The organism is Arthrobacter sp. lap29, from assembly GCF_032458965.1.
GTDB classification, from domain to species: Bacteria; Actinomycetota; Actinomycetes; order Actinomycetales; family Micrococcaceae; genus Specibacter; species Specibacter psychrochitiniphilus.
On record NZ_JAUCEK010000008.1, the window covers coordinates 1 to 115343 of the forward strand.

General features: G+C 60.0%; 90 protein-coding genes and 1 pseudogene (1 of these 91 running past the window's edge). 62 read left to right on the top strand and 29 right to left on the bottom strand.

The genetic code is table 11. The features are described 5' to 3' along the window. Nucleotides 1-241: 241 nt before the first annotated feature. Complete coding sequence (locus RY113_RS13660) at nucleotides 242-2038, bottom strand: acyl-CoA dehydrogenase (RefSeq protein ID WP_315915000.1); 1797 nt, start codon at nucleotides 2036-2038, stop codon at nucleotides 242-244. A gap of 506 nt (nucleotides 2039-2544) precedes the next feature. Here RY113_RS13660 and RY113_RS13665 point away from each other — a divergent pair. Continuing rightward, nucleotides 2545-3036 (top strand): GNAT family N-acetyltransferase, encoded by a 492-nt coding sequence (locus RY113_RS13665; protein ID WP_315915001.1) that lies wholly within the window; start codon nucleotides 2545-2547, stop codon nucleotides 3034-3036. A 366-nt stretch (nucleotides 3037-3402) separates the two neighbouring features. Here the strand turns inward: RY113_RS13665 and RY113_RS13670 are convergent, their stop codons facing one another. Next, nucleotides 3403-4128, bottom strand: a complete 726-nt coding sequence (locus RY113_RS13670) for a hypothetical protein (RefSeq protein ID WP_315915002.1) — start codon at nucleotides 4126-4128, stop codon at nucleotides 3403-3405. Nucleotides 4129-4326: 198 nt separating this feature from the next. Between RY113_RS13670 and gcvH the strand changes: the two genes are divergently transcribed. The 5 genes from gcvH to RY113_RS13695 all read left to right on the top strand — a co-directional run bounded on the left by gcvH (nucleotide 4327) and on the right by RY113_RS13695 (nucleotide 7501). Next, complete coding sequence (gene gcvH / locus RY113_RS13675) at nucleotides 4327-4713, top strand: glycine cleavage system protein GcvH (protein ID WP_110106222.1); 387 nt, start codon at nucleotides 4327-4329, stop codon at nucleotides 4711-4713. 143 nt (nucleotides 4714-4856) lie between these two features. Then, nucleotides 4857-5357 carry an FHA domain-containing protein gene (locus tag RY113_RS13680; RefSeq protein WP_110106018.1) on the top strand — a complete coding sequence of 167 codons (501 nt, stop codon included), beginning with the start codon at nucleotides 4857-4859 and terminating at the stop codon, nucleotides 5355-5357. Nucleotides 5358-5406: 49 nt separating this feature from the next. Further along, nucleotides 5407-6132, top strand: a complete 726-nt coding sequence (locus RY113_RS13685; protein ID WP_315915153.1) for a MerR family transcriptional regulator — start codon at nucleotides 5407-5409, stop codon at nucleotides 6130-6132. After that, nucleotides 6129-6647 carry a bifunctional nuclease family protein gene (locus RY113_RS13690; RefSeq protein WP_110106020.1) on the top strand — a complete coding sequence of 173 codons (519 nt, stop codon included), beginning with the start codon at nucleotides 6129-6131 and terminating at the stop codon, nucleotides 6645-6647. Before RY113_RS13685 ends, RY113_RS13690 begins: the two co-directional genes overlap by 4 nt. A gap of 317 nt (nucleotides 6648-6964) precedes the next feature. Beyond that, a complete protein-coding gene (locus tag RY113_RS13695; protein ID WP_179442535.1) occupies nucleotides 6965-7501 on the top strand; it encodes a MerR family transcriptional regulator in 537 nt (178 codons plus the stop codon). A 371-nt stretch (nucleotides 7502-7872) separates the two neighbouring features. On the opposite strand, the gene RY113_RS13700 is transcribed toward RY113_RS13695, so the two are convergent. Further along, nucleotides 7873-8709, bottom strand: coding sequence for a ParA family protein (locus tag RY113_RS13700; protein WP_110106022.1), 837 nt, complete (start codon nucleotides 8707-8709; stop codon nucleotides 7873-7875). Nucleotides 8710-8860: 151 nt separating this feature from the next. Here RY113_RS13700 and gcvP point away from each other — a divergent pair, with 151 nt between their 5' ends. Together gcvP and RY113_RS13710 are read left to right on the top strand one after the other, a co-directional pair. Further along, nucleotides 8861-11737, top strand: coding sequence for an aminomethyl-transferring glycine dehydrogenase (gene gcvP, locus RY113_RS13705; protein WP_315915154.1), 2877 nt, complete (start codon nucleotides 8861-8863; stop codon nucleotides 11735-11737). Nucleotides 11738-12019: 282 nt separating this feature from the next. Next, nucleotides 12020-15415 (top strand): pyruvate carboxylase, encoded by a 3396-nt coding sequence (locus RY113_RS13710; protein ID WP_315915005.1) that lies wholly within the window; start codon nucleotides 12020-12022, stop codon nucleotides 15413-15415. Nucleotides 15416-15543: 128 nt separating this feature from the next. Here RY113_RS13710 and RY113_RS13715 read toward each other — a convergent pair whose 3' ends face one another. Then, complete coding sequence (locus RY113_RS13715) at nucleotides 15544-17358, bottom strand: AMP-dependent synthetase/ligase (RefSeq protein ID WP_315915007.1); 1815 nt, start codon at nucleotides 17356-17358, stop codon at nucleotides 15544-15546. A gap of 161 nt (nucleotides 17359-17519) precedes the next feature. On the opposite strand from RY113_RS13715, the gene RY113_RS13720 reads away from it, so the two are divergent. Then, nucleotides 17520-18530 carry an ROK family glucokinase gene (locus RY113_RS13720; RefSeq protein ID WP_315915009.1) on the top strand — a complete coding sequence of 337 codons (1011 nt, stop codon included), beginning with the start codon at nucleotides 17520-17522 and terminating at the stop codon, nucleotides 18528-18530. 28 nt (nucleotides 18531-18558) lie between these two features. Here the strand turns inward: RY113_RS13720 and RY113_RS13725 are convergent, their stop codons facing one another. Together RY113_RS13725 and RY113_RS13730 are read right to left on the bottom strand one after the other, a co-directional pair. Then, a complete protein-coding gene (locus RY113_RS13725; protein ID WP_315915011.1) occupies nucleotides 18559-19260 on the bottom strand; it encodes a hypothetical protein in 702 nt (233 codons plus the stop codon). Next, a complete protein-coding gene (locus RY113_RS13730) occupies nucleotides 19250-19993 on the bottom strand; it encodes an alpha/beta fold hydrolase (protein WP_315915012.1) in 744 nt (247 codons plus the stop codon). Before RY113_RS13730 ends, RY113_RS13725 begins: the two co-directional genes overlap by 11 nt. A gap of 178 nt (nucleotides 19994-20171) precedes the next feature. Between RY113_RS13730 and RY113_RS13735 the strand changes: the two genes are divergently transcribed. Beyond that, entirely contained in the window at nucleotides 20172-21116 is a 945-nt protein-coding gene (locus tag RY113_RS13735) for a lysophospholipid acyltransferase family protein (protein WP_315915013.1), read from the top strand. Between the two features lie 101 nt (nucleotides 21117-21217). Then, a complete protein-coding gene (locus RY113_RS13740; protein ID WP_315915015.1) occupies nucleotides 21218-22615 on the top strand; it encodes a class II 3-deoxy-7-phosphoheptulonate synthase in 1398 nt (465 codons plus the stop codon). 191 nt (nucleotides 22616-22806) lie between these two features. Here RY113_RS13740 and RY113_RS13745 read toward each other — a convergent pair whose 3' ends face one another. Together RY113_RS13745 and RY113_RS13750 are read right to left on the bottom strand one after the other, a co-directional pair. After that, nucleotides 22807-24963, bottom strand: coding sequence for a protein kinase domain-containing protein (locus RY113_RS13745; protein WP_315915017.1), 2157 nt, complete (start codon nucleotides 24961-24963; stop codon nucleotides 22807-22809). A gap of 87 nt (nucleotides 24964-25050) precedes the next feature. After that, nucleotides 25051-26676 (bottom strand): LysM peptidoglycan-binding domain-containing protein, encoded by a 1626-nt coding sequence (locus tag RY113_RS13750; protein WP_315915019.1) that lies wholly within the window; start codon nucleotides 26674-26676, stop codon nucleotides 25051-25053. Between the two features lie 161 nt (nucleotides 26677-26837). Here RY113_RS13750 and RY113_RS13755 point away from each other — a divergent pair, with 161 nt between their 5' ends. After that, entirely contained in the window at nucleotides 26838-27191 is a 354-nt protein-coding gene (locus RY113_RS13755) for an Rv2175c family DNA-binding protein (protein WP_110106225.1), read from the top strand. A gap of 186 nt (nucleotides 27192-27377) precedes the next feature. Here RY113_RS13755 and RY113_RS13760 read toward each other — a convergent pair whose 3' ends face one another. Together RY113_RS13760 and RY113_RS13765 are read right to left on the bottom strand one after the other, a co-directional pair. Continuing rightward, nucleotides 27378-28511 (bottom strand): polyprenyl synthetase family protein, encoded by a 1134-nt coding sequence (locus RY113_RS13760; RefSeq protein WP_315915020.1) that lies wholly within the window; start codon nucleotides 28509-28511, stop codon nucleotides 27378-27380. Nucleotides 28512-28584: 73 nt separating this feature from the next. Next, nucleotides 28585-29154 (bottom strand): hypothetical protein, encoded by a 570-nt coding sequence (locus tag RY113_RS13765; RefSeq protein WP_110106032.1) that lies wholly within the window; start codon nucleotides 29152-29154, stop codon nucleotides 28585-28587. 218 nt (nucleotides 29155-29372) lie between these two features. Here RY113_RS13765 and dinB point away from each other — a divergent pair, with 218 nt between their 5' ends. The 26 genes from dinB (at nucleotide 29373) to nrdR (ending at nucleotide 60071) form a co-directional block, all read left to right on the top strand. Further along, nucleotides 29373-30524 carry a DNA polymerase IV gene (gene dinB, locus RY113_RS13770; RefSeq protein ID WP_110106226.1) on the top strand — a complete coding sequence of 384 codons (1152 nt, stop codon included), beginning with the start codon at nucleotides 29373-29375 and terminating at the stop codon, nucleotides 30522-30524. Between the two features lie 242 nt (nucleotides 30525-30766). Further along, on the top strand, nucleotides 30767-31144 hold the full coding sequence (locus RY113_RS13775; RefSeq protein ID WP_110106033.1) for a DUF3040 domain-containing protein: 378 nt from the start codon (nucleotides 30767-30769) through the stop codon (nucleotides 31142-31144). Between the two features lie 544 nt (nucleotides 31145-31688). Continuing rightward, a complete protein-coding gene (gene mraZ, locus RY113_RS13780; RefSeq protein WP_110106034.1) occupies nucleotides 31689-32120 on the top strand; it encodes a division/cell wall cluster transcriptional repressor MraZ in 432 nt (143 codons plus the stop codon). 294 nt (nucleotides 32121-32414) lie between these two features. Then, nucleotides 32415-33413: a 16S rRNA (cytosine(1402)-N(4))-methyltransferase RsmH gene (rsmH, locus tag RY113_RS13785; protein ID WP_110106035.1), complete on the top strand. Its 999-nt coding sequence runs from the start codon at nucleotides 32415-32417 to the stop codon at nucleotides 33411-33413. Next, complete coding sequence (locus RY113_RS13790; RefSeq protein ID WP_315915021.1) at nucleotides 33410-34060, top strand: hypothetical protein; 651 nt, start codon at nucleotides 33410-33412, stop codon at nucleotides 34058-34060. The genes rsmH and RY113_RS13790 overlap by 4 nt, the downstream gene beginning before the upstream one ends. A 64-nt stretch (nucleotides 34061-34124) precedes the next feature. Next, nucleotides 34125-35972 carry a penicillin-binding protein 2 gene (locus tag RY113_RS13795; protein WP_308467736.1) on the top strand — a complete coding sequence of 616 codons (1848 nt, stop codon included), beginning with the start codon at nucleotides 34125-34127 and terminating at the stop codon, nucleotides 35970-35972. 22 nt (nucleotides 35973-35994) lie between these two features. Next, a complete protein-coding gene (locus RY113_RS13800) occupies nucleotides 35995-37767 on the top strand; it encodes a UDP-N-acetylmuramoyl-L-alanyl-D-glutamate--2,6-diaminopimelate ligase (protein ID WP_315915022.1) in 1773 nt (590 codons plus the stop codon). After that, nucleotides 37760-39253 carry a UDP-N-acetylmuramoyl-tripeptide--D-alanyl-D-alanine ligase gene (murF, locus tag RY113_RS13805; protein WP_315915023.1) on the top strand — a complete coding sequence of 498 codons (1494 nt, stop codon included), beginning with the start codon at nucleotides 37760-37762 and terminating at the stop codon, nucleotides 39251-39253. Before RY113_RS13800 ends, murF begins: the two co-directional genes overlap by 8 nt. Further along, complete coding sequence (mraY, locus tag RY113_RS13810) at nucleotides 39250-40362, top strand: phospho-N-acetylmuramoyl-pentapeptide-transferase (RefSeq protein WP_110106039.1); 1113 nt, start codon at nucleotides 39250-39252, stop codon at nucleotides 40360-40362. Before murF ends, mraY begins: the two co-directional genes overlap by 4 nt. Then, the gene (gene murD, locus RY113_RS13815) at nucleotides 40359-41915 is read left to right on the top strand and encodes a UDP-N-acetylmuramoyl-L-alanine--D-glutamate ligase (protein WP_315915024.1); all 1557 of its coding nucleotides are present in this window, start codon (nucleotides 40359-40361) and stop codon (nucleotides 41913-41915) included. Before mraY ends, murD begins: the two co-directional genes overlap by 4 nt. Continuing rightward, nucleotides 41915-43255: a putative lipid II flippase FtsW gene (ftsW, locus tag RY113_RS13820; RefSeq protein WP_315915025.1), complete on the top strand. Its 1341-nt coding sequence runs from the start codon at nucleotides 41915-41917 to the stop codon at nucleotides 43253-43255. The genes murD and ftsW overlap by 1 nt, the downstream gene beginning before the upstream one ends. Further along, nucleotides 43252-44361 (top strand): undecaprenyldiphospho-muramoylpentapeptide beta-N-acetylglucosaminyltransferase, encoded by a 1110-nt coding sequence (gene murG, locus RY113_RS13825; RefSeq protein WP_110106042.1) that lies wholly within the window; start codon nucleotides 43252-43254, stop codon nucleotides 44359-44361. Before ftsW ends, murG begins: the two co-directional genes overlap by 4 nt. Nucleotides 44362-44367: 6 nt before the next feature. Beyond that, nucleotides 44368-45804, top strand: coding sequence for a UDP-N-acetylmuramate--L-alanine ligase (gene murC / locus RY113_RS13830; RefSeq protein ID WP_315915026.1), 1437 nt, complete (start codon nucleotides 44368-44370; stop codon nucleotides 45802-45804). Beyond that, nucleotides 45797-47113, top strand: coding sequence for a cell division protein FtsQ/DivIB (locus RY113_RS13835; RefSeq protein WP_315915027.1), 1317 nt, complete (start codon nucleotides 45797-45799; stop codon nucleotides 47111-47113). The genes murC and RY113_RS13835 overlap by 8 nt, the downstream gene beginning before the upstream one ends. A gap of 309 nt (nucleotides 47114-47422) precedes the next feature. Next, nucleotides 47423-48592, top strand: a complete 1170-nt coding sequence (gene ftsZ, locus RY113_RS13840) for a cell division protein FtsZ (RefSeq protein WP_315915028.1) — start codon at nucleotides 47423-47425, stop codon at nucleotides 48590-48592. A 78-nt stretch (nucleotides 48593-48670) separates the two neighbouring features. After that, nucleotides 48671-49402, top strand: a complete 732-nt coding sequence (locus tag RY113_RS13845; RefSeq protein ID WP_315915029.1) for a polyphenol oxidase family protein — start codon at nucleotides 48671-48673, stop codon at nucleotides 49400-49402. Nucleotides 49403-49441: 39 nt separating this feature from the next. After that, nucleotides 49442-50203 carry an alanine racemase gene (locus tag RY113_RS13850; RefSeq protein ID WP_315915030.1) on the top strand — a complete coding sequence of 254 codons (762 nt, stop codon included), beginning with the start codon at nucleotides 49442-49444 and terminating at the stop codon, nucleotides 50201-50203. 77 nt (nucleotides 50204-50280) lie between these two features. Next, complete coding sequence (locus RY113_RS13855; protein WP_110106046.1) at nucleotides 50281-50808, top strand: cell division protein SepF; 528 nt, start codon at nucleotides 50281-50283, stop codon at nucleotides 50806-50808. A 183-nt stretch (nucleotides 50809-50991) separates the two neighbouring features. Continuing rightward, nucleotides 50992-51282 (top strand): YggT family protein, encoded by a 291-nt coding sequence (locus tag RY113_RS13860; RefSeq protein WP_110106230.1) that lies wholly within the window; start codon nucleotides 50992-50994, stop codon nucleotides 51280-51282. 148 nt (nucleotides 51283-51430) lie between these two features. Continuing rightward, nucleotides 51431-52105 (top strand): DivIVA domain-containing protein, encoded by a 675-nt coding sequence (locus RY113_RS13865; RefSeq protein ID WP_315915031.1) that lies wholly within the window; start codon nucleotides 51431-51433, stop codon nucleotides 52103-52105. Nucleotides 52106-52257: 152 nt separating this feature from the next. After that, entirely contained in the window at nucleotides 52258-52857 is a 600-nt protein-coding gene (gene lspA / locus RY113_RS13870; RefSeq protein WP_315915032.1) for a signal peptidase II, read from the top strand. After that, complete coding sequence (locus tag RY113_RS13875; protein ID WP_315915033.1) at nucleotides 52850-53773, top strand: RluA family pseudouridine synthase; 924 nt, start codon at nucleotides 52850-52852, stop codon at nucleotides 53771-53773. Before lspA ends, RY113_RS13875 begins: the two co-directional genes overlap by 8 nt. Nucleotides 53774-53917: 144 nt before the next feature. Continuing rightward, complete coding sequence (gene dnaE, locus RY113_RS13880) at nucleotides 53918-57484, top strand: DNA polymerase III subunit alpha (RefSeq protein WP_315915034.1); 3567 nt, start codon at nucleotides 53918-53920, stop codon at nucleotides 57482-57484. A gap of 2 nt (nucleotides 57485-57486) precedes the next feature. After that, on the top strand, nucleotides 57487-58068 hold the full coding sequence (locus tag RY113_RS13885; RefSeq protein ID WP_315915035.1) for a hypothetical protein: 582 nt from the start codon (nucleotides 57487-57489) through the stop codon (nucleotides 58066-58068). Between the two features lie 34 nt (nucleotides 58069-58102). Continuing rightward, nucleotides 58103-59500 carry a histidinol dehydrogenase gene (hisD, locus tag RY113_RS13890; protein ID WP_396334246.1) on the top strand — a complete coding sequence of 466 codons (1398 nt, stop codon included), beginning with the start codon at nucleotides 58103-58105 and terminating at the stop codon, nucleotides 59498-59500. A 118-nt stretch (nucleotides 59501-59618) separates the two neighbouring features. After that, on the top strand, nucleotides 59619-60071 hold the full coding sequence (gene nrdR, locus RY113_RS13895) for a transcriptional regulator NrdR (RefSeq protein ID WP_110106053.1): 453 nt from the start codon (nucleotides 59619-59621) through the stop codon (nucleotides 60069-60071). Nucleotides 60072-60169: 98 nt separating this feature from the next. Here nrdR and ppgK read toward each other — a convergent pair whose 3' ends face one another. Both ppgK and map read right to left on the bottom strand, forming a co-directional pair. Then, on the bottom strand, nucleotides 60170-60964 hold the full coding sequence (gene ppgK / locus RY113_RS13900) for a polyphosphate--glucose phosphotransferase (RefSeq protein WP_315915036.1): 795 nt from the start codon (nucleotides 60962-60964) through the stop codon (nucleotides 60170-60172). Nucleotides 60965-61050: 86 nt separating this feature from the next. After that, complete coding sequence (gene map, locus RY113_RS13905) at nucleotides 61051-61929, bottom strand: type I methionyl aminopeptidase (RefSeq protein ID WP_110106055.1); 879 nt, start codon at nucleotides 61927-61929, stop codon at nucleotides 61051-61053. A gap of 139 nt (nucleotides 61930-62068) precedes the next feature. On the opposite strand from map, the gene RY113_RS13910 reads away from it, so the two are divergent. Then, nucleotides 62069-62242, top strand: a complete 174-nt coding sequence (locus RY113_RS13910) for an SPOR domain-containing protein (RefSeq protein ID WP_110106056.1) — start codon at nucleotides 62069-62071, stop codon at nucleotides 62240-62242. A gap of 56 nt (nucleotides 62243-62298) precedes the next feature. On the opposite strand, the gene panB is transcribed toward RY113_RS13910, so the two are convergent. Beyond that, nucleotides 62299-63216 (bottom strand): 3-methyl-2-oxobutanoate hydroxymethyltransferase, encoded by a 918-nt coding sequence (gene panB, locus RY113_RS13915; RefSeq protein ID WP_315915037.1) that lies wholly within the window; start codon nucleotides 63214-63216, stop codon nucleotides 62299-62301. 158 nt (nucleotides 63217-63374) lie between these two features. Between panB and glnA (RY113_RS13920) the strand changes: the two genes are divergently transcribed. From glnA (RY113_RS13920) to RY113_RS13945, 6 genes are all read left to right on the top strand, one after another. Then, nucleotides 63375-64721, top strand: a complete 1347-nt coding sequence (gene glnA / locus RY113_RS13920) for a type I glutamate--ammonia ligase (protein ID WP_110106058.1) — start codon at nucleotides 63375-63377, stop codon at nucleotides 64719-64721. 9 nt (nucleotides 64722-64730) lie between these two features. Beyond that, complete coding sequence (locus tag RY113_RS13925) at nucleotides 64731-67790, top strand: bifunctional [glutamine synthetase] adenylyltransferase/[glutamine synthetase]-adenylyl-L-tyrosine phosphorylase (protein ID WP_315915038.1); 3060 nt, start codon at nucleotides 64731-64733, stop codon at nucleotides 67788-67790. 233 nt (nucleotides 67791-68023) lie between these two features. Then, nucleotides 68024-68242, top strand: a complete 219-nt coding sequence (locus RY113_RS13930) for a hypothetical protein (RefSeq protein ID WP_315915039.1) — start codon at nucleotides 68024-68026, stop codon at nucleotides 68240-68242. Between the two features lies 1 nt (nucleotide 68243). After that, complete coding sequence (locus RY113_RS13935) at nucleotides 68244-68837, top strand: Gfo/Idh/MocA family oxidoreductase (protein ID WP_315915040.1); 594 nt, start codon at nucleotides 68244-68246, stop codon at nucleotides 68835-68837. 96 nt (nucleotides 68838-68933) lie between these two features. Then, entirely contained in the window at nucleotides 68934-69182 is a 249-nt protein-coding gene (locus tag RY113_RS13940) for a hypothetical protein (RefSeq protein WP_315915041.1), read from the top strand. 28 nt (nucleotides 69183-69210) lie between these two features. Next, on the top strand, nucleotides 69211-70644 hold the full coding sequence (locus RY113_RS13945) for an NEW3 domain-containing protein (protein WP_315915042.1): 1434 nt from the start codon (nucleotides 69211-69213) through the stop codon (nucleotides 70642-70644). 175 nt (nucleotides 70645-70819) lie between these two features. Here the strand turns inward: RY113_RS13945 and RY113_RS13950 are convergent, their stop codons facing one another. Beyond that, a complete protein-coding gene (locus RY113_RS13950) occupies nucleotides 70820-72316 on the bottom strand; it encodes an arylsulfatase (protein WP_315915043.1) in 1497 nt (498 codons plus the stop codon). Between the two features lie 316 nt (nucleotides 72317-72632). On the opposite strand from RY113_RS13950, the gene RY113_RS13955 reads away from it, so the two are divergent. From RY113_RS13955 to RY113_RS13965, 3 genes are all read left to right on the top strand, one after another. Then, entirely contained in the window at nucleotides 72633-74060 is a 1428-nt protein-coding gene (locus tag RY113_RS13955) for an amino acid ABC transporter substrate-binding protein/permease (RefSeq protein WP_396334248.1), read from the top strand. Next, complete coding sequence (locus RY113_RS13960; RefSeq protein WP_315915045.1) at nucleotides 74057-74791, top strand: amino acid ABC transporter ATP-binding protein; 735 nt, start codon at nucleotides 74057-74059, stop codon at nucleotides 74789-74791. Before RY113_RS13955 ends, RY113_RS13960 begins: the two co-directional genes overlap by 4 nt. A gap of 142 nt (nucleotides 74792-74933) precedes the next feature. Then, nucleotides 74934-75845: a glutaminase gene (locus RY113_RS13965; RefSeq protein WP_110106232.1), complete on the top strand. Its 912-nt coding sequence runs from the start codon at nucleotides 74934-74936 to the stop codon at nucleotides 75843-75845. A gap of 128 nt (nucleotides 75846-75973) precedes the next feature. Here RY113_RS13965 and glnA (RY113_RS13970) read toward each other — a convergent pair whose 3' ends face one another. Continuing rightward, the gene (gene glnA, locus RY113_RS13970; RefSeq protein WP_110106063.1) at nucleotides 75974-77398 is read right to left on the bottom strand and encodes a type I glutamate--ammonia ligase; all 1425 of its coding nucleotides are present in this window, start codon (nucleotides 77396-77398) and stop codon (nucleotides 75974-75976) included. 178 nt (nucleotides 77399-77576) lie between these two features. Between glnA (RY113_RS13970) and RY113_RS13975 the strand changes: the two genes are divergently transcribed. Beyond that, nucleotides 77577-78014: an RDD family protein gene (locus tag RY113_RS13975; RefSeq protein WP_110106064.1), complete on the top strand. Its 438-nt coding sequence runs from the start codon at nucleotides 77577-77579 to the stop codon at nucleotides 78012-78014. Between the two features lie 89 nt (nucleotides 78015-78103). Here RY113_RS13975 and RY113_RS13980 read toward each other — a convergent pair whose 3' ends face one another. From RY113_RS13980 to lipB, 3 genes and pseudogenes are all read right to left on the bottom strand, one after another. Continuing rightward, nucleotides 78104-78865 (bottom strand): DUF4191 domain-containing protein, encoded by a 762-nt coding sequence (locus RY113_RS13980; protein ID WP_315915046.1) that lies wholly within the window; start codon nucleotides 78863-78865, stop codon nucleotides 78104-78106. A gap of 31 nt (nucleotides 78866-78896) precedes the next feature. Then, nucleotides 78897-79913, bottom strand: a complete 1017-nt coding sequence (lipA, locus tag RY113_RS13985; RefSeq protein WP_110106066.1) for a lipoyl synthase — start codon at nucleotides 79911-79913, stop codon at nucleotides 78897-78899. After that, nucleotides 79910-80656, bottom strand: a pseudogene (gene lipB / locus RY113_RS13990) (lipoyl(octanoyl) transferase LipB); the annotation flags it as partial. The gene lipA and the pseudogene lipB, both read right to left, overlap by 4 nt. Before the next feature lie 82 nt (nucleotides 80657-80738). On the opposite strand from lipB, the gene RY113_RS13995 reads away from it, so the two are divergent. Then, complete coding sequence (locus RY113_RS13995) at nucleotides 80739-82574, top strand: serine/threonine-protein kinase (protein ID WP_315915047.1); 1836 nt, start codon at nucleotides 80739-80741, stop codon at nucleotides 82572-82574. Between the two features lie 116 nt (nucleotides 82575-82690). Here RY113_RS13995 and RY113_RS14000 read toward each other — a convergent pair whose 3' ends face one another. From RY113_RS14000 to RY113_RS14020, 5 genes are all read right to left on the bottom strand, one after another. Next, the gene (locus RY113_RS14000; protein ID WP_315915048.1) at nucleotides 82691-83119 is read right to left on the bottom strand and encodes an OsmC family peroxiredoxin; all 429 of its coding nucleotides are present in this window, start codon (nucleotides 83117-83119) and stop codon (nucleotides 82691-82693) included. A 316-nt stretch (nucleotides 83120-83435) separates the two neighbouring features. Beyond that, nucleotides 83436-83786, bottom strand: coding sequence for a hypothetical protein (locus RY113_RS14005; RefSeq protein ID WP_315915049.1), 351 nt, complete (start codon nucleotides 83784-83786; stop codon nucleotides 83436-83438). 125 nt (nucleotides 83787-83911) lie between these two features. Beyond that, nucleotides 83912-85618, bottom strand: a complete 1707-nt coding sequence (gene sucB / locus RY113_RS14010; RefSeq protein WP_315915050.1) for a 2-oxoglutarate dehydrogenase, E2 component, dihydrolipoamide succinyltransferase — start codon at nucleotides 85616-85618, stop codon at nucleotides 83912-83914. A 140-nt stretch (nucleotides 85619-85758) separates the two neighbouring features. Continuing rightward, a complete protein-coding gene (lpdA, locus tag RY113_RS14015) occupies nucleotides 85759-87141 on the bottom strand; it encodes a dihydrolipoyl dehydrogenase (RefSeq protein WP_315915051.1) in 1383 nt (460 codons plus the stop codon). A 244-nt stretch (nucleotides 87142-87385) separates the two neighbouring features. Beyond that, nucleotides 87386-88909 (bottom strand): leucyl aminopeptidase, encoded by a 1524-nt coding sequence (locus RY113_RS14020; protein WP_315915052.1) that lies wholly within the window; start codon nucleotides 88907-88909, stop codon nucleotides 87386-87388. A gap of 215 nt (nucleotides 88910-89124) precedes the next feature. Between RY113_RS14020 and gcvT the strand changes: the two genes are divergently transcribed. The 5 genes from gcvT to RY113_RS14045 all read left to right on the top strand — a co-directional run bounded on the left by gcvT (nucleotide 89125) and on the right by RY113_RS14045 (nucleotide 95733). Beyond that, complete coding sequence (gcvT, locus tag RY113_RS14025; RefSeq protein WP_110106073.1) at nucleotides 89125-90258, top strand: glycine cleavage system aminomethyltransferase GcvT; 1134 nt, start codon at nucleotides 89125-89127, stop codon at nucleotides 90256-90258. Between the two features lie 154 nt (nucleotides 90259-90412). Then, nucleotides 90413-91378, top strand: coding sequence for a proteasome assembly chaperone family protein (locus RY113_RS14030; protein WP_110106074.1), 966 nt, complete (start codon nucleotides 90413-90415; stop codon nucleotides 91376-91378). 4 nt (nucleotides 91379-91382) lie between these two features. Next, entirely contained in the window at nucleotides 91383-92741 is a 1359-nt protein-coding gene (locus tag RY113_RS14035) for an MFS transporter (protein WP_315915053.1), read from the top strand. A 117-nt stretch (nucleotides 92742-92858) separates the two neighbouring features. Beyond that, nucleotides 92859-94157 (top strand): DUF4192 domain-containing protein, encoded by a 1299-nt coding sequence (locus RY113_RS14040; protein WP_315915054.1) that lies wholly within the window; start codon nucleotides 92859-92861, stop codon nucleotides 94155-94157. Between the two features lie 301 nt (nucleotides 94158-94458). After that, complete coding sequence (locus tag RY113_RS14045) at nucleotides 94459-95733, top strand: RNA polymerase sigma factor (protein WP_110106077.1); 1275 nt, start codon at nucleotides 94459-94461, stop codon at nucleotides 95731-95733. 173 nt (nucleotides 95734-95906) lie between these two features. On the opposite strand, the gene RY113_RS14050 is transcribed toward RY113_RS14045, so the two are convergent. After that, nucleotides 95907-96131 carry a hypothetical protein gene (locus RY113_RS14050; protein ID WP_110106078.1) on the bottom strand — a complete coding sequence of 75 codons (225 nt, stop codon included), beginning with the start codon at nucleotides 96129-96131 and terminating at the stop codon, nucleotides 95907-95909. Nucleotides 96132-96320: 189 nt separating this feature from the next. Here RY113_RS14050 and RY113_RS14055 point away from each other — a divergent pair, with 189 nt between their 5' ends. Further along, nucleotides 96321-98441, top strand: coding sequence for a type IIA DNA topoisomerase subunit B (locus RY113_RS14055; protein ID WP_110106079.1), 2121 nt, complete (start codon nucleotides 96321-96323; stop codon nucleotides 98439-98441). A 69-nt stretch (nucleotides 98442-98510) separates the two neighbouring features. On the opposite strand, the gene RY113_RS14060 is transcribed toward RY113_RS14055, so the two are convergent. After that, nucleotides 98511-99461 carry a M48 family metalloprotease gene (locus RY113_RS14060; RefSeq protein WP_315915055.1) on the bottom strand — a complete coding sequence of 317 codons (951 nt, stop codon included), beginning with the start codon at nucleotides 99459-99461 and terminating at the stop codon, nucleotides 98511-98513. Nucleotides 99462-99579: 118 nt separating this feature from the next. Continuing rightward, nucleotides 99580-99954 (bottom strand): BlaI/MecI/CopY family transcriptional regulator, encoded by a 375-nt coding sequence (locus RY113_RS14065; protein ID WP_110106081.1) that lies wholly within the window; start codon nucleotides 99952-99954, stop codon nucleotides 99580-99582. A 177-nt stretch (nucleotides 99955-100131) separates the two neighbouring features. Between RY113_RS14065 and RY113_RS14070 the strand changes: the two genes are divergently transcribed. The 5 genes from RY113_RS14070 (at nucleotide 100132) to RY113_RS14090 (ending at nucleotide 108362) form a co-directional block, all read left to right on the top strand. Continuing rightward, complete coding sequence (locus tag RY113_RS14070) at nucleotides 100132-101718, top strand: cytochrome ubiquinol oxidase subunit I (RefSeq protein ID WP_315915056.1); 1587 nt, start codon at nucleotides 100132-100134, stop codon at nucleotides 101716-101718. Between the two features lie 62 nt (nucleotides 101719-101780). Next, nucleotides 101781-102869 (top strand): cytochrome d ubiquinol oxidase subunit II, encoded by a 1089-nt coding sequence (gene cydB, locus RY113_RS14075; RefSeq protein ID WP_315915156.1) that lies wholly within the window; start codon nucleotides 101781-101783, stop codon nucleotides 102867-102869. A gap of 1 nt (nucleotide 102870) precedes the next feature. Further along, on the top strand, nucleotides 102871-106302 hold the full coding sequence (cydC, locus tag RY113_RS14080; RefSeq protein ID WP_315915057.1) for a thiol reductant ABC exporter subunit CydC: 3432 nt from the start codon (nucleotides 102871-102873) through the stop codon (nucleotides 106300-106302). Nucleotides 106303-106311: 9 nt separating this feature from the next. Beyond that, nucleotides 106312-107343: an N-acetyltransferase gene (locus RY113_RS14085; RefSeq protein ID WP_315915058.1), complete on the top strand. Its 1032-nt coding sequence runs from the start codon at nucleotides 106312-106314 to the stop codon at nucleotides 107341-107343. Nucleotides 107344-107459: 116 nt separating this feature from the next. Continuing rightward, complete coding sequence (locus RY113_RS14090; protein WP_315915060.1) at nucleotides 107460-108362, top strand: alcohol dehydrogenase catalytic domain-containing protein; 903 nt, start codon at nucleotides 107460-107462, stop codon at nucleotides 108360-108362. 476 nt (nucleotides 108363-108838) lie between these two features. Here RY113_RS14090 and RY113_RS14095 read toward each other — a convergent pair whose 3' ends face one another. From RY113_RS14095 to RY113_RS14105, 3 genes are read right to left on the bottom strand one after another with little or no spacing between them, the layout of a single operon-like run. Continuing rightward, entirely contained in the window at nucleotides 108839-109780 is a 942-nt protein-coding gene (locus tag RY113_RS14095) for a hypothetical protein (protein WP_315915062.1), read from the bottom strand. 24 nt (nucleotides 109781-109804) lie between these two features. Further along, nucleotides 109805-110323 carry a DinB family protein gene (locus RY113_RS14100; protein ID WP_110106087.1) on the bottom strand — a complete coding sequence of 173 codons (519 nt, stop codon included), beginning with the start codon at nucleotides 110321-110323 and terminating at the stop codon, nucleotides 109805-109807. A gap of 49 nt (nucleotides 110324-110372) precedes the next feature. Continuing rightward, nucleotides 110373-112994: a DNA topoisomerase IV subunit A gene (locus RY113_RS14105; RefSeq protein ID WP_315915063.1), complete on the bottom strand. Its 2622-nt coding sequence runs from the start codon at nucleotides 112992-112994 to the stop codon at nucleotides 110373-110375. 81 nt (nucleotides 112995-113075) lie between these two features. Here RY113_RS14105 and RY113_RS14110 point away from each other — a divergent pair, with 81 nt between their 5' ends. Beyond that, nucleotides 113076-115343, top strand: partial view of a GNAT family N-acetyltransferase gene (locus tag RY113_RS14110; RefSeq protein WP_315915065.1) — the 5' portion only. 408 nt of this gene lie beyond the right edge of the window; only the first 2268 of its 2676 coding nucleotides appear in the window; the start codon lies at nucleotides 113076-113078; its stop codon lies beyond the right edge, outside the window.

Here is a 115343-nt window from a genome sequence, read left to right on the forward strand (position 1 = left end):
GGCCCAAATGACCGCACGGGAGTCGGGGAAGGGGTACCAAAGACGATCGGGTGGCTTCTGCAAGAACAGAAGCCACCTGATTACGCATGCGCTCAAAGAGTCATGTTCGCAAGGGCGCACACACAGCCATCAGTACGCTGGATTCGCCTGCTCACCCCAGATTCCTCTGCTTGCGCTGGCATTCGCCGGCTTGCGGTTGAACCGTCCTTGACTGGCGGAGTGAGTCTTACATACTTGAAGGCTAGTTCCTCACTTTGCGTGCTGCACCCGAGAGGCTATGGGCGTCCAAGGCGAACAGGTCCGTGGCGCCCGCTGTTGCGGCACCCAGCAGGCTGCCACTCTGGGGCAGGATTTGCTGGGCGTAGAAACGGGCCAATACCAACTGGTTGTCCGCCAGGCTGGCATCATCCGTCTTTGCCGCAGCAACGGCTGCCCGTGCCAGCATCCAGGCACTGGTGCACAGCCCCCACATTCGCAAGTAGGGTGTCGAGCCGGCCAGCACGGAATTGGGGTCGCCCTGCCCGGTCTTGAGCATCCAATGGGTTGCTCTCTCCAACTCACTGAACTGACGCTCTAATTCCTCCCGGATGCCGTCAAAGTCAGCGCCTGCGTTGGCCAGGTCCGTTTCCACTTCGCGCATGGTGGCAATGAACTCCAGAATGGAGGCGCCTCCTCGGACCCCCAGTTTGCGGCCAACGAGATCGGCCGCCTGAATGCCGTTGGTACCTTCGTAAATAGCGGCAATGCGGACGTCGCGTACGTGCTGGGCGGCCCCTGTCTCTTCAATGAAGCCCATTCCCCCTTGGATCTGTAGTGCCAGCGAGGTGAGCTCGTTCCCCATGTCAGTGCCGAACGACTTGCAGATTGGGGTCAGTATTCCTACGATCTCATCGGCCCGCGCGCGGACTGCCGGATCGGGATCGTGGGTGCTGATATCCACATAGCTTGCGTCCAGCAGCATCAAGTAGCGCAGGGCTGCGATGCTGGCGCGCTGGGTCATGAGCATGCGCCGCACGTCAGGGAATTCGATAATGGCTGAAGTAGCGCCCGTGGCTCCAATGGCCAGACCCTGCTGGCGCTGCTGCGCGTACTCGAGCGATTGCTGGTAGGCGCGCTCTGCCACTGCAAGGCCCTGCGCACCAACACCCAGACGGGCAGCGTTCATCATGACAAACATGATGCGCATTCCCTTGTTCTCTTCGCCGATCAAGTATCCCGTTGCATTCTCGTAGGACAGCACACACGTGGGGGAAGCATGGATGCCCATCTTGTGTTCCAGGGAGACAGTTTCCACGTTGTTGCGTTCGCCGAGCGACTCATCGTCGTTGACCAAGTATTTGGGCACTATAAAACATGAAATGCCGCGGGTTCCCTCAGGCGCCCCGGGCGTGCGGGCGAGCACCAGATGCACGATCTGCTCGGCCATGTCGTGGTCACCGTAGGTGATGAAGATTTTCTGGCCCGTGATGGCGTAGCTGCCGTCCTCATTCTTCACGGCCTTGGTGGTCAGGGCGCCAACATCCGAGCCGGCCTGCGGTTCGGTGAGGTTCATGGTGCCTGTCCACTCGCCACTGACCATCTTGGGCAAATAACGGTTCTTCATTTTGTCATCGCCATAGTGCAGCAGGGCGTCGATGGCACCTTGCGTCAGCAACGGGCATAAGGAGAATGCCAAGTTGGCGCTGTTAAACATCTCTTGGATGGCAAGGCCGACGGCGCGAGGGAAACCGCCACCGCCGTATTCCTCGGGCAGCGGCACGGATCCCCATCCGGCGTCGACATATTGCTGGTACGCATCCTTGAAACCATCGGGGGTGAGAACAGTGCCGTCGGGTTTGAGGTGGGAACCCTGAATGTCCCCCTGTCGGTTCAGTGGCGCAACGATCTCCGCCATGAACTCACCGCACTGTTCCAGGAGTTCGACAACGGTGTCGAGGTCAGCGTGTTCGTAGCCTGGCAACGTGGCGATGTCCGGGTAACCCACAACATGTTCGAGTGCGAAGGCAATGTCTGCAATTGGAGGCTGGTATTCACTCATAATCGTCAGCGTACCGCGACGCGGGCCGTTTGTGGTGAATATTTGTTACTTGCCAGTAATGTGGCGTGGCTCATATTTCTAAAGGTGATGGAAGGTTCCTTCATCGCCTCGCAAAACACTTCCACGTGCGGGGAGGTTCCCGTGGTGGGAACAGGATCATGCGGTGAGCTAAGAAGGAACCCGCAGTGGGGGGCGGTTGGACAAAGTGACATGCGGCTCATTGTCCGTTTCGGTGCAGGTCTTTGGCCTGTTGAGAGGTAATGTTCTTGATAGCCAACGCGCTCTTCTCAGAGTTAGCGGCGGTTAGGCCCATATGAGTATCTCGCCGATGCTTGTATGGGCCGTCTTTATTTGCCCAGAAGTCATAGCCCGCTCAGAAACCTTCGATCGCTTGGTCCAGGCCCGGGTTGGTGCCACAGTAATGTGGGAAACGCCGGGGTAATAGGATCAGGCGTGCGTCCAGATCATTCCCCCGAGGCAAGTAAGTGGGGAGGAAACGGAGAATCGTGGTGATTGCCCCAGTTCTTGTTCTGCGTCCTGGACGCGTGGCCGAAGACCTTGAAGAGTTGACAAATGTCTGGCGGGATTCCGTTGAGGCCACCCACTATTTTCTTTCGCTTGAGGCGATCGACAGGCTTGAGCCCCTGGTTAGGGACAAGCACATCCCAAGCCTGAGAATCCATGTAGCGGAGCGAAATGGCTGCATTCTAGGTTTTATTGGCATGGACAGTGATCATGTGGCGATGCTCTATGTGGCTGATGAAGCCAGGTCCAAAGGTGTGGGCAGCAGACTTTTGGAGTGGGCCAAGGATCAGACGCCTCGGCTGACCCTAGATGTCAACGAACAGAACCCGCGTGCCGCTGTTTTCTATGTTAAACGTGGATTTAGGCCCGTAGGTCGATCAGAAAACGATGCCCAGGGGCAACCTCACCCGCTTCTTCAACTGTTCTGGGAAAGGGACCCGGTGGAGGCGGCGCTGCATGGAATGGAATTTTAGGCCATCCGTCCACATCCAAGACCCAAGATTGCCGCAGTCCAGGTGGTAATAATGGCTCGTGGGGATCACACAGTAGGCTGCCAGTGCCAATCCGTCAGCAACAGGCCCACTCATGACCGGTGGTGCTGTAGGTGGTCTCAAGTCCAAGGAATCCTATGCTCAGTACTAGCGCTCTCTCCGGGGCGGCCAGAGCAAAAGTTCCTGGCGCAAGAACCGCGCCCGGTGCAGTAGCTGCCCGGGGCAGAGTCCCGCCGTCTGTCAGCAGTCCCAGTTACACCGCGAAGGTGCCTCTCACTAGGAAACGCCCAGAGCACTAGGGCACGCCCAAAGCAAGCAAAGCCAGAGTGCGCGGGTGACCCAGTTGCCCTACGGCGCGGGCGTCCCGACATTTCCCTCTGGTGGTTTGCTGGTTTTTACGGGGGTGGTTCCGGGGAGTTCAGGTGTGGGGGCAGGCTTCGTGTGGCCAGCACGTGCGGCAGTCTTTGCCTCCTGCCGGGATGCCCGCTCCCGTTCCTGCTGGTCTTTGCGAACGATCTTTTCCGCTGCCTTGACCTCACGTAGCTTCTTGCTGCGGCGCAGCCACATCCTGCCTAGGACAATGAGCGCCACGGCACAGACCACGCCAACCACCATGAATACTTGGCTCCAAGTACCAAACCAGTTGGCGCTGTTGGCCCAGATGGACCGGGCGTCGGCAGCGGATTGCGTGCTGCCGTACAGTACCCCAAGAGTCAGCAGGTTGGGGATGAGCAGCACCAGTCCCAGCGCCACCAAACTCAGCCGCACCCACTTGTTGAACGCCCTCCGGTGCGCCTGCCAGGCAATCAGAACAGGGACAAAGGTGAAAACGAAGCCGTAAAACATGCCCAACGGAATGCTGTTACCCAGTTGGCCGCCAATCTGGCCCCTGATGGAGTTGGCCCACATCAACGGAACCGTCACCGAGGCAATCAAATAGACAATGACAAGAACGGCTATGGCGATAGCACCGATGATGGTGCGCACAAGCCAGACGGGCATTTTGCCCCTGCGGCCGTTGTCTAGGCTGCTAGGGGAACCGCCGGCGGTGGGAGGCGTCACAGAATCAGTCATAGATGAATCATGTCAGAGTCGGCGCTATGGTTCGGGCGCAGAAGTGACTAATTTGCTAGAATGCACCTTCGACTTGTAAAGAACGGCTCCACCCTAAAGACTGGACGTGGTCAAGGAGCGAAAACGGCCTTGGAGCATGTTTTAATTTAAACTTCACTTTCTTCGCGCGGCAGCGATGAACCTCGAAAGGTGCCCATCATGAGCAATATTCCCGCAGATCTGTCCTACACAGCAGAGCACGAATGGGTTTCAGCCCCCACAGCTGACGGCGTGGTGCGGGTTGGCATCACCGATTTCGCCCAGGACGCCTTGGGAGATGTTGTCTACGTGCAAATGCCCGAGAACGGCGCGGATGTTACGGCCGATACCGTGGTGGGCGAAGTCGAATCGACGAAGAGCGTCAGTGACATTTACGCACCATTGACGGGGCAGGTTTCGGCCCGCAACGAGGATTTGGATGCGGATCCATCCCTTATTAACTCCGATCCTTACGGAGCGGGCTGGCTGGTGGAAATCACCCTCAGCGATGTGTCCAGCTACGGCTCATTGCTCAGCGCGGCGCAGTACCAGGAAAAGGTAGGCTAGTAGCTGGAAGCTATGTTCCAGACGCCCGTCCGCGCCGCGGTACCGGGTGGTGCGTGTCAGAGCATTCACAGCAACGGCTCGTAAGTTGGTAATATTGTGGGTTCGAGTGAACCCTCAAAGACTTTTTACAAGGAGGAGTACCAATGGTTGACAGAGGTAACGACGCCGGGGTGAACGATCAGGCGGGCCTCAAGGATCAGCCCGGTGCACCAGATACCACTTCGATTCAGCTTCCTCCGGTCCAGGGCGGTCCAACGTCGGTACCGATTTTGGCGCCTGATGAACAAAATGCCGTGAACTCGCTGCCCGCGGGTTCGGCTCTGCTCATTGCGCACATGGGGCCGAATGCAGGGGCTCGTTTCCTGCTTGACAGTCAAGTGACCACCGCCGGGCGGCATCCAGACGCTGACATTTTCCTTGACGATGTCACCGTCTCACGCCGCCACGTGAACTTCATCAAGTTCGACGGCGGCTTTGAAGTTGTCGATTCCGGCAGCCTCAACGGCACGTACGTCAATGGTGACAGGGTGGATGCAGTCCGGCTACGGACCGGCAACGAGGTGCAGATTGGCAAATTCCGCCTGACCTACTACTTCAGTGCCAATCCGGGAGCCGGTGACAGTACCAGTTCATCGGATTCCTAAGGGCACCGTGGGAAGCGTGAATTCCGCAGCAGGGCGCCGGCTGGTGGATGTGCATTCCAGCAGCCGGCGGACCGGCGCCGCAACCGTCTTGAATATCGGTGAGGTGCTTGCTTTGCTGTGCGCTGATTTCCCTTCTGTGACGGCGTCCAAGATCCGTTTTTATGAAGAAAAGGGGCTCATCACCCCGCAGCGCACCCCGGCGGGCTACCGCCAATTCCGGGAGCCCGACGTCGAACGTCTGCGGTTTGTCCTGGCGCTGCAACGCGATCACTACCTGCCGTTGAAGGTCATCCGGGAGTATTTGGATGCGATAGATCAAGGCTTGACACCGCTGAACCTCCCGCCAGGAGTATCTGTGGCACCACGGATGGTCTCTGACGAACTTGCCCGAGAACTCAAGAGTAAGTCCCGCCGTTTGACGGCCGAGCAACTGCGGATTGAATCCGGGGCCGGCGCAGAACTGCTGGCAACCATGGTCAGCTATGGACTTGTGGAAAATAAGGACGGCACCTTTGACGAGCACGCCGTAAAGATTGCCCAGGCCTGCACCGCACTGGCCGCGCACGGGCTTGAACCGCGGCACCTGCGCCCGTTCCAAGCAGCGGCAGAGCGTGAGTTCGGTTTGGTGGAACGCGTAGTGGCTCCGCTGTCCTCACGCAAGGATGGCACATCCGCGGTGCGCGCCGCCGAAGCCGCCCGCGAGATTGCCGAACTCTGCTTGACCTTGCACAGCTCCCTGGTCCAGGTGCGGATTGCGGAGATGGAAAGCTCATGATTGAAGTGGAAATTGTTGGCGTGCGGATCGAGATGCCCTCCAACCAGCCCCTGGTGCTGTTGCGCGAGCGCAGTGGCCCGCGGCACATCCCGATCTGGATTGGAGCCGCAGAGGCCACAGCCATCGCCTTGGCCGAACAAGGGGTCATCCCGCCCCGCCCACTCACCCACGATCTCTTGTGTGAGGTGGTCCATGCGCTGGGCCGTAAAATAGTGCGGGTAAATTTGACCAAGGTTGAGGAGGGTGTTTTCCATGGCGAACTGGTCATGGATGACAGCACCACTGTCAGCTCAAGGGCCTCTGATGCCATTGCCATCGCCCAGCGTGCCCATTGCTCCATCTGGGCTGCGGAAAGCCTGGTGGATGAGGCTGGGGTTGAGATTGGTCCTCACGAGGAAGCCTCCGGCGGCGCCGAAGCTGCTGGGGATAGTGCCGATGACGATGCCAAGGAACGTGAGGTTCGTCAATTTAGGGAATTCCTCAACGACGTTGAACCTGAAGATTTTGAGAAGTAAACCCCGGTTTTCCGAGCTTTCCCACAGTCACCTAAGGTTCAGGCTGAGGTCGAAACTTTCGACACGCTAAAAATGAAGTGCCGAGATCTTTGACCTTGGACTCGCACCGATCTAACGTCAAGGTATTGAGTTCCCCATTGCAAGCCACGGCTGCTGCGGGCAGACTTGAGAGACGGGCTATCTCTGACTCTCCTTGTATGCCTTGCTTCCATGTGCAACGCAACCATCCATTCAGGGGAGCTTCGAATAGGAGGATCCACGTGAGTGCCACCAGTGACGTCGGCGGAACTAATGCCGCTGCTGTCCCCAGCACGGCTTTGAGTGCAGGGTCACAGGGGTTGCTCTTTACCGAGGATCTTCCAGTTCTGGACCAGAACGCAGGCTACCGCGGACCCACCGCATGTAAAGCGGCTGGCATCACCTACCGTCAGCTCGATTATTGGGCCCGTACCGGGCTTGTTGAACCGGCGGTGCGCGGCGCGGCGGGTTCAGGTTCCCAACGCCTCTACGGCTTCCGAGACATCCTGGTCCTGAAGGTCGTCAAGAGGCTCTTGGATACGGGAGTGTCCCTGCAACAGATCCGCTCTGCCGTGGAACACCTGCGCGAACGCGGTGTTGAAGATCTGGCCCAAATCACGTTGATGAGTGACGGCGCATCCGTCTACGAATGCACCTCCGCAGACGAGGTCATCGATCTGGTCCAAGGCGGCCAAGGCGTCTTCGGCATTGCTGTTGGCCGGGTCTGGCGTGAAGTTGAGGGTAGCTTGGCAGCCCTCCCCAGCGAACACGCAGCAGTGCAGACGTTTCCTGGCGATGAGCTGAGCAAGCGTCGGGAAGCACGCAAGATCTCCTAATCTCCACCTTGGCGCGTGAATTCGCGTCTACAGCTTCCACCCTTGAGAAATGCCATGGTTTGACGTAAATGCCACAGCTTGACCCTCCGTGTCAGGCCTGAACGGCTACACCCCAGACTCCGTGCACGAAGGGTACTGGACCACAGTCCAGACCCTCCGGCAAGAAGTCCTTGATAACCACCACACCCAAAACCCGGAACGCTACACCCGCCGGCCAACCATCAAAACCCCGCCCAGCGAAGTCTGGATCAACCGCCCAAACCATCAACTGTCACAAGCAGCTTGAAAAATTCCGTTGAGCTGTGGCATTTACGTCAAACCATGGCATTTTTGTTGGCTGGGCCGAAAGCGGCGCTGACAGGTGCGGAATCCTAGCCGCGGTAGAGGCGGCTACGGGTGGCGCTCTGGTTCAGCACAGAGTCAAGCAACCGGTCAAAGAGAGCTGAGGCGTTCTTGGCGGAGTCTCCTGGCCATTGGTGCACCGGATGTGCGGCACCTTGAATCTGCTGCCAATTGGCCTGTTCGGGGATGGTGGGGGAGAGCAGTAGATCGCTAAACATGGTCCGCATCTCTGCCAGACGGTACGCGTGCTCATTGGAGCCAGTCCGAACACGGTTGGCCACAATCCCGGCTGGCACCAGCGCCGGAGCGAATTCAGTTCGGAAAAGCTCAATGGCGCGCAAAGTACGCTGAGTGCCGGCAACCGAGAACAGGCCCGGCTCAGCCACCAAAAGAACCCGGCTGCTGGCTGTCCACGCCATGCGCGTCAAACCATTGAGCGAGGGTGGGCAGTCAATCAGGACCAACTGGTACGGAGCACTGCCATCACGGTCGGCATTGGCCAAAAGAGTGGCAAGTCTGCGCAAATCACGTTTGCCCAGATCGGGGCGATCATAAATCCCGCTAAACGCCGAGCCCATGGCAACGTCAAGCGTGGGGAGGGGCCCGTCGTCGTTCTTGTGGGCGGCCAACCAGCCGCTGGGGGCCACGTTGGCACCAAGATCGACCTTCTTGGCATTCTTGATCATCTGGCCAATGTCTAGCTGACCGCGCGGGACAACACCTAGCCCGGTGGTGGCGTCGGCATGAGGGTCAAGGTCTATGACGAGTGTCGGGATGCCGGCAGCCAACGCTGCCGAGGCCAAACCGAGCGTGACTGAGGTCTTGCCGACGCCACCCTTGAGGCTGCTGATACTCACTACTTGCACGGATGAACCATTACCCTTTGCGTTGCTTTTTTACTGATATGCCTGGTATTGGCATTGACACATACAATAGCTGTGGAACGTTCGCGACTTGGAGAACCCATTGACAAATACCTTTGATTTTCTGCCCGGGAGCCAAAACACAAACAACCTTGTGTCGGCCGTCTTTAGCGATCGTCACATCGGGGTTGCATCGCAACCCCACATTCATCATATGTTGAGCGTCCTTGGATTTGGTTCTTTGGACGAGCTTTCTATTGCGGCGCTGCCCAAATCGATCTACATGAGCCAGCCGCTCTCGCTTCAGGCCGCTGTGTCTGAGGAGGCCATGCTGGCCGAATTGCGCGTGCTGGCGGCAAAGAACACCGTGAACAAGTCCTATATTGGCCAAGGCTATTATGGCACCCACACCCCCGGAGTTATCCAGCGTAACGTCTTGGAGAGCCCCGCCTGGTACACGGCATACACGCCCTACCAGCCCGAAATTTCCCAAGGCCGCCTTGAAGCACTTCTGAACTTCCAAACAGTTGTGGCGGATCTCACCGGAATGGTCACGGCCAACGCCTCCATGCTGGATGAGGGAACAGCCGCGGCCGAAGCCGTTGCCTTGATGCGCCGCAGCAACCGCGGTGCCTCCGATGATGCTGTGCTGCTGGTGGACGCCGATGTTTTCCCGCAGACCTTGGCCGTGATCAACACCCGTGCCAAGGCCATGGGCATCCCCGTGCGGGTCCATGACTTCGAGAACGAACTCCCGGACGTTGAGTTCTTTGGCGTGCTTGTGCAGTACCCTGGCGATTCCGGAATGATCCGTGAGCTTGGACCCGTCATCGCTGCGGCCCATGAGAAGAAGGCTCTGGTGGCGGTTGCCGCAGATCTGCTGGCGCTGACGCTGCTGGAATCTCCCGGTGAGCTCGGAGCCGATCTTGCTGTGGGATCCTCGCAGCGCTTTGGCGTGCCCATGGGCTTTGGTGGCCCGCACGCCGGCTACATGGCCGTTCGCAAGGGACTGGAGCGTGCACTGCCGGGCCGTTTGGTGGGCGTCTCCAAGGACGCCGCCGGAAACCAGGCCTACCGCCTTGCACTGCAGACCCGTGAGCAGCACATTCGCCGCGAGAAGGCCACCTCCAACATTTGCACGGCACAGGTGCTGCTGGCCGTCATGGCTGGCATGTACGCCGTCTATCACGGCCCCGAAGGCCTCAAACGTATTGCCACCCGCGTCCATGCCATGGCCGTGGCTGTTGCAGAGACTGCAACGGCTGCCGGTCACACCGTGGTGCACGCCAACTACTTTGACACCCTCAAGATCCGGATAGCCTCTGTTAGCGGCCACGCAGCCGCTGAGCTGGTGGCGGCAGCCCACGCCGCTGGCTACCTCCTGCGCCAGGTGGACCACGATCACGTGCAGATTGCCGTCGATGAAACCACCACGGAAGCAGACGTTGCCGGGTTCGCCACACTGTTTGGCACTGAGTTCACTGGCGCACAGTCTCCCTCCGCTCAGGGGCCGAAAATTGCCCAGTTTGCGGAGGATGTTCTGCTTCCCACCCCGCACCGTGCCACGGGCTTCATGAGCAATGAGGTGTTCCACGCGCACAACTCAGAGACCCAGATGCTGCGCTACCTGCGTAAACTCTCGGATGCAGACTATGCGCTGGACCGCGGCATGATCCCTTTGGGCTCGTGCACCATGAAGCTCAACGCCACCGCCGAGATGGCTGCCGTGACGTGGCCGGAATTTTCCAACCTGCACCCGTTCGCACCCGCCGCGGACACCGTGGGCATTGTGGAAATGGCCACACAGCTGGAGTCCTGGCTGGCGGAAATTACCGGCTATGACGCCGTTTCGGTTCAGCCCAACGCCGGTTCGCAAGGTGAATTTGCTGGCCTCATGGCCATCCGCGCCTTCCACGTGGAAAACGGCAACCCGCACCGCGATATTGTGCTGATACCCGCTTCCGCGCACGGCACCAACGCCGCCTCAGCCGTCATGGCCGGGCTGAAGGTAGTCCCGGTTGCCACGGACGGATTCGGCAACGTTGATATTGATGATCTGAAGGCCCAGATCCACGTCCACGAAAACAACTTGGCTGCCATCATGGTCACCTACCCGTCAACCCACGGCGTGTTTGAGACGGAGATTTCCAACATCTGCGCCATGATCCACGACGCCGGAGGCCAGGTTTACGTGGACGGTGCCAACTTGAACGCTCTGGTTGGTTTGGCCCAGCCCGGGCAATTTGGTGCCGACGTTTCCCACCTGAACCTGCACAAGACGTTCTGCATTCCGCACGGCGGCGGCGGTCCAGGCGTGGGCCCCGTAGCTGTTGGTGCCCACCTGGCCAAACACCTGCCCGCCCGCGAGCTCGGCGCAGACACCACGGTGGGTCTGGTTTCCAGCGCACCGTACGGTTCGGCGTCGATCCTGCCCATCTCCTGGGCTTATATCCGCATGATGGGACCGGACGGGCTGCGCCTGGCCACCCAGACGGCCATCCTCTCTGCGAACTATATTGCCCGGCGCCTGAGCGAGCATTACCCGGTTCTGTACACGGGCGCCAATGATCTGGTGGCTCACGAGTGCATTTTGGATCTGCGCGGCATTACCGCGGATTCCGGTGTCAGCGTGGATGATGTGGCCAAGCGCCTCATCGACTACGGCTTCCACGCTCCCACCATGTCCTTCCCCGTCCCGGGCACCTTGATGGTGGAGCCCACGGAATCGGAGGACTTGGCTGAAATTGATCGCTTCATCAACGCCATGATCTCCATCCGTCGAGAAATTGCAGCTGTCCAGGACGGGCAATGGCCGGCTGCGGACAACCCGCTAGTCAACGCACCGCACACGGCACAAAGCATTGCACAGGAGTGGGAACACCCCTACAGCCGCGAAACCGCTGTTTTCCCGGCGGGTGTGGACCCTCGGGCCAAGTATTGGCCCGTAGTGCGCCGGATCGATCAGGCGTACGGGGACCGCAACTTGGTCTGCTCCTGCCCGTCCATTGAAGAACTAGCGGAAGTTTTCTAAACGAGGTGGTTCTCCCCACCAAACCAACTGTGTGCGGAGTCACAGTTGGTTTGGTGGCAGGATTTGCTACGCTGACAACGGTGATGAGCAGCACAGTTTGTGGGGCATCGCAGGTTCGGGAGTTCTAGTCCTTTGGAGCGTTAGATATTTTGCTTCATACAGACTCGGCTTTATTAAGACGGGGTGCCGGCCTGGATTCACACGGGGCCGGTTCCTCTAAGTTCGCTGTTGCGCTGCCTTCGCGGTGCAGCAGCCAAACGGTATCGTCCACACAGGAGTGAGATGTTTTCGAAAATTCTGGTTGCCAACCGCGGCGAGATCGCTATCCGTGCCTTTCGTGCCAGCTACGAGCTCGGTGCCAAGACGGTAGCGGTTTTCCCCTATGAGGACCGCACTTCCATCCACCGCCAGAAGGCTGATGAGGCTTACCTGATTGGTGAAGAAGGGCATCCGGTCCGGGCCTACCTGAACGTTGCTGAGGTGATCCGAGTAGCCAAGGAATCCGGTGCGGATGCCATCTACCCGGGCTACGGCTTCTTGTCCGAAAATCCTGAGCTGGCCAGTGCGGCCCGTGAAGCCGGAATCACTTTTGTTGGTCCGCCGGCTGAAGTGCTGGAATTGACCGGTAACAAAGTCCACGCCTTGGACGCGGCCCGCAAGGCTGGCATCCCGGTTCTGCGTTCCAGCGAGCCGAGCGCGGATCTTGAGTACCTGCTGGGAGCCGCTGCGGAGATTGGCTTCCCCATTTTCGCCAAAGCGGTGGCTGGCGGCGGTGGCCGTGGCATGCGCCGGGTGGAAAAGGCTGAAGACCTCGAAGAGGCTCTGAAGGCGGCCATGCGAGAGGCTGATGCAGCCTTTGGTGACGCCACCATGTTCTTGGAACAAGCAGTGCTGCGCCCGCGCCACATTGAGGTCCAGATCCTGGCCGATAACGAGGGCAACGTCATTCACCTCTTTGAGCGTGATTGTTCGCTGCAGCGCCGCCACCAGAAGGTTGTGGAAATTGCTCCTGCCCCGAACCTGGATGAAAACATCCGCAAAGCATTGCATGCTGACGCCGTAAAGTTCGCCAAAGCCATGGGCTACGTCAACGCTGGAACAGTTGAGTTCCTTGTTGACACGGTCGGTGAGCGGGCAGGTCAGCACGTTTTCATTGAAATGAACCCCCGTATTCAGGTCGAACACACGGTAACCGAAGAAATCACGGACGTGGACCTGGTCCAAGCCCAGTTGCGCATTGCCGCCGGTGAAACCCTCGCCGATCTGGGCCTGAGTCAGGAAAACGTCCACGTCAAGGGTGCGGCGCTCCAGTGCCGCATCACCACGGAAGACCCCTCCAACGGTTTCCGTCCCGACGTTGGCACGATCACCACGTACCGGTCCGCCGGTGGTGCAGGTGTGCGGCTCGATGGCGGCACCATCTACACAGGCGCCGAGGTCAGCCCACACTTTGACTCCATGCTGGTCAAGCTCACCTGCCGAGGCCGCGACTACAAGACGGCAGTCTCACGCGCCCGCCGTTCATTGGCCGAGTTCCGTATCCGCGGCGTCTCCACCAACATCGCCTTCCTGCAGGCAGTCCTGGATGACCCGGCATTCAATGCCGGGGATGTGGCCACCTCCTTCATTGATGAGCGCCCAGAACTGCTGAACTCTCATGTCTCCAGCGACCGTGGCACCAAGTTGCTGACCTGGCTTGCTGATGTCACGGTGAACAAGCCCAATGGTGAGCTTTTGGTGCTGGAGGATCCGGCCCGCAAGCTGCCCGCCGTGGACCTTGCTGATGCACCTGCCGGTTCACGCCAGCAACTCGCCGAGCTGGGGCCTGAGGGCTTCGCCGCCGCATTGCGCGCCCAGACCGCCGTGGCCGTCACGGACACCACCTTCCGTGACGCACACCAGTCGCTGCTGGCAACCCGGGTACGCACCAGAGACCTGCTGGCGGCTGGGCCGGCAGTCTCCGTGCTGACGCCCCAGCTGCTCTCCGTAGAGGCCTGGGGTGGCGCCACCTATGACGTCTCCCTGCGCTTCCTAGGCGAAGACCCGTGGCAGCGCCTGACCCAGTTGCGCGAGGCCCTGCCGAATGTCTGCCTGCAGATGCTGCTGCGCGGGCGCAATACGGTGGGTTACACCCCGTACCCGGCCGAGGTCACCGACGCTTTTGTCCAAGAAGCTGCCGCGAGTGGCATTGACATTTTCCGCATTTTTGATGCGCTTAATGATGTGGACCAGATGGAGCCGGCCATTAAGGCCGTGCGCGCCACCGGCACCGCCGTGGCCGAGGTGGCACTCTGCTACACCGGGGATCTGCTGGACCCGGCCGAGACCATTTACACCTTGGATTACTACCTGGAACTGGCCCAACGCATTGTTGATGCCGGCGCCCACATCCTGGCCATCAAGGACATGGCGGGCGTGCTGCGCCCGGCAGCTGCCGCGAAGCTTGTCACGGCCCTGCGCGAGCGCTTCGACCTCCCGGTACACCTGCACACCCATGACACGGCCGGTGGCCAACTTGCCACCCTGATGGCCGCCATCAATGCAGGGGTCGACGCCGTTGACGTCGCCTCTGCTGCGCTGGCCGGCACCACGAGCCAGCCCTCGGCCTCCGCTCTGGTGGCCGCCCTGGCGCACACCGAACGGGACACCGGGATCGATCTGGCTGCCATCAGCTCACTCGAGCCGTACTGGGAGGCAGTACGCCGGCTGTACTCACCGTTCGAATCGGGATTGGCTGCCCCTACAGGCCGCGTGTACCTCCATGAGATCCCCGGCGGTCAGCTCTCCAATCTGCGCCAACAAGCCATCGCGCTGGGCTTGGGGGAGCGCTTCGAGGAAATCGAAGACATGTACACCGCAGCGGATAGGATCCTGGGACACTTGGTCAAGGTCACGCCGTCGTCCAAGGTAGTGGGAGATCTGGCCCTGCACCTGGTTGGCATCAAGGCAGACCCGGCAGACTTCGAGGAGAATCCGCAGAACTACGATATCCCGGACTCGGTAGTGGGCTTCTTGGGCGGCGAGCTGGGCACCCCTCCCGGTGGCTGGCCCGAGCCGTTCCGCACCAAGGCGCTGCAGGGGCGCACCGTCGTGGAACGCATGGGCACCCTCACCGCCGATGACAGTGCCCAGCTGGCCGGAGACAGTGCCACCCGCCGTGCGGCACTGAACCGGTTGCTGTTCGCCGGGCCCACGAAGGACTTCGAGGAGATCCGCAAGAGCTACGGCGACATCTCTGTCCTGGATACCCGGGATTACCTGTACGGCCTGCGCCGCGGTGTGGAGCATGTGATGGCGCTGGGCAAGGGTGTGCGCCTGATCGCCGAGCTGGAGACCGTCTCTGAGCCCGATGAGAAGGGCATGCGTACAGTCATGGCCAAACTCAATGGTCAAAGCCGGCCCGTGGTGGTGCGCGATCGCAGCATTGAAAGCACCGTCAAAGCTGCCGAGAAGGCTGAGGAGTCCGTGGCAGGACAGGTTGCCGCACCCTTCGCTGGCGCCGTGAGCCTCAAGGTTGCTGTCGGTGACGTGGTTGAGGCGGGTGCCACCGTTGCCACCATCGAGGCTATGAAGATGGAAGCCTCCATCACGACGCCGGTGGGCGGCACCGTCTCCCGTCTGGCAGTATCTGGCATTTCCCAGGTACAAGGTGGTGACCTGCTGGTGGTCATCGTCTAACAACCGGTGCCGCCGTCTCTTAGGGCGGGCTAATTCAGCAAAAAGGGCCTCGATGAGCTTGACCATTGGCGCAGACATCCGTCCTGCGTGGTCGAGCTCATCGAGGCCCGAGTTGTTTGTGTGGGTGACTAGACGGGTTTCTTGCTCAGGTATATCTCCTCCACCACGGAGTCGAAGTCCTTCATGACCTGGGCGCGCTTGACCTTCAGGGAGGGCGTCAAGTGGCCTGAGGTTTCGGTGAAGTCGGTGTCAACAATCCTGAACTGCTTGATGGCCTCCGCTGACGAGACAGTGGAGTTGGCCCGGTTTACCGCGTTCTGAACAGCAGCCAAGACGATGGGGTCCTGGGCGGCCTTGGCCACGGTGATGCCAGCCGCCAGGCCGTGAGCCTTACCCCACTGCGGAAGAGCGTCTTCGTCAAGGGTGACAAGCGCGGCAATGAACGGGCGTTGCTCGCCAATAACAACACACTGCGAGACGATCGCATCGGCACGAATCTGGTCCTCGAGCAGGGCCGGAACCACGTTCTTGCCGCCGGAGGTGACAATGATTTCCTTCTTGCGTCCCGTGATTTTCAGGAAGCCCTGGTCGTCGAGTTGGCCAATGTCGCCGGTGCGGAACCAACCGTCTACGAAGGTTTCTGCCGTGAGATCATCACGGCCGAAGTAGCCCTTCATGACACAGACGCCCTTGGCTAGAATTTCGCCGTCGTCCGCAATCTTGACCGCGTTTCCCGGTAGCGGGGCCCCTACGGTGCCGATCCTAATGCGTTCTGGTCGGTTGACCGTGATGGGTGCTGTGGTCTCCGTCAGGCCGTATCCTTCCAGTATCTGTAACCCAATGCCCTGGAAGAAGTGCCCCAGGCGTTCACCTAACGGCCCACCGCCTGAAACTGCGTGACGAACATTGCCGCCCATAGCTGCCCGCAACTTCGTGTAGACGAGTTTGTCGAAGAGAGCATGCTTGGCTTTGAGTACTATGCCGGCGCCGCCTGCTTGAGTGGCGCGTGAGTAGTCGATGGCCGTCTTGGTGGCAGCGGCGAAGATCTTGCCCTTGCCTTCACCTTCGGCCTTCAAAGAGGCAGAGTTGTATACCTTTTCAAAGACGCGCGGCACGGCCAGGATGAACGTTGGTTTGAAGCTTTGCAAGTCTTCGAGCAGGTGCTTGATGTCCGGGGTGTGCCCAACTTTTGCGCCTCCGGCAACAGCAAGCACGGAAATGTACCGGGCGAACACGTGGGCCAGCGGTAGGAACATGATGGTTTGAGATCCCGGCGGGACAACTGTTTCGCCCAACACCGCCAAAGCATTCTCACTGAGTTCCACAAAGTTGCTGTGTGTAAGCATGCAGCCCTTGGGGCGGCCCGTGGTGCCTGAGGTGTAGATAATGGTGGCCACGTCATCGAGGCCATTGGCGCTGCGCGCTGCTTCCAAAGCCTCGTCGCTGACCTCACGGCCTGCTTCACGCAAGGCGTCCAGGCCATCGCCTTCCAACTGCCACACGTGGGCCAGGGTTGTTAAGTTCTCATTGTGAGCGGCCTGGCGGATGATGTTCTCATGGGCGCCGGTCTCGGCAAAGACTGCCACGGCGGCCGAGTCACCCAAGTTCCACGCCACCTGTGAAGGAGAGGAAGTTTCGTAGATCGGCACGGAAACGGCACCTGCAAACCATATTCCAAAGTCCACCAGGGACCATTCGTAGCGCGTGCGGGCCATGATTCCCACGCGGTCACCCACAGTGATGCCAGAGGCAATCAAGCCCTTGGCGATGGCGCTGGCGTCAGCTAAGAACTCTTTGGCGGAGATATCAACCCAGACATTATCAGCATTGCGCTTGGAGAAAAGTGCCGGGTTGGCAGGCAATTTTGCCTGACGCAGCACAAAGTCGGTGGTGTTCATGGTGCTTGGACTGACAACCTTGGCCGGAACGGAAATCTCTTGCACAATAGCTCCTTTGTTATGTGGACCTGCGATCGTGTTGCTTTACTCTATCCGCGAAGTGCGTTATCCGACGGAACCATAATGTTACTCATGAGTAACATTATGTTCTTCAGCTCACACTTTCAATTTCTGTCCTCCGCAGCTTCGATCGCTAGAATTTGCTCATGTGTTCATCTCGTTCCGATCCTGTGCCAGAACTCCCCGCCCCACTGTCCTTAGGGATTGACATTGGCGGGAGCAAGGTTGCTGCCGGTGTGGTGAATGCAGCAGGCGAGATCTTGGAGGAACTGCGGCGGGCGACACCCGGACGTGATGCCCGTGCCGTGGAAGCGGTGATCGGCGAGCTGGTGCATGAGCTCGAAGGCCGTCACCGCATTGATTCCGTGGGTATCGGGGCCGCTGGTTGGATGGACTTACCCGGTTCCACCGTGGTGTTCAGCCCTCATCTTGCGTGGCGGGATGAGCCGCTGCGGCAAAACCTTGAAGCCATGTTGCACCGGCCCGTTTTGGTCACTAACGACGCCGATGCCGCCGCCTGGGCGGAATGGCGCTTTGGTGCGGGCAGGGGCCGCGACAGAATGGTCATGCTGACCCTGGGAACCGGAATTGGCGGTGCCCTGGTCATTGACGGCCGGGTGGAACGCGGCAGCTTCGGTATGGCAGGAGAGTTCGGGCACCAAATCATCATGCCCGGGGGGCATCGTTGCGAATGCGGGAACAGGGGTTGCTGGGAGCAATACGCCTCGGGGAACGCCCTGGGGCGCGAGGGCCGCGAGTTGGCCAGAAAGCACTCACCCATGGCCGCCGGCCTGCTCGCTGCGGCTAACGGCCGCCCCAAGAACATCACAGGCTCCGTGGTGACAGCCTTGGCCTTGGAAGGCGAAGCCACAGCGCAGGAGCTAGTCGCTGAGGTTGGGGAATGGCTGGGTCTGGGCATTGCCAACCTGGCGGCTGCTTTGGACCCGGCTCTGTTCGTTATTGGCGGAGGCCTCAGTGCTGCGGGTGAGCTCTTGCTGGATCCCACCCGCCGAGCCTACCTCCGTAACTTAACGGGCCGCGGATACCGGCAAGAAGCCCTCATTATGAAGGCGCAGTTAGGCCCGTCGGCTGGATTAGTGGGGGCAGCCGATTTGGCCAGAACCCAGCAGCGCCCACTAGAGAGGTACCGCCGATAAAGAACCGCGCCAACTTGAGTACCATCAGCTAAACGACTGCGCCGTCACCACCGTCGTCGTCGCGATGATGGGGAAGCCGGAACAACAGGTAACCTGTGCCGGCAATGAAGGCGAGGATTACCGCCACCACCAGCATCATAGGGGCGTGGCGCCAGAAGATGGCCGAAAACACCAAAAAGAGTGGGCCACCGGCTGCACCAATCCAAGACAGGACGATGGCCGGATCGGAGGCGCTCAGACTGGGGAGTTCCTCCGGAACAAATCCTTCGTCATCGTCTTCGTCGAACTCATAATCTCGCGGACCAAAGGCTGCGCTACCGTCACCAGCTGCACCGGGGGACTGACCAAACCGGTTGCCCGCAGCAGGCTCCCGGGGTGCGGGGGATTCCTGAGCGTGCCAAACACCGAGGGGATCAAAATCAATGACCGTCTTGGGCGTTTCGGCGCCGGGACCGCTGGGCGAGGCAGCGCCCGAATCAAGGGCCGTGCCCATATTAGAAGATCCTCCCGCAGCAGAAGCCGTGCTGGTATCAGAAACCGTGTTGGAATCAGGGGTACCACCTGCATCAGGGGAACCGCCTACCTCTGGTCCGCCTTGATCCTCGGTGTTCCCTTCAGAATTATCTTCCAAAAAGGCGTCCTCTGCCTCTTCCAAGCGTGCCACGAGGTCCCGCCAGACCTCGTCGTCGTCTCCCGTGTGCGGGGTGCCCGCGCCTGGATCAGATTGCATGAGTGTTCCTCCGAAAGAAGTCTGCGGACTGGGAAAAGATCTGAGGCGCGTCATTGTCCATGGTCGCTACATGGTAACTGTTTTCCAAAGGAACCAGCGTTAGCTGGGCGTTGTGCAAGCCGGCTTTGAGAACATCGATGCTCGAATCGGGAACCACATGGTCCACGGTGGAACGGAACACCAGGGTGGGTGCAGTGATCTGGGGGAGCAGACGGGCGGTGTCCGTGAAAAGCGCGGAGAGCTGATGGACGGCGGCAACGGGTGTGCGGGAGTAGGCGCCTTCATTGATATTGGCAGCCTTAATGTCATCGCCTATGGCGGGAACGCTTTTGAGCACGAATTTCAGCAGACCCGAGTAGGCGGCTCGTTTATCAGCGAATGTTAAGCCTGGGTTAACCAGAGCCACGCCAGCTACCGGATGCAGTGCTGCAACCCGTAACGCCAGCGCGCCACCCATGGACAGGCCGGCCACAAAAACCGTGTCGCAGCGGGCAGCCAATTCCAGGTACGCGGCCTCGAAATCCCTGTACCAGTGCTGCCAGGGAGTCTTCGCCAAGTCCTGCCATGAGGTGCCATGCCCGGCCAGCAAGGGCATGTTGACGGCGAACCCGGCATCAGCGAGGTAGTCACTCCAGCCCTGCATACTCACTGTTGAGCCGGTGAAGCCGTGACTCACGGCCACCCCAATCCGAGCAAGTTCCCCGTGGCCCTCGTAACGGAATGATTGCGCCATGGCACTGACTCCTTTGCGCCCCGGCCATTCTGGCGGAGATTATGTGTGGCATTGATGCGGCCGTGCTGCCGCGATTCGGTGGTGCTGTCACTAGACTACTGTTGATACGTCCACAGCGGGGGTACCGCAAGGAGCTGGGCAGTAAGTGCGCTTAGCGCGCAAGAGGAGGAATGCCACCGTGATCTATTGGGTACTGAAGAAGATTTTTCTGGGCCCGGTATTAAAGGTGCTTTTCCGTCCCTGGACTAAGGGCTTGGACAATCTGCCCGTGGATGGCCCGGCCGTTCTTGCCAGCAACCACCTCTCCTTCTCGGATTCTATCTTTATGCCGCTCATGGTGCCCCGGCCCGTGGTATTTCTGGCCAAGAGTGATTACTTCACCGGGCGCGGAATCAAAGGCCGGCTCACAGCAGCGTTCTTTAAACTGACCAACCAGCTGCCCATGGACCGTTCAGGTGGTGCTGCATCCGCAAACTCCCTCGGCACTGGTGTTGAAGTGCTCAATGATGGCGGGCTGCTGGGAATCTATCCGGAAGGAACCCGCAGCCCAGATGGCCGCCTCTATCGTGGAAAAGTAGGTGTCGCCAAACTGGTGTTGACAGCCAATGTGCCCGTTATTCCAGTGGCCATGATTGGCACGGACAAGGTCCAACCCATTGGCAGACGCATTCCCACTGTCCGGCGGCTGGGTGTCATTTTCGGTGAACCCATGGATTTCAGTCGCTACCAGGGGATGGCTGATGACAGGTTTGTGCAGCGCTCTGTGACGGATGAAATCATGTATGAGCTCATGCGGCTATCCGGGCAAGAATATGTGGACTCATATGCCTCCACCGTCAAGGACAAGATCGCCGCGGAGAAATCCGCAAAACTTGCCTCCGCCAAGGAAGCCCTAAGCAAGGATCCTGCCGGGACCAAGAGCGCAACTGACGCTGTTCGGCTCGATCCCGTAAGGACTCTTGCGCCAGGCGCAGTGACTGTGATCGGAGCCAAGAAGCCTGTGCAGGAACAAATGCCTGTGCAGGATCAAGGTAGCGAATCCCCGAAGGTAGTGCCCGGCGAGACTGCCGGCCTGGAAACTGGCTCGCAGGCAAGTCCGGAGTCGGGCCCGGAAGCACGCTAATCCCCTCTGGGATGCCAGGTGCTCGCCGATTCATTTATCCATAACATCTCAGTGAATGGACTGGTTAGCAGCTGCTGCTTCGGAGGGGATAGGGTTGAGGGGTGACTGAGCTAACTTCTAATGCATCTTCTGCACCCGCCGCCGGAATTTCCGTCCCCGGTGCTGCCGTCTATCCAGGCCTTGATGACTGGCGTGGTCTGCCGATTGCGCAGCAGCCCACCTGGTCCGATTCCCCGTCCTTTGCGCCCACGGTCAAGGAACTGTCCGCGCTTCCTCCTCTGGTGTTTGCCGGTGAAGTTGATGTGCTGCGCTCCCGTCTGGCCCAAGCGGCCCAGGGCAACGCGTTCCTGCTCCAGGGTGGCGACTGTGCCGAGACCTTTGAAGCTGCAACGGCTGACAAGATCAGTTCGCGGGTCAAGACCATTTTGCAGATGGCGGTGGTACTCACCTACGGTGCGCAGCTTCCCGTTATCAAGATGGGACGCATGGCTGGCCAGTTTGCCAAGCCACGCTCTTCCAATGATGAAACGCGCGACGGTGTAACTCTCCCGGCATACCGTGGAGACATTGTTAACGGTTATGAATTCACCCCTGAATCACGCCAGCATGATCCCGCCCGCATGCTCAAGGCTTACCACACCTCAGCCTCCACGCTGAACCTGATCCGTGCCTTCACACAGGGTGGCTTTGCCGATTTACGCAGCGTCCACGAGTGGAACCGCGGCTTCACCTCCAACCCGGCTCACAGCCGCTACGAGGCCTTGGCCAAGGAAATTGATAGTGCCATCAAGTTCATGGCATCCTGTGGCGCCGACTTCGAAGCTCTGAAGACCGTTGAGTTCTTCGCCAGCCACGAGGCCCTGCTGCTGGACTACGAGCGGGCACTGACACGCATCGATTCACGCACCGGCTTGCCTTACGACACCTCCGCACACTTCCTGTGGATTGGTGAGCGTACCCGGGACCTGGACCAGGCACACGTGGAATTCCTCTCACGCGTGCGCAACCCCATCGGTGTCAAGCTTGGGCCCACCACGTCCCCGGACGATGCACTGGCTCTGATTGAGAAGCTCGATCCCAACCGCGAGCCTGGCCGCCTGACGTTCATTACCCGTATGGGTGCGAACAATATTCGTGAGAAGCTCCCCAACCTGCTGGAAAAGGTTACTGCTTCGGGTGCCCAGGTCCTGTGGGTAACGGACCCCATGCACGGCAACACAGTCACCTCGCCCAATGGTTACAAGACCCGCAACTTTGACGATGTCATTGACGAGGTCCGTGGCTTCTTTGAGGTCCACCAGGCCCAGGGCACCTTCCCGGGTGGCCTGCACGTGGAGATGACAGGCGACGACGTGGCCGAGTGCCTCGGCGGTGCCGACCCCGTGGATCAGGAAGCATTCCTGACCGGCTATGAGTCAGTCTGCGATCCGCGCCTGAACCACAAGCAGTCCCTGGAAATGGCGTTCCTAGTTTCAGAAGCTCTGCGCAAGTCCAAATAGGGCACCCTGCGCAAGTCCAAATAAGGGCACGCGTTGACGACGGCGGCCCGCACCTTCCTTTGGGAAGATGCGGGCCGCCGTTGTTCATTCACCAGTGGTTCGTTCATTCACCAGTGGTAGAGCACAAGATTTTGAGGTTAACGTCCTTGACGATTCAGGTGCTTTGGGAATTACAGGGTGGGCCGGATGTCTTAGACTACTTTGAGGACTATTGTGGATCCCTCCGGCGCCAGCCCACCCTCGGGGGTTTGGATGCGGACGGTGCCGAAGAAGCCGCCCAGGAAGTTCTCCACGTTGACCTCAAAGCCCAGGTCTTTGAGTTCCTTGGTGGCCACATCGACCTGCTTACCCACCAGATTCGGGACCTCGATCATCCGAGGGCCCTTGGAGATAGTCAGGGTGACCTTGCCGCCTGCGGTCAGTGTGCCAGAATCCGGGGATGCTGTGACCACAGAGCCCGCAGGTACCGTGCGGCTAAAGACTTGTTCCGGGGCAATTACGGCCACCAGCCCAACAGCGCTCAGCGCAGTCACGGCATCACCCTGGGACTTGTTTACAACGGTGGGCACAGGAATCGGTTTGGGCCCCTTGGAGAGAACCAAATTCACCTTGGTGTTGGCACGGAATTCCTTGCCAGCGCCAGGATCCTGCTTAAGCACCACTCCGGCTGCCACGTTCTCATTGAATTCTTCCGTCAGAGTACCCATGGAAAGTTTCGCATCCGCCAGTGACTTGGCTGCGCTGTCCTTCGGCTGGCCTGTCAGCTTCGGTACAACGTAGAGAACCGGGCCGATCGAGACCTGGACGGTGACATGGCTGAATTTACGCTGTGAACTGCCAGCGCCTGGGTCGGTGGCGATAACAAAACCAGCCGCCACCTTTTCGTCATGAACATCAGTGGTTGAGGTCGTTTCGAATCCCTCACCGTGGAGGACGGTGAGCGCTTGTTCAACACTCTTGTTGCCCACTTCCGGGATGGTTGCCAGAGCCCCGGGTCCCATGGCCAGAAACCAACCAGCCCCGGCAGTGAGGACAATAAGCACCAGCACGAGCATAATCCACAGCAACGACCGTCGGAGCGGATGCTTGGGACCTAGATCTTTTTGCGGTGTCGCAGCGGCCTTAGTCTTCGCCTTTGCCGCGGCGGAAGCCTGCCGCTTGCTCAGGGGAGCGGACGGGGTGCCGCCACCCTCTGGAGCCTCATCACTACCCGGGGCGCCGCTGGCGCCTAGGCCAGGGGCGAAGGTGGGGATAGCAGCGGTGAGTGAGTGACCGGCGTCGTACTGGTCTTGGAGGTGCTGGTCTTGGAGGTGCTCAGGGCGCGTAGCGGCATACTGTTCCGCATGGGGATCCTCAACATATAGCCGCGGGGAGCGGGGCAGCTCGGAGGTAGGGAAACTTGGAACGGCGAGCACCGTTGTGTTTGCCTGACCCAGGGCGATGGTGGGATGCTCGGCGAACAGGGGGATGCTGGGCGCGGTTCCGGTGCCAAAGTCAAGCTCAGCGGGGCTCAGTGACGCCCGGATATGGCGCAGGTCCTCCAAGAGGGCGCCACCGTTGGCAGGGCGGTGGTCGGGATCCTTCTCGGTCATGTAGCGCACCAGCTCATCCATGACCGGCGGCAGACCTGGGACGTCCTCGGAGGGCGCCGGCATCTGCTCCTGCAGGTGAGACATGACCACGGCCACGGGGATCGTAGCGCGGAAAGGCTGGTGGCCGGTGAGGAGTTCATAGAGCATCACGCCGGCTGAGTAGATGTCACTCCGGGCATCCCCGCCTTCGCCGCGCGCCAATTCGGGGGCGATGTATCCCACGGTGCCAAAGAGTGCGCCAGTGTTGGTGGAGTTGGTTACCGCGCGGGAGAGGCCAAAGTCTCCGATTTTCACCCAGCCCTGGCGGGAGATGAGCACATTTTCGGGTTTGACGTCACGGTGAACCAGACCCGCGTTGTGTGCTGCGGCAAGACCTTCAACCACGGGATCCAGAAAGTTAAGGGCAAGCCGCGGGGTCAGGGCGCCGTTTTTCTCAATAACGTCACGAAGCGTGTAACCGTCAATGAACTCAAAGACCAGGTACGCATGCTGGGGTCCCACACCATGATCATGAATCTGCACCACATGCGGGTGGGACAGGCTGGCAGCGCTCTGCGCCTCCCGGCTCAACCGGGCGATGAAGGCATTGTCGGTGGCCAGATGAGGATGCAGAATCTTCAGCGCAATGTTTCTGTTGAGCCGCAGATCCTTGGCCAGGTAGACGGTGGACATGCCGCCGTGCGCCACCTTGGACAGGACCAGATAGCGTTCATCAACAGTTGACCCTACTAAGGGGTCGGGTGAGTCATCATGCACTCTTCAAGCTTAGAAGCAGAAATGAGAAGGGGCCGCCAGCAACACCGTGCTGGCGCCCCTTTTCGTTGAGAGCGTAGTTGCGGATCTTTAGCGGAACGACGCCCAGTTGGCCTTGATACCGGCCACGTAGTTGCGCGTGTCGGGGAACATGCCGTGAACGCTTACGGAGTACTGCCCCTGGTAGTAGCCAGCAATGGCCAAGTCCTCCGTGGGTGCTCCGCGCAACAAGGCGCGGATGATGGCTACACCAGCCGTGACATTGTCCTGAGGGTCCAGCAGGTTCAATTTGCGCCCTACCAGTCCGGATGCCCAATCGCCTGCATCCGGGATGACCTGCATGGTGCCAATGGCGTTGGCGGGGGAGACGGACTGGTGGTTGAAACCGGATTCCTGCTGGGCAAAGGCCAACGCGAGTGCCGGATCCACACCCATACTGGTGGCCGTGCGAGCCACAATGTCCTTCATCTGGGCCCGCGTGGGCGAAGGTGCGGCGAGCAATGCAGCCTTGTTCTTATTGGCGTCGGCCACCACGGCATCCGGGTACGTGTAGTGCAAGAAGGTGTTGGGCACCTTCTGATCCGGGGTCAGCCCGGGCCCTGGAGAAATGGGGGTGATGGAACTGGAACTGGCGGAGAGCCCGGGAATGGACAGAGTCTTGCCCGGGTAGATGGTGGCATTGGCGCTGATCCCATTGGCCGAGACCAGTGCCGCCATGCTAACGCCGTGCCTGGCGGCAATGCCGCTAAGAGTGTCCCCGGACTTGATGGTGTAACGCCCGGAAGTGGCCGCAGGTTTAGCTGCGGCGCCAGAACCGCCCTGTGCTGAACCGGCCTGTGCTGAACCGGCCTGTGCAGTCCCGCCCACCTTGACCTTTTGGCCCGGGTAAATCACAGAATTACTGCTCAGTGCATTCAGTGAAAAGATTGAGCCGAGGCTGACATTGTGCTTGGCGGCAATTCCGCCAAGAGTGTCCCCGGACTTGACGGTGTAACTCTGGGATGTACTGGAGGTAATAGCGGGCTTGGCCGACGCGGCCTGGGATGAACCGGACTGCGCAGCGCCGCCAACCTTGATCTTCTGGCCCGGATAGATCACGGAACTGCCACTGAGGCCATTGAAGGAAAAGATCGAGTTGAGGCTGATGTTGTGCTTGGCGGCGATTCCGCCAAGAGTGTCTCCGGACTTGACGGTGTACACGGCAGCGGGTGAGGACGCGGCGGGGGCGCCGGTACTGCTGGAAACACCTGAGCCGGCAGTGACCACAAGAACCTGACCGGGGTAAATGATGGAGGTACCGGAGAGTTTATTCAGAGTCAGTACAGAGGAAGTGCTGACAGCGTGTTTGGCGGCAATTGCTGAAACTGTGTCACCGGCACGCACCGTGTAACGTACCGTGGCCTGGGTCTTGGCAAGGAGGGCCTTGCTGCTTTGAGCGTTGCCAATGTGCAGATTGGCGGTGACGGCAGTGGGGACGGAACTGGCCACGACTGCTGCGGGAATGCTGGATGTTTTCGCTTGGGCTGTCCGCGCCTGGATCGCAGCGAGCACATCTGCAGTATTCAGGGTTCCATGGTTGGCATGGGGTTGAATCCCTGCTTGGGCGTGCGCCGGTGCAGCCATGGCTAGGGAAGAGAGCATGACAACGGGGATGGCGGCTGTGGCTACTGCTGCCAGTTGCTTGCCACCGGTGGCAGACGGGCGTGGGGGAGTCATAGAGCGGACCTCGATTTTCCGTTGCGGATGATACTTATGGTGACAATGTTACTCATGAGACTAACGGAAATTTACCCCAACAATTCCTATATAGGCAGCTGGAATGAGTGACCCGCCACATTTATCATGCGCAGGGGCTCAAACTGTGGGAACCTTTGTGGGTGAGTAATCTTGAAACAGTAGTCAGCGAATGGCTGCCCCTGCCCGATGTTGCCGAGAAATTAGATATTTCGGTAACCAAAGTCCACGCCCTTGTTAAAGATGGTTCGCTGTTGGCTGCACGTGTGGGAGAGCGCAACATTCGCGCCGTGCCCGCCGCGTTCCTGACTGACGACCACATCCTTGAAAGCCTCCGAGGGACCATCACGGTTCTGCACGACGCCGGCTTCGAAGATGAAGAAGCCATTGAATGGCTGTTTACGGAAGATCAATCCTTGCCGGGGCGTCCCATTGACGCCTTGCGCGAGGGCCGAAAAACAGAAATCCGCCGTCGCGCCGCAGCGCTTGGCTGGTAGGTTTCCTATGAGTGCCGGCTAATGAGTGCTGGCTAATGAGTGTTGGCGTGCTGTGGCACGCGAATACTCATTAGCCGGAGCTGCCCAAGATGTTCAGGTAGCTCAGACGTTCAGGTAGCTCAGGCGTTGAGGTACCTCAGGCATTTTGGTTCCTCAGGCATTGCGGTATTCGGGGCGTTCTGGAATTCAGGACGTTCTGGAAACCACTCTTTGGCCCAAGGTCTCTAACGCCTCACGGACCTCGGTGGATACGGGTAGCTCTGCCAAAGCCGCGAATGCTTCGGCACTGAGCTGGGCAATCATCTCCTCGGTGCGTTCCAGTGCACCGGAATCGACCATGATGGTGCACAGCCGCTCCACCTCCGCCTCCGTCAGATCCTGACGCCCCAGGTTCTGGTCAAAAAAGTCACGCTCGTGGGTCATTGCGGAGTCAATAGTCAGCCCTACCAGAACAGTGCGCTTGCCTTCCCGAAGGTCGTCACCAGCGGGTTTGCCTGTCTTGGCAGGATCACCAAACACGCCCAGTACATCATCACGCAACTGGAATGCCTCGCCCAGCGGAAGCGCGAAGGCGCTATAGCTCGTCAGCATTGCCTCCTCAGCCCCGGCCAAGGCGCCCCCCAACGCCAAGGGATGTTCGGAGGAATACTTGGCGCTCTTGTAACGAATGATTGAAAAAGCCCGTGCCACGGCCGTCTCATGCGGTTTCGAGGGCCCGGATACTTCCTCCAAAATGTCCAGGTACTGCCCCGCCATGACCTCTGTGCGCATGATGTTGAACACCTCCCGCGCCCGGTGGGAGCCGCCGGACTCAATGCGGGAAAACATCTCTTCGCTGAGGGACAAACAAAGATCGCCGGTCAGGATTGCGGCAGCGTGGCCAAAACGTTCCTCGTCGAGAGAGAACTTCTGCTCGGTGTGCAGGGTACTGAACCGCTTGTGGACGCTGGGTCCGCCACGGCGCGTGTCGGAGCGGTCAATGATGTCATCGTGAATCAACGCAGCGGACTGAAAAAGTTCCAAAGCGGCGCCTGCTTCAATGATGGCAGTTGAATCGGGGGAGCCTCCAGCGCCCCGCCAACCCCAATAGCACAGCAGTGCTCGCATCCGCTTTCCGCCGGTGACAAGAGTTTTGATGGAATCAATGAGCACCAAAGTTTCCGGGGAAATGCGTGCCAAGAGCTGGTGCTTCTCCGCCAAGAAGCTATCGAGCTTCAGCGCAACGGCCGCAATATATGCATCTTGTTCGTCCGCACTGGAGGCGCTTGCCTTTGGGTCGCTTGTAGTAGAGGCGTCGGGCAGAGCGGGCGTCTGGTTCATGCTTTCGGTTCCTTGCTGTGAGAGGGGCCGGCCGTGCCGGCGGTGGATGCCAGCGGGCCGGCCGGCTAGAAGCCTACTTCAACGAGGCTGGCAGAAGAGCCGCACCGACGGTCAAGGTTGAGGTGGAGGAGGTAACCACAACCGAGACGGTCACAATTTCCTGTCCAGCTGCGCGCACGTACGTTTTCAAGGGCACACCATCCACGGCGTCGCCTGGTTGGGCAGTGAAGCCCTGCCCGGTGAGTGACTTGGTGTAAAAGGCCAGGATCTGTGCTGGAGTCTGCGCCGTGGTTGCCGTCACGGAGGCTGCCGAGACGGGTGAGCCCTGCTCCAGGCTCGAGGACTGGATTTGAGCACCCTTGGGAAGTTCTATGACTTTGGCGGGAAAACCGGCAACGAGTTCCTTAACAGCGGTTTGAGCCGAAGGCGCCGCTGAGCTGTTGACTGGGCCAGAGGCTGTTGCGGACGCGCCGGGTGCCTGAGTGGTCGCCGAGGCAGCCGCGGATGCAGATACGGAGGTGGAAGGTCCCACCGTGGCGCCTTGGCCGGAACAGGCACCCAGGAGCAGGGCTGTGGAGACTGCTGCGGCAGCCAGCAGCTGCCTGTGGCGGGGTAGCAGTGCGCGAAGCGGAGTGGGATTCATGGCTGTCTTCCTTAGCTGTCGGTGCCGGTGTGGTGGCATCATCTTCAGTTTACCCATGTTGGGGATCTGCCAGCCTGCATGTGCTCTCCACCTAACGCCTTAGCCGCCTGCTCACGCCGAGCCGTTTGTCTGTGGCGCCGGATCACTAGACTGGAAGGGTGAATCAGCAGGAACCGCCCGCGCAGCCGATCGTCCCCAACCAGGACGGGTGCACCATCATGCATGTTGACATGGATGCTTTCTTCGTTTCGGTGGAACTGCGTACCCGGCCGGAGCTGCAAGGGAAAATGGTCATTGTGGGACATCCCGAAGGGCGTTCAGTGGTGCTCTCTGCCTCTTACGAGGCACGTGCACGGGGAGTCCGTTCGGCCATGCCCATGTCCACGGCCCTGCGCGCCTGTCCCAACGCGGTTGTCATTGCCCCGCAGCAGCAACTTTACCGGCAGGTTTCTTACCAGGTCATGGAGGTTTTTCGCTCCATTACGGACACTGTGGAGCAACTGAGCGTGGATGAGGCCTTCCTGGATATCAGCGGCTCCCTGCGCCGGCTCGGCACGCCGCTGGAGATTGGTGCGCAGATCCGGACCCGCATCGCTGCGGAGCTTGGCATCACCGCTTCGGTGGGTATTGCCGCCAGTAAATTTGTTGCCAAGGTAGCTTCCACGCGGTGCAAACCCAATGGCATGCTCTTGATCGAGAAGGCCCGCACTGTGGAGTACTTACACACCCTTCCCGCGGAGGCGCTGTGGGGAGTGGGAGCCAAAACGGCGCAGACTCTTGCCCGGCTGGGGATCTTCACAGTGGCGGACATTGCGGGGACACCAGTCTCGGCGCTGCAAAAGGCGCTGGGCAGCACGGGGGCGAGCCTGCATGCCTTATCGTGGGGCCTTGATGGACGGGCCGTAACCCCGGAGCGCCAGGAAAAGAGCATTGGGGCTGAGGAAACTTTTGCGGTGGACACGCACGATGACGAGCTTCTCACCCGAGAATTGCTGCGGCTCTCTCATCGGGTGGCGGCGCGGCTTCGCGAGGCGGAGCTGAGCGGGCGGACAGTGGCGCTGAAGGTTAAGTACGCTGATTTTTCAACGATAAGCCGCTCACGCACGCTCGGGGCCAGCACGGACAGCGCAGCAAACATCTACACAGCCGCGGTGGGCCTGTTGAAAGCCTTGGGGCCCCGTGGGCAGCTGGTCCGCCTTGTTGGTGTCCGGGTGGAGAAGCTAGAAGCTCTTCACGATGCGCCCCTGCAACTTTCCCTGGATCCGAGGGACGGCCAGTCACGCAGTGCTGAAGTGGTGGGGGACGCCATCGCAGCCCGTTTTGGGAGTGCCAAAATTGGTCCTGCCAGGTTGCTGAAACCGCGTGATTGAGTGCTCGATTCAACGGCGCTCAGAAACTCCGCCACACCATGGCTCGATCGGGTTTCAGTTCGGCACGATCACGCCTATTGTTATAGGTAGGAGTTGACTCATTGATGACTTCAAATTGCTGGCAAGCATGCTGGTGCAGAACGCGACGATGTCCGTCACATTCTGCAGATCAGGTGGGAACTAACAATGATGGCAAGACGTTAACGAGACAACACTACGGCCCTGACCTGAAGGAGGTCGTCATGCCCCTCTCCGAGCACGAGCAGAGACTGCTCGATCAGTTGGAACAGCAACTGCATGCTGAAGATCCCAAATTCGCCAACGCATTGTCGAGCTCGCCCACCCGAGCGATATCAACGCGCAACGTTGTCATCGGTGTAGTGGTGATGATTGCTGGGCTGTTGGTCCTCCTAGGGGGTGTTGCAACACAGCTGCTGATTGTGGGCATTGCAGGCTTCCTGGTCATGGGTGCTGGCGTGTATGTGGCCGTATCCAAACCCAAATTCAGCGCCGACGCCGGCGCTCCTGGCAGAGCTGGTTCTAAGCCCGCCGCAAAGCAAAAGAGTGGATTCATGAGCACCCTTGAGGAAAAATGGGACGAGCGCCGACGCGAGCAGTGACACTGCCCGCAGTGAGGTACCGTGCCCTCAATGAGGTGCCGTTCTCGCAACGCGACACCGGCACGCCATGGAACCTCGGCCCTGAATGGCTGCTTAGCTAAGCAGCCCGGCCCCAAGTATCTTTGAGCGCGCTCTGTATTCTCTTAACTGGGATGATCCCTCTGTGAGTAGTTTTTTGAAGTAGTCAGATCTGAGTAGCATTTTTGAAACATGAAGGCCCCCGAGGGGGCCTTTTTTCATGCCCTCACATCGCCGCCATGCGGAACTCCGATTTCCTCCACTTGGGCCCCTAATGGCCCCAATATTGGCTCTGAAAGGCTCTACAGGCGCCGCATGGGCCCTAAAGGACGCGTAACTGTTGATTTTCCCTCCACCGCTTGATAGTCAGAAAGATCCCTGTAATTACGGCAATTCTGGGCACGACACGGCGCAAAGATCCCGGTGAATGAAGTTGACGGTGGAGGATTGTGGAGTAATGTGGAGCAGGTAAGAGGGGAATGGACTAAATTGGTCATCAACTCTCAACAACGAAGGCGGTGGCGGCTTGTTCCTCGGAACACATTCACCGCGTCTTGATGAGAAGGGACGGATCATCCTGCCAGCAAAATTCCGCGAGGAATTATCCAGTGGGCTGGTCTTGACTAAAGGGCAGGAAAACTGTATTTACGTGTTCAGCGCACGAGAGTTTGAAAAAGTGCTGGACCAAATGCAGAATGCGCCATTAGCAAATATGGCGGCCCGTGACTACATTCGAATCTTTCTGTCAGGAGCCTCAGACGAGGTTCCAGATAAGCAGGGACGGGTCACTATTCCGGCCACATTGCGTGCTTACGCAGGGCTGGAGAAGGAACTCGTTGTCATTGGTGCCGGCAGCCGCGCGGAAATCTGGGATGCACACGCCTGGAACGAGTATCTGGCCGCCAAGGAAACCGCTTTCTCGGCAACTGACGAGATGGGCATTCCGGGTATCAGCTAACACCAGCACACCAGTACCACGGTGGTCTTGAATGAGATCTCCAGCCGCCCAGCAAGGCCGTCAAACCTGGCTCACCTTCCCCGGAGCCAGGCGGGACGGGGCTTGGCGCGGAGGGGGATCTGGTTTAAGACCGCAACGGTCTCTTGCCGGCATAACGCAACGATGCGTTGGCGCGTGCTGAACCAGATCAACACCTTAGAAGTAACTGCAGGATATTTTATTGTCACCATTGAGCCATGCCATGGGGGAACTGCCTCCCCCTCCCGGTTTTGACCGAAGAGAAACGGAGTCGTGATGACGTCGGAAAACCCCACGCCACCTACGTCCGAACGCCACACTCCCGTTCTAAAAGACCGTTGCATCAACTTACTCGCACCCGCTTTTGAGGTTGCCCGCGCAGCCGGACGCACACCCGTTGTCATTGATGCCACCTTGGGTATGGGCGGCCACAGTGAAGCTATGCTTCAGCGGTACCCGGATCTGCACCTGATCGGCATTGACAGGGACATGGAAGCGCTGGGGCTGGCCGGGGAGCGGCTGGCACCCTTCCAGGATCGCACCGATTTAGTCCATGCTGTTTACGATGAAATCAAAGATGTCCTTGATGATCTGGGCATCCCCAGCATTGACGGGATCCTGATGGATCTGGGAGTCTCTTCCCTGCAACTGGACGAACGGGACCGCGGCTTCGCCTATTCCTTCGATGCACCTTTGGACATGCGGATGGACACCAGCCGGGGTCAGACCGCAGCGGATGTCATCAACAACTATTCCGAGGAAGAGCTGGTGCGGATCATCCGCAAGTGGGGTGAAGAGAAATTTGCCGGGCGCATCGCCAACCACATTGTCGCCGCTCGCGAGAAGGCACCGCTGACACGTACAGGGGAACTCGTGGAGATCATCCGCAATGTTGTTCCTTCGGGAGCAGCCAAGACGGGAGGCCACCCGGCCAAACGGACTTTTCAGGCTCTCCGGATTGAAGTTAACGAGGAACTGAGCGTTTTGGAAAAGGCCATTCCCGCTGCCGTGGATGCGCTTGGACTGCACGGACGGGCAGTGGTCATGTCCTACCACTCGCTGGAAGACAAAATCGTCAAGTCCGTCTTTGCCGCCGGGTCCAGCTCCTCTGCTCCAGCGGGCTTCCCAGTGGAGCTTGAAGAACACAAAGCCACCTTGAAACGCCTCACTAAGGGCACCGAAATACCAACAGCGCAGGAAATTGCAGAAAACCCGCGGGCAGCATCAGCTCGCCTGCGGGCCGTGGAAAAAATCAGAATCAGGAGTGCCGCATGAGCCCGAGTGCATTACGCACCATCCCTGTCACAGAGGGCAGCGCCGCCCGTGTGCTGACTGAGCTACCCACCGTCATACCCCTTGAACCTCCGGCCAGAAAGTCTCGGGCACCGTTGTCCCTGGTGGTGAGCACCCCGCGACGTGCACGCTCGCCACTCGCGGCGATCGTGGCCCTGATGGTGCTGGCCGCCATGGCTGTGGTTCTGGTCATGAGTATTTCCGTAGCTAAAGGTCAATACCTTTTGGTCGATTTGAAGAGTCAGCAGTCTGAGCTGATCAAAATCAACCAGACCATGGAACAGGATATTGCGGCAAATCAGGCGCCCCAGGAATTGGCCGCCCGCGCTGCGGCCCTCGGCATGGTGCCCGCAGGGTCAACCGGGCAGATTGACGTGCGCACCAAGACCGTCAGCGGCTCTCCTCTGCCAGCCTCGGCAGACACCAAGGGTCTGGTGAACATCCCACCTGCCGTCGTTGACAAGCCACGGCCCAAGGTAGAGCCTGAGGTTCCTCTCAGCCCCGCCGCCAAAATCGAGGCTAAAAAGTCTGCAGAGAAGCCCCAGAACGTGGCCCCCGTCCCTGCACCCGTGATTGTTCCGGACCTTAATGGCGGCACCATTCCGGCACCGGCACAAAAGGACAGTTAACTTTTCTACGATGGACTGAGCGCTTCAGCATTTCGCGAAGTCAGGAACGCAAGGAATTCAAGCGGTGGCACAAAACTCAGGTCCGGACGCACGTAGTGCAACTGCACAGGAACTTAATAAGCTCGGCAGGGTACGTGTCCGCTGGGGTTTCATAGCCATGATGGCAATTTTGCTCGTCATCGCCGGCCGGCTCGTTATGGTCCAAGGCTTTGATACGTCAAAGATGGCGGAGGCGGCTGAGAACCAGCGCACCGTGGAGCAAACCCTTCCGGCTGTCCGGGGAAAAATCATTGACTCCAAGGGCAAGGTCCTCGCCGAGAGCATCATTCGCTATAACATTACAGTTTCGCAGGTTAACTTCAACGAATTCCCGGACTACGACCATCTGGTGCTGGACCCCAAGACTGGTGAAGCGATTGTTGACCCGGCCACAGGCAAATGGAAGATCGTCAACTACACCACTGACGAGGGGATCGAGCAACTAGCCGAGGTACTGGGCCTGCCGTTTGAAGAAATCAAAAAAGCGGTGACAGGAGATCGTGTCCACAACTATGTGGCCATGGACGTGAGCCCGTTGATCGAGAAGAAAATCGGTGATCTGCGTATTCCCGGTATTTACTCCGAGGCCGTGACCAAGCGTGTTTACCCCATGGGCGCCGTTGGCGGGCCGATCGTAGGTTTCCTTGACGGGGAAGGCAAAGCCTTGGCCGGCATTGAGCAGACCATGAATGACAAGCTGACCGGAACCGACGGCACACGCACCTACCAGGCGGGCAAGAACGGCATCATCATTCCCACTGCTCCGGTCCGCACCGTGCCTGCCGTTGACGGGGAGAGCGTCAAGCTCACCATTGACCAGGACATCCAGTTTTACGCGCAGCAGGCAGCCCAGCAGCAGAAGGAACAGTACAACGCTCAGTGGGTCAGCATCACCGTGACGGAAGTCAAGACCGGCAAGATGATTGCTATTGCCGACAGTGACTCCTACGACCCCAACAATGTGGGTGCCTCAGACCCCAGCAACATTGGTTCTCGCACAGTCAGCTCTGCTGTTGAGCCTGGTTCAACCAGCAAGATCATGACTGCTTCGGCACTCGTGGAAGAGGGGCTCGCCACTCCCATGAGTGAGTTCCTGGTCCCGCCAACTCTGAGCATTGACGGACAGAATTTCTCCGATTCCTTCACACACGGGACCGAGAAGCGCACCCTTTCGGGCATCATTACCGATTCGATGAACACAGGTACCGTCATGGCAGGGTCCCGGCTCTCACTACAGCAGCGCTATGACTACATGCGTAAGTTCGGTGTGGGTGAGAAGACAGGGATTCCACTGCCTGGTGAGAGCCCGGGCATCTTGGCGGATTGGAAGAACTGGGACGGCCGTCAGCAATACACGGTGCTGTTTGGTCAGGGTGTTGCGCAAACCCCGCTGCAAACCACCATGGTTTTTCAGACCATCGCCAATAACGGTGTCCGGCTCAAGCCAGCCATCATCGACTCCTTCACCCACGCTGATGGCACGGTGGAGACCCTGCCCCAGGCACCGGGCGTGAAGGTCATCAGCCCGAAGACGGCCCAAGACGCCCGCGACATGCTTGAAGGTGTGGTGACCATGACCGACTACAAGGTCGTTGGCATTCCCGGGTACCGCACTGGCGGTAAGACAGGAACTGCCGAGGCCCCTGCCGATAATGGCGTTGGTTTTGACGGCTACACCACCTCCTTTTACGGCATGGCTCCCATGGACGATCCCCGCTATGTGGTGGGTATAACGGTCCAACGCCCGCAAGGCAACGTCTATGGAATCACTCAGGGGTATACGTTTAATCAAGTAATGGGGCAGGTGCTTCGCAGCAACGATGTCCCGCCATCCACAACCCCGCCCGTCAAGCTCCCCAAGTTCTATAAGTAATGACGGATCAGCACCTTCCGCTATGGATCGTGAAAAAGAAAAGGACTTTGTGCACGTGCCTGTGAACAATCCCGGCGGGCCATCGCGCCCCAGCCACCACAGCGGCGCCACTTTGGCGGAACTAGCCGAGGTGGCGGGCGCCGCCCTGGGCCCCGCCCTCGCCGCCCAGGGGGACCTGCGGATCACTGGTGTGAGCCTGGACTCGAGGACTATCCACCCGGGCGATTTGTATCTGGCGCTGCCCGGTTCCCGCAGTCACGGAGCCACCTTTGCCAATGCAGCTGTTGCCGCAGGTGCACTAGCCATCATGACGGACGAATCCGGGCGCAGCCTTCTGGGGGATTCGGTGCCCGTGCCCGTACTTGCGCTATCTGACGTACGTGCCGTGGCCGGGCCTGTGGCCGCGCGGGTGTACGGCACCACCGGTACGGGAGATTCCGGTCACCGCCTGGAACTATTCGGGCTGACGGGCACCAACGGGAAAACAACCACAACTTATTTCCTGAACTCACTGTTGCGGGCCTTGGGGCATAGCACCGGTCTTATTGGAACCATTGAAATTCTGGCCGGTGAGGAGGCCATCCCCAGCAAGCTGACCACTCCGGAATCCACTGATGTCCACGCGCTGCTGGCACTCATGGCGGAGAAGGACCTGAGTGCGGCGTCCATGGAAGTTTCATCGCACGCACTGGCTTTTGGCCGGGTGGACGGTGTGGTGTTTGATGTTGCCGGTTTCACCAACCTCACCCAGGATCACCTTGATCTCCATGGTGGCATGGAGGGTTACTTTGACACGAAGGCCGCCCTGTTCACCCCCGCGCATGCCCGCCACGCCGTCATCACCGTCGATGATGACTGGGGCCGGCGCATGGCCGAAGGCGCCAGTGTCCCCGCCGTGACCTTGTCCACTGATCCGCTGGCAGCTACTGGCAGTGCCCAGTGGCAGGTGCGTGAGGTGCAGCGCGAGGGCGTGGGCTCACGCTTTACGCTTAACGGTCCCGCCGGGGCTGTCCTGAACGTCCACACGGGCCTTCCCGGGGGCTTCAACGTCTCCAACGCGGCCTTGGCTCTGCTCATGGTGACCACGCATCTGCTCGGCACAGGCACAGGCACAGGCACAGGCTCCAGCACAGACTCAGCCTCAGGCGCCGGGACCACCTCAGGCCCGGGTTCCGGTGTCGGGCCTGGCATACAGATGCTGACGGTACTGACCCGGCTGCAGGAGGCCCTGGATCGATTCGACCCGTTTACGGTGGAGGTCCCCGGCCGGATGCAGTTGATTGGCACAGCGCCCGTTGCCGTGGTGGACTTCGCACATAACCCGGACGCGCTGGCCCGCGCGCTGGACGCGGTCCGCCCCAGCGCCCCTGATGGCCGCCTCATCGCCGTCTTTGGTGCCACGGGGGAGCGTGACGCCAGCAAACGCCCCATCATGGGCGCCGTGGTGGCGCAGGGGGCGGACGTGGTGATTATCACTGACGATGATCCCCACGATGAAGATCCGGCCGCCATCCGTGCCGGGGTGCTCGCTGGTGCCCGGGAAGCTGATCGAGACGGCGCACTGGGACGCGTCATTGAAGAATGTGATCAGCGTGCCAAAGCGATTCTCCGCGCCGTTGAACTGGCCAGGGCACAGGATGTCATCCTCGTTGCTGGACGTGGTCACGAGGTGTATCAAGAGGTTAAAGGGGTCAATATTGCCCTCGATGACAGGGTTGAATTGCGGAAGGCGCTGGCGTCCCGCGGATTCCCACTTACCGGAGCAAGCAAGATAGAGTCCCCAACTGATGATTGAAATTACTGCAGCCCAAATCGCCGAGCTCACCCAGGGCGTCCTGACCCAGGGCGCCGACCCTGACGCACGCATTGACATAGCCGCCATTGTTACCGACTCCCGTGATGCCGTGGCGGGCAGCATGTATGTTGCCAAGGCCGGAGAGAGCGCCGATGGCCACCACTTCCTCGGCGCAGCTTTTGCTGCCGGCGCGGTCCTTGCCCTGGCTGAGCGGGAAGTGCAAGACGATTCCGGAACCGTGTTCCCTGCTGTTATTGTCGCCGACGCCGTGCTCGCCATGGGTGCCCTGGCGGCACATGTGGTAGGCCTGATTCGCAGCCACTCACCACTGACGGTCATTGGTATCACCGGCTCGGCGGGTAAAACCACCACCAAGGACCTGCTCCAGGGCATTTTGTCACCGCTGGGAGCCACCGTGGCCCCTGAGGGATCCTACAACGGTGAGGTAGGGGTTCCTCTGACGGTCTTCCGGGCCGTGGCCGAGACCCGCTTTCTAATCATTGAAATGGGTGCCACCAAGATGGGCCACATCAAGTATCTCGGCGCCATGGTGCGCCCAGACTTGGGCGTGGTCTTGGGTGTGGGCAGCGCGCACGCCGGCGAGTTCGGCTCCATCGATAACATCGCCCAAGCCAAGGGCGAACTCGTTGAAGCACTGGCGCCCTCAGGTCGTGCTTTGCTGAACTACGACGACGGCCGGGTCCGGGCCATGGCCTCCCGTTCGGTAGCGCCCGTGAGCTTCTTCAGCAGTGCTGATGCAAACAGCAGTTCCGAGATGGTCCAGGCCCGCAATGTGCACACCAACGCGCAGGGCCAGCCGGAATTTGAGTTGAGCTTTCCTGGCCACCCAGAGCCACTGCACGTTTCGAGCAAGTTGTTGGGTCTGCACCATGTGAGCAACTTACTTGCCGCGGCAGCCGCAGCCTTTGCCGCGGGGGCAGCACCAAAAGATATTGTTGGCTCGCTCAATGAGCAGCATGCGGCCAGCCGGTACCGGATGGAACGAACCGATCGCAGCGACGGCGTGACAGTGATCAACGATGCCTACAATGCGAACCCTGAATCCATGCGGGCAGCCCTGCGTACCCTTGCGGAGCTGGGCGGCAGCGGAGCCCGGCGCACCTGGGCCGTGCTGGGCGAGATGCTGGAACTAGGCGATGCTTCGGTCCTGGAACACGATGCAGTGGGCCGTGTTGCCGTGCGGCTGAACATTTCCCGCCTTTTGGTGGTGGGCCAGGGTGCGCGGGCCATGCACGTTGGCGCCGTCATGGAAGGATCCTGGGGCAATGAATCCATGTTTTTCCCTGACGCAGCAGCCGCGGCAGCCGTCCTGGAAGCCGAGCTGGCGCCAGGAGACGTTGTTTTATTCAAGTCTTCCAATGGCGCCGGACTGCGGTTTCTGGGTGATCGGATAGCATTACCCACGGGGAACAGCCCCACATCAACGAGTGAGACTACTTCAGGCGAAAGGACTGCCCAGCCATGATTGCACTACTCATCGGAGCTGGCTTGGCTCTTGCCTTTGCCATGATCGGCACCCCCCTGTTCATACGATTCCTGGTCAAACAGGGCTACGGGCAGATCATCCGGGAAGACGGGCCCACCAGCCACCAGATCAAACGTGGAACTCCCACCATGGGCGGTACCGTTGTCATCGGTTCGGTTGTCGCCTCCTACTTCATCACCCACTTGATCGTGTGGCTGATCAACCCAAACTTGCCCGGACCGAGCGCCTCCGGCCTGCTCATGATCTACCTTATGGTGGGCATGGGCGTGGTGGGTTTTCTCGATGACTTCCTGAAAATCACCAAGCAGCACAACACCGGGCTGAACCCCGCCGGCAAACTCATTGGCCAAGCTGTTGTAGGCATTTCGTTCGCAATCATGGCGCTGGGGTTTCCGGATAGCGAAGGCCTCACCCCGGCCAGCACCTTCATTTCTTTTGCCCGTGACATCCCCTCACTGAACCTGGCCTTTGCAGGGGCAGGGTTGGGTGTGGTGCTGTTTGTGATCTGGTCCAACTTGATCATCACGGCAGCCACGAACGGCGTAAACCTGACGGACGGCCTGGATGGGCTGGCAACGGGTGCGGCGATTCTGGTGTTCGGTGCTTACACCCTCATGGGTATGTGGCAGAGCAGCCAGGGCTGCGGTTCCCGTAAGGTGCCCTCCGAAACAGTCTGCTATCAAGTCCGTGACCCGCTGGACCTCTCATTGATTGCAGCCATCATGTTTGCGGCTCTGATCGGCTTCCTCTGGTGGAACACCTCCCCGGCGAAGATCTTCATGGGTGACACGGGTTCGCTCGCCATTGGCGGCGCCATTGCCGGTTTCGCCATCCTCTCCCGCACCGAGTTGCTCCTGCCCATCATTGGTGGACTGTTCGTGCTGATCTCCTGTTCCGTCATTATCCAGGTGGGCTTCTTCAAGCTCTCCAAGGGCAAGCGCGTCTTCCTCATGGCCCCGCTGCAACATCACTTCGAGCTCAAGGGCTGGCGTGAGGTGACAGTTGTTGTTCGGTTCTGGATTCTGGCAGGACTGATGGTAGCTGTGGGACTGGGAGCTTTTTATGCTGAATGGATAGTTCGACTGTGAGCGCACTGCAAAACCAATCTGAATCGCTGAACCGATTTGAATCACTGACCAGTTGGGACGCCGATTGGGCCGGCCTGCGTGTGGTTGTCACGGGCATCAGTAAAACAGGCTTTTCCGTGGCCGATACCCTCGCCGAACTCGGAGCCCATGTGGTGGTGGTGGCCGCCTCAGATGATGAAGAGGCCGTGGCCAACGCGGACACTCTCAAGATTGTGGGCGTTGCCGAGGTGATTCTCGGTGAAGCCTCCTCCACAGTGTTGCCACTGGTCAAGGGTGAACCAGCCGAGCTCGTTGTAACGAGCCCCGGCTACAAGCCCACGCACCCCTTGCTCGCCGCTGCTGCGGCGGAGGGGATCCCCATTTGGGGAGATGTGGAACTGGCGTGGCGTGTGCGGGAGAAGGCTGGGCGAAAGACTGCCCGCTGGATCACCATCACCGGCACCAACGGAAAAACCACCACCACCACCATGGTGGAATCAATGCTCCAGGCTGCTGGCCTGCGCGCCATAGCCGCAGGAAACATTGGCACACCCATACTTGATGCCGTCCGTGATCTTGAAGGCTGGGATTTTTTGGCAGTGGAGCTCTCCTCCTTCCAATTGCACTGGACACAATCGCTGGCTCCAACCGCCAGCGTTTGCCTGAATCTTGCCGAGGACCATGTTGACTGGCATGGCAGTTTCGCAGCCTATGCAGCCGAGAAGGCAAAGATCTACGCCAATACCGAGATCGCTTGCATCTACAACGCCGAGCAGATCGAGACCGAGCGGATGGTTCAGGAAGCTGATGTGCAAGAGGGCTGCCGGGCAGTGGGCTTTACTACCGGTATCCCGTCGATCGGCATGGTCGGGGTGGTAGAAGGCCTGCTCGTGGACAGGGCCTTCATTGCAGAACGCAAGGACTCCGCCGCTGAACTGGCCAAGGCCAGCGACATTGGTGATTTAGTTCCGCGCCACCTTATGGCCAACGCTGCTGCCGCTGCCGCACTGGTGCGGGCCTGCGGACTCACTCCCCAGGATGTGCGCAAGGGGCTGATCAACTACCACAATGGGGACCATCGCATCCAATCCGTGGCCATGTCGGAAGGCGTCCTGTGGGTCAATGATTCCAAGGCCACCAATCCGCATGCTGCCTCCGCTTCGCTGGCTGCCTTCAAACCAGTCATCTGGATTGCCGGCGGCCTCTCCAAAGGGGTCGACTATGACGACTTGGTGCGCAACCACGCGGCGCGGCTCAAGGCAGTGGTGCTGATTGGCACTGACAGTTCGGCGCTGGCAGCGTCACTTGCCAAATATGCGCCAGATGTTGCGGTTATTGCCACCCAGGCACCCGGCGGGCGCCGTTCCAGCGGATCCGCTCTTCCGGGAGACGCCGTCATGTCGGAGGCTGTAGCCGTTGCCGCCTCGCTGGCCAGTGAGGGAGACACGGTCCTCATGGCGCCGGCGTCGGCCTCCATGGATCAATTCACCTCTTACGCCCACCGCGGCAACGCCTTCATTGGCTCTGTGCGGGAATTGCTGGAATCGCGGGCAAGCGCCAACAAGGAGTCATAGTGGCCAAAACGCCCGCACAGCCACGCAGTTCCGCCAAAAGCATGCCCGCCATGGCCAATGACGGTGCGGTGTCCGCACAGGACGCGGCCAAAGTTTCCGTGGCGGAAAAAGGGAGTCCAGCCAGAGGTAAAGCATCGCTTGGGTCCGCAGTAAAAAGCGGTGCCGGAGCAAAGGGCGGCGGGCCTGTTCGCAAGCCCCTGGCTCGCTACCGTAACTGGTTCAATAGCAAAGTGGGTAAGCCCACCGCCAGCTACTACTGGATCATCGGTACCGCCATCGCGTTGACCATGATTGGGCGCATGACGGTACTCTCGGCGTCGACAGCAGAAACCATCTCCAAGGGACAGGACCCTTACGATCTCTTCATTAAGGAATCGGGCTTTGCTGTGGTGGGCCTGGTCCTGATGTTCTTGTTGTCCTGTGTGCCGAGGAACAGGTGGAAAAAGTTTGCCCCTTTCCTCCTCGGCTTGGCAGTGCTGTTGCTCATCTTAGTTTTCACACCCTTGGGTGTGAACGTACAGGGCAACCTGAACTGGCTCAGCATTGCCGGCTTGCAGTTCCAGCCGTCGGAAGCAGCAAAGCTGGCGCTGGCAATCTGGATGGGAGCCGTGTTGGCGGCCAAGGGACGTCTCTTGCGCAAGCTGGTGCATGTGCTGGTGCCCGCGGCTATTGGGGCTGGCGCGATCATCTTGCTGATCCTCTTGGGTCATGACCTGGGAACCGCCGTGATCGTGGGGATGATGGTGATTGCCGGACTGTGGTTTGCTGGCGTACCCAAGAGATTCCTTGCCCTGGCGATGGGTGCCGCAGCCATTGTTGTTGTGATCTCAAACCTCACCAGTGATAACCGAACCGGACGGTTTGCCAGCTGGTTGGGCGACTGCAGCGCCCCAGGTGCTTGCGACCAATACCTCAACGGCGCCTACGCCTTAGCCTCTGGTGGCTGGTTTGGTGTTGGGCTGGGTCAGAGCCGGCAAAAGTGGAATTGGATTCCCGAAGCGCACAACGACTTTATCTTCGCCATCATTGGAGAGGAGTTTGGCTTACTGGGCAGCATTCTCATTGTGGGCCTCTATGCTGTCCTGGCATTTTCTATTTTCCGAGTCATTAACTCACGTAACGATCCCTTCTCACGAATAGTCTGCGGCATGATTTTGACGTGGATTATTGGCCAAGCGATCGTCAACATTGGCGTTGTGGTGGGCCTGCTGCCCGTGTTTGGTGTGCCGTTGCCGTTGATTTCTTATGGTGGCACGGCGCTGATCATGGTCCTGGCAGGCGTGGGCGTGGTCCTGTCCTTTTCCCGCACTGAGCCAGAAAGCAGTTTGAAGACTTCATGACAGAGAACCACACCACCGCACTCTCAGTGGTCCTTGCCGGGGGAGGCTCGGCCGGCCATGTGAGCCCGTTGTTGGCTATTGCGGCTGCGATCCGGGCGAAGGCTCCGGAAACCGCGATTCTTGCCGTCGGCACCAAGGAAGGGCTGGAAACCACGCTTGTTCCGGCCGCCGGTTTTGAGCTGACGTTCGTGGAGCGAATTCCGCTGCCACGGAAGCCGTCCATGGATCTTGTAAAATTGCCCGGACGCATGCTCCGGGCCATCAGAGACGCCAAAACAATCCTCAATGATGCCCAGGCCGATGTTCTGGTAGGTGTGGGTGGTTATGTCTGTACCCCCATGTATTTGGCTGCCAAGTCGCTGGGTGTCCCGATCGTGATCCATGAGGCCAATACGAAGGCCGGTTTGGCCAACAAGGTGGGCGCCCGCTACACCACACATGTGGGGACGGCGTTTGCCGAGACCGCCATCCGGCACGCCCACCTGGTGGGCATGCCCATGCGCAAGGAAATTGCCAGCTTGACCCGTCATGCGGGGCAAGCTGCGGCCACCTCCCGGCTGGGTCTGGCGGTGGGCAAGCCCACACTGATTGTCACGGGGGGCTCACTCGGAGCCCTGCGCTTGAACCAGGCCATTGCTGCATCCTTGCAGGCGCTGGCCGATGCAGGCATTCAGACATTGCACATCACGGGCAAGGGCAAGACTGTTCTCGGCGATGACGGGGCTGCCCTCGCTGCGCCGGGCTACCAACAGGTGGAATACGTGGATTCCATGGAAGATGTCTATGCGGCAGCAGATTTGCTGTTGTGCCGCTCAGGTGCCGGAACCGTCTCGGAGGTGGCCGCCGTCGGGCTTCCCGCAGTGTTTGTGCCCTTGCCCATAGGAAACGGTGAACAGGCCCGCAACGCGGCCGGGCTCGTGGCGGCCGGCGCGGCGCTTCTGGTGCCCGACGGGGACGTGGATGCCGCGTGGGTATCTGCGGAATTGATACCGCTGTGCCTTGACGCGCCGCGGCTGGCACGCATGGCCGCCAACGCCTCTGAGCTGGGCATCCGTGACGCCGCCGAAAGCATGGCCGCCATGGTGTTCGCCGCGAGTGGGAAGTAAAGAATCATGAGCGAAAAGAAAAGTACCCCCATGTATATTCCACCCACACTCGCCGAGCTGGGACGGGTTCACTTCATTGGCATGGGAGGCGCTGGAATGTCGGCGATCGCCCGGATCATGCTGAGCCAGGGACTACCCGTCAGTGGATCAGACGCCAAAGAATCGCCCGGGCTAGCGGAACTGGCCGCCCTCGGTGCCAGAGTCTATGTGGGCCAATCCGGCGCCAATGTGGATGAGGCTGACACAGTGGTGGTCTCCTCAGCAATCCGTGAAAGCAACCCTGAACTGTCTGCTGCACGCGCAGCAGGTCTGCGCATCCTGCACCGCTCCCAGGCACTCGCCGCAGCCATGGCCGAGGATATTGTTGTGGCTGTTGCCGGCACGCACGGGAAAACCACCACCACCTCCATGATTACCATCATGCTGCGCGGGGCAGGTGTTGACGCCTCCTTCGCGGTGGGCGGGACAGTGCAGGGCTTGGGCGTCAATGCCGGCCATGGCAGCGCGGGAGTGTTCGTGGCTGAGGCTGATGAATCGGATGCGTCCTTCTTGAACTACCGGCCGCAGATTGCCGTTGTCACCAACCTCGAAGCGGATCATCTTGACCACTACGGCACGGCCCAGGCCGTGTTCGCCGCTTTTGACCAGTTCGCCCAACTCCTCCCGGCCGGGGGAGTGCTGGTGGCGTGCGCTGACGACGCCGGATCTGCGGCCTTGGCTGCCCAGTCCGCTGCCACCGGAACACGCACCATCACCTATGGTTTTGCAGATGATGCCAACGTCAGGCTGCTCCCAGGCCATCACCACGGGCTGCTCACCACAGCATCCGTGCTCCTGCAAAACCTGGAGGGGTCAGAACGCACCCTCGAGTTGCGCCTGCAAGTCCCTGGTAACCACAACCTCAGCAATGCTGCTGCGGCTGTGGCCGTGGCGCTTGCCCTGGGCGTGGATGCAGAGCGTGCCGTTGAGGCACTTGGCACATTCAGCGGAGCTGCCCGCCGCTTCGAAGCCAAGGGAGAGGGACGTGGCGTGTGCGTCTTTGACGACTATGCGCACCATCCCACCGAGGTCACTGCAGCGCTGCGCGCTGCCCGAACGGTTGCCGGCGCACACAAGGTGCACGTCTTATTCCAGCCGCACCTATTTTCCCGCACTGCCGAGTTCGCCACCGAGTTCGCCAAGGCACTTGACCTGGCGGATACCGTGGCTGTTCTTGACATTTATGCTGCCCGGGAAGATCCCGTCCCCGGAGTCACCAGTGAGCTAATCACGAGGGAGCTGAACAAGCCCTTCGGCTACGCTCCGGATCCTCTGGCGGCCGTGGCACGGTTGTGTGCTGGAGCCGCTGCCGGTGACATCATCTTGACGGTAGGTGCCGGAGACGTGACGGAATTTGGCCCTGTGCTGGTGGCGGAATTGACCTCAGGGGACGTCCATGGCTGAGCCGCGCAAACCGCGGGTTATCCGCACCCGCACCCCAGCCTCACCTCCTGCCTCACCGCCTGCAGGCAAGCAGAGGGAGGGCCTTTCCAACAGCATGGAGGTTCCTGCGGGCACTGGTGATTCCGCTGCCACGGCAAAATCCGCCGGCAGCCTAGAATCCGCTGGCACGGCAAATTCCGCTGGCACGGTACATTCCGCTGGCACGGTACGGGGCACGAGCGAGAAGGTGGCCGTGGTTCCGGTGCCCAGTGAGAAAGCCAAGCCGTTCATGTGGGTGCCGCGTCTGAAAGCCAGCCTCAAACCTGCTTCAAAGACTCCGGACGCCAAGGTGGCGGGTGCAAAGACTCCGGACGCCAAGGTGGCGGGTGCAAAGATTCCGGCGGCGCCGGAATCACGTTCGGGAAAGGAGCCGGCGGGGAAGGGCTCGGCACTGCCCGAAGCGAGCAAGCCTGTTTCCAGTGAGCCTGTTTCTAAGAGGGTGGGTTCTGATAAGTCAGTTTCAAGTAAGGCTGCGGCGAAACACCCCACTGCGCTTGCTAGTGCCGGCTCTGAAGATGATGGCGTGGCGCAGGTGCTGGCGTTTCCGATGCCTGAACATAAGCGACGGCGTCGGACTTTCCTGATCTCTGCTGCGGGCGTGGTGGCTGTCCTTGCCCTCGTGATGGGCATCGCCTTGTACTCGCCGGTCTTGGGTGTGAAAACCGTTGTCTTTGACGGCAACAAGTTAGTTAGCGAACACACGTTGCAACTGGCCCTGCTGCCCGTCATGTCCCGGCCGTTGCCACAAGTCACGGAAGCTGATGTTCAGGCGCTGCTAGAACCAGTGGTTCAGGTCAAGAGCTCAAGGATTGAGGCCAGGCCACCCTCCACGCTTGTGGTCCATGTGGTGGAGCGCGTACCTGTGGCGCTGCTAAAGAACGGCAAATTGTTTTCTCTGGTGGACCAGGACGGTGTTGAGCTGGGCACAACCATGGACTCTACAACTGCGGCGCTGCCCCTGATCGATGGCGGGAAGGCGGTCATTGGCAAAGCTACTTTCGCGGCCATGACGGCTGTTTTGGCGACCTTGCCCAAATCCATCCTGACTCAGCTTGCCAATGCCACAGCCAAGTCTCCGGACGCCGTGGAATTGCGGCTCACTGATGGGCGAAGCGTCATCTGGGGTAACGCCAATGACATGGACCTGAAGGCGCAGGTGTTGGAGGCGTTGCTGAACGCTCCGCCACCCACGGCCCAGGAGGGCAAGCCAGTACCGGTGCCTGCGCAGGTATTTGACGTCAGTGCCCCACGTCACCCGGTGACCAGGTGAGGGCAGGACAGAGGCGCCTTGTTCTGTGAGAACATTCTTAAAGAAGGATTTTTGACGTTTTTTTTGCGGATTCGGGCGACACGCGGCGGCGGTAATTGCATGCGGCGCAGATGCACCATAGCGTCACTGACAAGAGTTAGTTGACATAACTATAACCTTCAACTTGAAGGTTAAGCTACCAAGGGTTCAGGCATTGCTTCAAGGTTGCTCCCAGGATTGATGCTGGCAGCTGGCAGGCACTTTGGATTCTCGGTAGCAAAGCAAGCTTTTTTGATCTTCGAAGCAACATACGAACAAGGGACACGTAACGTGGCAGCACCCCAGAATTACTTGGCAGTCATCAAAGTCGTCGGCATCGGCGGCGGCGGCGTAAATGCAGTTAACCGCATGATTGACGTGGGTCTGCGCGGCGTTGAATTCATCGCCATCAACACCGACGCCCAGGCGTTGCTGATGAGCGACGCCGACGTCAAGCTTGACGTTGGCCGGGAGCTGACGCGCGGACTTGGCGCCGGCGCCAACCCCGACGTTGGTCGCCAAGCGGCAGAGGACCACCAAGAAGAAATTGAAGAAGTCCTGCGTGGGGCTGACATGGTCTTTGTTACGGCCGGTGAAGGTGGCGGAACAGGCACTGGCGGTGCCCCCGTGGTGGCCCGCATTGCCCGCTCTCTTGGCGCCTTGACCATCGGTGTGGTCACGCGTCCGTTCACCTTTGAGGGCCGCCGCCGCGCCTCAAGTGCCGACAACGGCATTGAAGCGCTGCGCGACGAGGTAGATACGCTCATTGTGATCCCCAATGACCGCCTGCTGTCCATCAGTGACAGGAATGTCTCCGTCATGGATGCCTTCCGTTCCGCGGACCAGGTGCTGCTGTCCGGTGTGCAAGGCATCACTGACCTGATCACCACCCCCGGCCTGATCAACCTTGACTTTGCGGACGTTAAATCAGTCATGCAAGGTGCCGGTTCAGCGCTTATGGGCATCGGTTCTGCCCGCGGTGAGGACCGTGCTGTCAAGGCCGCCGAGCTTGCCATCGCCTCCCCGCTTCTGGAAGCCTCCATTGATGGCGCCCACGGTGTTCTGCTCTCCGTCCAGGGTGGATCTGACCTTGGCCTCTTCGAGATCAATGAGGCCGCCCGCCTTGTCCAGGAAGTGGCCCACCCCGAAGCCAATATCATCTTCGGTGCTGTCATTGATGACGCATTGGGCGATGAGGTGCGGGTAACGGTTATTGCCGCGGGTTTTGACGCCCCGGACGCCGCACCTGAAGTTGCTGAGCCGGTTGCCGCCGCAGTCCCGCCCGTACCCGCTGCCGTGCCCAGTGGTGCAAGTGTCACAAACCTCAACCAGTGGGGCCAGCAGTCCGCAGCACATGTCCCCGCCGACGGGGGCTTTGATGTGGAGCTGCCCGCTATTGTGGAGCCAGATCTCACCGGTCACCGCGCCGACGAACTGGATGTTCCCGACTTCCTGAAATAGGGGACGTCCCGCCGGCAGCAACCGCTGCCGGCACGCATTTTTCAATCACAATAAGTCATGAATGGTCAGGTTGGTCCAATGTTTTCCCACCAGGAAGTGCGCCCCGGAATTTGGGTCGGCTTCACCGGGACGGAAACAGGCAACCTGGCCTTTCATGTTGGGGATGATGGAGGGGCCGTAGCCCGCCGCCGGGCGGCCTTGAATGCGGCACTGTCCGAGGCCGTCGGAACGGACGTGGCCCTGGCGTACATGAACCAAGTTCATGGAAACGCGGTAGCCATTCTCTCTGCGGGGGCTGCAGCAGGGAAACCTGCTCCCACGGCCGATGCCATGGTCACCTGGGGAACTGCAGGAGCCGGGGTGGCGGTCATGGTGGCCGACTGCGTCCCTGTGGTTCTCGTGGGGGAAACCCTCGATGGCGGTGTGCTGCTGGCCGTGGCACATGCCGGCCGGCCCGGGGTGGAGCGAGATGTCATCGGGGCTGTGGTCTCGGCCATGCGAGCCGCCGGTGCAGACGCCATCGAGGCGTGGCTAGGCCCCAGTATTTGCGGGTACTGCTATGAAGTCCCTGACCAGATGCGCCAGAGTGTTGCTGTGAAGGAACCAGAATCTTTTGCCACCACCTCCTGGGGAACGCCTTCCCTGGACTTGCCGGCAGCGGTGCTGGCGCAACTTCGCAGCAATCACGTCACCGCCCATCCCAGCGGGGAATGCACCCTTGAAAACCACGCATTCCACTCCCACCGGCGTGCTATCCGAGATGGATCGGCAGAGGGCCGATTCATCGGGTTCGCCGTATCCGCCCGGTAGCCCACCAGCTGCCTTTGCGCCAGGAAAGTAAACAACGCCATGAATTCGCAAGACCCCCGCACCCGTGAGCTCGCTGAGCGATTGGCGCAGGTCAAGGAACGCATCCATGCCGCCCAACAAGGGTCCACCGCACCCACGTTGATTGTTGTCACAAAATTCCATCCAGCCGCGGATGTGCTGCGACTGCGCAGCCTGGGCGTGTGTGATGTTGGTGAAAATCGTGACCAAGAGGCAGCCGCCAAAGCCACGGAGGTGGGGGCAATCGATGCTCATCAGCTGCGCTGGCACTTCATTGGACAACTGCAAAAGAACAAGGCTAAATCAGTGGCAGCCTACGCCCATTCGGTGCAGTCAATAGATCGAGGGTCCCTCGTCACGGCACTGGGTAATGCCATGGTTCGCCAGCAGGACGCAACAGGGCGTGAGGCGCTCGAGTGCTTCATTCAGGTTGATCTCTCCGGCGCCTACCCGGATCTAGCGCTGGCACCGCAGCCGGACGGACCCTCGCACAGCGGCAGGGGAGGGGCAACGCCGTCGTCAATTGCTCAACTGGCAGCCCAGATAGCCCAAGCCTCTGGACTGCGACTGGCAGGGCTCATGGCGGTAGCGCCTCTGGGCGTGGCGCCAGAACCTGGGTTCTCGTTGCTGGGCGAGCTCTCAGCCAAGCTGGTATCCGAACATCCTGAAGCCACCAGCATTTCTTCTGGTATGAGCCACGATCTTGAGGCAGCACTGCTCGCCGGGGCGACACACCTGCGTGTCGGTTCGGATATCCTCGGACCGCGCCCGCTGGTGCGGTAGCGTTTTGAAGACAACAGGAACGCAGTACAGCTGTTGACCAACGAGTTTCTAGCTTGGCACATTAATGAGGAGCAACCATGGCTAGCGCTATGCGCAAGACAATGATCTTTCTTGGGCTCGCCGACGGGGACGAGCACTACGACGCTGAGTACGCTCCGGCGTTGCCCAAGGAAGACGCCGCCGTAGAGGTATTCGAACGAGCTGCTGCCCCGGCCCCGGCACCAGCAGCGGAACCTGCCGCACCCAAGGCCGGCGACGAAGAATACCGCGCACCGGTGACCCCCATCAAGCGTGCCGCATCAACCCGGGAAGAGGCTGAAAGTTTGCGCCAGATCACCACAGTCCATCCTCGTTCCTACAATGATGCAAAGATCATTGGGGAAAGTTTCCGGGACGGCATTCCCGTCATCATGAATGTCACCGACATGGGTGAAGCTGATGCCAAGCGCCTGGTGGACTTCTCTGCAGGGCTAGTCTTCGGACTGCGCGGCTCAATTGAGCGGGTCACCAACAAGGTCTTCTTGCTCTCACCGTCATATATTGAGGTGCTCGGCGATGACAAGAAGATCTCGGACACCCAGGCCAGTTTCTTCAATCAGAGCTAACACCTTGTCTTAGACGACTTGTCTTAACCAAGATATTTTGACTGCCCGGGCACAAAGTGTCCGGGCAGTTCGTTAAGCTGAAGACATCAGAGTTACCTGCGTCCGGGACGTTCCGGAAGCGCACCGATGAGTCTGGCTGCAAGGTTCAAGTTTTTTCTCCTCCTAGGGATTGTGTGCACACGCGTGACAATTGTTTTTGCTCTCCTCTACCTGCTCCTGCTGCTCTATTTCCTGACGCTGCTGCTGCGCATGGTGTTCGACTGGATACAAGTATTCGCCCGTGACTGGCGTCCCAAGGGCGCAGCTCTCGTTGGAGCCTCGCTCGTGTACAGACTCACCGATCCGCCGCTGCGTAAACTCCGGGCCATGATTCCACCGCTTCGGATTGGCTCCGTTGCGCTGGATATTGGCTTCCTTTTATTGCTCGTTGCCGTGGGTATTGGCATGAGTGTGACAAAAAGTTTTGTCAGTTAGAGCCGCGTCGTTAGTTTTCAGCGACAAAAGGCTATATTGTAAAAAGCGATAGAACCCAAGTTCAGATCTCCAGATTTGTATTCGGTACCGTAGTCCGGGGAAGGTTTCGGCCGGTGTCTGACTCACATAAGACCAATGAGGTGACTAGATGGCGCTTACGCCAGAAGACGTTGTCAACAAGCGGTTCCAGCCGACAAAGTTTCGTGAAGGCTATGACCAGGACGAAGTCGACGATTTTCTTGACGAGATCGTCGTTGAGCTTCGCCGACTCCATCAGGAAAACGACGAGTTGCGCAAGCAGCTCGAGCAGGGTGGTTCCAACCCCGCAACGGCCCCTGCCCCGGTAGCACCGCTACTGGCCAAGGAGCCCGCGAAGGTTGAACCCGAGCCCGCAGTTGTTGAGCCTGAGGTAGTTCAGGCCCCCGCAGCTCCGGAACCCGTTGTGGAAGAAAAGGTTGTTGCGGCTCCGGCTCCTACAGCACCGGTTTCCGCAGCACAGTCCGCCAGCGGTGTCCTTGCGTTGGCCGAGCGCCTGCACGATGAATATGTCAGCGCGGGTGTTGAGCAGCGTGACAAGATCATTGCTGAGGCCCAGATTGAAGCCAGCACACTGGTGAACGATGCCCAGGAGAAGAGCCGTAAGACGCTCGGCGCCCTGGAGCAGCAGCGTTCAGTGCTAGAGCGCAAGGTAGAGCAGCTTCGCGGCTTCGAGCGCGATTACCGCTCACGCCTGAAGAGCTACATCGAAGGCCAGCTGCGCGACTTGGACGCCCGCGGCTCAGTGGCAGCCCCGGATTTCACCGAGAGCAGCCTGGAGTCCTAATTCCAGATAACTAGAAGCCGGTGGTGCAAGGAAACTTGTTCCACCGGCTTTTAGTTTCTTAAGTTCCAACAACGGTGCCACCCGTCACAGGGCGTGGATGATTTGGCGCCTATGATGGAAGGAATCCCATTGCCCAATCAACTGAAAGCGTTATGAGCGAGAACTCTTTGCCGGCGCCCGCTGCCAAGCCCCGCCGCCACTTCTGGTGGCTCTGGCTCGGCGTGGCGGCCTTTGCCTATATTTGTGACCAATTAACTAAATGGTGGGTCAGTTCCACCATGGAATTGGGTGAGAAAACCCCTGTTATTCCTGGTGTTTTGCAGTGGTACCACATCCTGAATTCTGGTGCGGCGTTCTCCATTGGCGAGAATTTCACCTGGGTATTCACCATCATCATGGCGGCTGTTTCTGTTGCCATCATTGTCTTTGCCCGGCGCATCCGTTCGCTTTGGTGGGCCATTGGCTTGGGTCTGGTCCTGGGTGGCGCCCTAGGTAACCTGACCGACAGGCTGTTCCGTCCGCCGTCGTTTGGCATGGGCCACGTGGTGGACTTTATTTCCTTCCCCAACTTCGCCATTTTCAATATGGCGGATATGGCTGTTGTGGGCGGCGTCATTGTGATCTGCCTGCTCACTCTGCTGGGTATCTCGCTAGATGGCAGTAGAGCTGTCGCTAAAGCCACGGCGTCCAATGTCACAGAAACGAAGTCCGCAGAAGTTGCAGGGCATGAAGGGGAGGAAGATAATGACTGAAACATTCGTGGTTCCAGAGGCTGTTGCCGGGATCAGAGCCGACGCCGGGCTGGCCACTTTGCTGGGCATCTCCCGATCCGCTGCTGCACTGCTGTGTACGGAGGGCAATGTCTTACAAAACGGTGCTTCCATGGGCAAGAGCGAGAAGTTTAGTGCCGGGGCCAGCATCCAGGTGACCATTCCGCCGCGGCGTGATCCGCTGGAGGTTCGCATTGAGCCCGTCGAAGGATTAAAGATCCTGCTAGATGACGATGACTTTGTGGTGGTTGACAAGCCTGTGGGTGTGGCAGCACACCCTTCCCCGGGCTGGGTAGGTCCCACAGTAGTCGGGGGGCTGGCTGCCGCCGGTTACCGCATCTCCACCTCCGGCGCCCAAGAGCGGGTGGGCATTGTGCACCGACTGGATGTGGGCACCTCGGGAGCCATGGTGGTTGCCAAAACCGAGCACGCCTACACCGTGCTAAAGCAGGCGTTCCGTGAGCGAACCGTTGAGAAGGTCTACCACGCTGTGGTGCAGGGGCTGCCTGATCCGTTGCAGGGCACCATTGACGCCCCCATTGGCCGCCATCCGGGCCATGACTGGCGCTTCGCGGTCATTGAAGACGGGCGCCCCTCCATCACTCACTATGAGGTGCTCGAAGCGTTCGGCAAGGCTTCCCTCGTGGAGGTGCATCTGGAGACCGGTCGCACCCACCAAATTCGTGTCCATTTCTCTGCCCTGCGCCACCCCTGTGCCGGAGATCTCACTTACGGGGCGGATCCGAAGTTGGCGGCCGAACTGGGCCTGACCCGTCAATGGCTGCACGCCCACAAGCTCGGTTTCACGCACCCGTCATCGGGGGAGTGGGTCAGTGTCACCAGCGCCTACCCGCAGGATCTGAACTACGCACTGGATCACCTGCGCGGCGAACACTAGCCCCACCTCCAGCGCTCGGTTACTTTTGGCTCACTTTCACAGATCGCTCCCTCATTTAGTGAGGGAGCGATTTGCATTAATGCACCAAAAGTGAGGGAGCGTTTCTGGGGGCTGGCGGTTGACTTGGCCACGTAGAATGATCTGGTGGCTAGCTCATCGACTGACAGTTTTGTCCATCTCCATACGCACACCGAATATTCCATGTTGGACGGTGCCGCCCGCCTGACCGAATTGTTTGACGAGGCCAAGCGGCTTGAAATGCCGGCCTTGGCCACCACCGACCACGGTTATTTGTTCGGTGCCTTTGACTTCTGGCGCAAGGCCACCGATGCCGGCATCAAGCCCATCATCGGGGTGGAAGCTTACGTCACCCCGGGCACGGCCCGTACCGACAAATCCAGGGTGAAGTGGCGTACCGAGGAGTCACAAAAGAAGGATGACGTCTCCGGCGGTGGTTTCTACACCCACATGACGCTGCTCAGCTACAACAACCAGGGCATGCGCAACTTGTTCCGGGCCTCCTCCTTGGGTTCCCTCGATTCACCCATGGGCAAATACCCGCGCCTGGACCGGGAACTGCTCAATGAGTATCACCCCGGATTGATCGCCACCACTGGCTGCCCCTCCGGCGAGGTTCAGACGCGTCTGCGGCTGGGTCAGTACAACGAGGCCAAGGCCGCCGCCTCCGAATTCCAGGACATCTTCGGTGCGGAAAACTATTTCTGCGAGCTCATGGACCATGGGCTGGACATTGAGCGCAGGGTCACCAAGGACCTGCTGCGCCTGGCCAGGGAACTGAAAATTCCGCTGGTCGCTACCAACGATCTGCACTACACGCATGAGCATGACGCCAAGGCGCACGAGGCCCTGCTGGCTCTCCAATCCGCCTCCACACTGACCGAGCCCACCTATGATCAGGGCGGCAAGCGCTTTGCCTTCAGTGGCAGCGGCTACTACCTGAAGTCCGCGGCGGAAATGCGCTCCCTCTTTTCCGAATTGCCGGAGGCGTGCGATAACACGCTGCTGATCGCCGAACGCTGCGACGTCTCCTTCAACACCAACGCCAACTACATGCCCAAATTCCCTTGTCCACAGGGTGAGGATGAGACCTCCTGGCTGGTGAAGGAGGTGGATGAGGGCCTGCGGTACCGCTACCCCTCCGGTATTCCCGATGACGTGCGCAAGCAGGCGGACTACGAACTCGACGTCATCATCCGCATGGGCTTCCCGGGGTACTTCCTGGTAGTGGCCGACTTCATCAATTGGTCCAAGGCCCAAGGGATCCGGGTGGGTCCGGGCCGTGGTTCCGGTGCCGGTTCCATGGTGGCCTACGCCATGCGCATCACCGACCTTGACCCGTTGCGTCACGGTTTGATCTTTGAGCGCTTCCTCAACCCGGAACGTGTCTCCATGCCTGACTTCGACGTGGACTTCGATGATCGGCGGCGCCATGAGGTCATCAAGTACGTGACCGAGAAGTATGGCGATGAGCGTGTGGCCATGATTGTCACGTACGGCTCCATCAAGACCAAGCAGGCGCTCAAGGACTCCTCCCGCGTGCTGGGCCACCCCTTCAGCATGGGTGAAATGCTCACGAAAGCGTTGCCTCCGGCCGTCATGGCCAAAGATATTCTGCTCAACGATATTGAAAACCCGGAGGCCAAGCGGTACGGGGAAGCCCAAGATTTCCGCAACCTGATCAACACTGACCCGGAAGCTGCAAAGGTCTTCGAGCTCTCCAAGGGCCTTGAGGGGCTCAAGCGCCAGTGGGGCGTGCACGCGGCCGGTGTGATCATGAGCTCTGATCCCATCATCGATGTCATCCCGATCATGCGCCGCATCCAGGACGGGCAGATCATCACCCAGTTTGACTACCCGACCGCTGAAGGTCTGGGACTGATCAAGATGGACTTCTTGGGGTTGCGCAACCTCACGATCATCACGGACGCGCTGGAGAACATCAAGGCCAACAAGGGCTTTGACCTTGACCTTGAAGGGTTGGAGCTCGACGACGCACCCTCCTATGAGCTCATGGCGCGCGGTGACACGCTGGGTGTTTTCCAGCTCGACGGCGGTCCCATGCGCGGGCTTCTCAAGCTCATGCGCCCGGATAACTTTGAAGACATCTCCGCTGTTCTAGCCCTGTACCGGCCAGGTCCCATGGGTGCCGACTCACACACCAACTACGCTCTGCGTAAAAACGGTCTGCAGCCGATCACGCCCATCCATCCTGAATTGGAGGAACCCCTCGCGGACATCCTCGGCGGGACGTATGGGCTGATCGTGTACCAGGAGCAGGTCATGTCGATTGCGCAGAAGCTGGCCGGCTACTCGCTGGGCCGTGCCGACATTCTGCGCCGGGCCATGGGTAAGAAGAAGAAGTCCGAACTGGATAAGCAGTATGCGGGCTTCCATCAGGGCATGTTGGACAACGGGTACTCTGACGCCGCCGTCCAAACACTGTGGGCGATCCTGCTGCCCTTCTCCGACTACGCCTTCAACAAGGCCCACTCGGCCGCCTACGGCGTCATCAGTTACTGGACCGCGTACCTGAAGGCACACCACCCGGCCGAATATATGGCGGCCCTGCTGACCAGCGTGGGTGATGACAAGGACAAACTGGCGCTGTACCTCAACGAATGCCGCCACATGGGCATTACCGTTCTTGCCCCTGATGTCAACGAATCCGCCTTGAACTTCACCCCGATCGGGACGGACATCCGCTTCGGTATGGGCGCCATTCGCAACGTGGGCGCCAACGTAGTCAACGGCTTGGTGGAGTCCCGGCGTGAACGCGGCAACTTTGAGAACTTCTCCGACTTTTTGATGAAAGTCCCCGCCGTGGTGTGCAACAAGCGCACCATTGAATCGCTGATCAAGGCTGGCGCCTTTGACACGCTGGGGCACGCCCGCCGGGCGTTGGCCATGATCCATGAAGAAGCCGTTGACTCCGTGATCAGCATCAAACGGAACGAGGCCGTGGGCCAGTTTGACCTCTTTGCCGGACTCGGTGGCGAGGAGGAGCCGGAATCAGCGCTCACCACCGAAATCCCGGACCTGCCCGAATGGGAAAAGAAGGACAAGCTCGCCTTCGAACGCGACATGCTGGGCTTGTACGTCTCGGACCACCCGCTGCGCGGTTTGGAAGGCGTCCTGAGCCAGAACGCTGACATGTCCATCACGGCGTTGCTCGGCGATGACGGGCCACAGGACGGGCACATCATCACCATTTCGGGCATGATTACCAACTTACAACGCCGGATTGCCAAGAGCAGCGGCAACCCCTATGCCCGCTGCGAGGTTGAGGATCTGGGCGGTTCGCTCGAGGTGATGTTCTTTGGCCAGACCTACGGTCCCATCGCCAACATTCTCGCTGAGGACCTGATAGTGGTGGTCAAGGGAAGGCTGCAAAAGCGTGACGACGGCGCCATCACCCTTAACGCCATGGAGCTCACCGTCCCGGACCTGAGCGAAGGCATGGCCGGGCCGCTCGTGATCTCTATGCCCGAACACAAGGCCAACGAACAAGTTCTCCAGGCACTGAAATCAGTGCTTAACGATCATCGTGGCAACACCGAAGTAAAGATGCACCTGGCTGGCAGCCGTTCCGTTAAGATCATGAAACTGCCTTTGCATCATCGGGTCAACCCCACGCCCTCGCTCTTTGGCGATCTGAAGGTGCTGCTCGGCCCCACCTGTCTGGAAGGCTAACCATGAATGAACCCACTGCCGAGGCGGCGCTTTCAAGCCCCCGGTCAGCGCAGCGAGCCCATGCCTCCGGCACGCTTTGGAGCAAAAGTAACAAGGCTTTTTGGCGGCGCTGGCTGGCCATAACCTTAGTGCTCGGGGCAGTCATGGGCGTTGCCTGGTTTGTTCTGGCGCCGGGAGGGGCCATCTACGGCGACGGCTCCGATTATGACAGCTGGTTTCCCAGGGACGCCGCCCTAGCACTGTTGATGCTGGTTGCGGGCGTGGTCGCCTCCGTGTTGCTCCTGCGCCAGGGCCGTAAGACGCCGCGGATCTGGACTACGGCTGCGCCCACGTTGGCCCTGCTGGTGGGTGCGCTAGCCGGGTCCGTGCTGGCCTGGCGAACAGGTGTGTTTGCGGGGGACCTCTTCCACACTCTGCCGGAGAATCTGGGCAACCCGAGCATTGTGTTCTCCCTGCGCTCACCTTCGGTCCTCTTGATCTGGCCCCTGACAAGCGCAGCGGTACTCTTCCTCACGCATTTGTTCGGCTACTACTTCGGCAAGCCCGAGAAACGAGAAGAAATGGAGCAGGGGGAAGAGCAGTAGCCCGGAACACACCCATGGCTCTCAACAGGTAAACTTGCGTGTTGTGAGCAACCATGAATCTTCTGTGACCGAACCCGCCATCAACAGTGGCGCCACATTCACTCTGCGACGAACGGATCTGCGTGGCCAGAGCCTTTCCGTAGCTGAGCTAAAGGGCGCAGTTCCCCGCACCGCCGCCTCCACCGTGAGCACGGCGGAAACCGCTGTGGAAGCCATCATTGCCGATGTCCGCCGGGATGGGCACGCCGCCTTGGCGGCGCTGGCCCACAAGTTCGACGGCGTCACCCAGGAACATCCCCGTGTCCCGGCCGGGGCGCTACAGAAGGCGCTGGAAACTCTGGACCCGGCCGTGCGTGCCGCCTTGGAGGAATCCATCGCCCGTGCCACAGCCTTTGCCCAGGCACAGAAGCCGGCAAACATTGACTTCCCGGTAGCCAACGGTGCCGTGGTATCCCAGCACTGGGTTCCCGTCTCCCGAGTGGGCATGTATGTCCCGGGCGGTCTGGCACCCCTGGCCTCCTCGGTCATCATGAATGCTGTGCCTGCTCAAGCAGCAGGAGTGGCTTCGGTGGCTCTGGCCTCACCGCCGCAGAAGAATAACGGGGGCCTGCCGGATCAGACCATCCTTGCCGCCGCCGCCTTGCTGGGCATTGACGAGGTCTACGCCATGGGCGGGGCCCAAGCAATCGCTGCATTTGCCTACGGCGTAGCCGCCGGAAGCTCGGCAACGGGGGGAGGAGAGGTCATCGAGCCCGTTGACGTGGTAACGGGTCCGGGCAACATCTTCGTGGCCACCGCCAAGCGCCTGGTCAAGGGCGTGGTGGGTATTGACTCAGAAGCTGGCGCAACAGAAATTGCCGTTCTGGCAGACCACACAGCCAACCCGATCTTTGTTGCCGCAGATCTCATCAGCCAGGCTGAACACGATCCCAACGCAGCATCGGTTTTGGTGACGACTTCCCTGGAGTTGGCGGACGCCGTCGAACGCGAGCTTCGCGCCCAGGTGGCACGCACGGCCCACAGGGAACGGGTCCAGACGGCACTTGGCGGCGTGCAGTCGGGGATTGTTCTCGTGAGTGATCTGGCGCAGGGTGTGGCCGTGTGCAACGCTTATGCGGCGGAGCACCTGGAAGTTGTGACGGAGAACGCTGTTGAGGTAGCAGCACAAATTTCCAACGCGGGTGCCATCTTCATTGGTGACTACAGTCCCGTGAGCTTGGGCGATTACTGCGCAGGATCAAACCATGTGTTGCCCACCAGTGGCACTGCCGCGTTCTCCTCGGGGTTGAATGTGACAACGTTCCTGCGTGCTGTCCAACTGATCAACTACAACAAGGACGCCCTGGCCGAGGTGGCCCGCCACGTCATCACGCTCTCCCAGGCGGAGGACCTGCCGGCGCATGGTGATGCCGTGGCAGTGCGTTTCCCCTAAGCAACTTTCTGAGGCTGCACCTCTGGACAGCAGGGGTGCATGTATGATAATTACACGATTGTCATTTGCTCTTGAAATGATCTTAGACTGGTGATTGACACGACCTGAAGGGGGTTGCATGTATTGCCCATTCTGCCGTAATCCCGATTCGCGTGTGGTTGATTCAAGACTGTCCGATGACGGCTCGTCCATCCGCCGCCGGCGTCAGTGTACCGAATGTGGCCGGCGCTTTAGCACCATGGAAACGGCCAGTCTGTCCGTGAGCAAACGCTCCGGGGTAGCGGAACCTTTTAGCCGCAGCAAGATCATCAGCGGCGTCCGTAAGGCGTGTCAGGGACGCCCCGTCACAGACGACGACCTGGCTAAACTCGCTCAGGAAGTAGAAGAGTCAATCCGGGCCAGTGGGGCAGCAGAAATTGATGCCAACAACGTGGGCCTGGCCATTCTGGAACCGCTACGCCGCCTTGACCTGGTGGCGTATCTGCGCTTCGCCAGCGTCTACCAAGCCTTCGAATCCCTGGCGGACTTTGAGGCTTCCATCGCCAAATTAAGAAGCGAGGATGCCAGCTAGAACCTGGCTTCGCGAGCAACAGCACAGCAACTCTCGCTAGAGAGTGGCCAGAGTGATCTGTGCCTCCTAGCGAGAGTTGCCTTTGTGCTCTGATCTTGCTACTTGATGAGTTTGAAGTACACGGCCGCTTGCAAGGCGCCGCCCACAATACCGGCGTTATTGGCCAGCTCGGCAGGGATGATCTTGGTGCGCAGCTTCAGTTGGGGAAGGTAGTCCTCGCTGCGCTTGGAAATGCCGCCACCAATGATGAACAGTTCCGGTGAAAACAAAAACTCCACATGGGAGAAGTAGCGTTGGAGCCGCACCGAGTACTCATCCCAGCTGAGCCCGTCCCTTTCCCGGGCGCTGGCCGAGGCCTTCGTTTCGGCGTCGAAGCCATCCAGTTCCAGATGGCCCAGCTCAACGTTGGGAATAAGCTTGCCATTGTAGATGAACGCGGAGCCGATCCCCGTGCCCAGCGTGATGACCAAGACGGTACCCTTTACGCCCTTGCCAGCACCGTAACGGGCCTCAGCCAAGCCGGCGGCATCGGCATCATTGATGACCTGCACATCACGGCCCAACTCCTGGGTGAAGATCTCATCCACATTGGCGTTGATCCAGGACTTGTCCACATTTGCTGCGGACAAGGAAATGCCATGGGCAATGATGGCCGGGAAGGTGATGCCTACGGGAGCATCAGCCGCTGGGGCGTGATCGCGCGAGGACAGCTCATCCACGATCTCCTTGACCACCTTCGCCACAGCCTGCGGGGTTGACGGGGCAGGGGTCAGGATCCGGAAGCGGTCCCCGATTACCTCGCCGGTGGAAAGATCAACGATTCCGCCCTTGATGCCGGTACCACCAATATCGACACCGATGGCAGTTTTTTTGGGTGAGTGCTTTTTAGACATGCAGGCTCCAAGGATAGAAATAAGGACGCGTTAGACGCCGGTGTTGGACCAAGACAATACTGCGGGAAGCTAAGGCATAGGTAATGCTACGGCAGGGTCAGGACTTCAGCGCCGGTGGCTGTAACTACCATGGTGTGTTCAAATTGTGCCGTACGCTTGCGGTCACGAGTGACCACGGTCCAATCATCCGCCCACATGTCCCATTCAATGGTGCCCAGTGTGAGCATGGGTTCGATGGTAAACACCATTCCCTCTTCCAGGACAGTGTTGTAGGCAGGAGCCGCGTCATAATGCGGAATAATCAGTCCGGTATGGAATGCCTCGCCCACGCCGTGACCGGTGAAGTCACGCACCACTCCGTAGCCAAAACGCTTGGCGTAAGAGGAGATGGTACGGCCAATGACGTTGATTTCCCTTCCTGGCGCCACGGCCCGGATGGCGCGGTTCAATGACTCCTGGGTGCGCTCCACCAGCAGACGGGACTCCTCATCAACATTGCCTACTGTGAAGGTGAAGTTGGTGTCGCCGTGGACGCCGTTCTTGAACGCAGTGATGTCAATGTTGATGATGTCACCGTCTTGGACCACGGTGGTGTCCGGAATGCCGTGGCAGATCACTTCATTGATGGAGGAGCACAATGACTTCGGGAACCCCCGGTAGCCCAACGTGGAGGGGTACGCCTGATGATCCAGGAGGAATTCGTGTCCTATCCGGTCCAGCTCATCTGTGGTCACACCGGGGAGAATGTGTTTGCCAACCTCCACGATGGCCGCTGCGGCAATCTTGCTTGAAATCCGGATCTTCTCCAGCGTCTGCGCGTCCTTGACTTCCGATCCCTTGAAGGGGGCCGGTCCGGCCTTGCCCACGTATTCAGGACGGGCAATCGAGAAGGGAACGGCTAGCTCCGGGCTGATGATCCCGGGTACCAGCTTGCCGATGGGCGCTGAGGTTGCTGTTGAAGACATAGGAACCATCTTACTAAATTTTTGCCCATGGACAGGGAGTGCGTAGTGCTCTCACCGTCCGCCGGCAGGAAAGACCTATGATGGCAGCAGTTGCAAGTATTCACACACAAGTATTCACACACAAGGCATGGAGGCCGTCATGGCACGCTATTGGTACAACGTACAAACACACGAGGTGGAAAAGGATGCCCAGTCAGGGTGGCAGTCCCTGATTGGTCCCTACGAAAGCAGGGAAGAGGCCGAGCATGCCTTGGCCAAGGTCCAAGAGCGCAATGCCGCCGCGGACGCCCTGGACGAAGACGAAGAAGACTAACTCTCTTCCGGCACGTCCCACAGCACCTTGTGGCCCTTCCCAGCCCCGGCCGGATGTTAGAAGGTGTGTTCCGGTCCGGGGAACACACCAGAGCGAACTTCGTCGCCATACTCGCGGGCGGCGTCAGCCAGAATGGTGCGCAGCTGGGCATACTGCTTGACAAACTTGGCCATCTTGCCGGTACGCAATCCTGCCATGTCCTGCCACACCAGAACCTGCCCCGTGGTGGTGTTGCCCGCCCCGATGCCCACAGTGGGTACGGAAACTGCGGCTTCCACGGCGGCTGCCGTCTCGGCTGGGACCATTTCCATCAGCACACAAAACGCGCCAGCGTCAGCCAGCGCTACGGCGTCGTCAATCATGGCCTGAGCCATCTCGCCGCGACCTTGCACGCGGTAGCCACCCAGGGTGTGCTCGCTTTGAGGGGTAAAGCCAATGTGCGCCATGACAGGGATGCCGGCCTGCGTCAGGGCGCGCACGGTTGAGGCGTAGTAGGCTCCGCCTTCCATTTTCACGGCGTGAACCAGGCCCTCTTTCATGAGGCGTACCGAGGATGCGATTGCCTGCTCGGGTGATTGCTCGTAGCTGCCAAAGGGCAGATCCGCCACCACCAGGGCGCGGTGGGCGCCAGCCGTCACCGCTCGGGAGAAGATGATCATTTCATCCAAGGTGATGGGCAGGGACGTTTCATTGCCCAGCACGTTGTTGGAGGCGGAGTCGCCCACCAGCAGCACTTCAATGCCAGCCTCATCAAAAATTTGTGCCGTGTACTGATCGTAAGCCGTCAGCATGGCAAATTTTTGGCCAGCCTTTTTTGCCGCCAACAGATGGTGTGTACGGATTTTCTGTGTGGTGACGGGGATGCCGCCGGGGGTAGCGGTCCGGGCAGCGGCGCCGGAACCGTAAGGAGCCGCCAGCTCGGCGGACGCGGGGGAATCAAACGCAGGGGAGTCAGGGGTGCTTGAGGGTGCCATGACCTCAGCTTATTACGATTACGGGTGTGGGATGGGCACCGGGCGCCACACTAGTTAGTAGAGTGAAGATTGCAGGGGACACACCTGCCGCAAACCCGTCCGCCACCTGCCCGCAACTGGTGCCAGGAGGTGCTGGTGCCAGAGGAAGAGGCCCGTACATGAACCGTCAACAGGAATTTGTGTTGCGCACCATTGAGGAGCGCGATGTCAGGTTTGTGCGGCTTTGGTTTACTGACGTTGTGGGCTCCTTGAAATCGGTGGCACTGGCCCCGGCTGAAGTGGAGGGCGCCTTCGAAGAGGGTCTGGGGTTCGATGGCTCCGCCATTGAAGGCCTGGCCCGGATCTTTGAATCCGACATGCTGGCCCAGCCCGATCCGTCAACCTTCCAAATCCTGCCCTGGCGCGGCAACGGCAAGACGGAACAGACCTCCCGCATGTTCTGCGATGTTCTCACTCCCGACGGCGAACCCTCCGCCGCTGATCCGCGCAACGTCCTGAAGCGAACCTTGGCGAAGGCCGCTGACATGGGATTCACCTGTTACACCCACCCCGAGATTGAGTTCTATCTGCTCAAGTCAGATAGGCCCGGACCTGACGGCATCCCCGTCCCTGTGGACCAGGCCGGCTATTTTGACCATGTGCCAGGCGGGGTAGCTCAGGATTTTAGGCGCACCGCCGTGACCATGCTCGAAGACGTGGGTATCTCCGTAGAGTTCAGCCACCATGAGGGCGGGCCGGGGCAGAATGAGATCGATCTGCGCTATGCCGACGCACTCCAAACGGCAGACAACATCATGACCTTCCGAACGGTGATCCGTGAGGTCGCCATTCAACAAGGCACTTATGCCACGTTCATGCCGAAACCATTCTCAGACCACCCCGGTTCCGGGATGCACACCCACTTCTCCCTCTTTGAAGGCGATAGCAACGCCTTCCACGAACCGGGCGCCGAGTATCAGCTCTCCAAGACGGCGCGGCAATTCATGGCCGGGATCCTCAAGCACGCCCCGGAATTCACTGCCGTGACCAACCAGTTCGTCAACTCCTACAAGCGGCTGTGGGGTGGCGGAGAAGCCCCCAGCTACGTCTCCTGGGGCCACAACAACCGCTCCGCCCTGATGAGGGTGCCCCTCTACAAGCCGGGCAAGGGGCAGGCCGCGCGCCTTGAATACCGCGGTATTGATTCAGCCGCGAACCCTTACCTTGCCTATGCGGTCCTGCTGGGAGCCGGGCTGAAGGGTATCGAGGAAGGTTATGAGTTGCCACCGGCCGCCGTGGAAGACATCAGTGCGTTGACGAGTGCAGAGCGCAGGCTCATGGGCCATGACCCGCTGCCATCCAGCCTGCATGACGCCGTGCGGCAAATGGAAGAATCAGAGCTCATGCCGGAAATCCTGGGTGAACAGGTCTTTGAAAATTTCCTGCGTAACAAACGTTCCGAGTGGCAGGAATATCGCCTCCAGGTGACCCCCTATGAGATCAACCGCTACTTGGGGGTGCTCTAACACACTGCCATGAGTTCCCTGACCCGCACCTTGATCTCACGTGGCTTCTCCGACCTTGAAAACTGTGAGAGGTTTCTAGGATTTAGCGAACTCGCAGACCTGGACCAGACACAGTTGCTGGACGCGCTGGCCATTGCCGACAACCCGGATATGGCGCTGCAGTCATTGGTACGGCTGCTCAGCCGTGCCCCGCAAACCCGGAGCCTGCTCACCTGCGTAGATCCTGACACGGGACGGACACTCTCCAACGCGCACTTGTTCAGGCTCCTCGGGGCATCGGAGTCATTGGCTGACTTCCTGATGCGGCACCCGGAACATCTCGAGGTGGTGGACCCTGCCCTCATGGGGCGCCCTGCCGCAGCAGATCCGGAGGTGCTGCGGGCTTCGCTGCTGCGCTCGGTGGGGGCAGAGCCCACGGCGGAGCGTGCCGTGGCGCAGATGTCCAAAAGCCAGGGGCGGATCGCCTTGCGAACCATGTACCGCAGGCACTTATGCGAGTTGGCGTTACGGGACCTGGCAGCGCCGTCGCCTCAGGCAGCCATGCCCCAAGCCGGAGCGGAGCTGGCGGATTTGGCGGCAGCAGCGCTCGAAGCCGCTTTGGCAGTGGCACGCAATGAGGTCGGGGCAGCCTTGGGAGCCGAGAAGGTGGCGGCTGTGCGGCTATCCGTGGTGGGCATGGGCAAATGTGGCGCCCGGGAGCTGAACTACATCTCCGACGTGGACGTCATGTACGTTGTGGCACTCGATGAACAGGCCGCCGGGGCGCAGGGTATTGATGAGAGCGAACTGGTCAGGGTGGGCAATGCCCTGGCAGGGGCACTCTCACGCACCATTTATGCTTCGGAACGTGAGCCGGGCCTGTGGGAAGTTGATGCCAATCTGCGCCCCGAAGGCAAGGACGGGCCGTTGGTGCGCACCCTCGAGTCGTACCTTGCCTACTACCACCGGTGGGCGCAAAGCTGGGAATTCCAGGCACTCTTGAAAGCCCGGACCATCGCCGGAGACAGGGCGCTTGGCGCCGATTTTGAGAACGCTGTGGAACCGCTGATCTGGAACTCCTCTGAGCGGGACGGCTTTGTGGAGTCCGTCCAGGCCATGCGACGGCGTGTGACAGCGAGTATTCGTGACGCGGATGCCGGACGCCAGATCAAACTGGGCAAGGGCGGCCTGCGTGATGTTGAATTTTCCGTCCAGTTACTTCAGCTAGTCCACGGTAAAACTGATCCGAGTGTTCGTTTGCGTGCCACCACTGCGGCCATTGAAGCGCTCACACATGCCGGATATATTGGCCGCACCGATGCCGCGCTGCTGCTCAATCACTACACATATTTGCGCGTGCTAGAACACCGGATTCAACTGGTGCATATGCGCCGCACGCACACCATGCCAACAGCGCCGGAGCAATTGCGCGCCCTCGCCAGGTCCCTGGAGGGGCCGCTGAGCATGAAGCGGCCCAGTGCGGATTCCCTCGAAGCTAACTGGTCCAAGGTTAAACGTTCCGTGAGTTCCTTGCATGAGCAGATTTTTTACCGTCCCATCCTGGCCACGGCTGCAAATCTCAGTGCAGAGGATGCCGCCCTGACTACCGACGCCGCCCGGGCCCGCCTTGCTGCCCTCGGCTACCGGGACACGGCGGGGGCAGTTCGGCACATCGAGGCCCTGACCGCCGGTGTGAGCCGCCGGGCAGCTTTGCAGCGCCAACTCCTGCCGGTTCTGCTCGGCTGGTTGGCCAACGGCGTTGACCCCGACGCCGGTCTGCTCGCCTTCCGCCGGGTGAGCGACGCGCTGGGAACCTCCCATTGGTACCTGGGCATGCTGCGCGATCACCAAGCGGCCGCAGAGCGCTTGTGTCACCTGCTTTCCAGTTCCCGCCTGGTCAGTGACCTGCTAGAGGTCTCACCGGAGGCCACCGCCTGGCTGGGCAACAGTAAAGAACTTGTTCCGCAAAGCTTTGAATCACAGTGGAGTGAAATTCAGTCAACGCTATCCCGCCATGGGGGAGATGCCGGTGCCATCCGGCTCATCCGCCTGCTGCGCCAACGCGAGATCCTGCGCATTGGCATAGCTGACAGCTGCGGGCTGCTGCGCCAAGACGCTGTCTCTCGGGCCTTGAGCGACGTGGACCGGGCCGCCGTGCTGGGCGCCCTCCTCGTGGCCGAAAATGAAATCTACGCTGGCACGCCACCGCTGACCCGCGTCCTCGTGGTGGCCATGGGCCGCCAGGGTGGACAAGAAATCGGGTACGGCTCAGACGCTGACGTCCTGTTTGTGCACCGGCCCGTTGACGGGCTGGCGCAGGACCGGATGGGGGAGGCCACGCAGCAGGCCAAGGCAATCGTTCAGCGGCTCACCACACTGCTGACGGCTCCTTTGAAGCCTGCCATCCAAGCCGAGCGGGTACTCACTGTGGACGCCGGGCTCCGCCCGGAGGGCCGCAACGGGCCCGTGGTTCGGTCACTGGAAGCGTACCGGGAATACTATTCCCGCTGGTCCTCCGCCTGGGAGGCTCAGGCCCTGTTGCGGGCGCTTCCCATGGCTGGCTCGGATGTCCTGGCACGCGATTTCATCTCCATGGTGAACCCCATCCGGTACCCACAATCCGTGCCGGAAATTAACCTTCGCGAAATCAAACGCATCAAGGCGAGGATGGAATCCGAACGGCTGCCACGCGGTGCCGATCCTGCCCGGCACGTGAAGCTGGGCCGGGGCGGATTGAGCGATGTTGAATGGTTGGTTCAGCTCCTCCAGCTTCAGCACGCCCACGCTCACCCCGAACTGCGCACCACCCGCACCATTGCGGCCCTCCACGCCGCTACGGCGCTGGGGCTAGTTGATGGGGACGATTCCGAGACCTTGGAGGCTGCGTGGCGGCTCGCGGGGAAGATCCGCAACGCCAATGTCATGTGGACCGGCAAGAATTCGGATCTGCTGCCCTCGGCCCGCCATGATCTGGAGGCGGTGGCTAGGTGGTGCGGCTACGAACCAGGCAACGCGGCAGCCTTCGAAGAGCACTATCTGGGGCTGACCCGGCGTGCTAGGGCCGTTTTTGAGCGGCTGTTCTACGGCTAACCCGATCCTGGCCTGAAGGGGCCTGTTCCTGGCCTGAGCGGAAGTGGCCGGAAGCGGCTTGAAGTGCGCCGGAATTGACTGTGCTTGACCGCTGCATCTTCACAGCAGAGCTTTAGAACCTGTACGTCTGACTTAGGCCATTCGTTCAGGATTTTTCTGTAGGAGGTTCTGCATGCTCCATTGATCATCAGCGTCGCGGCGCAGCGTTCTGGGGGGTGTTGGCGACAGGCCTGATGGCTGCGCTGGCTCACAACGCTTTGGCTGCCAGAAACATGCAACTGCGTCCCGCTGGCCAGGAAACCATGATTGGCGTTCCCTTTGAAAAATACTCAACAGTGCGCATCGGCGTCATTGGGTTGGGGAACCGTGGCGGTCCCATGAGCGAGGGCTGGGCGTCCACGCCCGGCGCAGTACGGTGGTTCAGCCGATTCCTACAAGACGATGCTCAATGAGATGGACCTTGACCTGGTCTACATCGCCACTCCCTGGGAATTCCACCACGAGCAAGGCAAAGCCGCCATGATCTCCGGCGCCCACGCCATGGTGGAACTGCCCATCGCCACGGGACTTGATGAGCTATGGGATCTGGTAGATACCTCTGAAAAGACTCGCAGGCACATGATGCTGGCCGAGAACTGCTCCTACGGCCGCAACGAATTGGCCATGCTGAAGATGGCTCATGAAGGCGTCTTCGGTGATGTGCACAACGGCCACGGCGGCTATCTGCACGATCTTCGCGATCTGCTCTTCAACGACGGTTACTACACGGATGACTGGCGCCGCAAGTGGCACACCAAGAGCACGGCAAGCTTCTATGCGATGCACGGACTGGCACCCATCGCCGCTGCCATGGACATCAACCGCGGCGATCGGATGAAGACTCTCTCCGCCACGGCCACCACGGCCAAAGGCCTTGCCGACTACCGCGCCAGATTTGTTCCCAAGGGGCACCGCTCCTGGAACGAGACGTACGTCAACGGTGACCTGGTCACCTGCATGATCAGCACGGAAAAGGGCCGGATTATCCGCGCCGAACACGATGTCTGAACACCACGCCCGTACAGCCGCATCAACAGCCTTGCCGGCAGCCGCGGTATTTTTGAGGATTACGCAGGCGGCGGCAACACCAATGCCCGGGTCTACATGGAACCGGACCACGGCGGCATGGACTACATCATGGCGTGGCGGACCATCCAATCCATGCGCACAGGCACCATTGCCGACATTGACGTGTACGACTCAGCAGCGTGGTGCGCCCCTGTCCCGCTCAGTGTCATGTCCCTGGCCGATGGTGGCAAACCAGTGGAAATTCCCGACTTCACCCGTGGCGGCTGGGTCCGCCCGCGTGTGGGCCTGGATTCGGTAGCCATCGACATGCCAGCAGTGGTCTAACGCACCTGGAAAGGAGCAATAACAAAACATGAAGAAACTAAGAGCACTTATCGCCATGCTGGCCACCGCGCTGGTCTTTGGCGGAGCAATAACCATCCTGGGCTCCCCTGCCGGGGCGGAAGGAAGCAATTCCGCCCTCGTCATGAGCATCGCCGAGGTCAATCTCCAGGGCCCGGTTATCTCTGATGTCACAGTCACACTGAAAAACACCTCCAACGCAGCCATGACGGATGTTTCGGTAGCCATCACAGGACCCATCAACTGGACCCTGTACCCCGAGACTCAAAGCCTGAGCGCCCCCTTGGCAGCCGGTGCGAGCGCCACTGTCACCGCAGAAATCCACGTACCGAACAACCCCTCCGGTTCGGTAACCCGCAACTTCACCGCCGCTGCAACCTATGCAGGCGGAGATGGCGTCAAGACCTCCTTCGCGGAGCGCAACCAGTTCACAGGTCCCGTTCCGGCCAGCCTGGCCGAACTGTTCGACAATGTTGGCACCACCACTGTAGGCACCCTCGCGCAGGGTGACTACGACGGTGGCAAGAACAGCTTCTCACGAGAGAAACTGGCCTTGAAGGGTTACACGCCCGGCGCGAAGATCACCGCTGCAGGCACCGAATTCACGTGGCCTTCAGCTGAACCTGGCAAGCCGGATAACGTGACTGGATCAGGGCAGACCTTCAAGTTCGAAGGCCAGGGCAGCAAGATCGCCTTCCTCGGTTCCGGAGTTCACAACGGCGCCGTTGGCGAGGCCACGGTTCACTATACCGACGGCAGCAGTTCCAAGGGCACCTTCGGGTTCCCCAACTGGGGCTTCCAAGAGGTTACCGCTCACAGTGCCAGCCTTGCCGTTGAAGTCATGGGCCGCAACACGCCCGCAGGCTTCGCCAATGAAGAGTTCCCATACCGCATGTTCACTAACACCATTGCCATTGATGCGTCCAAGACCGTATCCATGGTGACGTTGCCGAACAACGCGAACCTGCACGTCTTTGCCATTGCATTCGTACCCGCTGTTGAAGGCGAAACCCCTCCGGCAACCACTGCTCCAGCAACTACGGTCCCGGCAACGTCTGCTCCGGCAACCACGGACCCTTCCGTGGCTCCGTCGACTGAGCCGACGACGGGGCCTACAACTGACCCGGCCACGGAACCCGGAACAGATCCCTCCACCACGGAACCCGTCACCACGAAGGATCCGGTAGCGCCCCCCACTACCGGGGCAGCTAGCACCAGCGCAGCTATGTCAGCTACCGCCACCACGGGCGCAGCGGTAGCAACTACTCACCCCGGTGGCTCAGGTTCCGCCTCGCCAACCGCTCCGGAGGCTTCCGGTGGAGACGATGATCTGGCCATGACAGGTAGCAGCGCAGCTCCGCTGATCGGCATGGGCGGCCTTCTGCTCGTGGGCGGTCTGGTACTGATGGTGGCACGGCGCCGCCAGCGTTCCAACCACAGCTAGCAGCTCGTAGTTAGCAGCAAGCAAGAGCGGCCCCCCACCAATTGGTGCGGGGCCGCTCTTGTCTTTGTGCTTTCCGCAATTACGCCGGCGCCAGCTCGTTGGCGCCAGACCCCGAGCGCCAGACCCCGAGCGCCAGACCCCGAGCGCTAGACCGGGAGCGCTAGGACGTGAGCGATCAGCCTGCCATGCGCGCCCGGGCGTGGGCCAGCATGGTGGCAACGGGAGCACCGGTGACCAGTTCGCCGTCGTGCACGAACCCTTCCTCACGGCCGGTGAGATCGGCAATCAACCGCGACTTCCACAATGCCAACAAGGGAGCATACTCGGGCAGGGGAGCGAGGTTATGCATTTCCTCCGGGTCAGCGTCCAGATCAAAAAGCTCCTCCGTACCCCACTCAGAGGCCCACAGGTACTTCACATGCCCGTCGGTCACCCACTGCAGCGATTGGTCAAAGTACACGTGCTCACCGTGCAGCCACTCACGCCACGGCTCAACGTCCCCGGCAGGCTCGGCTCCGGAGGGTGTCTGGCGCAGGAACCTCACCAACGATTTACCGTCGCAGGATTCCGGGACGGGCACATTGGCCAGTTCCAGCAGGGTGGGCATGATGTCGCGCAGTTCCACCACCTCGTCCACCACTGTGCCGCGCAGGGCCCGGGGATCATTAGGTGCCGGGGCCACTATGAAGGGAACCCGGGCAGAGCCCTCATAACCCACAGACTTACGGTAGAAATCATGGTCCCCAAGCATTTCACCGTGATCAGAGGTGAAGGCAATGACGGTGTCATCTGCCAGGCCAAACTCATTGAGGGCCTCAAAGATGCGCCCTAGCTGCAGGTCAATCTGCGTCATGAGCCCGTAGTAACCGGCTCTGGCCCTGTGGGTGACGGCCTCCGGCAGCGTCCCAAAGCTCGTCTGGTGGTAGCCGTCGCGGCGTACCGATTCGAAGTGGTGCTCCCAATCGCCTACTCGCCGCTTGAAGGCCGGTAGGTCAAGGTACATCTCCATGGCCCAGGCAGGGGGATCGTAGGGGGGATGGGGGCGGTGAAAGGACAGGTACAAGAAGAAGGGGACCGTGGTGTCGCGGCGGTACAGCCATTCCACTGTTTGGCTGCCAAGCCAAGACGTGGGGTGCAGCCGCTCCGCCTTGTCCCACGGGCGGGCCACGGTGGAGTTGCAGCCTGCACCGTGGTCAAAATACTCCTCGTCCGCCGTGACACCGGGTTGGCGGCGCAGCCACGGAACGTAGTCGTCAAAGAACTTGAAGTCTCGGCGGTTTTCCTTGCGCGCAAAATGAAGGAATCCGTCGTGCAGGATGACATCGTCAAAGCCCACGCGCGAGCGCTCCGGATATACGTGCAGCTTGCCAATCGCCTGGGTTTGGTAACCCGCCTTGCGGAACTCGCCCTGCAGCGTGATCGGATGGACCTCGTCAAACTTCACGCCCTCCTGGTAGCCCACCCGGCCGTGGCGCTCCTGGGACTGGCCGGTAAACAAGGCCACCCGGGCAGGAACGCAGGTGGGTGTTGCTGAATAGCCGTGCCGGAATCGGGCGCCTCCTCCGGCTAGCTCGTCCAGGTGAGGTGTTTGAAGGTAAGGGTGGCCCTCAGCCCCCAAACAATCTCCACGCCACTCATCGACGCAAATGAGAATCACATTGGGCTTGGTCATGAGCTGCTTTCGTCACAGGGATGGTCAGATGCTGGCCGGATGGGTAGCCAGGAAGTGGCCGGAATTACATCTAGCTTACTCAATGAAGCAGTCTTGAGAGATGGACAGCAGTGGCGCTTTCGGGGTGAAACTGATATCGAATCGTGATCGATCTCGCATGATCGGAACAAAGGCTGTACCGTCGAGGGGTACTTAAATCGCCCCAAGAAGGGCGTGACACCGTTGTGAGGGAAAATTTATGCTCAGGCTTCCACCCCTACGGCGGCGCAGTGGCGGCACATTTGCCGCCCTCGCCGCCTTTTTTACCGTCGTTTTCATGCTGCTCGGGATTGGCGGCGCCTCAGCGTTGAGCGTGCCGGCACCCGCTGCGGCAGGTACCGCAGTGCAGCACAGCAGCGTGGAGGGCAAGAAATTTGCCATCGCCACTGACACCACCTTTGCCCCCTTTGAATTCCGTGACGGTAGCGGCAACTTGGTGGGCATCGACATGGACCTGCTCAACGCGATCGCCAAGAGTCAGGGCTTTGAAGTTGACATCAAGTCATTGGGCTTTGATGCGGCGTTGCAGGCATTGCAGTCCAACCAGGTAGCGGGCGTGATCGCTGGCATGTCCATCACGGATGAGCGCAAGAAGATCTTTGACTTCTCCGACCCCTACTTTGACTCCGGTGTGCAGATGGCGGTGGCCAAGAACGACGACGCCATCAAGACCTACGCCGATCTCAAGGGCAAGAGCGTCACCGCCAAGCGTGGCAGCGAGGGTGAAACGTTCGCCAAGTCCATCGCGGGCAAATACGGTTTCACCGTCAAGGCACTCGCAGATTCCGCCACCATGTATGACGACGTCAAGGCCGGCAACTCCGTGGCCGTGTTCGACGACTACCCGGTGCTCGCTTACGGTGTCAGCCAGAACAACGGGCTGAAGATTGTCACCGAAAAAGAACAGGGCAGCTCCTACGGCTTCGCCGTTAACAAGGGCCAAAATCAGGACCTTCTGAAGGCGTTTGACACCGGCTTGGCCGAGTTGAAGGCCAATGGCGAGTACGACTTGATCTTGGACACCTACCTGGCCAAGACCGAGGTCACCGAGCAGGGCAGCTTCTTCCAGCTCGTTGCGGACAGCTTCCCCGCCCTCATGAAGGGGCTCTGGCTGACCATGGTGGCCACCGTCCTCTCGCTTGCAATCGCCCTCGTCCTCGGTGTCCTGTTCGGCTTCTTCAAGGTCTCCGAAAGCAAGATCATGCGGGGCATTGCCACTACGTATGTGTCTATTTTCCGTGGCACCCCGTTACTGGTCCAGGCATTCTTCTTCTACTTCGGTTTGCCGCAGATGACAGGGCAGCCCATTAACGTCCTGACAGCAGGTGTTATCACCTTGAGCCTGAACGCGGGTGCCTACATGACCGAGATTGTTCGTGGCGGCATCCAGTCAGTTGATCCCGGCCAGCTCGAAGCCAGCCGCAGCTTGGGTTTGAGCTACGTCACTTCCATGCGCCGTGTAGTGGTGCCCCAGGCCGTGAAGATCATGACGCCCTCGTTCATCAACCAGTTCGTCATCACGTTGAAGGACACCTCCTTGCTGGCAGTGATTGGCTTTGCGGAATTGACCTACCAAGGCCAGCAGATTTACGCGTCCAACTTCCGTACCGGTGAAACACTGTTGATTGTGGCCGCGCTGTACTTCATTGTGATCTCCATCTTGACTCAGCTTTCCAACGTCCTTGACAGGAAGTTCAACAAATGAGCACTGCGAAAATAAGTGTCCGTGGGCTTAAAAAGTCCTTTGGTTCCAATGAAGTGCTCAAGGGCATGGATGTGGACATTGCTGAAGGCGAGGTTGTGTGTGTTATTGGCCCGTCAGGTTCGGGTAAGTCCACGTTCCTACGTTGCCTGAACAAGCTCGAGGACATCACCGGCGGCACCGTCACTGTTAACGGCATTGACTTGACCGAGCCCAAGGTAGACCTAAACGCTGTACGTCAGAACATCGGCATGGTGTTCCAGCACTTCAACTTGTTCCCACACATGTCCGTGCTTCAGAACATCATGCTTGCACCGGTGGAGCTCAGGAAGCTGGACAAGGCTGCGGCCCGGGCCAAGGGCATGGAACTGCTCAAGCGTGTGGGCCTGTCCGAGAAGGCAGATGCCCGTCCCGCCTCGCTCTCCGGCGGGCAGAAACAGCGTGTGGCCATTGCGCGTGCGCTGGCCATGAACCCCGGCATCATGCTCTTCGACGAGGCTACCAGCGCCCTTGACCCTGAGATGGTGGGCGAGGTTTTGCAGGTCATTCGAGATCTGGCTGCGGAAGGCATGACCATGGTGGTGGTCACGCATGAGATGGGTTTTGCTCGCGAGGTGGCTGACCGGGTGATCTTCATGGATGCCGGGGTCATCTGTGAGGAAGGCTCACCCGAGGCCATCTTCAGCAACGCTGCGCAGCCTCGTCTGCAGGAGTTCCTGGCGAAAGTGCTCTAACGTTTGTTGTGTGAGGGGCGTCGGCTGTCGAGCTGCCGCCCCTCTGCTTTAAACGTCAATACAGTTGGAAGAGCGGCAGTAGTACAGACAGAAGTGCGGCAGGTGAAGTGCAACGGCGGGATGAACGGTGGGAGCGAACATGTTGGACATGCAGGAAATCCTGGATGAGATTGTTGCCCATGTGGCGCCGCTGTGTTTACAAGGGGAGGTGGCTAGCTACATTCCTAGTCTGGGGGAGGTCTCCCCGGATAGCTTCGGTATTTGTGTCGCCATGGCTGACGGTGAGGTTTTCGGAGCGGGGGACTGGCAGAAACCATTCTCAATCCAAAGTATTTCAAAAGTATTCTCATTGGCGCTAGTCATGTCCTATGACTATGACTCCATCTGGAAAAGGGTGTTCAGGGAACCCTCCGGCACACCCTTTAACTCGATGGTTCAGCTGGAAGCAGATCGCGGGATTCCCCGGAATCCATTCATCAATGCGGGGGCCTTGGTAGTTACCGACAGGTTGCTCTCCATCACCGGAGACGCGGCCGCTTCGGTACGGGGCTTGCTGAGACAGGAATCCGGGAATCCGGAGGTGGAGATCGATGCCCTGGTGGCCGCTTCCGAGGCGGACCACGGTCACCGGAACGCATCTATGGCCCATCTTCTGGCAAGTTACGGGAACCTGGAGAATCCAGTGGATGAAGTGCTGGATAGCTACTTCAAACAGTGCGCCCTCGCCATGAGTTGCGAAGATCTGGCCAAGGCATCGCGCTTCTTGGCCCGGCACGGAGTGGCTGCTGGCGGTACGCCATTTTTGAGTCCTAATCAGAGTAAACGCGTCAATGCCGTTATGCTCACCTGCGGAACCTATGACGCTGCCGGGGAGTTCGCCTACCGTGTGGGCCTGCCGGGTAAGAGCGGGGTGGGTGGCGGCATTGTTGCCATTGTGCCAGGACGCTGTTCCATTACTGTGTGGGGTCCAGCGCTTGGACCCAATGGAAACTCCGTGGCGGGCATTGCGGCGCTGGATGAATTCACAGCCAAGACTGGCTGGTCCATCTTCTAGGCGTGGAAGCGTAACCTAGCGGGGAGCATGCAAGCGCAAGGAGGGCTCGGAACACACTGTTCCGAGCCCTCCTTGCGCTCACGGATTCTGATCCTTGCGGACTATCCCAAGTTTGCTGCTTGTTTTAGCTAGCAGCCGTAGTAGAGCTCGAACTCGTACGGGTTCGGGCGCAACTGCAGGGGCTTGATCTCGTATTCTCGCTTGTAATCGATCCAGGTGTCGATCAGGTCCTGGGTGAACACGCCACCGGCCTGCAGGAACTCGTTGTCGTTCTCCAAGGCAATCAGGGCCTCTTCGAGTGACTCGGGAGCCTTGGGGATGTCCTTGGCCTCCTCTGGGGGAAGCTCGTAGAGGTCCTTGTCGATGGGAGCCGGGGGTTCAATCCGGTTCTTGATGCCGTCAAGGCCTGCCATCAGCTGGGCGGCGAAGGCCAGGTACGGGTTGGAGGAGGGATCCGGTGCGCGGAACTCCAGGCGCTTGGCCTTCGGGTTGGAGCCTGTGATCGGGATACGGATACCGGCGGAGCGGTTGCCTTGTGAGTACACCATGTTCACCGGGGCTTCAAAGCCCTTGACCAAACGGCGGTAGGAATTCACCGTGGGGTTGGTGAAGGCCAGTACGGCGTCTGCGTGCTTGAGGAGGCCGCCAATGTACCAGCGTGCCATGTCTGACAGGCCAGCGTAGCCCTTCTCGTCGTAGAACAACGGCTCACCGCTGGTCCACAGCGACTGGTGGCAATGCATGCCGGAGCCGTTGTCACCGAAGACGGGCTTGGGCATGAACGTGACGGACTTGCCCCACGCCCATGCAGTGTTCTTGATGACGTACTTGAACTTCTGCATGTCATCCGCAGCATGCGTGAGGGTGTTGAACTTGTAGTTGATTTCTGCCTGACCGGCAGCGCCAACCTCGTGGTGGGAGCGTTCGACCTCAAGGCCCGCAGCGTCCATCTCAAGGCACATGGCGTCACGCAGATCCGCCTGGTGGTCAATCGGGGCCACGGGGAAGTAGCCGCCCTTTTGCGGTGTCTTGTAACCGAGGTTCCCGCCCTCTTCCTTGCGGCCCGTGTTCCAGTAAGCCTCTTCGGAATCGATCTTGTAAAAGGAACCCTGCGGGGAGGATTCATACTGGATGTTATCGAAGACAAAGAATTCAGCTTCAGCGCCGAAGAAGGCGGTATCGGCGATGCCTGTTGACTCCAGGTAAGCCTCAGCCTTTTCGGCCACACCGCGAGGGTCACGGTGGTAAGGATCGCCCGTGCGGGGGTTCACAATGGAGAAGTTCAGTGCGAGCGTCTTTTCCTTGCGGAACGTGTCCACAAAGGCGGTCTTGGGATCTGGGATCAGCTGCATATCTGATTCGGCGATGCCCTGGAATCCACGAATAGAGGAGCCGTCAAAGAGCTGGCCGTGGACAAAGAAGTCCAGGTCAACTGTTTTGGCCGGAACATTGAAGTGCTGCTGGACGCCGGGCAGGTCAGTGAATCGAATATCGACGAACTTAACATCTTCGTCTTTGATGAACTGGAGGACTTCTTCCGCGTTCTTGAACATCTACGCTCCTTGGCGCTGGGGATTTTGGCCGACTGGGTGCGGCCATAGTGCATGTACAACTGGCATAAGCCTAGAACGGTGCCATTACTCACTAGTGACGGAAATGTTTCCGGCACGTTACATCCCCTCCATGCCTGCCCGATACCCGGGTTTCACCCGGCGGCGGTAGGCTGGTGGGGTGGTAGATCGTAAAGACATAGCTTCCTGGCTCAGTGGGCCGGACACTTCCAATATATCCAAATTCCCGGGCGAGCGTTTAGGCCAGCCCGAATCCGGTCCCGGATCCATGGCTCGGGCAGGGCGGCGCATTATTGCCCTCTGCATCGATTGGGGTCTTTCCTACCTGATTGCGATTGCCTTCTTTGACGGCAATCCCAACGCCATTCTTGCCATCTTCGCAGCCGAACAAATGCTTCTTGTAGGCCTTCTTGGCTACAGCGTGGGCCACCGCATCATGGGCATTGAAGTGGTCAGGCTGGATGGCCGGCAGCCCGGGTTACTGGCAGGAGTGATTCGGGCCCTACTGGTCTGCCTGGTCATCCCAGCCATCATTGTGGATGCTGATCACCGCGGCCTTCACGACCAGGCCATCAAGTCCATCTTGATCCGCCGCTAGAGACGTGCGAGCCAGACAGGCATGTTCGAAGCAGATGTGAAAGGGCCCGGCAGGAATTCCTGCCGGGCCCTTTCACTTATCAGTAGTTACTAGCGTCCGCGTGAGGCTTTGCGGTCGGGGCGTGCCTTGTAAGGGTCAATACCCTTGGGGATGGGCAGCTTGTTACCCATGGAGGTGATGCGCTTGTTCACGGCACTGACCTCAACCTTGGTCAGCTCATTCTTGAGCTTGCCCATCTTCTTAGTGACCTTGGCGATCGGCACCTGTCCTTCACCCTTGCCAGTCTCAATGACCGTGACAGTGACGTTGGGCAGGATCCGGTTGAGACGGCGTCGTTCGGCGTCGACCAAGCCCTTGACACGGGCGGAGGGGCCTTCGGTCACCAAGACAATGCCGGGCTTTCCGATGGCACGGAACACCACGTCCTGGGTGCGTGGGTTCACCGATGCGGGCTGCTCGTCAAAGATCCACCCCTTCTTCAAGGAGCTCAGCGCGGCACCGGCTGCACCTGCCTTGCCTTCAATCTGCGAGTAGGCAGCGCGTTCGGCGCGGCGGGACATGATCAACAGAGCGCATAGCAGGCCCAGAGGGATGCCGAGCAGCAAACCTGTGATCCAGTTATCCAGCAAGAAGCCAATACCGAAAGCAACGGCGATGGGCACCAGGAATGCGCCAAGCATCAGCCAGGTAACCATCGGATCATGCTTACGGGTCATCTTGAAGATGTCCACCATTTGCTTGATACGGCTGGGCTTTTTGTTCTTTTTCGGCTTCTCAGCCTTGGGCTTGCGCGAAAAAAGGGAGCGCTTGGTGTCGTCAGTGCTGCTGGATGATGAGTCAGATTTGGCCATAGTGATTCAATTCTAGCGGGTTTGGATGGAATTATTGTGCGGCCAGCAAGGACGCGGCTTCCTGGCGTGTGAAGCCTGAATCTTCAATGCCTTCGGCAATGTGGGCGAGGTGTTCCGGGATGTCCAGGCCCTTCTTGCGCATGGCCGTGGCCCAGAGCCGGCCGGCCCGGTAGGAGGAGCGCACCAACGGCCCGCTCATGACACCCAGGAACCCAATTTCCTCGGCTTCTTGAGAGAGTTCCAAGAACTCTTGCGGCTTGACCCAGCGGTCCACGGGAAGATGACGTTCAGAAGGGCGCAGGTACTGGGTGATGGTGATTAGATCGGTTCCGGCATCGTGCAGGTCCTGCAACGCCTGGGAGAGTTCCTCGCGGGTTTCTCCCATGCCCAAGATCAGGTTGGACTTGGTGACCATGCCCAGGTCCCGTCCTTGACTGATGACATCCAGAGAGCGGTCGTAACGGAAGGCGGGGCGGATGCGTTTGAAGATGCGCGGAACGGTCTCGACATTGTGGGCGAACACCTCGGGGGCTGACTCGCAGATCGCGGCGATGTTCTCGGGCTTGCCGGAAAAGTCGGGGATGAGAAGTTCGACGCCGGTGTTCGGGTTGAGTTCGTGAATCTTACGGACCGTCTCGGCGTAGAGCCAGACGCCCTCATCTGCCAGGTCGTCGCGGGCCACGCCCGTGACGGTGGCGTATCGCAGGTTCATTTTGACCACAGAGCGGGCCACCTTGGTGGGTTCAAACATGTCAATGGGTGAGGGTTTGCCCGTATCAATTTGGCAGAAGTCACAGCGGCGGGTGCATTCAGACCCGCCAATGAGGAACGTGGCCTCCCGGTCTTCCCAGCATTCGAAAATGTTGGGACAGCCTGCTTCTTCGCAGACAGTGTGCAGACCCTGGCCCTTAACCAGGTTTTTCATGGCAATGTACTCAGGGCCCATGGAGACCTTGGCCTTCATCCACTCAGGCTTGCGCTCCACAGGGACGGCCGCGTTCCGCTGTTCAATGCGCAGTAGCTTGCGCCCTTCAGGTGCCAACGTCACAGCAATACTCCTTCTGGCCGAGCCGCATCTGCGGGGTTGGCGGTTGATGCCACTGGGGGCTCTGGTTCGGTGATGAGAGGCGCCAAGAACCTTGTTGTGGCGTCCTTTAGGTGATGCAGCAGCCCCGTCGGAGTAATGTCAACCCCGGTCTCTGCCGCCATGGTGGTGGTGCCAGCATCCGCAATACCGCAGGCGATGATCTGGTTGTAGGGGGCCAAACTGTTGTTGGCGTTGATGGCGATGCCGTGCATAGTCACGCCTTCGTGAACCCTAATACCAATGGCTGCAATTTTTCTGGTGGGACCCTTGGCATCGGAGAGAAGCCAGATGCCTGCACGTCCGTCGACACGTACGCCGACAATGTTGGACTTGGCCAGGACTTCGATGATGATCTCTTCGAGGGCGTGGACATACTCACGGATACTGTGAGCATCCCGCAGGCGGACGATCGGGTACATCACGAGCTGGCCTGGGCCATGCCACGTGAGTTTGCCACCACGATCAACATTGATCACGGGTGTCCCATCGAAAGGCCGCTCGTGGTCTTCTGTCCGTTTGCCCGCTGTGTAAACAGGGGCATGTTCTAAAAGCAGGACAGTGTTAGGCGCGGTGCCTGAAACGACGGCGCCGTGGACGCGACGTTGCAAGTCCCAGGCGGTGGCGTAGTCAATGAAATTCGGGGTAAATCCAACTTCTGTGAACTCAACACTCATAGCTGACACTTTAGAGGATGAAGCTTTTTCGCGTAAATCAGAAAATACTGGCGGCCGTCATAGCTGTGGATAACTTCAAGCAAGATCTGCAAATGGCGACTACTACTTAGATATGGACATTTCCGCGAACTCTGTGCGCACGTCGAGGCCGCCTCGCCTTTCCGGCTTTGATCCCGTGCGGTGTCTGGGGCAGGGGTCACAGGGGCAGGTGTGGCTGATGGCCCCACAGGACGGTTCAAAGCATGTGGCAGCAAAATTTTTGGTTCCCGCACCCGGCTCGTTGGCCGTGAGTCAAAGAGTAGACCCGCACCGTCATAATGAGAGCCAGGTCACGCGAGAATGGGGGCTTCTGGCCCAGTTCAGGCATGAACATCTGATCCCGGTAGCGGGACTCGTGACAGACCAGGATGGCTCTCTTGTCCTCATCATGGAGTATGCGGCGGGAGGTTCCTTGACCCAGATTGTGCACGCCAGGGGAGTTCTTTCGGTGGGAGAGGCCGTGACAATCCTGACCCCCATGGGACAGGTGCTGGATTTTTTGCATGAACGCGGAGCGGTTCACGGCGATATTTCCAGCGGGAATGTGCTGCTGAGCGCCAGTGGAAAACCGTACCTTGCCGACTTTGGCGTCAGCCGGGTGCTAGGTGACACCGCGGAAATGCCATCGGGCACCGGGGGGTTCTATTGTCCATCCGATACGCGTCGCGATACGGCATCTGATGTTTATGCTCTGGCCGCAGTGGGCTGGTTTGTATTGACGGGGTACACCCCACCGCTCACCCGTGGCCGGGCTCCCTTGTCCAGTCTGGTCCGGGATGTGCCCCGTGAACTTGTAGCAGCCCTCGAAGCCGGGTTGCAGGAAGATCCGAGGCAGAGACCCACGGCGGCGGCTTTGGCCCAAGCAGTCTTTCGAAGTGCACGGGCGGAGGCGCTCATCTTGGCCCACGCTGTTCATCCCAGCGTCCTCCCCGAGCTACCGACCCGTCACGGTGTACTGGTCAAACCAAAGCGGCGTCGGAAGGTGCGCTCTCACGGCCGGTCGTGGTTTATGGGTGGCATAAGAAACGGTGGCGCGGAAGTTGCTCCGTTGAAGAAGGCGAGTTGGTTCCGGCGGCACAGGAAAATCAAGGGGTTGGCACCGCTGTGGGGGAGCGGTGAAAGGGTGCCTAGGCCTGGTAAGAATCCAGTCGCACGGTTGGAGCTAGGAGCAGACGGGCAAAGGCATCGACGGGCTGTGCATCGAAGGCAAGGGCGCCGACGAGACGGGCCTGCCAGACAGGGGCGCCGGGATCGAGTGGGCACAAGGGCCAGCAAATTGCGGCTCTGGTTAATCGCCCTATCGGTCATGGGAGTACTCCTGTTTGGGGTTGCTGTGTCCGTGGGAGGACGGCTGCAGGGTGATCTAGGGACCCCGGGAACGAATCCAACCCCACGTGACCAGGACGCAACGGCAGCGGAGGCTGTTGAGAAGGCACCTGTTTGGGCCCGGGCACTCCCTCCACAGATCCGTTTGGGGCTCATGTCAACGGCGGCGGCGGATGCGCTGCCGGCGCTGGCGTGGGTGCGTTCTTATGCACTTTCCAACACGGATGAGACTCTCCTTAGCCACATTAATGCGGCTAACTCGCCGGCACTGGCGGCAGACGTGGCCATAGTGGAGGCTTTGGAAGCGGAAGGTCACGGCTTCACGGGGTTGGAATTCACGGTGGAAAAAGTCCATCACACCCCTGCTGGAGGATCAGTAACAGGGGGTGAGGTAGCTAAAGATGCCATTGCCACGGTGCAGGCCACCATTATTACCAGTGCCTTCGCAGAGCAGGACTCCACCGGGGCGCTGGTGCACAACTATCCAAAGGAGCGGCGCCAAGAGCTTCGATTCGTGCTGACGCGGGCAGATTCGAGATGGACCATTCAAGAAATTCTTAACGCCGCCCCCACGCCACAATAGGGTCCGTTCCGAAATAATGAGCTCACCGACCTGACCAGCCGCGCTTTCAGCGGCACTCACACAAGAGGCGGCAGCCGCAAAAGCAGCTGCCGCCTCTTGGCGAACGTTGGTAAAGACTATGCTTCGAGTGTCGCGTCGAGGGTGATTTCCACGCCGGCCAGTGCCGCCGAAACGGGGCAACCTGACTTGGCTGCGTTGGAGATCGTATTGAAGTCTTCCTGGCTGATGCCGGGGATCTTGGCGGCAAGAGTCAGGTGGCTGCCGGTGATGCCGGTGCCGGGTACAAACGTCACGGCGGCGCTGGTGTTGACGTAGTCGGCAGCGTGTCCGGCCGTGCTGAGCTCGTTCGAGAATGCCATGGCGAAGCAGGATGCGTGCGCGGCGGCGATCAGCTCTTCCGGGCTGGTCTTTCCCTCGGCAGCTTCTGCGCGTGCCTTCCAGGTGATATCAAAGGTGCCAAGTTCCGAGCTGTCCAAGGTGACCTGTCCGGCGCCGGTGGGAAGGTCGCCGACCCAGCCTGCGTGGGCGTTGCGAGTTGTAGCCATGGTAACTCCTTATGAAGATTCAAATGGGGTGTAGCTTGCTGCGTGCAGCCAGCTATACAACTACCATATGCTCTTGATCGCCTCGGCGTGAACGGAATTGAAATTCCACATCGTAAAACTACCAAGATTCGTCACAATTGGCACAACCGCATCGCATAGACGCTTTTAGTGTTCGCCGTGGCAGAACCGCGGGAGGCAATAAGCTGGCTGCAAAAAAACAGCGCGCCCCCGTGGTCATTGCCTTGAATGGGCAGCCGTTACGGGAAGCGCGCTTAATGCAGTGAGGCGGTGCCTGCAGGTACAGCCTCGTAAGGTGTTAGACCCAAAAGACGGCGACGGCGATATTGATCAAGGCCATGCCGCCCACTGCGTGTGCCAGTCCCTTGGAAACGTCCTGGTTGTTCTTGATCTTGCGGCGAGCGATGAACGCTGCGACGGCAACAATGAGGGCGATGATTAGCTTGACGCCAATTTTGACGTTGTTGACATCTCCATCACCCATTTCAGCCAGCCCAACCAGCAGTAGTCCCGTGATGAGCTGTGTCAGCGCACCGATCCACTGCCACTGGCTAACGGTAGGCGACTTGAAGGCGGCAAGCCAGCCGCCAACAATCGCAGCGGCACCAAGAATATGCAAAAATACGAGCACTAAGCGTAAAAAGTCCATGCCCTCAGTTTAGGCAACTTGGTGACAGAGTGTCTATATAGGGCAGCCTTAACTAACGACGGCGGTGTGGTGACTGAAGAATCCCAAGTCACCACACCGCCGTCGTACTTCTGTGAAGAAAGTGCTTACAGGCCGAGGTCAGCTTCGAAGGCGCCACCCTCAAGGCGGGCCTTGAGGGTCTGCAAGAACCGGCCAGCGTCTGCGCCGTCCACCAAACGGTGATCGTACGTCAGGCACAGGTACATCATGTGACGGATGGCGATGGTGTCATCACCGTCTGCATCAGCAACAACCACTGCGCGCTTGACGATCGCGCCGGTACCCAGGATGGCAACGTTGGGCTGGTTAATGATGGGGGTGTCGAACAGTGCGCCAACGGAGCCGATGTTCGTGATGGAGAACGTGCCACCGGAAAGCTCGTCCGGGCCGATCTTACCGCTGCGGGTGCGTGCGGCAACATCGGAAATCTTGCCGGCCAGGCCTGCAAGGTTCAGATCTCCTGCGTTGGAGATGACAGGGACCAACAGGCCCTTGTCAGTGTCCACAGCAAACGCCAGATGCTCGGCGTTGTGGTAAGTGATCATCTGAGTTTCCTCATTGTATTCACCGTTGACCGAGGGGTGCGCCTTGAGCGCCTCGGCGACAGCCTTGGCAATGAAGGGCAGGTACGTCAGCTTGGTGCCGTTGACGGCCTGGAACTGGTCCTTGGCCTGGGTGCGCAGCTTGACGATCCGCGTCATGTCAATCTCGTGCACCTGCGTGAGCTGCGTGGAGGCTTCCAGCGATTCGCGCATACGGCGGGCAATAACCTGGCGGATGCGGGGTGCCTTGACCGTGGTGCCGCGCAGTGCTGAAGGCACCACGGCGGGAGCGGACTTCGCTGCCGGGGCGGGGGCTGATGCGGTGGCCGGAGCTGCAACGGCCTTAGCGGCCTCTGCTGCTGCAAGGACGTCTTCCTTACGGATACGTCCACCAACACCGGAACCGGTGACCGTGGCGAGATCAACACCGTGGGTCTTGGCCAGCTTGCGGACCAACGGCGTCACGTAGTTGGACTCGGCGCCTGAGGCCGCAGGGGCAGCAACAGGAGCCGGAGCAGCAACGGGTGCCGGGGCGGCCGGAGCGGGAGCTGCAACAGGAGCCGGAGCGGCAACAGGTGCAGCAACGGGTGCCGGGGCGGCCGGAGCGGGTGCTGCAACAGGAGCCGGAGCGGCGGCAGGGGCAGCAGCTGGTGCGGCACCAGCGGAACCGATCAGCGCCAGGACGCCACCAACTTCGGCGGTCTCATCCTCGGGTACGCGGATTTCCAGCAAGACGCCAGCCACGGGGGAGGGGATCTCAGTGTCAACCTTGTCGGTGGAAACCTCGAGCAGCGGCTCGTCCACTTCGATGGTGTCGCCAACGGCCTTTAGCCAGCGGGTGACGGTGCCTTCGGTGACGGACTCACCCAAAGCGGGCAAAACCAGCTCGTGAGCATCGGTGGCGGCAGCAGGAGCTGCCGGAGCGGCCGCAACTGGCTCGGCCACAGGGGCTGCAGCAGGCTCAGCCGGAGCTGCCTCAACGGGCGCGGCTGCCGGAGCCGCCGGTGCGCCGTCGCCAGTGCCAATGCGGCACAGGGCAGCTCCGACTTCTGCTGTTTCATCCTCAGGTACAAGGATTTCTTCCAAGATGCCGGCGAAGGGTGACGGGATCTCGGTGTCAACCTTGTCGGTGGAAACTTCCAGTAAGGGCTCGTCAATTTCGACGCGGTCCCCAACTTGCTTGAGCCATCGTGTGACGGTTCCTTCGGTAACGCTTTCACCCAAGGCGGGCAAGTTCACGGATTCAGACATTGCGTCCCCGTTCTCCTTCTCGTGCGCTGCATTTGCATCGTTGTGAACGCTTGTGCATTGCTCCGAAATTTTTATTCTTAAAGTATTGGATTCAGCTTAGTGCACCCGGCGCTGGCGCCGAGTGCACTAAGAAGTTGTTGCTAGCCGTGGAGCGGGCGTCCGGCCAAGGCCATTGCCGCTTCTCCCAAAGCTTCGTTCTGCGTGGGGTGTGCGTGGATGAGGCCTGCAATATCCTCCGGGTACGCTTCCCAGTTCACAATCAGCTGTGCTTCACCGATCTGCTCACCAATGTGGGTGCCGATCATGTGAACACCCACAACGGGGCCATCCTTTTCGCGGACAAACTTGATGATGCCGCTGGTACCCAAGATGGCGCTCTTGCCGTTACCAGCAAGGTTGTACTCGGTGGATTCGACGTTGGCGTCGCCAAACTTTTCCTTGGCCTGCTTCTCGTTCAAACCGACGGAGGCAATCTCCGGGTCACAGTAGGTGACCTTGGGGATGTTGATGTCTTCGACGATGACCGGGTTCATGCCGGCGATTTCCTCGGCCACAAAAATACCCTGCTGGAAGCCGCGGTGAGCAAGCTGGATGCCGGGAACAATGTCGCCCACGGCGTAGACGTTGCCTACGCCGGTGTGCAGACGATCGTTGGTGATGACGAAGCCGCGGTCAACCGTGACACCAGCTTCTTCAAAGCCCATGCCGGCTGTGGACGGGCCACGGCCAACGGCGACCAGCATGAGTTCAGCTTCGAAGGTCTTGCCGTCAACCAAGGTTGCCTTGACGCCGTCGTTGTTCTGCTCCACACCCTGGAAGAAGGTGCCGGTGTTGAACTTGATGCCACGCTTGCGGAAGGTGCGCTCAAGGACCTTGATGATGGAGGCATCTTCGTTGGGTACCAGTGAGGCCATACCTTCGATGATGGTCACATCGACGCCGAAGGACTTCCACACGGAAGCAAATTCGACGCCAATGACGCCGCCGCCAAGCACAATGGCGCTCTTGGGCAGTTCAGTCATTTTCAAGGCTTCATCAGAGGTGATGACCTTGCCGCCAATTTCCAGCCCGGGCAGGCTGCGGGAGTATGAACCCGTGGCCAGAACAATGTTCTTACCCGTGTAGTTCACACCATTGACGGTGATGGTATTGGCAGCGGTCAGACGGCCTTCGCCTTCGATGACCGTCACACCCTTACCCTTGATGAGTCCCTGCAGGCCCTTGAACTTCCCTGCAATGATGTCGTCTTTGTACTTGTTAACGCCCACCAGGTCAATGCCATTGAGTTGGCTGTTGACACCGATGGAGGATCCTTCACGGGCGAGGTCTGCGACCTCGGCTGCGTGAAGCAGTGCCTTGGTGGGGATACAGCCGTTGTGCAGGCACGTACCGCCCAGCTTGCCCTTCTCCACCAGACCAACGGTCATACCCAATTGGACTGCCCGCAGAGCAGTGGCGTAACCGCCGCTGCCACCGCCCAGAATCAAAATATCGAATTCTTGCCCAGCTGCCTGTTCGGCCACTTAGACGCTCCCTCGCGTTCGGGTGACGCGCGCATTTTTGGCGCGTCATCTCATCATTTATTGAGAGAAGGCTGAGAGTTCTCGTGGAACTTCCAGACTTCTTCGAAGTCAAAGATAAATACTTTCAGGGTTTACCTTACGTTAGTTGCCTAGTACTGCACCGTCACGGGTGTCACAGAAACGCGAATGTGGTCATACTCACTTTTTTGAAACTGCTGCAGCAGCCGTGACGGTGTGGTGGCGTTTACGCGCTTCGCGCAACAACATCCTCAACGTAAGCCACCAGGGTCCGGACGGACATTCCGGTTCCCTGCTTGGGGGTGTAACCGTAGGGTGCGCTTTCGTTGAAAGCTGGCCCGGCAATATCCAAATGGGCCCAAGGAATGGTTTCTCCGTCCTTGCTCTTGCCAATAAACTCCTGCAAGAAGACGGCTGCGGTCATCATTCCACCCATGCGTTCGCCAATGTTGGCCATGTCCGCAACGGGGGAATCCAAGGAAGGGCGTAGCTCCTCCGGCAGCGGCATGGGCCAGATGAGCTCGCCTGCCCTGTCGGCCGCAGCCTTCAGTGCGGCGGTGACACCCTCATCGCCCATGACACCGGCGGTGCGGTGACCCAAAGCCATGACTTGAGCGCCCGTCAGAGTGGCAACATCAATGATGACATCGGGGAATTCCGCTGAAGCAGCAACCAGGCCATCGGCCATGACCAAGCGTCCCTCGGCGTCAGTGTTGAGCACCTCAACAGTTTTCCCGCCTAACATTGTCAACACATCGGAGGGGCGGATGGCCGTCCCTGAAGGCATGTTCTCGGCAATGCACAGCCAGCCGGTGACATTGACGGGAAGCCCCAGAGCTGCCACCGCCAGCACGGCGTTGAGTACTGCGGCAGCACCTGCCATGTCACATTTCATGGTGACCATTCCGGCGCCGGGCTTGATGGAAATTCCGCCGCTGTCAAAGGTAATGCCCTTGCCAACGAACGCGAGGTTTGCCACGGCGCGCTCTGACTTGTATTCAACCTTGACCATGCGCGGAGGCCTTGACGAGCCCTGGCCCACGCCCATGATGCCGCCCCAGCCTTCCTTCAGCAGGCGCTTCTCATCCAGAACCGTGAGCTTCACGGGTAGGCCCTTGGAGAGTTCCCGTGCTGCGTCAGCAAATGTGGCCGGGTATAACGTGCTCGGCGGTTCGTTGACTAGGGTGCGGGTGGCATTGACAGCCTTGGCCACAATGGAGGAGCGCTCCAAGGCGGCTGCCAGTTCCGGGTCCTTAGCCAGCGTGGAATGAATTGTGACCTTGGAGACGGGGAAATTGCGCCCGGATGTGCTCGTGTGCATGCTGGCGAACTGGTAGCTGCCCAATGCGGCACCCTCGGCAAGAGCGGCAACATGGCTGACCGTTGTAGTTGGCACGGCAAAAACCACATGCTTGAGACCTGCAAGTGCACGCAACGTGGCACCTGCCATCCGGCGCAGCGCCTCTTCGGTGACAGCGGTTCCCTTGACGGGTCCCACACCAGCGAGCACCAAGATGGTGGCTCCCGTATCCGGGTGTCCGGGCAGGCGCACCACCTGGTCAGCTGCTCCGGTCACGCCCAAAGCCGTCAACGTTTCCTTCAAGGACGCCAAGGCTGCGGGGGAGAGCGGAGAATCGAGGATTACAGGACCGTTGGCACCCTTGGCCACAGCAATCACCAAGGCATCGGAGGAAGCTTTCGCCAAGTCGGTATTGATGACACGGAAGCTGATAATGTCTTTGACACTCACGGGAAATTTTGTCCTCACTGTGGGGTGTTGATGAATTGTGATGCTGTCTTCGATCGTATCCTCAAAGCCGCCATCGTAAATGCCTTCCCAATGCCCCGCTACTTCCCAGTCTTTGGCCAACGACTGCCCAACGATTACCCAATGATTGCTCAGTGTTGGCACCTTGGAGCCCCAGTGCAACCGAAGCCACCCCAGCCTGCGGTACCGTATGAGCCATGAGTGAAAATTCCGAAGAACTCCTGCACGGGCCCTTGCATGAGTGGCACACCAGCCACGGAGCAAAGATGGCTGAATTTGGCGGTTGGCTGATGCCGCTGCAGTATGACGGCGGCGGTGTGGTGGCCGAGCATAAGGCTGTGCGGACCACGGTTGGCCTCTTTGACGTCTCCCACCTGGGCAAGGCCGAAATTCGGGGGGCCGGTGCCGTCGAGTTCGCGAACCGCTGCTTCTCCAATGACCTCAACCGGATCAAGCCCGGCAGTGCCCAGTACACCCTGGCCCTGACCGACGCCGGCACAGTCACCGATGACCTCATCGCGTATCTACGCGCCGAGGATGACCTGTTCCTGATCCCCAACGCAGCCAACACCAGTGCCGTTGTTGCGGCCTTGGAAGCAGCCCGCGATGCCGAGGGAAGCGACGTTGAGATTTTGAACCTGCACCGCGAATTTGGTGTTTTCGCTGTCCAGGGTCCGCTGGCTAGCGACGTGCTTGACGCCGTAGGCCTGCCCACACCCGCGGACTATATGTCCTTCGTTGACACCACAGTTTCTCTGCACGGAGAAGAGATTTCCTTAACCGTGTGCCGCACCGGCTACACGGGAGAGATCGGCTACGAAGTGGTTCCGGCCTGGGCAAACGCCGCCGTGGTGTGGGAGGCGCTGGCCGTGGCAGTGGCGAACGCTGGTGGCCGTGCTGCGGGTCTTGGTGCCCGGGACACACTACGTACCGAGATGGGTTATGCCCTGCACGGACATGAACTTTCCACAGAGATCACAGCGCTGGAGGCCGGTATTGGTTGGGCTGTAGGGTGGAAAAAGCCGGAATTCTGGGGCAAGGAAACTTTGAGTACCCAAAAGCTGGACGGTGTGAAGCGCAAGTCCGTGGGCCTGTTGGCCACAGAACGCGGAGTGCCGCGTGCCGGTGTTGATGTCCTCGATGCCGCAGGCACGGTTGTGGGGCACACAACCTCCGGAACCTTTTCGCCCACCCTAGGTAACGGCGTGGCACTGGCCTTGGTTGACCCAGGCGTGGAATGGGGGCAGGAACTGGCACTGGACATTCGTGGACGCCGATTGGGCGTGAGCGTGGTCAAGCCGCCATTCGTCACCGTCAAGGTAAAAGCCTAAGAAGTGTGCCCGGCCAGCATCCTGATAAGGCCGCCAGAAGTGCCATACCACCGCGGTGCCCCGCCCCGCCCACGCCCTCCCTGGGCTGAGGCGGAATGATTCAGGGGTCCTGCGGTGTTGTGCTGTTCAGAGACACAAGCAGCTGAGGAAAAGCATGAATAATTTTGAGCACACCCCGTTTCATACCCCGGAGTCCCTCTATGTTCTAAATGAGGACCTGCTTGCCGCCGAGGACCTTACCGGTTTGAGCCTGATCATGGCGTTCACCGGATTTTCCGATGCCGGTCACGTGGTCACACAGATCAACGGTGAGCTGGCGGATCATCTGGCCCACGAACCCTTGGCAGTTTTTGATATTGACCAGCTCATTGACTACCGCTCACGCCGGCCACGCATCACGTTTAGTGAAGACCATCTCAGCGACTACAGGCCCCCGTCCCTGGTGCTTCACCGCATGGTGGATGCCTTGGGGACACCATTTTTGTATCTTTATGGCACTGAGCCTGACCTCCAATGGGAGCGGTTCAGTAAAGCTATTCTTGGACTCGTTGACCGCTTAGATGTGAATCTGGTGGCCTGGGTGCATTCAGTGCCCATGCCCGTGCCGCATACACGCCCAATAGGGGCCACTGTCCACGGCAACCGGCCAGAACTTATTGAAGGCATTTCAGCATGGAAAGCCACCATGGAGGTCCCGGCCGCCATTGGCCACGTCATTGAGTTCAAGCTCACTGATGCGGGCCGGAACGTGGTGGGCTATGCCATCCATGTCCCGCACTATCTATCCGACGCCGAATACCCTCCCGCCGCCGTGGCCGGTTTGGAATACTTGGGCGCAGCCGCCTCCTTAATGCTTCCCAGTGAGCGTTTGCGCGAAGCCGGCCGGGCTGTTGAGCGCCAAATCACTGAGCAGGTTGAAGCGTCCAGCGATGTGGCTGGGGTTGTGACAAAGCTTGAGAGGCAGTACGACGAACACAGCGAAGGCACTGCCCGCCGCTCACTGCTGGCTGGCGAGAATGATGAATTGCCCGACGCCGACGAGTTGGGTGCCGCGGTTGAAGCGTACCTGGCTAGCCGGGATGGGGGAGCAACAGCCGAGCCTGATGGTGGCATAAGCTAAATACGTGGATAGTAAGCGTGCGTGGTTGGTTTGGGGTGTTGGAGTTTTTGCCTACCTGATTGCCGTTACCCAGAGGACTTCCTTCGGCGTAGCGGGTCTGGTGGCCACTGACCGATTTGGGGCCACTGCGGCGGCTTTATCTGCCTTCACGGTGATCCAGCTCGTTGTATATGCCGGGCTGCAAATCCCGGTTGGCGTCCTCGTTGACAGGTTCGGTCCCCGCATCATGATTGCCACAGGCGCTGCCCTGATGGCCGTGGGGCAACTGCAATTGGCGGCTGCTTCCTCCATTCCCGCAGGTGTTGTGGGGAGAATCTTTGTTGGTGCCGGTGACGCCATGACCTTCATTGCCGTGATCCGGCTCGTTCCCTTCTGGTTCTCTACACGAAAAGTTCCTCTCCTGACCCAGCTGACAGGTCAGCTGGGTCAATTTGGGCAGCTCATCAGCATTGCCCCTTTTGCTTTTGTGCTCCATGCTGCCGGGTGGAGCCCGGCCTTCGCGGGCTTGGCCGCCCTGGGAATACTGGCCTGTGTGCTCGCTTTTGCGCTAGTGCGCAACGCGCCCCTGGGCGCAGTGAGTGCTTCCTCGCAGCAGGGCTTGAAGGAATCAATGTCAGACCTGGCCACCGCCTGGCGGCAGCCCGGTACAAGGCTGGGCATGTGGAGCCACTTCGCAACCCAATTTTCCGGCACGGTCTTTGTTCTCACCTGGGGATACCCCTTCTTGGTCTCGGGTCAGGGCCTGGACACTGGCACCGCCAGCGTACTGCTGAGCCTGTTCGTTGTGGTCGGGATCGTGTGCGGTCCCTTCCTGGGCAGTTGGGTGGGGAAACATCCGCTACGCCGCTCCACCATGGTGCTGGCTGTGACCTTTGCCATCGTCGCCGTCTGGGCTGCCGTGTTGCTGCAGTCCGGGCCCTCCCCGTTGTGGCTGTTAGTCGTGTTGGTGTTGGTGCTGGCAGTGGGCGGGCCCGCTTCGATGATCGCTTTTGATTTTGCCCGGACCTTTAACCCCTCCCACCGGGTGGGCACGGCCACTGGCATTGTGAATGTGGGTGGTTTCTTCGCAGCGTTGGTGACCATGTATATGGTGGGGCTGATTCTTGACCTGCTCAATGGAACGGGCTTTTCCCCGGAGGGGTTGTATTCTCTCGATGCGTTCCGGGTTGCGTTCTCTTTCCAATTCCTTGTTCTCGGAATCGGCATTGCCGCCGTCATTACTAGCCGCCGAAAAGTACGGCGAACCATGGCCGAGCGCGGAGCAGTGGTTCCGCCGCTGCGCGTTGTCCTAGCCGATAGCCGCCGCCGCCAGCAGCAGTACAAAGCCGAACGCCGTGATGAGAAGAACCACCGCAAGTCCTAGCCGCCACTGTGAGAAGTTCACCACGGGCTTGCTGACCAAAGCGCCTGTTATCCACAGATTGAGCGGTTTGCGGTCAGCGCTCTGGAATCCAGATCACCTGGGGACCAGTCTTGGACCATGAATAAACCACTAGAAACCATCAAAGTCAGTGCCGGCGAAGACCTCCTGGCATTCATTCCTCACATGGTGGGGTACTGGCCCGATGCCAGCATTGTCGCCATTTCCATGCTGGGCAAGAAGCTGCGAGCCACCATGCGTCTTGACCTTCCACCCGATTCATCCAGTGGCAAGGAAGTCGGGCGCTTTGCCGCCATCGCAGCGACCCAGCTGGCTAATGACAAGGGCGCCGATGGTTCTTTAATTGCTATTTTCGGTAGACAAGATTGGCGCGTGCCCGGCGGGCTGCCTCAAGCGCAGTTGTACAAGGCATTGCGCAAGGCGTTCGAAGCGCAAGGACTGCCCGTGAGGGACGCATGGTTTATTGGTACGGAGCACTGGCGATCCCTCGAATGCACGGACGCCCGGTGCTGCCCGTGGCCAGGAAAAGAGAATCTCTGCATCAAAGAAAGCTTTGTCAACGCCGAATTCATCTTTCGCGGCAGCGTAGTGGGGCGGGCCCCCATGGAACAAGTGCGTGAGTTAATAGCGGTGAGAGACCCGGAGTTTGCTGCCTCAGTGGCCGCCGCCGGCGTCGTTGGCGGTGAAATTCTAGCGGGGAGCATGGTCATTAATGGGTGTGGGGTGCAGCAATTGACGGCCACCTTGCAGGCGTGGGCGTTCAGTCTGGAACTATGGCCAAAACCGCCAGATCCACACATGTGTGCCTTCCTGCTTGCCGGGCTGGCCAATCACAGTGCGCGTGACGCCGTCATGGTGCTCCTCGCCACCACCGCCGAGTATGCTCTGGCAGGTGCCGCTGGTATGAGTTTGGTGGGGCCAGACACGGAACCGATTATGGTGGCCAAGAATTGGTACGGTGGAAATCAAGCTGCCGGGCGGCCTTTGAACGTTGATTGCCTCAGCGATGATCACCTAGTTGAGGCGGCCTACAATTTCAGCAATATCCTCATCGGAGCAAGTGAGCCCAGAATCCCGGGCGAGGAGCCTCGCGTCCTAGATTGGGCTCGGCTTGACAAGGCGGAGCGCTTCTTGCAATTTCTGGCACAGGCCAGTGATGACACTGACAAAGCGCCCGTGCTGTGCATTTTGGGATGGATCCAATGGTGCAAGGGCCGGGGCAGCTGGGCTGGACAATATTTCCAGGCCTGCATGGACTACCAGCCCGGGTACCGGTTAGCGTCCCTTCTTGAGCAACTACTTTCCGCCGGTCACGTTGCCGAGTGCGCCAGGAATCCAAAAACTGCCTGGCACCGAGACAACCAGGACAAAGAAACTGATCTCGACGAGGCCGCATAAGCGGGTTGTGATCTTTATTGCACACCAGCATCGCCCTAGAGCGTGGCGTGCGCAAGATGGTAGTGCAAAATCGTGAGACACTGGATGCAAGACCCGGTGGGGTCCGTGTTGATGCATTCATTTTTAGTTGATTGTGCCGAAGATAAAAATCATTCGGACGGCGGGAACAATGCCGTGTTGCGGGGAGTTATACCCTGTGACCCTTCAAGAAAATGTGATGCGCTTACCAGCGCGGACTTGACAGGGTCATAGTGGTGTTGCCCGACGGTAACTCCACAGACCGCCGTAAGAAAGGTTTTCTGTGTCTGCTACTGCTAAGAGCAACGTCTCCACAACTAAGGAGACTGAGGATCCCACCTCGTCAGCAACCGTGCCCCTGACGCCAGCACAGAAGCGTGCTGCCACCATGGCTGCAAAGAAAGCAGCCGCAGCCGAGGCTGCTGGCGCAGAGCCCGCTACTGGTGCCACGGCTGCACCCAAGAAGGCCGCTCCGGCCCGCCGCGGCAAGGCCAAGATTGAAGAAGAGGCTGCCGCCGAAGATCCGATGGATGAAGACGAGCAGGAAGAAACTGCTAAGGAACGTCCCGTCGCCACAGGTACCGGATTCGTATATTCGGACTCTGATGATGATGACGCCCCCGTGCAGCAAGTCATGTCCGCAGGCGCTACGGCTGACCCTGTTAAGGACTACCTCAAGCAAATCGGTAAAGTTGCCCTTCTCAACGCTGAGCAGGAAGTTGACCTGGCTCTGCGCATTGAAGCAGGACTTTTCGCCACTGAAAAGCTCAAAGAGGGCCGCGAGGCCATGGACGCCCAGCTCAGGCGCGACATGGACCGCATTGTCCACGACGGTGGCATTGCCAAGAACCACCTGCTGGAAGCTAACCTGCGCCTAGTGGTATCCCTGGCCAAACGCTACACCGGCCGCGGAATGCTCTTCCTGGATCTGATCCAGGAAGGAAACCTGGGCCTGATCCGTGCCGTCGAGAAGTTCGACTACACCAAGGGCTTCAAGTTCTCCACCTACGCCACCTGGTGGATCCGTCAGGCCATTACCCGCGCAATGGCGGATCAGGCTCGTACCATCCGCATCCCGGTGCACATGGTAGAAGTCATCAACAAGCTGGCACGCGTGCAGCGCCAGATGTTGCAGGATTTGGGCCGCGAACCCACACCTGAGGAACTGGCCAAGGAATTGGACATGACTCCTGAGAAGGTTGTTGAAGTTCAAAAGTACGGCCGCGAACCCATCTCCCTTCATACCCCGCTGGGTGAAGACGGTGACTCCGAGTTCGGTGACTTGATTGAAGACTCCGAAGCCGTGGTACCGGCAGACGCAGTCTCCTTCACCCTGTTGCAGGAACAGCTTCACTCAGTTCTGGACACCCTGTCCGAACGTGAAGCTGGCGTCGTCGCCATGCGCTTCGGCCTGACCGATGGCCAGCCGAAGACTTTAGATGAAATTGGCAAGGTCTACGGTGTGACGCGTGAACGCATCCGCCAGATCGAATCCAAAACCATGTCCAAGCTGCGCCACCCGTCACGCTCACAGGTTCTGCGCGACTACCTGGACTAGTCCCCAGTTCCTCCCAAGCATTGGCTCGCAAGCGAGCCGATGCTTGGGGCCCTCGGAACTGTGGGCCCACCCGTCTGCTCCTAGTGAGCGCCGGGTGTGGATGAGGACATAAGAGAAGGGCCCCGGATCTTCCGGGGCCCTTCTCTTATACCGATTCTGTTCAGGCAGGTGTCCTAGTCGATCGAAACGGGCGCCTTTTCGTGCAGGCGGTTGGTCTCGTCGTGCCACTGCGAAGCGAGAGGCTTCAAAGTAGCTTCTACTGCCCGGGCGTGGTGGCCGCAAAAACGCAGCTCACCGCCGGAGGACTCCAATGTTACTCGCACATAAGCTTGTGCGCCGCAACGGTCACAACGGTCAAGGGTAGTCAGTTCTAGGTTGCTGACGGTCGTGGTGGTCATGATGGCCTCCTTAATAAGTTCTTGTACTTTATACAACCACCAATGGGGCGCTGTGCTTCCATCGACGTGGGGTACTTTCGCTAACCGCGTATCCCGATGGAAGTCTCTTGGCCCGGCCAGCCTGTAACCACAACGCCGCGCCAGCCATTAACCTTAGTAATTGTTAGGCCAAGCAAACCTTGAAGGAGTATGTCCACAGTGGCACGCCAAAGTTCCGATTACAGCGCACGCCATCTCTCCGTCCTGGAGGGGCTGGAGGCTGTGCGCAAGCGTCCCGGCATGTACATCGGGTCCACCGACTCTCGCGGTCTCATGCACTGCTTGTGGGAGATTATCGATAACTCCGTGGATGAGGCGCTGGCCGGATACGGTCAAAACATCACTGTCATCCTGCACAAGGATTCCTCGGTGGAAGTGCATGACGACGGCCGCGGCATTCCCGTGGATGTGGAGCCTAAGACCGGGCTGACGGGTCTGGAAGTTGTTCTGACGAAACTTCACGCCGGAGGCAAGTTTGGTGGAAGTTCCTACGCTGCTTCTGGTGGTCTGCACGGTGTGGGTGCCAGTGTTGTCAACGCCTTGTCCTCACGCATGGACGCCCAGGTGGATCGTGGTGGAAAAACCTACCAAATGAGCTTCCGTCGCGGGGAACCGGGCCACTTTAAAGACCCCGGAAAGTCCCTCAGCCCTGATGTGGCTTTTGCGCCCTTTACCGAGGCCTCCAGCCTCGATGTTGTGGGCACCACCAAGCGCGGGGTGACAGGCACCAGGATTCGGTACTGGGCGGACCGGCAGATCTTCACAGCGGATGCCAAGTTCTCCTACGACGAACTTGTGGCACGTGCACGGCAGACCTCCTTCCTGGTGCCGGGCTTGAAAATCAAAGTCATTGACGAACGCCGCCTCGCTGGGACACCGGGGGAGTTTGCCACGCATGAGGAGATCTTCCACCACGACGGCGGCCTGTCCGAGTTTGTTGACTTCCTCTCCGTTGGCGGGGCGGTCACGGATATTTGGCGTCTGCAAGGTCATGGCACCTTCACCGAAACCGTTCCCGTTCTCAACGCGGAGGGGCGTCTGGAAAGCACTGCGATGGAACGCGATTGCGAGGTGGATATTGCTTTGCGCTGGGGGGTGGGCTACGAGACCACCATGCGCAGCTTCGTGAACATCATTGCCACACCCAAAGGTGGCCGGCACCAGGAAGGCTTTGAGCAGGCGCTGCTCAAAACGTTCCGCAAGGTCATTGAGGCCAATGCGCGAAAGCTCAAGGCAGGCAACGACAAGATCGAAAAGGACGATGTTATGGCCGGTCTGACGGCCGTCCTGACGGTCCGGCTGGCAGAGCCCCAGTTCGAAGGCCAGACAAAAGAAATTTTGGGGACCCCGGCCGTCAAAGCCATTGTGGCCAAGGTAGTGGAGAAGGCGCTCAAGGAAAAACTCGACTCCACGGCACGCGGGGAAAAAATCCAGTCCGCGCAGCTGTTGGAAAAAGTGGTTTCAGAAATGAAGTCACGCATCTCCGCCCGGGTCCACAAAGAAACCCAGCGGCGCAAAAACGCCTTGGAAACATCCTCCCTACCCACCAAGCTGGCGGATTGCCGCAGCACCGATGTAGCCAAGAGCGAGCTCTTTATTGTGGAAGGGGACAGCGCACTGGGTACGGCCAAAATGGCCAGATCCTCCGATTTCCAGGCTCTGCTGCCCATCCGAGGCAAGATCCTGAACGTGCAAAAGGCCTCGGTGGGAGACATGCTGGCCAACGCCGAGTGCGCAGCCCTAATCCAGGTGGTTGGAGCCGGCTCAGGACGCAGCTTTGATTTGGCCGCAGCACGTTACGGGAAGGTGATCCTGATGACGGATGCTGACGTTGACGGCGCACATATCCGGACACTCCTATTGACCTTGTTCTTCCGTTACATGCGCCCCATGGTCGATGCCGGAAATGTGTATGCCGCTGTTCCGCCGCTCTACCGGGTGGAGGTCATCAACGCAGGCGCCAAAGCCAATGAAATGATCTACATTTACTCTGAGAACGAACTGCATAAGCTCCTCGCCAAGCTGGAAAAGGCAGGAAAGAGCCACAAGATCCCTATTCAGCGCTACAAGGGTCTGGGCGAGATGGACGCTGACCAGTTGGCCGAAACCACCATGGATCCTCGCCACAGGATGCTGCGACGGGTCACAAGCGCCGACGCCGACCGTGCCGAGCACACGTTTGAACTTCTCATGGGTTCAGAGGTGGCGCCCCGCAAGGAATTCATTGTTGCAGGTAGTGAACAGTTGGATCAGGGACGCATTGACGCCTAGCCCCACCTTGCACTAGCCCCAACCCCGCAGCGGCTCGCACCACCTGGCATTAAGGCGCCCTGCGCCGCTCTAGGCCAGAATGCCGGGAACCAGCAGGAGGGCTGTGGGAATGGCCAGGAGCATGAGCGCCCCGGCGATGATCAGTACCTGGCGGCCCGTGGCCAGGGCTGGGGCGGGGGCCAACAATTTACTCAGGCGGGCCGAGGTGGTGGTGGGCGTGTCGATTTGGCTTGCGTTGTCCGCCATCAGCGTATCGGCAGGCAGCTGGGCTGAACCGCTGGCTACCAAGGCGATGGCCGTGACCAAGGTGGCCTTGTCCACGGAACGCAAGGCTACGTCGTCGGCCATGATCTCAATCAGGGACGAAACCGCCTGCTGGGCCAGCTTCGAGGTGGGTAGCCAAGGAAGTGCCGAACGCCATGCGGCGAAGGCCCACAACAGCAGGTGGTGGCGCTGTAACAGATGAGTCTGCTCATGGAGCAGAACCGCATGCAACTCCTCAGGTGAGAGCAACTCAAGGAGACCCTCCGAGAGCACGGTAACGGAGCGTGAGCCCCCTGGCAGGCAATATGCAACAGGGGCCTGATGATTGATGACGAGCGTGTCGGGGCGGTCGGTTGACGGTGAACTGAGCAGGTTCAACAGGTCCCGGTGCCTGCTGCGCTGGCGCTGGATGCGGTAGTAGGTCAGCCACAGCGTGAAGACCAAATGGGCTGAGAGTAGGGCCGCCGCACTGAGTGCAAAAGCGTGGATTAATCCCAGTGTGTCAAGGGAATCCCGGCCCAGCAAGATCCGGGCCAGTCCGTGCAGCCCGCTGGCCAGGTTCTCACCCAGGGGCACCAAACCCCAGCAAAGCATGGCCCCAATCATGGACAGGCCACCAGCAAGGGCTATGGACTGCCACAACACCATGGCGGCAAAAGGTGCCCGGGCAGGCCATGCCGCGCGGGAAAGAAAAACAGGCACCGGCCACGCCAAGGCTATAGCCAAGGCGGCAAGGAACCAGGAGGTCCAGAACATGTTCTACAACTTACCGTCTCTGGCTTGCACAGGGTACTGCGCCAGTGGGCTCCACCAGTGCGCTCAACGAGCTCTGTCAAGCACTGGGCGTGGCAAGTGCGCTTAGTAGATGCAAATGTTAGGGACGTCCCAGAAGGGTGCGCAGTGTCTGGGCCTCGCCGGGACTGACGGTACCGATGAATCGCGCCAAAACGGCTTCGCGGTCCGGGGCGGAGCCCAATACTTCCAGCATGAGTTCTGCGGTGTGTTCTTCGCGACTTGTGACAGCGCGGTAGCGGTGCGGTCGTGAAGCCCTTTCGCGCTCAACCAGGCCCTTTTTTTCCAGCCTGGACAGCACCGTCAGCACTGTGGTGACGGCCAACGGGCGTGACTCTGCATTGTCATCCGTGGTCCGCTGCGAGAGTAAATCCCGCAGAATATTAGCTGTTATGGCTTCCTGATGCTCCCACAGCAGGTCCATGACAGCTCTTTCCAAATCCCCAAGCGTTGCCATTCAAATCCTCTACTTCACTGCAGTCATCAAAACACGTAAGAGTACGCCAAATATACGTACATCACTAAATATACAGCTTTTGACAGCAATGTTCTACACAAGGTAGAAATAGAAGTTCTACAAGATGTAGAACGTGCTGGATAGTCTGAATATTTTTCATGGACGAGGGGAAACATAGTGGAAGCTCTGGACATTGCCAGGTGGCAGTTCGGAATAGTGACCGTGTACCACTTCCTAATGGTGCCGCTGACCATCGGCTTGGGTACTTTGGTGGCCATTTTGCAGACACGCTGGCACAAAACCGGCAACGAAGCCTATCTGCGCATGACAAAGTTCTGGGGCAAGCTCTTCCTGATCAATTTCATCATGGGCGTGGCCACCGGGATCGTCCAGGAGTTCCAATTCGGCATGGCGTGGAGCGAATACAGCCGCTTCGTCGGTGACGTGTTCGGGGCGCCCCTGGCCATGGAAGCCCTGCTGGCCTTCTTCGTTGAATCAACCTTCCTGGGCCTGTGGATCTTCGGCTGGAAGAAGCTTCCCCCACGCATTCACTTGGCCTGCCTCTGGATCGCCGTTGCAGGATCCATTGTTTCGGCATACTTCATCCTCGTGGCGAACTCCTGGATGCAGCACCCCGTAGGTGTGGAAATGCTCAACGGGCGCCCCGTCATGGTGGACGCCTGGGCTGTCTTCACCAACAACACCGCACTCGTGGCCTTCTTCCACACCATTACTGGCGCTATGGCCGTGGCCGGCGGCTTCCTCCTCGGTATCTCCTGGTACCAGCTGTGGCGCCGCCGCAAGGACGGCATTGACACCGTGGATGCCACGGGACGGGTCATTGTGGGCGAATCAGCCACCATACCGGGCCGAGACAAGAAGGATCATTCGGTGTGGATCAAATCACTGCGCTTCGGTGCCGTGGTTGCCATGATCGCGTTTGCCGGGTCCGCCGTCTCCGGTGACTTGTCAGGAAAGCTGATGTTTGAGCAGCAACCCATGAAGATGGCAGCCGCCGAGGCTGCCTGCCATGACGGAACCAGTTTCTCCATCCTGTCCCTTGGTGACGTTGGAAGCCGCGACTGCTCCGAGGTTGTGGCCGTTATGGAAGTGCCAGGCCTGCTCTCCTTCCTGGCTCACAACGACTTCACCACCGAGATCAAGGGCGTGAACACTCTGGTACCCGAGTACCAGGCCAAATATGGCAAGTACCTTCCCGATGATCCGATGTACGGTGACCGGGCCGGCCGAGAGATCAACTACGTTCCGGTCATGCCCGTCACTTACTGGGGCTTCCGCATGATGATCGGCTTTGGCGGGCTTGCTGCGGCCGCCGCTGCCGTAGCCCTGTGGGCCACCCGCAAGGGCACCGTTCCCAAGTCCAAGGCCCTGATGCGCCTTGCCCTGATCGGCATCCTTGCGCCCTTTGGCGCCAACGCCGCCGGCTGGATCTTCACCGAAATGGGCCGCCAACCCTTCGTGGTGGCACCCAACCCGTCCATGAGCGGCATCGATCAAGTGTTCATGTTCACAGCCTCGGCCGTTTCCCCTGGCGTCTCGGCCGGCGAGGTGATCTTCTCCCTCGTGGCACTGACCACCGTGTACGCCGTGCTGCTGGTAGTGGAAGTGGTCCTGCTGACCAAGTACATCCGCGGCGGCGTGGTCTCGGCCATGCCGGAACTGGACCAGACCAAAAAGACGGACGACGGCGGCACCGGCCCAGGCGGGGAAGCGGACGACGATGTGCTTGCGTTCGCGTACTGACCTCCAGGGCACCAACACCGTGCCCGCGCCCCTGACTTGCTGCTGAAGCCAAAGGACTAATGATGGATTCTCTTCCCACTTTGTGGTTCATACTGATTGCCGTGCTGTGGATCGGCTACCTCTTCCTTGAAGGATTCGATTTGGGTGTTGGCATACTCATGAAGACCTTCGCCCGCGGCGAAAAGGAACGCCGTGTCCTGCTCAACACCGTGGGGCCTGTCTGGGACGGCAACGAGGTGTGGCTGCTCACTGCCGGCGGCGCCACCTTCGCCGCATTCCCGTTCTGGTATGCCTCGCTGTTCTCGGCACTGTACATTCCCCTGGTGTTCGTGCTGATAGCGCTGATCTTCCGCGCCGTGGCCTTTGAATACCGGGGCAAAGTCCACTCCGATATGTGGCGGACGGTCTGGGACTGGGCCATCGCCCTAGGCTCCTTCGTTGCTGCCTTCGGCATCGGTGCCATGCTGGCCTTGACCACCACCGGCCTGCCGCTGAACGCGAATGGCGACCGCGTAGGAGGGCCCTTCGCCTGGTTCACCTGGTACGCCGTGATTGGTGGGCTCGCCGTAGTGGGCTTCGCTATCATCCACGCCGCAGCGTTTGTTGCCCTGAAGACCGACGGCGAGATTCGCCACCGCGCCCGCCGATTGGTGGGCCGGTGGATGCCTGTGGGACTGGCGCCGATGGCGGTGTGGGCCATTGCGGTGGCCCTGGAGAACGGCAAATGGTTTAGCTGGCTTTTGATCGCCGTAGCCGTTGCGTGCGCCGTAGCCTCCTGGATGGCCAACAAGGCAGGCCGTGAAGGCCTCAGCTTCCTGGCCATGGGCGGGTTCCTGCTTGCAGGTGCTACCGCAATCTTCAGCGCCGCCTACCCCGTAGTGCTGCCGTCCACGCTGGATCCGCTGTGGAACCTGACAGTGGAGAACGCCTCTTCCTCAAGCTACACGCTGGGCCTGATGTCCATTGTGGCGGCCGTGGGAGTCCCGCTGGTGTTGGCCTACCAAGCGTGGACGTACTGGATCTTCCGCAAGCGCATCACCGTGGCTCACCTGCCCGAACCGCACGAGTTCGGTCCCGCCGTCGGATACGTTTCTGTTGGATCCACCAGCGAGCCCCACTTCGAGCACACCACAACTGGCGGAGATTCCTAGTATGAGCATGCGCCCCACACTCCCTCCTGGTAATTCAACCAAACTGGCTCTGGCCGGTCTGGGTGGCTTGGCTGCCCTGAAGGCCGTTGCCCTGGTTCTGGGCCTGGGTGCCCTGGCCCATGCCTTGGCCCAATGGGCTGGTCATGAGGCGCTGGATGGCACCAAGTTGCTGGTGCAGGGGAGTGTGGGCGCCATCCTTCTGGGCGCAGCCGTGTGGGGAGCGTCCATTCTAGCCCGCCGCGCAGCGCTCGGTGCCAAGGAAGAATTGCGCGCCAACCTCGTGGCCCACCGCCTTGACCCGCGCAATGGCGGTCAGGGTGGGGCCGTCGGGGCCGAAGGCATGCTGGCCAGCCGTGGACTGGACGGTCTGGATAACTACTTTGCCACGTACCTGCCTGCACTTGTCAGCTGTGCGGTACTGCCGCTGGCGATCGGCCTGCAAATTCTCATCTCAGACTGGGTCAGTGCCCTGATCGTAGCCCTGACCTTGCCGCTGGTGCCGGTGTTCATGATCCTGATCGGTTTCCACACCCAGGAGCGGGTGGAACAGGCTGCCAACGGCCTGGACAGGCTCTCGAACCATCTGCTGGAACTGGCCCGCGGACTTCCCGTCCTGGTGGGCCTGCGCCGCGCCGGCGCTCAACGCAAGGCACTGGAGGACGTTTGTGAGGGCTACCGCAAATCCACCATGGCAACTTTGCGCACCGCCTTTCTCTCCTCCATGGCGCTGGAACTCATCAGCACCATTTCCGTTGCCGTAGTTGCCGTGTTCATCGGTGTGCGGCTGGTGAGTGGTTCCATGGACTTGGAAGCAGGTCTGCTGGCGCTCATGCTCGCCCCGGAGTGCTTCCGGCCGCTGCGCGATCTGGGCGCAGCCCACCACGGCAGCGAGGACGGAGTGGAGGCCTTGCGCCGTTCCACGGAAATTCTCGGCGCAGCCTCGCCCTCCCAGCCGATCCAGGCACCGGCCGCCGCGGACGTGGTACTTGAGGCCAACAACTTCACCGTCAGCTATCCAGATCGCACCGAAGCCGCCGTTTCCGGATTCACCGCCAGTCTTGCCCCCGGCGAAGCGCTGGTGTTGGCAACACCTAGCGGAACTGGAAAATCCACCATCCTTGCCGCGCTGGCAGGTTTACTGCCGCTGACAGGTCCCGGTGCGGCACGCCTTGGTGGCGAACTTGCCATCCGGAACCCGGCAGCCATCGTTTTTGTCTCTCAGCACCCGGCTTTTACTGAGGCCACGGTGGCTCAGGAAGTGGCCCTGTACGCCAGCGTTCCTCACAACCAGGGCCTTAGCCACAGCGCCATCGTGGCGGCACTGACTGCTGTCAATGCCGTACATCTACTCCACCGTCCAGTGCTGGAATGCAGCCCGGGGGAACTGCGCCGGGTAGCCGTAGCCCGCGCACTGGCACGGATTGCTGCGGATCCGGCCGTGGAACTGGCGCTCTTTGACGAGCCCACAGCCCATCTTGACCCCGTCTCCGCCCACGCCGTGAGGAGGGAACTTGCCCGGCTGCGGGGGAATGTGGCAGTGGTTGTTGCAACTCACGATCAGCTCCTGGGCACGCTCTTGTGCGCCAGCGGTCCGGACTCCGGGCTCAACATAGTGGAGTCTGTGGATGTTGTGGAAGTTTCCGATGGCTTGGCTGCCGTGGATACAGGCGAAGTAGCTGTTCCTGTGGCGCGTTTTCAGTGGCGGCACATGCGTCACCTGCCCCTGCGCTCACCACGATTTGCCGCCGGAGTTTTAGTTTCGGCACTGGCCACGCTCAGCGCAGCAGCCCTGTCAGGGATTTCCGGATGGCTCATTGTGTGGGCCTCCGCGCAGCCGCCAATTCTGTACCTGATGACGTTCATTGTGGGTGTCCGTGCCTTCGGCATTGGCCGCTCGCTGCTGCGCTATTGTGAACGGCTGCTGACTCATGATGCAGTATTCCGCTGGGCCACAGAACTGCGCCTGAAACTGTGGGACTCACTGGGTTCCTCTGTGGTGCATTGGGGCAGGCTCACCCGATCGGGCGGCGCCCTGGGAACGTTGGTGGCGGACGTTGATGAACTGCGCGACGCCGTGCCGCGCGCCGTGGTACCCATCCCTTCGGCACTGATCTCTTATGGTGCGGTGCTGTTGACCGTGTTCTTGCTGGTTCCGCAAGCTGCTGGCGTTGTCCTGATACTGGGTGTTTTGGTACTGGTACTGCTGCCTGTTCTGGTACTTGCCGCCCAGCGGCGCGCCTCGGCCGCGGCTGCTGTTCACCGGGTGTGGTTGGCCGAACGTGCCACCACCTTGTTTGCTGCTGCCGGCGATTTGAGCGCCAACGGCGTGGGTGCCATTGCGGCTCAGCGGTTCAGGGACGCCGATGCTGCTGTGGCCAAGCCGCTGCGCCGGCTGGCAGGGGCCGACGGTCTAGGCCAGGGCTTTGTCAGCTTGTTGACCTCCCTGGCCGCCATTGCGGCTGCCCTGAGCGCAATTGTGGCCGGTGTTGACCCCCGTGCCGCCGCCGTGGCGGCACTGCTCATGCTTGCCTTGGCTGAGCCGCTGGGCCAATACATAGAAGCAGTCAGTTCTCTTCCGGCCCTCGCCGCCTTGATGAGCCGGACACTTCCTTTACTGGATGCTCCCGTCACAGTCCAAGTCGCGAAGGAGGCCCCTGAAGAGACATTCTCGCAGCAGGTGGGTTCTGTTCCTGGCGAAGCCGTGCGGCGCCAAGACGTGCAGAAGATTGACGCGCCGAAGTTTGACGCGCCGAAGTTTGAAGTGCAGACGCTTGAGGTGGAGAACATCAGCGCCCGCTACCCCAACTCCGAGCACACTGTTTTTGAAGGCTTGAGCGGGACAACTCAGCGCGGAAAGTGGTGGAGCATCAGCGGGCCCTCGGGCTCCGGGAAGTCGACCCTTCTGGCAGTGTTGTTGGGCTTCTTGAAAAATGAATCAGGGCATTATTTGATCAACAACCGCCCCGCCGAGCCAAAGACCCTGACCAAGATCGCCTGGTGCCCGCAGGACGCCTACTTGTTCAACTCCACTTTGCGCTCGAACTTGGCGTTGGCTCGCCCGGCAACATCACCCCCTGATGAGGAGCAGCTGCGCGCCGTCCTGCACACGGTGGGGCTGGGCCCGTGGCTCGCTGAGCTGCCGCTGGGACTGGACACTCGGGTGGGGCCCGGTGGGCACCACCTCTCCGGCGGGCAGCGGACCCGCGTGTCGGTGGCCCGCACGCTCGTGGCGGGGGCCGACGTGGTACTCCTCGATGAGCCCACAGCACACCTGGGCCAAGACGAGGGCGCCGAGCTGATAGATGATTTGCGTACGGCTCTGAGCGGTGCCGCCGTGGTGCTGGTGACGCACGACGACGACCTTGCCCAACGTGCCGATACTCACCTTCGGTTGGGGGAGCCTGTGTTGGAAGGCGCGGGTGCTCACCTTTAGGCTGAGAGGATGATTGAGGAACCCTCCGGCACGAACATTCCCCTCCCGCATGCTGATGGGCTGGTGTTCCGTCCACCGCTTATAGGCGATGTGGATGCTTGGCTGGGTCTTGTTAAGCGCATTGCGGCGTTTGAAAATGCGCCGTGGCATGCCCAACGTTCCGAGCTGGAGGCTGCACTGGCCGATCCGGGCAATCCCGTGGCGGAAAATGCTCTGGTTGGTGTGGACGCGGACGGCGTGCTGCGCGCTTACGCCGGTGTGAGCAAGAACCCTGCCGGGGACAAAGCCAATGTCCAAGGCGGCGTGGATCCGCTGTGGCGCCGGCGCGGCGTGGGGGCGGCCTTGCTTGCCTGGCAGGAAGCCCAGGCTGCCGCACGCTTTGCGGTTGACAACGCTCTGGTCCTCGATAACGTTCAAGCCCCCGATCCGCGGGTACCCAAGGTGCGCAACCACGTAGAAGAGGACAATGTGGGGCAACGGGCCTTGCTTGCCGGTGCCGGTTACTCTGTGGTGAGGTACTACTCGCAGATGCAACGGCCCTTGCTTGACCTGCCTGCCGTGCAGGCTCCTGAAGGGATCACCATCACGCCGTTGACCGATGAGCTCAGCGAGGCTGTGCGGCTGGCGCATAATGAGGCCTTCGCTGATCATTGGGGTTCTGAGCCGCGCACTCAGGAACGGTGGGCCGTGGAAATGCGGCACGAACACCTGCGCCAAGACTTGTGTACGGTTGCCGTGGACAACACCACCGGTGAAGTAGCCGGATACCAGCTGGTAACGGTTGACCCGGGGGATTTACGTCCCGGGCATGGCGGTGAGGGGTACACCGAACTGCTCGGTGTGCGCCGGGAGTGGCGCGGGCGCGGGATCGCCCCGGCACTGCTGGCCGACGCCATGAGACGTTTTGTGCAAGCAGGTTTGGACCGTGCCGCACTGGATGTGGACACGGAGAACCCCTCCGGAGCGCTCAGGCTGTATGAGAGCATGGGCTACCAGCCGGTGCGCCGCACCATGGTCTGGGACAAACTACTCGGGACCTGACTACTCGGGCCTGTGCGCGTTCCGCGCAATTCACTGCCACGAGGGTCTTTTGCACCAGCGCAAACAGTGGTGTCCTTGAAGGGAAGACCAAACCACTTCACAAGGAGAAAACCACCATGCGCGCAGTAATCATGGCCGCCCCCGGAGAGATCCGCATCGCCGAACGTGAGAACCCCACCATTGTTGAGGCTACCGATGCGATCATCAAGGTGACCGCGAGCTGCGTCTGCGGATCGGACCTATGGCCCTACCGCGGCGCCCACGAGGTACACGACGCTCCCATGGGCCACGAGTATGTGGGTGTGGTGGAGGAAATTGGGGCGGACGTCAAAAACACCAAACCGGGCGATTTCGTTGTGGGTTCCTTCATGGCCTCGGACAATACGTGCGAGACTTGCCAGGCCTGCTACCAATCTCGGTGTGTTCATGGAGAGGGTATGGGTGGGATTGGCACGCAGGCCGAATACGCCCGCATCCCCTGGACGGACAGCACCTTGGTAGCCACGCCGGGCATGCCCGACGCCTATTTGGTCCCGTTGCTGTTGGTGGTTGGGGACGGTGCCCTCGGCCCGCTCGGTATTCTCGCGGCCAGTCAACTCGGTGCCACGAGAATCATTGCCATGTCACGGCACGCCGACCGGCAGGAGATGGCCCGCGAGTTTGGGGCCACAGACATTGTCACCGGCGGGTCCGGGGCACATTCGGTCATCGAAGCCGTCGGCACCCAGGAGTCCATGATGCAGGCCATTCGCGCCACCCGCCCCGGCGGGCATGTCGGCTATGTCGGTGTCTCCCACGACGTGGAACTCTCCGGCCAGGAACTATTCCTCTCCGGCATTCACCTGCATGGCGGCCCCGCACCCGTGCGCCGCTGCCTGCCCGAACTGATCGAGCTGATCTGGGCACGGAAGATCAACCCCGGGCGGGTATTTGACCTCATGCTTCCACTGGCGGACGCGGCGGAAGCTTACCGCGCCATGGATCAGCGGCGGGCCATCAAGGTCCTGCTCACTCCGTAGCTGCTGTTCGCGTGCAAGCCAGAAAGGGAGGACAAGAAGAATTGGCGGCGGAGGCTTGCCACCACCAATTTTTTCTGCCCCCTGCTTGACCCTTCCCCGGTCTACCACGTCTTGAACACCGGCCCGGTGGCTGGCGGGGCCGAGGTGAGGACTACGGCGGATACAGGCTCGCCGCACCCCCAGGCAAGCACTACTTGATCCAGCTCTGGCCCGAGACCAGCCTTCGCCCACGGGAAACTGCGCATGATGATGGGTCCGGTATGGACGCATAATCCCGGAACACATAAGCAACGTCCCAGATCCTTGACACACCTTGTCTTGGTTGAATCACCCACTGACACCAATCTCTTCAAGGAACCGGAAGCCTGCATCACTACTGCATCATCACCACGGCGTCCCGTACAGGGTTCCTCCCTAGCGGCAACGGAGGTGCACAAGGAATGGAGTACCTCACATTGCGCGGCCCTGCGGGCCACTCACAGAGAGCGGCCCTGTTGACCCATCTTCGCCGCAATGAGTGAACCGGGGAAGACCAGTTCCGGGTTCTGCGCATCCCACCGGGGGAAAGATTGCAAAATCCAGTACAGCAGGAACAGGGCCAGAGCTACGAGTTCGCAGACCAGAACCGGGGGCACCGCTAAAGCTTCAAGCCAGCCGCCGGAGATGACGGCAATGGCAACCACGGCGTCGAGCAGGAAACCTGCGGCAATGAGCCAGTACAGCCGCTGATACTCCTTAGTGGGCCGGATGCCGTGGTGGTGTTCGAAGGCTTTGGCCACGGCAACGGTACCGATCGCAAGGAAGAACACGATCGCGGCCGTGACGTGTGTGTACTGCAGGAACGCGTCCCGGGCCAACACCCACATCAGTGCCACCAAGAGCAGCAGACCGCTCGCCGCGAGCAGCGAGCTCCGGACGGCCTGAAATTCGTGGTTGCGACCCTTGAAAATGAAGAACGCGGCAACCACCATGACCACACTGACTACAAGGTAGGTGGAGATTCCATTCGCAACGTCGGGACGGTAAGCAGAGGGCACACAGCTGTTCCCCGGCACGCAATCGATGGCGATCCCTGGAACTGATCCTGGGATCAGGGGTGTTGGGACGAGAGCGATCAGGGGTGCCAGCAACCCGGCCGCGACCAGCAGGGCCCGCTCGAGTCCCGTACCGGAAATGGCCAGCAATCCCAGTGACGCAGCAATCAAGGCACCCACAAAAACGGTGCGGGCCGGTGTGTAGAAGTAGGCACTGACCGAGGACAACACCCCCACCTGGACCATGGCGACGGCGACGGCAACAAAAATGAGCACCACAGTTCCGCCAACGCCCAGCCGCAGGTAGCGGTATGTTCGTTGCAACGATGCCTGATCTGTCAGGTTCGGCGGCGGCGGAGTGAAGTCCCTCCTGTGAAGATGCATCTGGGGCTCCCTGCGTCCGGCGGTTCAGGCGTCGATGTCATGCAAGTGGTGGACCAGATCGTGCAGGAAGTAGCCGCTGATTGTGACTACGGTGAACTCTGACCCGTTGCTGCGGCGCCCTCTGCGGTCCCACTGCTCTGGTGTGACAGCACCAAAGGCGGCTGCCGCATCGAGACCGTTCTGGGTAAGATCTGCTGCTACCTCGGCCGGATCCAGTGCCTCATAGTTGCCGTCAAGAGCGGCCTGGTCTTGGTCCCAGTTTGCAAAGGTGGGGTTGTCCTCACGGAGCATGAGTTCCAGCCTCGAGGTGAACACCTCAAAGACGTCCCGAACATGGGCGCCGTATTCCAGCACCGACCATTTGCCAGGGTCACTGCGTTCCTCGGCACCGGCACGCTGGAGTGCTGCCTCCCACCGAGGCAGCAGCGCGGGCACCATGGTTGCAGCCGTTGCAGGAGTGGCCTTTGACGCACTGAAATTACACTCTGGACAGGGGCGATCCAAGACCCAGGTCCAATCTTTGTCATCTGGAATGATTGCCATGGCCCCAGTCTAGGCTGGGGCCATGGCGGGGTGCGCAAATGGGTCGGCATCAGTCCAACGGCAGTTCAAACGCTTCCTGGGTGGAGTCTGGGATGGGTTTGGGATCACGCAGTGGTGGTGGCGGTGCCGTTGCCGGGCTACTCACTGTGGGAGGGGCCGCGGGCAGGGTTGGCGGCAGGCCGGCGTCGTGCGTGGAAATACTAGGACCGAGCAGGTCAATGCCAGCGGTCAACGGGACACCTGAACCGTCCCGGTGCCCGTGTTCTACGGGAAGTGCCCGCGCCACGCCAGAACTTGAGGAGGCCTTCGCCGGGCCGTGACCTGCCCATGCCACCAATAGGTGGTCCTCGCCCTTCAAGAACCGGTGTGCACGCACACCGGCCGTGGCACGTCCCTTGCTCGGATACTCGGAGAGTGCGGTGACCTTGGCCGAGCCCGAGGGTGTTCCCGGCAAAGCGTCCTGCCCACCCGAGACCGTCACCACCACGGCGTCCGGATCGGCAGGGGAAAGGACCCCGAAGGAAAGTACGGCGTCATTGACCCCCAGCTTGATCCCGGCCATGCCACCGGCGGTCCGCCCCTGCGGACGGACATTGGCTGCACTGTAGCGCAGCAGCTGGGCACCGCGGGTGATGAAGACCAGGTCCTCGTGTTCCGTGGAAATCCCGGCACCCACCACGTAGTCCTTGGGTTTGAGAGAGATGTACTCCCACTCATCGCGGTTCAGCGGGTACTCGGGTGTGACCCGTTTAACCACGCCCGCCGCCGTGCCCACCGCAAAGACGGCGTTCAACGGCACAAAGCCCACCAGTGTTTCACCCTTGGTTAAGGTGATGAAGTCCTTGGCGGGCACCCCACCAGCTAAGTTGGGCAGGGCCGCGGTGGGCGGCAGCACCGGCATATCAACCACTTGCAGGCGCAGCATCCGTCCCAGCGAGGTCAGGGCGCCAATTTCTGCGCGGGCAGTGGTTTTGAATACCGAGGTGAACACATCATGCTTGCTGCGGCCCCCTGATTCCACGAGCGGATCCGCTGTGGCCGTGCGGGCAATTTGGCCCGTGGCGCTCAGCAACACCCAGGTGGGGTCGTCGGCAATTTCCAGGGCCAACGGGGCGGCCTTGCCAGCTTTGGAGCCAAGTCCGGCAGCCAGTGCCTTCGCCACGGACGGTGCCAGGGCCTCTGATTCCAACAGCACAGTTCGCCGGGGAGTGCCATGCTTGGCGGCAACCTCGCCAAGTTCATCGGAAACCAGCCGGTGCAGGACCGCTTCTGAGGCCAGAATTTCCTCAAGGGCGGCAATTTCGCGGCGTAGATCGTCCCGCTCGGATTCCAGCTCCACCATGGAAAAACGCGTCAGGCGGCGCAGTTGCAGGTCAAGAATGTAGTTGGCCTGAATCTCGGAGAGGTCATAGACGGCCATGAGCCGTTCGCGGGCGTTAGCCACTTCATCCGAGGTACGGATGATCTGGATGACCTCGTCAATGTCCACGATCGCAATGAGCATGCCCTCAACAATGTGCAGGCGGGCCTGTTTCTTGCCCAGACGGAAGGCGGTGCGGCGGCGAACCACGTCAATACGGTGGCTGACAAAGACCTGCAGTAGCGGCAGTAGACCCAGAGTTTGCGGCTGACCGTCCACCAGGCACACGTTGTTGATGCCGAAGGACTCCTCCAGCGGTGTGAACTTGTATAGCTGCTCCATGACCGCGGCGGGGTTGAAGCCGTTCTTGATTTCAATGACCAGACGCAGCCCATGCTTGCGGTCGGAGAGATCAATGAAATCTGCCACGCCCACTACTTTGTTGTTATTGCGGGCGTCCTTGAGCTTTTCCCTGACCTTTTCCGGGCCCACCAGGTACGGCAGTTCGGTGACTACCAGGCCCACCTTGCGTGGGGAAAGCTGTTCAACGGCGATCTTGGCGCGCATCTTGAAGGAGCCGCGGCCCGTTGCGTACGCATCGCGAATACCCTGCAACCCCACAATGCGCCCGCCGGAGGGCAGATCGGGACCCGGCACATAGGCCATGACGTCCTCAAGAGTGGCGTCCGGGTGCTCAATCAGGTGCCTGGCTGCGGCAATGACTTCTACCAGGTTGTGCGGGGCCATGTTGGTTGCCATACCCACAGCGATACCGCTGGCCCCGTTGACCAGAAGATTCGGATAAGCGGCCGGGAGTACGGAGGGTTGCATCATCTGGTTGTCATAGTTGGGCACAAAGTCCACAACATCTTCATCCAGGTTGCCGGTCAGGGTCAGGGCCGCCGCGGCCAGCCGGGCCTCGGTGTAGCGGGGGGCGGCGGGGCCGTCGTCGAGCGAGCCAAAGTTGCCGTGGCCGTCAATGAGGGGCAGGCGCAAGGAGAAGTCCTGCGCCATGCGCACCATGGTGTCGTAAATGGCCGAGTCACCGTGCGGGTGCAGCTTGCCCATGACCTCGCCCACCACGCGGGCACTTTTCACATGCCCCTTTTCCGGGCGCAGACCCATCTCGGTCATCATGTACAGAATGCGCCTTTGCACAGGCTTCAGACCGTCCCGCGCATCGGGGAGCGCACGGGAGTAAATCACCGAATAGGCGTACTCCAGGAAGGAACTTTCCATCTCATTGGAAACATCAATGTCAACAATGTTCTCAACGAAGTCATCTGCTGCAGGGGGTTGGCGCTTGGCCATGGTGGCGGTGATTCCTTTTCTAACTGGGTGTTGCGGGTGGCATGCACGCCAAAACAGGCATCATGTCGGTACAGTGATTCTATGGTGAAGCCAGAGCTAGCGCCCGAATATCCGGCCCATTGGGAAGCCGATGTTGTTCTTCGCGATGGGGGCACAGGACATTTGCGTCCCATGCGGGCAGATGATGCGCAGGCCGTCCAGACTTTCCACATGGCGCAATCGCAAAACTCCATTTACCTGCGTTTTTTCACTTACAAGTCCAAACTTACGGCCAAGGAGCTGCGCCGTTTCACGGAGCTGGACTATCACGACCGTGTGGCCTTTGTGATCACCCGCGGCGGGGAAATCATCGGCATCGGCCGCTATGACCGCTTGAATGAGCCCACCGAGGCAGAAGTGGCCTTCAACGTCTCGGACGCGCATCAAGGCCGTGGCCTAGGCTCTATCCTATTGGAACACTTGGCCGCTGCGGCCCGCGAAAACGGGATCGATAAGTTTTCCGCCGAGGTCCTGCCCGAGAACCGGAAAATGATGCAGGTATTTTCTGAGGCCGGTTATGAGGTGCGGCGGCACTTTGATGACGGCGTGGTCTCCTTGTCATTCGATATTGACCCCACAGAAAAATCCCGGGCCGTCATGGCATCTCGCGAACACCGGGCCGAGGCGCTCAGCGTCGCCGGGTTGGTAGCACCCACCTCGGTGGCTGTGATTGGGGCCAGCCGGGAGTGGGGCAGTGTTGGTCAGCAACTACTGGAGCATGTGATCGAAGGTAAGTTCACGGGCGCCGTCTATGCTGTCAACCAGGATGCGCTGGAGGTTTCGGGCATGATGCCCTACGGCAGTATTGCCCAGGTTCCCGGGCCTGTGGACTTGGCCGTCATTGCCGTCCCCTACGATCAGGTGCCCGGCGTCATTGAACAGTGCGGTCGTGCAGGGGTGCGGGGCCTGGTCATTGCCACGGCAGGTTTCGGGGACGACGGCGAACGCGGCCTTGCGCGGCAGCGGGACCTGGTGCGCCAGGCCCGAGCCAACGGCATGAGGCTGGTGGGGCCGGCGTCGTTGGGCCTGGCCAACACCGACCCCGCCGTTTTGCTCAATGCCTCCATGGCGCCAGAACTGCCCACGCAGGGCGGCCTCGGAGTGTTCACCCAATCAGCGGCGCTGGGGATCTCCCTCTTCGCCTCCCTGAGCAGGCGCAGCCTGGGCATGTCCACCGTGTTGTCCGCCGGAAACAGGGCGGATGTTTCGGGCAATGACATGATGCAGTTCTGGGAAGATGACCCCAACACCACTGTGTGCGCCCTGTACCTTGAATCCATTGGAAATCCGCGCAAATTTTCTCGTATTTCGCGCCGTCTGGCCCGCAGTAAACCTGTCATTGTAGCGAAGTCGGATTCCATTGGCTTGCGTCTTCCTCCGGGGCACGCCGTGCGTACCACCCAGGCCCCGGCTGGCGCCCTGGACGCCATGCTCAGGCAGTCCGGCGTGGTTCGGGTGAACACCATTGAAGAACTTTCCGATGTGGCGCAGATCATGGTGGGGCAGCCGCTGCCCAAGGGGCCGGGACTGGCGATTCTTTCCAATTCCGGGGCTCTCGGCACAGTGGTGGCTGATGCAGCCGAGGAGAACGGGCTCACGGTGGTGGAGATGCAGGCGGCTCTGGAGCTGGACATTGGCCAGTCGCGGGCTTTGCCTCTGCTCAAGAGGACCGTTCTGGCAGCTCTGGGGAAGAAGGGTGCCGATTCGGCCATAGTGACGCTCTTGCCCGTGGTGGGGCTTCCCGTGGACACCATCGCCAAGACGCTGCAGGCCTGTTCGGAGGAATCCGGTAAACCCGTCCTTGCCGTGTTTACTGGGATTGTGGATGTGAGTATTCACGTGAACCGGCAAATGTCCGGGGCGCTGCCAGCGTTTTCCAATCCCGGAGCAGCCATAGCGGCACTGGCTGCGGTCACGCGTTATGCTCACTGGCTAACACTGGAATCATCCGTTTTTGAGCCACCCGCCGGCGTCAACCCACAGGCTGCTGAAGCCCTGCTGGATACGTGGCTAAAGGACGTTGCCGGCGCGCAACTGCGCACCCTCAGCACCGATCAGGCCCGGGAACTCCTGGGTCATTACGGCATTGAGGTCTTAGAGTCCGTGCCGTTCGGTAGCGAAGACCAGGCTGTGGCCGGCGCCGAACGTCTGGGCTGGCCTGTCGCGATCAAGACCTTAGATCCGAGTCTGCGCCACCGCCTGGATTTGGGAGGTGTACGGATCAATATTGAAAACGCGGATTCGCTGCGCCGCAATATTGTGCAAATGCGCAAATTTCTTGAACCATACGGTGAGAAAAACTTGGAAGTA

Coding starts and splice junctions, on each gene's coding strand:
- cydB (WP_315915156.1), top strand. CDS start 101,781: ATGGATTCTCTTCCCACTTTGTGGTTCATACTGATTGCCGTGCTGTGG.
- rsmH (WP_110106035.1), top strand. CDS start 32,415: ATGACGTCGGAAAACCCCACGCCACCTACGTCCGAACGCCACACTCCC.
- panB (WP_315915037.1), bottom strand. CDS start 63,216: ATGGCACCCTCAAGCACCCCTGACTCCCCTGCGTTTGATTCCCCCGCG.
- murG (WP_110106042.1), top strand. CDS start 43,252: ATGACAGAGAACCACACCACCGCACTCTCAGTGGTCCTTGCCGGGGGA.
- RY113_RS13885 (WP_315915035.1), top strand. CDS start 57,487: ATGAATGAACCCACTGCCGAGGCGGCGCTTTCAAGCCCCCGGTCAGCG.
- RY113_RS13845 (WP_315915029.1), top strand. CDS start 48,671: ATGTTTTCCCACCAGGAAGTGCGCCCCGGAATTTGGGTCGGCTTCACC.
- RY113_RS13660 (WP_315915000.1), bottom strand. CDS start 2,038: ATGAGTGAATACCAGCCTCCAATTGCAGACATTGCCTTCGCACTCGAA.
- RY113_RS13670 (WP_315915002.1), bottom strand. CDS start 4,128: ATGACTGATTCTGTGACGCCTCCCACCGCCGGCGGTTCCCCTAGCAGC.
- RY113_RS14100 (WP_110106087.1), bottom strand. CDS start 110,323: ATGGCAATCATTCCAGATGACAAAGATTGGACCTGGGTCTTGGATCGC.
- RY113_RS13910 (WP_110106056.1), top strand. CDS start 62,069: ATGGCACGCTATTGGTACAACGTACAAACACACGAGGTGGAAAAGGAT.
- RY113_RS14050 (WP_110106078.1), bottom strand. CDS start 96,131: ATGACCACCACGACCGTCAGCAACCTAGAACTGACTACCCTTGACCGT.
- RY113_RS14105 (WP_315915063.1), bottom strand. CDS start 112,994: ATGGCCAAGCGCCAACCCCCTGCAGCAGATGACTTCGTTGAGAACATT.
- sucB (WP_315915050.1), bottom strand. CDS start 85,618: ATGTCTGAATCCGTGAACTTGCCCGCCTTGGGTGAAAGCGTTACCGAA.
- murF (WP_315915023.1), top strand. CDS start 37,760: ATGATTGAAATTACTGCAGCCCAAATCGCCGAGCTCACCCAGGGCGTC.
- gcvH (WP_110106222.1), top strand. CDS start 4,327: ATGAGCAATATTCCCGCAGATCTGTCCTACACAGCAGAGCACGAATGG.
- RY113_RS13960 (WP_315915045.1), top strand. CDS start 74,057: ATGAGCACTGCGAAAATAAGTGTCCGTGGGCTTAAAAAGTCCTTTGGT.
- dinB (WP_110106226.1), top strand. CDS start 29,373: ATGCATGTTGACATGGATGCTTTCTTCGTTTCGGTGGAACTGCGTACC.
- RY113_RS13850 (WP_315915030.1), top strand. CDS start 49,442: ATGAATTCGCAAGACCCCCGCACCCGTGAGCTCGCTGAGCGATTGGCG.
- RY113_RS13995 (WP_315915047.1), top strand. CDS start 80,739: ATGGACATTTCCGCGAACTCTGTGCGCACGTCGAGGCCGCCTCGCCTT.
- RY113_RS14030 (WP_110106074.1), top strand. CDS start 90,413: ATGAATAATTTTGAGCACACCCCGTTTCATACCCCGGAGTCCCTCTAT.
- mraY (WP_110106039.1), top strand. CDS start 39,250: ATGATTGCACTACTCATCGGAGCTGGCTTGGCTCTTGCCTTTGCCATG.
- lspA (WP_315915032.1), top strand. CDS start 52,258: ATGAGCGAGAACTCTTTGCCGGCGCCCGCTGCCAAGCCCCGCCGCCAC.
- gcvT (WP_110106073.1), top strand. CDS start 89,125: ATGAGTGAAAATTCCGAAGAACTCCTGCACGGGCCCTTGCATGAGTGG.
- RY113_RS13955 (WP_396334248.1), top strand. CDS start 72,633: ATGCTGCTCGGGATTGGCGGCGCCTCAGCGTTGAGCGTGCCGGCACCC.
- RY113_RS13835 (WP_315915027.1), top strand. CDS start 45,797: ATGGCTGAGCCGCGCAAACCGCGGGTTATCCGCACCCGCACCCCAGCC.
- RY113_RS14095 (WP_315915062.1), bottom strand. CDS start 109,780: ATGCATCTTCACAGGAGGGACTTCACTCCGCCGCCGCCGAACCTGACA.
- RY113_RS13800 (WP_315915022.1), top strand. CDS start 35,995: ATGGATCGTGAAAAAGAAAAGGACTTTGTGCACGTGCCTGTGAACAAT.
- RY113_RS13865 (WP_315915031.1), top strand. CDS start 51,431: ATGGCGCTTACGCCAGAAGACGTTGTCAACAAGCGGTTCCAGCCGACA.
- RY113_RS14085 (WP_315915058.1), top strand. CDS start 106,312: ATGATTGAGGAACCCTCCGGCACGAACATTCCCCTCCCGCATGCTGAT.
- glnA (WP_110106063.1), bottom strand. CDS start 77,398: ATGTTCAAGAACGCGGAAGAAGTCCTCCAGTTCATCAAAGACGAAGAT.
- RY113_RS13680 (WP_110106018.1), top strand. CDS start 4,857: ATGGTTGACAGAGGTAACGACGCCGGGGTGAACGATCAGGCGGGCCTC.
- RY113_RS13725 (WP_315915011.1), bottom strand. CDS start 19,260: ATGCAATCTGATCCAGGCGCGGGCACCCCGCACACGGGAGACGACGAC.
- RY113_RS14000 (WP_315915048.1), bottom strand. CDS start 83,119: ATGGCTACAACTCGCAACGCCCACGCAGGCTGGGTCGGCGACCTTCCC.
- RY113_RS13730 (WP_315915012.1), bottom strand. CDS start 19,993: ATGGCGCAATCATTCCGTTACGAGGGCCACGGGGAACTTGCTCGGATT.
- RY113_RS13760 (WP_315915020.1), bottom strand. CDS start 28,511: ATGAACCAGACGCCCGCTCTGCCCGACGCCTCTACTACAAGCGACCCA.
- RY113_RS14090 (WP_315915060.1), top strand. CDS start 107,460: ATGCGCGCAGTAATCATGGCCGCCCCCGGAGAGATCCGCATCGCCGAA.
- RY113_RS13710 (WP_315915005.1), top strand. CDS start 12,020: ATGTTTTCGAAAATTCTGGTTGCCAACCGCGGCGAGATCGCTATCCGT.
- RY113_RS13765 (WP_110106032.1), bottom strand. CDS start 29,154: ATGAATCCCACTCCGCTTCGCGCACTGCTACCCCGCCACAGGCAGCTG.
- RY113_RS13875 (WP_315915033.1), top strand. CDS start 52,850: ATGACTGAAACATTCGTGGTTCCAGAGGCTGTTGCCGGGATCAGAGCC.
- map (WP_110106055.1), bottom strand. CDS start 61,929: ATGTCTTCAACAGCAACCTCAGCGCCCATCGGCAAGCTGGTACCCGGG.
- RY113_RS13925 (WP_315915038.1), top strand. CDS start 64,731: ATGAGTTCCCTGACCCGCACCTTGATCTCACGTGGCTTCTCCGACCTT.
- RY113_RS13940 (WP_315915041.1), top strand. CDS start 68,934: ATGGAACCGGACCACGGCGGCATGGACTACATCATGGCGTGGCGGACC.
- RY113_RS13855 (WP_110106046.1), top strand. CDS start 50,281: ATGGCTAGCGCTATGCGCAAGACAATGATCTTTCTTGGGCTCGCCGAC.
- RY113_RS14060 (WP_315915055.1), bottom strand. CDS start 99,461: ATGTTCTGGACCTCCTGGTTCCTTGCCGCCTTGGCTATAGCCTTGGCG.
- RY113_RS13980 (WP_315915046.1), bottom strand. CDS start 78,865: ATGGCCAAATCTGACTCATCATCCAGCAGCACTGACGACACCAAGCGC.
- RY113_RS13950 (WP_315915043.1), bottom strand. CDS start 72,316: ATGACCAAGCCCAATGTGATTCTCATTTGCGTCGATGAGTGGCGTGGA.
- RY113_RS13720 (WP_315915009.1), top strand. CDS start 17,520: ATGTGTTCATCTCGTTCCGATCCTGTGCCAGAACTCCCCGCCCCACTG.
- nrdR (WP_110106053.1), top strand. CDS start 59,619: ATGTATTGCCCATTCTGCCGTAATCCCGATTCGCGTGTGGTTGATTCA.
- RY113_RS13935 (WP_315915040.1), top strand. CDS start 68,244: ATGGACCTTGACCTGGTCTACATCGCCACTCCCTGGGAATTCCACCAC.
- RY113_RS14055 (WP_110106079.1), top strand. CDS start 96,321: ATGTCCACAGTGGCACGCCAAAGTTCCGATTACAGCGCACGCCATCTC.
- RY113_RS13945 (WP_315915042.1), top strand. CDS start 69,211: ATGAAGAAACTAAGAGCACTTATCGCCATGCTGGCCACCGCGCTGGTC.
- RY113_RS14005 (WP_315915049.1), bottom strand. CDS start 83,786: ATGGACTTTTTACGCTTAGTGCTCGTATTTTTGCATATTCTTGGTGCC.
- glnA (WP_110106058.1), top strand. CDS start 63,375: ATGAACCGTCAACAGGAATTTGTGTTGCGCACCATTGAGGAGCGCGAT.
- RY113_RS13790 (WP_315915021.1), top strand. CDS start 33,410: ATGAGCCCGAGTGCATTACGCACCATCCCTGTCACAGAGGGCAGCGCC.
- RY113_RS13750 (WP_315915019.1), bottom strand. CDS start 26,676: ATGACTCCCCCACGCCCGTCTGCCACCGGTGGCAAGCAACTGGCAGCA.
- ppgK (WP_315915036.1), bottom strand. CDS start 60,964: ATGTCTAAAAAGCACTCACCCAAAAAAACTGCCATCGGTGTCGATATT.
- murC (WP_315915026.1), top strand. CDS start 44,368: ATGAGCGAAAAGAAAAGTACCCCCATGTATATTCCACCCACACTCGCC.
- RY113_RS14040 (WP_315915054.1), top strand. CDS start 92,859: ATGAATAAACCACTAGAAACCATCAAAGTCAGTGCCGGCGAAGACCTC.
- cydC (WP_315915057.1), top strand. CDS start 102,871: ATGAGCATGCGCCCCACACTCCCTCCTGGTAATTCAACCAAACTGGCT.
- RY113_RS14065 (WP_110106081.1), bottom strand. CDS start 99,954: ATGGCAACGCTTGGGGATTTGGAAAGAGCTGTCATGGACCTGCTGTGG.
- RY113_RS13930 (WP_315915039.1), top strand. CDS start 68,024: ATGGCTGCGCTGGCTCACAACGCTTTGGCTGCCAGAAACATGCAACTG.
- RY113_RS13690 (WP_110106020.1), top strand. CDS start 6,129: ATGATTGAAGTGGAAATTGTTGGCGTGCGGATCGAGATGCCCTCCAAC.
- RY113_RS13775 (WP_110106033.1), top strand. CDS start 30,767: ATGCCCCTCTCCGAGCACGAGCAGAGACTGCTCGATCAGTTGGAACAG.